This is a genomic window from Paenibacillus spongiae, from assembly GCF_024734895.1.
In the GTDB taxonomy this organism is placed as follows: Bacteria; Bacillota; Bacilli; order Paenibacillales; family Paenibacillaceae; genus Paenibacillus_Z; species Paenibacillus_Z spongiae.
The window spans coordinates 2,750,132-2,865,474 of the sequence record NZ_CP091430.1 but is presented as its reverse complement, the minus strand read 5'-3'; the positions used below and the strand labels follow the sequence as shown (position 1 = coordinate 2,865,474).

At 53.7% G+C, this 115,343-nt stretch carries 99 protein-coding genes and 1 pseudogene (1 of these 100 cut by a window edge); 20 read left to right on the top strand and 80 right to left on the bottom strand.

Going from position 1 to position 115,343, the window contains the following annotated elements; all coding sequences use genetic code 11:
• Positions 1–21: 21 nt before the first annotated feature.
• The 3 genes from L1F29_RS13275 to L1F29_RS13265 all read right to left on the bottom strand — a co-directional run bounded on the left by L1F29_RS13275 (position 22) and on the right by L1F29_RS13265 (position 2,287).
• Positions 22–798: a winged helix-turn-helix transcriptional regulator gene (locus tag L1F29_RS13275; protein WP_258388774.1), complete on the bottom strand. Its 777-nt coding sequence runs from the start codon at positions 796–798 to the stop codon at positions 22–24.
• Positions 768–1,172, bottom strand: a complete 405-nt coding sequence (locus L1F29_RS13270) for a Fur family transcriptional regulator (RefSeq protein ID WP_258388773.1) — start codon at positions 1,170–1,172, stop codon at positions 768–770. The genes L1F29_RS13275 and L1F29_RS13270 overlap by 31 nt, the downstream gene beginning before the upstream one ends.
• 221 nt (positions 1,173–1,393) lie before the next feature.
• Positions 1,394–2,287, bottom strand: a complete 894-nt coding sequence (locus tag L1F29_RS13265; protein WP_258388772.1) for a MarR family transcriptional regulator — start codon at positions 2,285–2,287, stop codon at positions 1,394–1,396.
• 161 nt (positions 2,288–2,448) lie between these two features.
• On the opposite strand from L1F29_RS13265, the gene L1F29_RS13260 reads away from it, so the two are divergent.
• On the top strand, positions 2,449–2,787 hold the full coding sequence (locus L1F29_RS13260; RefSeq protein ID WP_258388771.1) for a L,D-transpeptidase: 339 nt from the start codon (positions 2,449–2,451) through the stop codon (positions 2,785–2,787).
• A 205-nt stretch (positions 2,788–2,992) separates the two neighbouring features.
• Here the strand turns inward: L1F29_RS13260 and L1F29_RS13255 are convergent, their stop codons facing one another.
• The 15 genes from L1F29_RS13255 to L1F29_RS13185 form a co-directional block, all read right to left on the bottom strand.
• Positions 2,993–3,940 (bottom strand): DUF4871 domain-containing protein, encoded by a 948-nt coding sequence (locus L1F29_RS13255; RefSeq protein ID WP_258388770.1) that lies wholly within the window; start codon positions 3,938–3,940, stop codon positions 2,993–2,995.
• Between the two features lie 4 nt (positions 3,941–3,944).
• On the bottom strand, positions 3,945–4,496 hold the full coding sequence (locus tag L1F29_RS13250) for an RNA polymerase sigma factor (protein ID WP_258388769.1): 552 nt from the start codon (positions 4,494–4,496) through the stop codon (positions 3,945–3,947).
• A gap of 298 nt (positions 4,497–4,794) precedes the next feature.
• Positions 4,795–5,100 carry a Dabb family protein gene (locus tag L1F29_RS13245; protein ID WP_258388768.1) on the bottom strand — a complete coding sequence of 102 codons (306 nt, stop codon included), beginning with the start codon at positions 5,098–5,100 and terminating at the stop codon, positions 4,795–4,797.
• 216 nt (positions 5,101–5,316) lie between these two features.
• Positions 5,317–5,967, bottom strand: a complete 651-nt coding sequence (locus L1F29_RS13240) for an amino acid ABC transporter permease (RefSeq protein ID WP_258388767.1) — start codon at positions 5,965–5,967, stop codon at positions 5,317–5,319.
• An 84-nt stretch (positions 5,968–6,051) separates the two neighbouring features.
• Entirely contained in the window at positions 6,052–6,705 is a 654-nt protein-coding gene (locus L1F29_RS13235; RefSeq protein WP_258388766.1) for an amino acid ABC transporter permease, read from the bottom strand.
• A gap of 6 nt (positions 6,706–6,711) precedes the next feature.
• Positions 6,712–7,566 (bottom strand): transporter substrate-binding domain-containing protein, encoded by an 855-nt coding sequence (locus L1F29_RS13230; protein WP_258388765.1) that lies wholly within the window; start codon positions 7,564–7,566, stop codon positions 6,712–6,714.
• Positions 7,567–7,585: 19 nt separating this feature from the next.
• Positions 7,586–8,314, bottom strand: a complete 729-nt coding sequence (locus L1F29_RS13225) for an amino acid ABC transporter ATP-binding protein (protein WP_258388764.1) — start codon at positions 8,312–8,314, stop codon at positions 7,586–7,588.
• Between the two features lie 231 nt (positions 8,315–8,545).
• Positions 8,546–10,687 (bottom strand): Ig-like domain-containing protein, encoded by a 2,142-nt coding sequence (locus L1F29_RS13220; RefSeq protein WP_258388763.1) that lies wholly within the window; start codon positions 10,685–10,687, stop codon positions 8,546–8,548.
• Positions 10,688–10,864: 177 nt separating this feature from the next.
• Positions 10,865–11,200: a bacillithiol system redox-active protein YtxJ gene (gene ytxJ / locus L1F29_RS13215; RefSeq protein WP_258388762.1), complete on the bottom strand. Its 336-nt coding sequence runs from the start codon at positions 11,198–11,200 to the stop codon at positions 10,865–10,867.
• Between the two features lie 152 nt (positions 11,201–11,352).
• On the bottom strand, positions 11,353–11,586 hold the full coding sequence (locus L1F29_RS13210) for a cold-inducible protein YdjO-related protein (RefSeq protein ID WP_258388761.1): 234 nt from the start codon (positions 11,584–11,586) through the stop codon (positions 11,353–11,355).
• A gap of 250 nt (positions 11,587–11,836) precedes the next feature.
• On the bottom strand, positions 11,837–13,081 hold the full coding sequence (gene odhB, locus L1F29_RS13205) for a 2-oxoglutarate dehydrogenase complex dihydrolipoyllysine-residue succinyltransferase (RefSeq protein ID WP_258388760.1): 1,245 nt from the start codon (positions 13,079–13,081) through the stop codon (positions 11,837–11,839).
• Positions 13,082–13,124: 43 nt separating this feature from the next.
• A complete protein-coding gene (locus L1F29_RS13200) occupies positions 13,125–15,986 on the bottom strand; it encodes a 2-oxoglutarate dehydrogenase E1 component (protein ID WP_258388759.1) in 2,862 nt (953 codons plus the stop codon).
• Positions 15,987–16,328: 342 nt separating this feature from the next.
• A complete protein-coding gene (locus tag L1F29_RS13195) occupies positions 16,329–16,931 on the bottom strand; it encodes a nitroreductase family protein (protein WP_258388758.1) in 603 nt (200 codons plus the stop codon).
• A gap of 1,079 nt (positions 16,932–18,010) precedes the next feature.
• Entirely contained in the window at positions 18,011–19,072 is a 1,062-nt protein-coding gene (locus L1F29_RS13190; RefSeq protein WP_258388757.1) for an amidohydrolase family protein, read from the bottom strand.
• A gap of 1 nt (position 19,073) precedes the next feature.
• Positions 19,074–19,457 carry a Rieske (2Fe-2S) protein gene (locus L1F29_RS13185; protein WP_258388756.1) on the bottom strand — a complete coding sequence of 128 codons (384 nt, stop codon included), beginning with the start codon at positions 19,455–19,457 and terminating at the stop codon, positions 19,074–19,076.
• Positions 19,458–19,612: 155 nt separating this feature from the next.
• On the opposite strand from L1F29_RS13185, the gene L1F29_RS13180 reads away from it, so the two are divergent.
• Positions 19,613–20,398, top strand: coding sequence for a helix-turn-helix domain-containing protein (locus tag L1F29_RS13180; RefSeq protein WP_258388755.1), 786 nt, complete (start codon positions 19,613–19,615; stop codon positions 20,396–20,398).
• 130 nt (positions 20,399–20,528) lie between these two features.
• Here L1F29_RS13180 and L1F29_RS13175 read toward each other — a convergent pair whose 3' ends face one another.
• The 10 genes from L1F29_RS13175 to L1F29_RS13130 all read right to left on the bottom strand — a co-directional run bounded on the left by L1F29_RS13175 (position 20,529) and on the right by L1F29_RS13130 (position 28,454).
• Positions 20,529–22,001 (bottom strand): immunoglobulin-like domain-containing protein, encoded by a 1,473-nt coding sequence (locus L1F29_RS13175; protein WP_258388754.1) that lies wholly within the window; start codon positions 21,999–22,001, stop codon positions 20,529–20,531.
• 125 nt (positions 22,002–22,126) lie between these two features.
• Positions 22,127–23,341, bottom strand: coding sequence for a DUF4362 domain-containing protein (locus L1F29_RS13170; protein ID WP_258388753.1), 1,215 nt, complete (start codon positions 23,339–23,341; stop codon positions 22,127–22,129).
• 141 nt (positions 23,342–23,482) lie between these two features.
• Positions 23,483–23,632 carry a hypothetical protein gene (locus tag L1F29_RS13165; protein ID WP_258388752.1) on the bottom strand — a complete coding sequence of 50 codons (150 nt, stop codon included), beginning with the start codon at positions 23,630–23,632 and terminating at the stop codon, positions 23,483–23,485.
• Entirely contained in the window at positions 23,616–24,266 is a 651-nt protein-coding gene (gene sleB, locus L1F29_RS13160) for a spore cortex-lytic enzyme (protein ID WP_373876541.1), read from the bottom strand. Before sleB ends, L1F29_RS13165 begins: the two co-directional genes overlap by 17 nt.
• 174 nt (positions 24,267–24,440) lie before the next feature.
• A complete protein-coding gene (locus tag L1F29_RS13155) occupies positions 24,441–24,668 on the bottom strand; it encodes a hypothetical protein (protein WP_258388751.1) in 228 nt (75 codons plus the stop codon).
• A 26-nt stretch (positions 24,669–24,694) separates the two neighbouring features.
• Complete coding sequence (locus L1F29_RS13150) at positions 24,695–25,126, bottom strand: GNAT family N-acetyltransferase (protein ID WP_258388750.1); 432 nt, start codon at positions 25,124–25,126, stop codon at positions 24,695–24,697.
• Between the two features lie 61 nt (positions 25,127–25,187).
• Entirely contained in the window at positions 25,188–25,709 is a 522-nt protein-coding gene (locus L1F29_RS13145) for a GNAT family N-acetyltransferase (RefSeq protein ID WP_258388749.1), read from the bottom strand.
• Positions 25,706–26,884, bottom strand: coding sequence for an FAD-dependent monooxygenase (locus tag L1F29_RS13140; protein ID WP_258388748.1), 1,179 nt, complete (start codon positions 26,882–26,884; stop codon positions 25,706–25,708). Before L1F29_RS13140 ends, L1F29_RS13145 begins: the two co-directional genes overlap by 4 nt.
• 36 nt (positions 26,885–26,920) lie before the next feature.
• Positions 26,921–27,709: a hypothetical protein gene (locus L1F29_RS13135; protein ID WP_258388747.1), complete on the bottom strand. Its 789-nt coding sequence runs from the start codon at positions 27,707–27,709 to the stop codon at positions 26,921–26,923.
• Positions 27,710–28,055: 346 nt separating this feature from the next.
• Positions 28,056–28,454 carry a hypothetical protein gene (locus L1F29_RS13130; protein WP_258388746.1) on the bottom strand — a complete coding sequence of 133 codons (399 nt, stop codon included), beginning with the start codon at positions 28,452–28,454 and terminating at the stop codon, positions 28,056–28,058.
• Between the two features lie 171 nt (positions 28,455–28,625).
• Between L1F29_RS13130 and L1F29_RS13125 the strand changes: the two genes are divergently transcribed.
• The 3 genes from L1F29_RS13125 (at position 28,626) to xerS (ending at position 30,477) form a co-directional block, all read left to right on the top strand.
• Entirely contained in the window at positions 28,626–28,865 is a 240-nt protein-coding gene (locus L1F29_RS13125; protein ID WP_258388745.1) for a DUF3951 domain-containing protein, read from the top strand.
• 88 nt (positions 28,866–28,953) lie between these two features.
• Entirely contained in the window at positions 28,954–29,088 is a 135-nt protein-coding gene (locus tag L1F29_RS13120) for a DUF4023 domain-containing protein (protein ID WP_258388744.1), read from the top strand.
• Positions 29,089–29,394: 306 nt separating this feature from the next.
• A complete protein-coding gene (xerS, locus tag L1F29_RS13115) occupies positions 29,395–30,477 on the top strand; it encodes a tyrosine recombinase XerS (protein ID WP_258388743.1) in 1,083 nt (360 codons plus the stop codon).
• A gap of 53 nt (positions 30,478–30,530) precedes the next feature.
• On the opposite strand, the gene L1F29_RS13110 is transcribed toward xerS, so the two are convergent.
• Together L1F29_RS13110 and L1F29_RS13105 are read right to left on the bottom strand one after the other, a co-directional pair.
• Positions 30,531–31,280, bottom strand: coding sequence for an SDR family NAD(P)-dependent oxidoreductase (locus tag L1F29_RS13110; RefSeq protein WP_258388742.1), 750 nt, complete (start codon positions 31,278–31,280; stop codon positions 30,531–30,533).
• Between the two features lie 3 nt (positions 31,281–31,283).
• Positions 31,284–33,014, bottom strand: coding sequence for a proline--tRNA ligase (locus L1F29_RS13105; RefSeq protein ID WP_258388741.1), 1,731 nt, complete (start codon positions 33,012–33,014; stop codon positions 31,284–31,286).
• A gap of 497 nt (positions 33,015–33,511) precedes the next feature.
• On the opposite strand from L1F29_RS13105, the gene L1F29_RS13100 reads away from it, so the two are divergent.
• A complete protein-coding gene (locus tag L1F29_RS13100; protein ID WP_258388740.1) occupies positions 33,512–33,802 on the top strand; it encodes a DUF3817 domain-containing protein in 291 nt (96 codons plus the stop codon).
• A 71-nt stretch (positions 33,803–33,873) separates the two neighbouring features.
• Here L1F29_RS13100 and L1F29_RS13095 read toward each other — a convergent pair whose 3' ends face one another.
• The 3 genes from L1F29_RS13095 to L1F29_RS13085 all read right to left on the bottom strand — a co-directional run bounded on the left by L1F29_RS13095 (position 33,874) and on the right by L1F29_RS13085 (position 36,333).
• Positions 33,874–34,749, bottom strand: coding sequence for an NAD-dependent epimerase/dehydratase family protein (locus tag L1F29_RS13095; RefSeq protein WP_258388739.1), 876 nt, complete (start codon positions 34,747–34,749; stop codon positions 33,874–33,876).
• A gap of 54 nt (positions 34,750–34,803) precedes the next feature.
• Complete coding sequence (locus L1F29_RS13090; protein ID WP_258388738.1) at positions 34,804–35,646, bottom strand: RNA methyltransferase; 843 nt, start codon at positions 35,644–35,646, stop codon at positions 34,804–34,806.
• A gap of 300 nt (positions 35,647–35,946) precedes the next feature.
• Entirely contained in the window at positions 35,947–36,333 is a 387-nt protein-coding gene (locus L1F29_RS13085) for an MmcQ/YjbR family DNA-binding protein (protein WP_258388737.1), read from the bottom strand.
• A 155-nt stretch (positions 36,334–36,488) separates the two neighbouring features.
• Here L1F29_RS13085 and L1F29_RS13080 point away from each other — a divergent pair, with 155 nt between their 5' ends.
• The 8 genes from L1F29_RS13080 (at position 36,489) to L1F29_RS13045 (ending at position 45,135) form a co-directional block, all read left to right on the top strand.
• Positions 36,489–37,142, top strand: a complete 654-nt coding sequence (locus L1F29_RS13080; protein WP_258388736.1) for a carboxylesterase family protein — start codon at positions 36,489–36,491, stop codon at positions 37,140–37,142.
• A 453-nt stretch (positions 37,143–37,595) separates the two neighbouring features.
• Positions 37,596–38,594, top strand: coding sequence for a beta-ketoacyl-ACP synthase III (locus tag L1F29_RS13075; RefSeq protein WP_258388735.1), 999 nt, complete (start codon positions 37,596–37,598; stop codon positions 38,592–38,594).
• Entirely contained in the window at positions 38,584–39,840 is a 1,257-nt protein-coding gene (locus tag L1F29_RS13070; RefSeq protein WP_258388734.1) for an ATP-grasp domain-containing protein, read from the top strand. The genes L1F29_RS13075 and L1F29_RS13070 overlap by 11 nt, the downstream gene beginning before the upstream one ends.
• Positions 39,827–40,825, top strand: coding sequence for an NAD-dependent epimerase/dehydratase family protein (locus L1F29_RS13065; RefSeq protein ID WP_258388733.1), 999 nt, complete (start codon positions 39,827–39,829; stop codon positions 40,823–40,825). Before L1F29_RS13070 ends, L1F29_RS13065 begins: the two co-directional genes overlap by 14 nt.
• A complete protein-coding gene (locus tag L1F29_RS13060; RefSeq protein WP_258388732.1) occupies positions 40,822–41,682 on the top strand; it encodes an MBL fold metallo-hydrolase in 861 nt (286 codons plus the stop codon). The genes L1F29_RS13065 and L1F29_RS13060 overlap by 4 nt, the downstream gene beginning before the upstream one ends.
• On the top strand, positions 41,679–43,049 hold the full coding sequence (locus L1F29_RS13055) for a F390 synthetase-related protein (protein WP_258388731.1): 1,371 nt from the start codon (positions 41,679–41,681) through the stop codon (positions 43,047–43,049). The genes L1F29_RS13060 and L1F29_RS13055 overlap by 4 nt, the downstream gene beginning before the upstream one ends.
• A complete protein-coding gene (locus L1F29_RS13050; RefSeq protein ID WP_258388730.1) occupies positions 43,018–44,235 on the top strand; it encodes a GNAT family N-acetyltransferase in 1,218 nt (405 codons plus the stop codon). Before L1F29_RS13055 ends, L1F29_RS13050 begins: the two co-directional genes overlap by 32 nt.
• A gap of 33 nt (positions 44,236–44,268) precedes the next feature.
• Positions 44,269–45,135 carry an SDR family oxidoreductase gene (locus L1F29_RS13045; protein WP_258388729.1) on the top strand — a complete coding sequence of 289 codons (867 nt, stop codon included), beginning with the start codon at positions 44,269–44,271 and terminating at the stop codon, positions 45,133–45,135.
• A gap of 62 nt (positions 45,136–45,197) precedes the next feature.
• Here L1F29_RS13045 and L1F29_RS13040 read toward each other — a convergent pair whose 3' ends face one another.
• Positions 45,198–46,493, bottom strand: coding sequence for a hypothetical protein (locus L1F29_RS13040; protein WP_258388728.1), 1,296 nt, complete (start codon positions 46,491–46,493; stop codon positions 45,198–45,200).
• 196 nt (positions 46,494–46,689) lie between these two features.
• A complete protein-coding gene (locus L1F29_RS13035; protein WP_258388727.1) occupies positions 46,690–49,599 on the bottom strand; it encodes a family 78 glycoside hydrolase catalytic domain in 2,910 nt (969 codons plus the stop codon).
• 255 nt (positions 49,600–49,854) lie between these two features.
• Between L1F29_RS13035 and L1F29_RS13030 the strand changes: the two genes are divergently transcribed.
• Positions 49,855–50,751 (top strand): AraC family transcriptional regulator, encoded by an 897-nt coding sequence (locus L1F29_RS13030; protein WP_258388726.1) that lies wholly within the window; start codon positions 49,855–49,857, stop codon positions 50,749–50,751.
• An 86-nt stretch (positions 50,752–50,837) separates the two neighbouring features.
• On the opposite strand, the gene L1F29_RS13025 is transcribed toward L1F29_RS13030, so the two are convergent.
• The 13 genes from L1F29_RS13025 to L1F29_RS12965 all read right to left on the bottom strand — a co-directional run bounded on the left by L1F29_RS13025 (position 50,838) and on the right by L1F29_RS12965 (position 75,382).
• The gene (locus tag L1F29_RS13025; RefSeq protein ID WP_258388725.1) at positions 50,838–59,189 is read right to left on the bottom strand and encodes a glycoside hydrolase family 94 protein; all 8,352 of its coding nucleotides are present in this window, start codon (positions 59,187–59,189) and stop codon (positions 50,838–50,840) included.
• 291 nt (positions 59,190–59,480) lie between these two features.
• A complete protein-coding gene (wrbA, locus tag L1F29_RS13020) occupies positions 59,481–60,089 on the bottom strand; it encodes an NAD(P)H:quinone oxidoreductase type IV (RefSeq protein WP_258388724.1) in 609 nt (202 codons plus the stop codon).
• 122 nt (positions 60,090–60,211) lie between these two features.
• The gene (locus L1F29_RS13015; RefSeq protein WP_258388723.1) at positions 60,212–60,838 is read right to left on the bottom strand and encodes a GNAT family N-acetyltransferase; all 627 of its coding nucleotides are present in this window, start codon (positions 60,836–60,838) and stop codon (positions 60,212–60,214) included.
• A gap of 8 nt (positions 60,839–60,846) precedes the next feature.
• Positions 60,847–61,677 carry a sugar phosphate isomerase/epimerase family protein gene (locus L1F29_RS13010; RefSeq protein WP_258388722.1) on the bottom strand — a complete coding sequence of 277 codons (831 nt, stop codon included), beginning with the start codon at positions 61,675–61,677 and terminating at the stop codon, positions 60,847–60,849.
• 280 nt (positions 61,678–61,957) lie between these two features.
• Positions 61,958–63,097, bottom strand: a complete 1,140-nt coding sequence (locus L1F29_RS13005; RefSeq protein WP_258388721.1) for a DUF2845 domain-containing protein — start codon at positions 63,095–63,097, stop codon at positions 61,958–61,960.
• Positions 63,084–63,644, bottom strand: coding sequence for an RNA polymerase sigma factor (locus L1F29_RS13000; RefSeq protein ID WP_258388720.1), 561 nt, complete (start codon positions 63,642–63,644; stop codon positions 63,084–63,086). Before L1F29_RS13000 ends, L1F29_RS13005 begins: the two co-directional genes overlap by 14 nt.
• Positions 63,645–63,774: 130 nt before the next feature.
• Positions 63,775–66,504, bottom strand: coding sequence for a glycoside hydrolase family 78 protein (locus L1F29_RS12995; protein WP_258388719.1), 2,730 nt, complete (start codon positions 66,502–66,504; stop codon positions 63,775–63,777).
• Between the two features lie 95 nt (positions 66,505–66,599).
• Positions 66,600–67,424: a carbohydrate ABC transporter permease gene (locus tag L1F29_RS12990; RefSeq protein ID WP_258388718.1), complete on the bottom strand. Its 825-nt coding sequence runs from the start codon at positions 67,422–67,424 to the stop codon at positions 66,600–66,602.
• Between the two features lie 2 nt (positions 67,425–67,426).
• Positions 67,427–68,338, bottom strand: a complete 912-nt coding sequence (locus L1F29_RS12985; protein WP_258388717.1) for a carbohydrate ABC transporter permease — start codon at positions 68,336–68,338, stop codon at positions 67,427–67,429.
• Between the two features lie 96 nt (positions 68,339–68,434).
• On the bottom strand, positions 68,435–69,745 hold the full coding sequence (locus L1F29_RS12980) for an ABC transporter substrate-binding protein (RefSeq protein ID WP_258388716.1): 1,311 nt from the start codon (positions 69,743–69,745) through the stop codon (positions 68,435–68,437).
• Between the two features lie 187 nt (positions 69,746–69,932).
• Positions 69,933–71,525, bottom strand: a complete 1,593-nt coding sequence (locus tag L1F29_RS12975) for a response regulator (RefSeq protein WP_258388715.1) — start codon at positions 71,523–71,525, stop codon at positions 69,933–69,935.
• Positions 71,518–73,245 (bottom strand): sensor histidine kinase, encoded by a 1,728-nt coding sequence (locus L1F29_RS12970; RefSeq protein WP_258388714.1) that lies wholly within the window; start codon positions 73,243–73,245, stop codon positions 71,518–71,520. Before L1F29_RS12970 ends, L1F29_RS12975 begins: the two co-directional genes overlap by 8 nt.
• 436 nt (positions 73,246–73,681) lie before the next feature.
• Complete coding sequence (locus tag L1F29_RS12965) at positions 73,682–75,382, bottom strand: polysaccharide deacetylase family protein (protein ID WP_258388713.1); 1,701 nt, start codon at positions 75,380–75,382, stop codon at positions 73,682–73,684.
• A gap of 210 nt (positions 75,383–75,592) precedes the next feature.
• Between L1F29_RS12965 and L1F29_RS12960 the strand changes: the two genes are divergently transcribed.
• Positions 75,593–76,975 (top strand): extracellular solute-binding protein, encoded by a 1,383-nt coding sequence (locus L1F29_RS12960; RefSeq protein WP_258388712.1) that lies wholly within the window; start codon positions 75,593–75,595, stop codon positions 76,973–76,975.
• Between the two features lie 58 nt (positions 76,976–77,033).
• Here the strand turns inward: L1F29_RS12960 and L1F29_RS12955 are convergent, their stop codons facing one another.
• The 10 genes and pseudogenes from L1F29_RS12955 to L1F29_RS12910 form a co-directional block, all read right to left on the bottom strand.
• Positions 77,034–78,275 carry a DegT/DnrJ/EryC1/StrS family aminotransferase gene (locus tag L1F29_RS12955; protein WP_309252395.1) on the bottom strand — a complete coding sequence of 414 codons (1,242 nt, stop codon included), beginning with the start codon at positions 78,273–78,275 and terminating at the stop codon, positions 77,034–77,036.
• Between the two features lie 248 nt (positions 78,276–78,523).
• Positions 78,524–79,336 (bottom strand): 2-oxo acid dehydrogenase subunit E2, encoded by an 813-nt coding sequence (locus L1F29_RS12950; protein WP_258389683.1) that lies wholly within the window; start codon positions 79,334–79,336, stop codon positions 78,524–78,526.
• 96 nt (positions 79,337–79,432) lie between these two features.
• Positions 79,433–80,428, bottom strand: a pseudogene (locus L1F29_RS12945) (thiamine pyrophosphate-dependent dehydrogenase E1 component subunit alpha); the annotation flags it as partial.
• A 56-nt stretch (positions 80,429–80,484) separates the two neighbouring features.
• Positions 80,485–81,921, bottom strand: coding sequence for a bifunctional 2-methylcitrate dehydratase/aconitate hydratase (locus tag L1F29_RS12940; RefSeq protein ID WP_373876540.1), 1,437 nt, complete (start codon positions 81,919–81,921; stop codon positions 80,485–80,487).
• Positions 81,922–82,028: 107 nt separating this feature from the next.
• The gene (prpC, locus tag L1F29_RS12935) at positions 82,029–83,147 is read right to left on the bottom strand and encodes a bifunctional 2-methylcitrate synthase/citrate synthase (RefSeq protein WP_258388709.1); all 1,119 of its coding nucleotides are present in this window, start codon (positions 83,145–83,147) and stop codon (positions 82,029–82,031) included.
• Positions 83,144–84,034 (bottom strand): methylisocitrate lyase, encoded by an 891-nt coding sequence (gene prpB / locus L1F29_RS12930; RefSeq protein WP_258388708.1) that lies wholly within the window; start codon positions 84,032–84,034, stop codon positions 83,144–83,146. Before prpB ends, prpC begins: the two co-directional genes overlap by 4 nt.
• Before the next feature lie 20 nt (positions 84,035–84,054).
• Positions 84,055–85,221, bottom strand: coding sequence for an acyl-CoA dehydrogenase family protein (locus L1F29_RS12925; RefSeq protein WP_258388707.1), 1,167 nt, complete (start codon positions 85,219–85,221; stop codon positions 84,055–84,057).
• A gap of 36 nt (positions 85,222–85,257) precedes the next feature.
• Positions 85,258–86,109 (bottom strand): 3-hydroxybutyryl-CoA dehydrogenase, encoded by an 852-nt coding sequence (locus L1F29_RS12920; protein ID WP_258389682.1) that lies wholly within the window; start codon positions 86,107–86,109, stop codon positions 85,258–85,260.
• 21 nt (positions 86,110–86,130) lie between these two features.
• Positions 86,131–87,306 carry an acetyl-CoA C-acetyltransferase gene (gene mmgA, locus L1F29_RS12915; protein ID WP_258388706.1) on the bottom strand — a complete coding sequence of 392 codons (1,176 nt, stop codon included), beginning with the start codon at positions 87,304–87,306 and terminating at the stop codon, positions 86,131–86,133.
• A 46-nt stretch (positions 87,307–87,352) separates the two neighbouring features.
• Entirely contained in the window at positions 87,353–88,516 is a 1,164-nt protein-coding gene (locus tag L1F29_RS12910) for an acyl-CoA dehydrogenase family protein (RefSeq protein ID WP_258388705.1), read from the bottom strand.
• A gap of 294 nt (positions 88,517–88,810) precedes the next feature.
• On the opposite strand from L1F29_RS12910, the gene L1F29_RS12905 reads away from it, so the two are divergent.
• Positions 88,811–89,290: an NUDIX domain-containing protein gene (locus L1F29_RS12905; RefSeq protein WP_258388704.1), complete on the top strand. Its 480-nt coding sequence runs from the start codon at positions 88,811–88,813 to the stop codon at positions 89,288–89,290.
• Positions 89,291–89,320: 30 nt separating this feature from the next.
• Here the strand turns inward: L1F29_RS12905 and L1F29_RS12900 are convergent, their stop codons facing one another.
• On the bottom strand, positions 89,321–90,493 hold the full coding sequence (locus L1F29_RS12900) for a trans-sulfuration enzyme family protein (RefSeq protein WP_258388703.1): 1,173 nt from the start codon (positions 90,491–90,493) through the stop codon (positions 89,321–89,323).
• Positions 90,494–90,686: 193 nt separating this feature from the next.
• Between L1F29_RS12900 and L1F29_RS12895 the strand changes: the two genes are divergently transcribed.
• A complete protein-coding gene (locus tag L1F29_RS12895) occupies positions 90,687–92,045 on the top strand; it encodes an MATE family efflux transporter (RefSeq protein ID WP_258388702.1) in 1,359 nt (452 codons plus the stop codon).
• 70 nt (positions 92,046–92,115) lie between these two features.
• On the opposite strand, the gene L1F29_RS12890 is transcribed toward L1F29_RS12895, so the two are convergent.
• From L1F29_RS12890 to L1F29_RS12810, 17 genes are all read right to left on the bottom strand, one after another.
• A complete protein-coding gene (locus L1F29_RS12890) occupies positions 92,116–92,877 on the bottom strand; it encodes a sugar phosphate isomerase/epimerase family protein (RefSeq protein ID WP_258388701.1) in 762 nt (253 codons plus the stop codon).
• Positions 92,878–93,058: 181 nt separating this feature from the next.
• Positions 93,059–93,418: a hypothetical protein gene (locus tag L1F29_RS12885; protein WP_258388700.1), complete on the bottom strand. Its 360-nt coding sequence runs from the start codon at positions 93,416–93,418 to the stop codon at positions 93,059–93,061.
• 23 nt (positions 93,419–93,441) lie between these two features.
• Positions 93,442–93,609: a hypothetical protein gene (locus L1F29_RS12880; protein ID WP_258388699.1), complete on the bottom strand. Its 168-nt coding sequence runs from the start codon at positions 93,607–93,609 to the stop codon at positions 93,442–93,444.
• Positions 93,610–93,796: 187 nt separating this feature from the next.
• Positions 93,797–94,186 (bottom strand): DUF302 domain-containing protein, encoded by a 390-nt coding sequence (locus L1F29_RS12875; RefSeq protein ID WP_373876504.1) that lies wholly within the window; start codon positions 94,184–94,186, stop codon positions 93,797–93,799.
• Between the two features lie 219 nt (positions 94,187–94,405).
• Positions 94,406–94,792, bottom strand: a complete 387-nt coding sequence (locus L1F29_RS12870; protein WP_258388698.1) for a rhodanese-like domain-containing protein — start codon at positions 94,790–94,792, stop codon at positions 94,406–94,408.
• 21 nt (positions 94,793–94,813) lie between these two features.
• Entirely contained in the window at positions 94,814–95,080 is a 267-nt protein-coding gene (locus L1F29_RS12865; protein ID WP_258388697.1) for a metal-sensitive transcriptional regulator, read from the bottom strand.
• A gap of 143 nt (positions 95,081–95,223) precedes the next feature.
• A complete protein-coding gene (locus tag L1F29_RS12860) occupies positions 95,224–95,706 on the bottom strand; it encodes a DsrE/DsrF/DrsH-like family protein (protein WP_258388696.1) in 483 nt (160 codons plus the stop codon).
• Between the two features lie 14 nt (positions 95,707–95,720).
• On the bottom strand, positions 95,721–96,524 hold the full coding sequence (locus tag L1F29_RS12855; RefSeq protein WP_258388695.1) for a sulfite exporter TauE/SafE family protein: 804 nt from the start codon (positions 96,522–96,524) through the stop codon (positions 95,721–95,723).
• Positions 96,525–96,866: 342 nt separating this feature from the next.
• Positions 96,867–97,094, bottom strand: coding sequence for a sulfurtransferase TusA family protein (locus L1F29_RS12850; RefSeq protein ID WP_258388694.1), 228 nt, complete (start codon positions 97,092–97,094; stop codon positions 96,867–96,869).
• A gap of 20 nt (positions 97,095–97,114) precedes the next feature.
• Positions 97,115–98,260 (bottom strand): MBL fold metallo-hydrolase, encoded by a 1,146-nt coding sequence (locus tag L1F29_RS12845; RefSeq protein ID WP_258388693.1) that lies wholly within the window; start codon positions 98,258–98,260, stop codon positions 97,115–97,117.
• Between the two features lie 73 nt (positions 98,261–98,333).
• Positions 98,334–98,903, bottom strand: a complete 570-nt coding sequence (locus L1F29_RS12840; protein ID WP_258388692.1) for a sulfurtransferase TusA family protein — start codon at positions 98,901–98,903, stop codon at positions 98,334–98,336.
• Positions 98,904–99,136: 233 nt separating this feature from the next.
• Positions 99,137–100,789, bottom strand: a complete 1,653-nt coding sequence (locus L1F29_RS12835) for a type 2 periplasmic-binding domain-containing protein (RefSeq protein WP_258388691.1) — start codon at positions 100,787–100,789, stop codon at positions 99,137–99,139.
• A 197-nt stretch (positions 100,790–100,986) separates the two neighbouring features.
• The gene (locus tag L1F29_RS12830; RefSeq protein ID WP_258388690.1) at positions 100,987–101,886 is read right to left on the bottom strand and encodes a carbohydrate ABC transporter permease; all 900 of its coding nucleotides are present in this window, start codon (positions 101,884–101,886) and stop codon (positions 100,987–100,989) included.
• Between the two features lie 19 nt (positions 101,887–101,905).
• A complete protein-coding gene (locus L1F29_RS12825; protein ID WP_258388689.1) occupies positions 101,906–102,874 on the bottom strand; it encodes an ABC transporter permease in 969 nt (322 codons plus the stop codon).
• A gap of 310 nt (positions 102,875–103,184) precedes the next feature.
• On the bottom strand, positions 103,185–104,873 hold the full coding sequence (locus tag L1F29_RS12820) for a type 2 periplasmic-binding domain-containing protein (RefSeq protein ID WP_258388688.1): 1,689 nt from the start codon (positions 104,871–104,873) through the stop codon (positions 103,185–103,187).
• A 61-nt stretch (positions 104,874–104,934) separates the two neighbouring features.
• Positions 104,935–107,130, bottom strand: coding sequence for a helix-turn-helix domain-containing protein (locus tag L1F29_RS12815; protein WP_258388687.1), 2,196 nt, complete (start codon positions 107,128–107,130; stop codon positions 104,935–104,937).
• A 165-nt stretch (positions 107,131–107,295) separates the two neighbouring features.
• Positions 107,296–108,132, bottom strand: a complete 837-nt coding sequence (locus L1F29_RS12810) for an AraC family transcriptional regulator (RefSeq protein WP_258388686.1) — start codon at positions 108,130–108,132, stop codon at positions 107,296–107,298.
• A 126-nt stretch (positions 108,133–108,258) separates the two neighbouring features.
• Between L1F29_RS12810 and L1F29_RS12805 the strand changes: the two genes are divergently transcribed.
• The gene (locus L1F29_RS12805) at positions 108,259–109,584 is read left to right on the top strand and encodes an alpha-L-fucosidase (RefSeq protein ID WP_258388685.1); all 1,326 of its coding nucleotides are present in this window, start codon (positions 108,259–108,261) and stop codon (positions 109,582–109,584) included.
• 82 nt (positions 109,585–109,666) lie between these two features.
• On the opposite strand, the gene L1F29_RS12800 is transcribed toward L1F29_RS12805, so the two are convergent.
• Positions 109,667–111,145, bottom strand: a complete 1,479-nt coding sequence (locus L1F29_RS12800; RefSeq protein WP_258388684.1) for a DUF4153 domain-containing protein — start codon at positions 111,143–111,145, stop codon at positions 109,667–109,669.
• A 173-nt stretch (positions 111,146–111,318) separates the two neighbouring features.
• Between L1F29_RS12800 and L1F29_RS12795 the strand changes: the two genes are divergently transcribed.
• Positions 111,319–113,106, top strand: coding sequence for an ABC transporter substrate-binding protein (locus L1F29_RS12795; RefSeq protein WP_258388683.1), 1,788 nt, complete (start codon positions 111,319–111,321; stop codon positions 113,104–113,106).
• Between the two features lie 96 nt (positions 113,107–113,202).
• Here L1F29_RS12795 and L1F29_RS12790 read toward each other — a convergent pair whose 3' ends face one another.
• The 3 genes from L1F29_RS12790 to helD all read right to left on the bottom strand — a co-directional run.
• The gene (locus tag L1F29_RS12790; RefSeq protein ID WP_204816066.1) at positions 113,203–113,403 is read right to left on the bottom strand and encodes a cold-shock protein; all 201 of its coding nucleotides are present in this window, start codon (positions 113,401–113,403) and stop codon (positions 113,203–113,205) included.
• A 198-nt stretch (positions 113,404–113,601) separates the two neighbouring features.
• Positions 113,602–113,835, bottom strand: coding sequence for an arsenate reductase/protein-tyrosine-phosphatase family protein (locus L1F29_RS34650; protein WP_507765318.1), 234 nt, complete (start codon positions 113,833–113,835; stop codon positions 113,602–113,604).
• Between the two features lie 188 nt (positions 113,836–114,023).
• A protein-coding gene (helD, locus tag L1F29_RS12780) for an RNA polymerase recycling motor HelD (RefSeq protein WP_258388682.1) crosses the window boundary here: on the bottom strand, positions 114,024–115,343 show its 3' portion. The gene runs 1,041 nt beyond the window's last position; only the last 1,320 of its 2,361 coding nucleotides appear in the window; its start codon lies off the right edge, out of view; it ends in the stop codon at positions 114,024–114,026.

The window sequence follows — 115,343 nt, the reverse complement described above, 5'->3', positions numbered from 1 at the left end:
ATGAAGGTTCTCGTGTATGGCTTATGAATCGGCAAACCGGTAGCCGACACCGCGAACGGTTAATATATATTGGGGATTCTTCGGATCGTCGCCAAGCTTCTGGCGCAGCGACTTGATATGCACATCGACGGAATTGCTGCCTCCGAAATAGCCGTCCCCCCAGATTTGCTCCATAATTTCCTGCCGGGACATGACGCTGCCGCCGCTGGCGGATAATATTCGGAGCAGATCGAATTCCGTCTTCGTTAAGCTGACAGGCCGCCCGCCGCGCTGCACAGTCATGCGTTTCAAGTCCATCCGGATATCCTTCATCAACAGCTGGTCCTCAGACGATACCTCAGAAGGCTTAAGGGCGGCGTTAGCTTGGCTCTTGCTCGCCAGCTCCTCAATCTGAACCATCGCTGAAGCAACCGGACTTGGCCACACAAGAACCTCCCCTTCTACCGGTGCTGAAGGACGTTCATTCATAAGGAGAAGGAGAGCGGACTCGCTGCCGATACCACGAACAGGCTTGTTATCCGTTACAACGTTCTTTCGCCGATCAATAATAATGAGATCGGCCTGAATCGTTGCCAGAATCGGATCATTCTCATTATGGAACACAAGCACGTCGTAGCAGCGCGTCGTTAAGGCCGATACCAGCGCCCGAAGAGAAGCCGGCAGAGGACTCACGACGACGATCCGCAGCGTCGAATCGCAGAAGGCCCCCTCGTCGAATGTTTCGAATTCATGGGGCAAGGCAGGTGGAGACAGGTGAAGACCGCCGTTCATTGCACCGCTGTTTTCTTCTCTCTGCATTCGCTGCACACCCCTTTGAATAGAATTTCTTCGTCTTCGATGACATACCCGGTTTCCTTCGCAATCCGTTCCAGCCAATCCTTCGGCGCTTCAACCAGGACTTCATCGACTTTCCCGCAGGTTAAGCATACGATATGCTGGTGATCCTCCACACGCGCATCGTATCGGCTCGCATCCCCTTCGAGCTTCAATTCGCGAATCATCTTCTCTTCTGTCAAATAGCGCAAGGAGTTATATACGGTTGCGTAGGCAAATTGGCAGCCGCGGTTTTTCAACCGGTCCATAATATCCGATGCGGTAGGATGATCCGACGAATCGATCACAATTTCATATATCGTTCGTCTGGGCGTTGTAAGCTGTCCTTTTCGGCTCATATTCAATCCCCCCACCCGATTATTAATTTTAGAATTAGTTTAAGTTTAAACAATATTACCGAGGAAGTCAAAGTCATTCATGTGAATTCCACCCTACTTAATTAAAGTAAAAAACCGTCATGCTTTCCCATGACGGTTGATCGCTGCTTTATGTTAAGGTATTCATGTTTCAGCTATCGAAAATAGACTCCGTGCTGCGTGATAGCCGCCAGCAGAATTTGCTACACCGTCAATCGATGCTCTAGAATGGCGGCGAGATCTTCGCCATTGTCCCAAACGACCGGACGAATCAGCTTGGAAGGCAGCGCCTCTTGTTTCGTTTCTCCCCGCTTCATCGTCCAGATGACCGGAATCTGCAGCCCAAGCGCTAAGCCGGCCGCATAGTACACCTCCGGATTCGGCTCCGTCAAATCCGCTATGAGCAGCTTGCACTCGGATACAAGTCTGATAATATGGTCGCCATATTGTTCTTTGTCCGTCGGCTCGGGCGTCTGCGGCAAATATCCGCACTGCTCCATCTTCGGAAACACCTTCTCGCTCCACTCCTCCCGCAGATCATCGTGATCGGGGAACATAACGAAGCAAGGCTTCAAGCGTTTTCCGCCCGCAGTCGCAACCGCTTCCCGCCAGCCCCGCTCCGTGAGCTTGAAAGTAGAGCCCGCCCGTTCAATCATCTCCATCTCCCGAAGCCTCTCGATAATATAGATAAGCTCCTGCAGGTTCGGCGAGTACGTTAAATTGTAGCGGACCGGAAGCCGGTGAATGACAACAGGCTCATTAGGGCCTTTGGAATGGCGGTGCAGATAATGAAGAAGACGATTGCCTTTATCATCGATCGTAATCGGGATCCGAGGCGATTGCCGAATCGTCTCGAAATCCTCGAACGAAAGAGCTACCGTCTCTTCGCAATCCGTCAATTCACATATATAGGCGGAAATAATCGGGAACATCTGCGCCTTGATTTGATAGGACAGTTCATTATATTTGTCGTAACTATCCTTCTGAATCCCATAAAAAGCCCCCGTCGCACAATAACATCCGTCGAACCACTCGTAATCCCCTTGAATCCGTACAGGTACGAGCTGGTCGCAAAATAAACAACGTTTCATATCCATCAGATCACTCACCTCTTACATATCTATTCGATTATTTTATAGGAATAAAGGGTGGCGATAGGATTAGAATTTTCTCACTACGTTAATGTTTACCTCAGATTCCAATCATTATCAATCCTATGCAGTGAGGCGCATACCTTAAATTTAGAGGAGGGATGCATGTGCCCAGGTATCGCATTATCGTCGATTTGTCCGATCGGAAGCTCTATTTGCTCGACGTGAATACCGTCGTTCGCGCCTTTCCCGTCGGTATTGGCCGCATGGTGACTCAGACGCCGACAGGCGAATATACGATCATTAACAAACAGCCTAATCCAGGCGGTCCGTTCGGCGTATTATGGATGGGATTATCCAAGCCTCATTACGGCATTCACGGGACGGACGATCCGTCATCGATCGGCAAGCTAGTTTCCCATGGCTGTATCCGCATGTATAACGAGGACGTCCTCACCCTGTCCGGCCTCGTGCCGATTCACACACGAGTCACCATACGTCCTTGAGATGGAGCAAGGGAAGCGGTCAGATCGTTGACCGCTTCCCTATACGTTTAGGTTATGCTCTTCTTTGTACCGATTTGGAGCTTCATTCTAAGGGCTGGTTCCACTTATACGCTGCAATTTGTTCGCCAGCGTTTGCTGTCGTCATGCCTGCCGCATCGAGCGCTTCCTGCATACTGCATGTTTTCCGGTATTCGCTTCGATTGCCTTACTTGGCTTCCACGACGATACTGCCCAACAGTCGATCGCCTACGTACGGCAGCAGCATCCATTTGCCCGGTTCTGGCAGTGTCATCGTCGAGACGGCATTATGGTCTGCGCCGTTTATCGGTCCGCCAAGATCATCTCGCGAAAAGATATCGATCATTTGCCTCTCGCCCTGCTTCACCGCTCTAACCGTAAATGCGCCTTCGAGCTTAATCCGCTCTTGCCAGAAGTGCCACATATATTTCTGCGGACTGCCTGCAAGAAAGCCGGCGTCGATAAAACCGACATTCCCTTCTATTCCCCTCAACCAATAGGCTCCGGACTTAAACTCCGGACTGACCTCCCATGACGGCTCGGGTACGTTTAAGATCACATCGCCATAAGGCTCGCCGTCCAGTTCAACCACATAACGCCACATGCCGGATAACGGAAGCGTGATTGTGGCCGTATACCGTTCCAGTCCTGGATAACCGCTGCTTGGCTTCAAAATTTCCTCCGGAGCTACGGCGACCTCTTGTTGGCCTGTATCGAGATGTTCGGCCCGTATGGCAAGCATCCGGCCTTTTATTTCCTCGAATGGCGCCGTCATGTGAAAGATGTATCCCGACAGCCTGCCGGCAGCCAGTTCCGGATCCGGGAAGACGGACAGCTTCAGTTCCCCATCCTCGTAATAAGAGAGCCGTTCCTCCTTCACGGATGATGTGCCGTTTCTCGAGTCGCCGTTCAGCGACAGTCGTTCCAATAATCCCGTCAATCCAATAATCAACGCTGTCGCAATGGCCAGAGAAGCGATCACCAGGGTTCTCGCGCGGCGTGACTTCCCTTTTGTCGTGAGCACATTAGCCTTATCCAGCACCCGGTTCTTCATCTCATTTGTAAAATGCTCTTCTGCGAATGGCGCTGCTCCCATTTGCTCCGCCCATGATTCGATCTGACGATCCTGCTTCATACGATCACCCTCCCTCACGTTCATGGTTTAACATAGCAGCCATTTTCCGTTTCGCGCGGTTTTCCCTCGACTTCACCGTACCTTCGGAAATGCCCAGCAGTTCTGCAATTTGCTTGATGCTCAGCCCATAATGGTAATCCAGAATAATAACCTCGCGAAATTTGATCGGCAGCTGCATCACCCGGGTCCACAGCTGTTTGGCTTCCATGCTCTTGAAGGTTATGTCCTCTGCCGATGGGGAGCTGCCGGATGGAGGACGCACCGTTTCTAATAGCGTTACCTTGCGAATGAATGCATTTCTCAAATAATTGAGCGATTTATTCCGGGTGATGCCGAGCAGCCAGCTCTTAACGGTGCAGTCTCCCCGGAACGCATATAATTGCTTGTAAGCCGCCAGAAACGCATCCTGCGATATATCGTCCGCCGCGTCGGAACGACGTGTCAGGAAGAAGGCGAAATTCCATACATCTTCCCCGTATTCCGTCATGAGATCGTTCAATACTTGATTACGATCGTAACCCGGAGCCAAATCATGTAAGTAATGCCGATCCAACATTGATCACCTCTATAAAATAAGACCCGCCACTTGAAAAAAAGTTCCCGGATTTTCAGATATTAATCTTCAACGTCTGCGGAACCCGCCACCTTATTGACGCTGCGCTCTTCATTGCAACGCTCATCGTCTGCGCAGGCACTAGCGGAACTGGTGTATAGTAAAATTAACGCAAGAAAGCCAAGCACAGGAGTAATCTCCAGAGCTCGGCTCTCTAGCATGAATCATAGCATACAATAACAACATTATCCGTCCGGACCCGTTATTCAACTGCTCTCAGCACGTCTCCCAGGCTCCAATCCTACCTGCTTACGGCATAATCCATGACGACGACTTGATCCAGAATGCCGTCCAGCTTCTTGACGAACTCCTGGTGAGCCGGGTGCGGGCCGTACGCGCGGAGCGCTTCCAGAGTCTCGAATGTAACGCGCAAGCCGAGCGTGAAGCCATGAGCGTTCTCCGGTTCTACCTTGATATTGATGCCCGCGGTGACGTCGATCAGGCCTGGTATGCGGCCTTTGAAGGAATAGAGCGAATCCAGCAGCTCCTGTTCTTTCTCGGGCGTCAATTCTTCTTTAAATCGAAAAGAAACCAAATGCTCGTACATCTCGTCCCGACTCCTCTCTGCTCTTCATAAATAATAGACATGCCTCTCCCATTATACGGAAGCAGCGCGAAGAAGAACAGACTATTTCAGAAGCAACGCCGGGCATAACGCTCCATTTCATTGCGTTAGCCGCTTCACCCGGACGCAGCGTCATATAAGAAGGCAGCCGGTAACCTTCCCGGCCGCCTCCAAGCATACTCTCCGTACCGGCCAATATCAGGTTGGCCTCGACTCCAATCGGCGCGCAATGATCGACAGGACATAATTGACCGTAAAATAGATCGCGGCGACGAGCATCAGGGTCGGCAGCACGATGGCGATATCCTGGCCCATGACGATATTCGCGTTATGCGTTAGTTCAGCCAAGCTGACGATTACCGCCAACGACGTATCCTTTAAGAGTGAAATAAACTGGCTCACAATCGGAGGCACCATCCGCCTTAGCCCGATCGGAAGCACGATATGTCGCAGCGTCTGTATGTAGGTCAGCCCGGAAGCCCTGGCGGCTTCGATCGTTCCCTTCTCCACGGACTTCAGCCCGCTGCGTACGATTTCCGATATCATCGCCGCTTCGAATACGGATAGCGCTACGATCGCCGCCCAGAATGGAGACAGCTTGATCCCAAGCTCCGGCAATCCGAAACGCGCGAAGAAGATCAGCAGCAGAAGCGGCAAGTTGCGGATCGTTTCGACGAGCAAGCCAATCAGCTTTGATGCGACAGGCATCTTCGCATAACGGATCACGCCAAGCAGACACCCGACGATGAAGCTCAGAATAATGGCTACAAACGCAAGACGAAGCGTCATGCCCAGTCCTTCCATGAGAAAACGCAGATTGTCCGGCGAGTAAGCCTGCCCAAAATCCATAGTCGACCTCCTTTCCGGTTCATTTGCACCGCGCGCGGCACCTCTTCACGCAGGTATGACGCTGCATGCCGGCGGCCGGTCATGCTAACCGCTTCTTGCAAGCCTGCGTTCCAACAGCCGGGAAGCATAAGCAAGCGGCAGCGTCATAATCAAATAAAACAAGGCGACAAACACATACGTATCGACCGTATTATACGTCTCCGCGTTGACCAAATCGCCGTAATACATCAGATCAAGCCCGGCCACGACGCCGAGAATCGATGAATTTTTGACGAGATTGAGAAATTGATTCGTGATGGGCGGCACGACGATCTTCACCGCCTGCGGAAGCACGACATAGCGCATGGTCCCCATATAGGTGAGCCCGGAAGAGCGGGCGGCTTCTGTCTGTCCTTGAGGGACCGCCATGATTCCTGCCCGGATGGCCTCCGCGATGAAAGCGGATGTATAGACCATAAGGCCGAGCGTCCCGGACACGAAGCCGTCAAGCGCAATGCCAATCGCAGGGAGTCCGAGAAAAAACATGTACACAACGAGCAGCAGCGGGATGTTTCGGAAGAGCTCCACGTAGGCGGTGCCGAATACTTGCAGTGCCGCAATGGGCGAAATCCGGAAGACGGCTATGATTGTTCCCAGAACGAAGCTGCCTGCCAATGCCATCAGACTGGCAAACAGCGTGTTCCGCAGGCCAATCATATAGGAATCCCAATGATCGGTCAGGACCGTGATATCGATCATACGGACTTATTCATCGGCCGGCTTCTCGCCGATCCACTTCTCGTAGATTTTGTCGTATTCACCGCTCGCCTTGATCTCCTCCAGCGTTTCGTTGACAAGCTTCACCAGGCCGGCTTCTCCCTTCTTGATGGCAATCCCGTACGGTTCATCCGTGAACGTGCTGCCCACCACCTCGTAGTTCGGGTCCTGCTTCATCATGCCGTACAGAATGGAATTGTCCGTCGTCAGCACTTCTCCTTTGCCCGCCCGGAGTGCCGTGAACGCTTCCTGATAATTCTCGTACTGCTGAACCTTCAGCCCGGAGACCTTCTCCTCGATATTCTTAATGGAGGTTGCCCCCTTGACGCCAATAACCTTCGTATCCTTCGTTACATCGTCAATGCTTCGGATCGGACTGCCTTTCTTCACGAGAATGGATTGACCCGCCTTGAAATAAACATCCGAGAAATCGACTTCCTTCTTCCGGTCCTCCGTGATGGTCATCGTCGCGATGATGACGTCGATTTCCCCGTTATTCAACATCGGAACCCGCGTCTTCGACGTCACTTCCTTCAGCTCCAGCTTGCTTTCATCACCCAGCAGCTTCTTCGCAATCGCCTTGGCAATATCGACATCGAAGCCTTCAACCTCGCCGGTTCCGGGATCCTTCAGCCCGAACAGCTTCGTATCGAATTTGACGCCGGCGACCAGCTTGCCGCGCGCCTTAATCTCCGCAGCCGCCCCTTCATCCCCGCTGCCGGTGTTAGCGGTGTTAGCGTTAGCGGTATTAGCGCCATCTCCTCCATTGTTTCCACAACCGGCAAGAAGCAGCATGAATGCCAGCAGCACCAATCCCATTACCCGTGCTCGTATGTTCGTCATTCCATCATACCCCTTTCGTTTAATGATTGATGACACGACTCAAGAACAATCTCGCGCGCTCCTCCTTCGGCTGTGCGAAGAAGTCGGCAGGCTCCGCTTCCTCGATGATCTTGCCTTGATCCATAAAGACGATCCGGTTCGCCACCTCCCGGGCAAAGCCCATCTCATGCGTGACGACAACCATGGTCATCCCTTCATGCGCAAGCGATTTCATGACATCCAATACTTCTCCGATCATCTCAGGATCGAGAGCAGACGTCGGTTCATCGAACAGCATAATATCCGGCTTCATTGCCAGACCGCGAGCGATGGCTACCCGCTGCTGCTGACCTCCCGAGAGCTGGGAAGGAAAGGCGTCGGCCTTCTCGGGAATCCCGACCTTCTCGAGATAATACATCGCCGTTTCCTTAGCTTCCTTCTCCGGCAGTCCCAGTGCTTTAATTGGGGCCAGCGTAATGTTGTCGATCACCTTCATATGGGGATACAAGTTAAAATGCTGAAACACCATCCCGATTTTGCGCCGGAGCTTATTGATGTCCGTCGCTTTATCGTTCACCGTCACCCCGCCGACGTTCAATTCACCGTCCGTAATCGTTTCCAGCCGGTTGATGCAGCGCAGCAAGGTGCTTTTGCCGGAGCCGGATGGTCCAACGACTACGACAACCTCTCCTTCGCCGATGTCCAGCTCGATATCCTTCAGAACATGAAACCGGCCAAAGTGTTTGTTCACCCGCTTAAAATGAATCAATGGCATCCCTCCGTTTGAGCAAAATTTCGTTACAGCTGCAGCGGAAAGTTAGCGGCAAGCAATCGGTTATCATGAATTGCACTAACTTTCGCATGTATATTATGTAGTCGGGTATTTAATAACCCAAATTCCGCCATTGCTAAACAATAGCAAAGACTCCAAGATCCTGCTTGGAGCCTTCCCTTCTTCAATACAATCATGAATCTTCTATCGATTCCGCGGATAAATAGCTTACCTGCGCTCCCTGTACAGCAGATAAAAAACAGCGGCATCCTTCATATCGATAACCCCGTTAAGATCGAAATCGACTCGGACATCGTAGTGCATGGAGGTATGCTTCGTTGTTCCGAAGGCTCTCATAAATTCAATTAAATCATTCGGCCCTACGATCCCGTCTCCGTCCAGATCAGCGGTCGGATCGGATGGCCCCGGTATCTCGGGCTCAGGCACAACAACACTGACAGTGGAGGTAAGGCTGCCGAATGAGACCGTAATAACGGTCTCGCCCGGGGCGATTGCTGCCAGCTCCCCTAACGGCGATACCGAGACGATAGATGCATCGGCTGATTCATATTTGCTGTCCAAGGTGACATCCTGAGTACGCTCGTCCGAATAAAGGCCTTCGACCTTCAGTGCGATGGACTCCCCTGCTTTCAGCTGCATCTTATCCGGTACATTCATGCGCAAAGTCTTCAGCACGGGCTCCGGCTCCACAGGTTTGCCGCCAGCCGTATACCAAGCCGCCCCCAGGAAGACATTCCAGCCGTCGCGATAGAAGCTCTTAGCCGCATCCATGGTGAGCCGCTCCTGCTCCATGCGTCCTTCTTGACCGATCCGGCTAATAAACAGCGTCCCGTTGTCGGTGAACGTCACGCTCCCGTCCGGTGCTAGTGCATCAAGCCGGCTGCTGCCCGTTTTCACGGTGGCTGCGACTGCTTCCGCCCCTTCGGGAGAGCGAACCCAATATTGTCGGGCGCCCGATTCATTGTTCCGGACGAATGCGATCCAGCCGCCGCTAGTCAAATAACCGACTGATCGGTCCGTGCCTTCAAGCACAGCTTCTTGTCCATCCTTCAGGACGATGACGTCCCGTCCGTTCTTCGTATACAGAACCGTATCTCCATCTGCAACCGGCGATGTATACAGCGCATTGTCAGCCTGGCTAATTTGCTCGGATTGGCCGGAAGCGTAGGAATAGCGATAGATCTTGCCGGATTTGACGTAGAGCAGCTCGCCTTGGCCGGTCAAGGTATAGGATGGGTCTGTCGTCTCATCAACCTCTCGCTCTTCGTTTGTCACCAGATCGCGAATCATGAGGCGGTTCGTGTCCATTCCCTTATCGTCGGTCTGCTTGTAAGCTGCGAAAGTTCCGTTGACGAGCAGCCCGGTAAGCGGCAAATCGGTCAATCCTTCAGGACGCCATTCAAAAGCCCGGAATTTCCCCATCGGATCGCGTCCGTTGCCGATATAGCCGTCTTTGATGACCAAATAAGGAGATCCGGCTGCATCCCATGCCGTCCCGATCACACCGGTCGGCGTTAACCGCACGGATAAATTCCACTGCTGCGCAACGAGCAGCGGCAATACGTTCTCCACGCCCGTATTCCGATCCTTCACGACGATGCGGTGGTAATAGGCATCCCAGTAGACGATTCGGCTCTCATCTGCATCGAGCAGAAGGCCCTTTTCTTGCTCGACCGGCTCAAGCTTAGGATTGCTCTCCACATAGACGGGATGACTGTTCACTGTTGCCTGGGCTAGATGATCCACAGCTTCAAGACGAAGGTCGACTCTCTTCCCGTCATAGGCGGTGAGATCAAGCGCCTGATCCAGCCGGTCCACTCCGGTCGCCAGTACGGCACTGCCAATCTTCGCTTTCATCTCCCGGCAGCCGCCTATTACATCATCCTCGCAAGATGCGGACAATGCGGCATTGGGCGTGACGGCTGCAAAGGGCATGGGTGATGTAAGACGGATGTTCGGCGGATTATTCAGCGTGTACGTTACCGCCAGCTCCCCATCGATCCCGTTATCCGCATGAAAACCTACATTCAGCTGGCCTCTTGGCATGTCGGACAAGTCCAACACCTGGCCGTATTGACAGGTTGTCGAACAGACCGTCGAGATTTTGGGCAGGTCGAACCGCTTGTCTCCGATCAGGACATATACACTGGAGACGGGATCAAGCGAGTAGACACTGACGCGGGGAAAGAAGTCATCCGAAATGATGGTGCCGCCTGCCGGAAAATCCACCGTAATTCGTGGAACCGAAAGTGCGCTAGCCCGTTCTGTTGAAAATTGCATTCCTGCTGTAACGACAATAATCAATGACATTACGACTCTCAACCATCTTTTTCGGACAATAAATTCCATTATTTACCTCCTTTAGATTTTTAGTTTTAATAATTTCATGCTTAGTATGATTTTCGTTCCAGTAAATGTAAATAGGGACATGACCCTATGCCGCTGGACCCTTTTTTCAACAAAAAAAAGCCATCGGATCATGAACTGATCCAATGGCCCTGAGTTTTCTTGCCGGGTCACACGAGATTAATCTAAGACAGCAGTAATATGCTTGTTCGTAATCGACCAGTGGGATGTATTCCACACCGACTTCTGGTCCTTGAACAGAATAATTTGCGGCGAAGCATGCTTCACGCTAAGATCTTCCGCGATTTGATTGGATACCGGACGGGATTCGATCACCTTGACCAGATAGTAATCCGTGTCCTTGTTCGGCGTCTTGGACAAATACTCATCATATTCTTCCAGCGCGCTTGCGCTTACCGGACATGCGGTGCTGTGCTTAAAAATAATTTGCTGTTTCTCGCCCGATTGCTGGAGCATCTGCTCCCATTCCTGAAGCGTAGTGATTTCCTTCCACATCTCAAAAGCCCCTTTCTCTCATGGACAACCTATCGATAACTCAATATACCATTAACCGCTGCGGCGACACAAGAACCATGACTTCACGCCCGGTAAACCCGCTCTGCCGCAGCTTTCAGCCTGGCAAGCCCAAGCACTTTTCCTAATATGAATTAGAAGAGAGATTTCTTCGCAGGCTCCCTCTTAATCTTCTTTTGGAGGGCGGGCAAATGGCGCATACTCCGGTGCATGGGGCCTTTGCATATCGGGCAGGCAGGATTCGTCTCCGCGAATTCTTCCCTTACCCAGGCTTTGCATTCAGCATCCTTGCATTTATAAATCTTGGTTGGCAATAACTTCGGTTTGCTTTCTTCTGCTGTCACGTTCACTGACACCTTCCTGTACATAACCTAATCCTTTGTAACCGTGGCGAATCGTAAGAAAGATACTCTTTACGCAGAAGTTGTTTCTACTGTAATGAATTCTAAATCTGACTGCAACAGCTCTGCAAAAAATCGGAAAAATATCGATACCAAACAACAATAAAAGAAGCTGTGCCGCGGGCAAGGCGGCAAGCTTCTTTCCTATTATGAGCACATAACGGTCCCTGCCGGTAAGCACGCAGGAACCGTTATAATTCTCTCTTCGCTTCAGGCGTTACCCTTCAAGAAGCAGGGTTTCCGGGTCTTCCAGCAGCGATTTGACCGTAACCAGGAACCGAACCGCGTCTGATCCATCGACAATACGGTGGTCATACGACAAGGCGATATACATCATCGGCCGGTTCTCCGATCTTTCCGCGTCGATGGCGACCGGACGAAGCTGGATCTTATGCATGCCGAGAATACCAACCTGCGGCGCATTCAGAATCGGCGTGGAAAGAAGCGATCCGAACGTGCCTCCGTTCGTAATCGTGAACGTGCCGCCCTGCAGGTCGGAAAGCGCAAGCTTGTTCGAGCGCGCTTTGCCCGCCAGCTCGACGATTTGCTTCTCGATCTCGGCGAAGCCGAGACGGTCAGCATCGCGTACGACCGGTACCACAAGACCTTCCTTGGCCGAAACCGCAATCCCGATATCATAGAATTTCTTCACGAGAATATCCTCGCCTTGAATCTCGGCATTCAACAGCGGGAACTGCTTCAACGCTCCGACAACAGCCTTCGTGAAGAAGGACATGAAGCCAAGATTAACGTCGTGCTTCTCTTGGAACGACTGCTTGCGGCGTTTGCGGACATCCATAATCGCCGTCATATCGACTTCGTTGAACGTCGTCAGCATGGCTGCCGTACGCTGCGCTTCAACCAGGCGATTGGCGATCGTTGCGCGGCGGCGCGACATTGGCTGCCTGAGTACAGGTTTACCCGGCACTTCAGGAGCCGGAGCTGCCGCTGCCTTAGGTGCAGCCGGCTGGCTGCTTGCCTGAGGACGGTCGGTGTGCTGCTTCACGTCCTCCTGACGAATACGGCCGATCGGATCGTTAGCATTGACTTTGCTCAGATCGATCCCGAGCTCTCTTGCCAGCTTGCGGGCTGCAGGAGATGCTGCTACGTCGGACGAGCCGCTATCCTGCTTCGGTTCTGCGGCGGCTTGTACTGCAGGCTGCTGCGCTTCCTGCTTCTCGGCTGGCTTCGGCTCAGCGCTCACGCTGCCTGCTGCCGGAGCGCCGGTCGATGCGCCGATCGTTGCGATCACTTCGCCGATTTGTACGGTCTCGCCTTCCTGTCTCAGAATTTGGGACAGAACGCCGTCTTCTTCGGCGCTGATTTCAATATTGACTTTATCGGTCTCCAGTTCAGCAAGAACATCCCCCTGCTTGACCTGGTCACCTTGCTTTACAACCCATTTTGCAATTGTGCCTTCTGTTATTGATTCGCCCATTTCGGGTACTTTAATATCGCTCATGCCGTTGCCCTCCTCGTAGTTAGGAATGATCGCGTCCTGGTTCTTAACGGCTCATTGCTTCCGCTATAATACGCTGCTGATCGTGCTGGTGGATTTCAGAAAATCCGCTTGCCGGACTAGACTGCTTCGGCAGACCCACATAACGGACCCTCGTAGCGCCTGGCGCACGAGAGTTGATTCTTGGTTCCATATAGTTCCAAGCGCCCATGTTTTGCGGTTCTTCCTGAAGCCAAACGATTTCTTTCAAGTTCGGGAACCGTCCGATAATGCGTTCGATATCCACTTTCGGGAATGGATACAGCTGTTCGATCCTAGCCACATGCAGCCAGCTCCAATCGCGCTGCTCGCTCTGATCCATCGCTGCAGCCAGCTCGATCCCGATTTTGCCGCTGCACAGAATGAGCCGTTCCACTTGATCCGGCGTATCGCCTTGACCAGGCTGCTCCATTACAGGCTTGAAGACCCCTTCGCTGAACGCTTGCGGATCCGAAGCCACGCGCGGATTGCGAAGCAGACTCTTCGGCGACATAATGATAAGCGGTCTCGCTTCCTCCGTCTGCGTTAATGCAGCTTGACGGCGGAGCAGGTGGAAATATTGCGCAGCCGATGTGAGATTCGCAACGGTCCAGTTCTCATTCGCGGCTTGCTGAAGGAAACGCTCCAATCTTGCGCTCGAATGCTCCGGCCCTTGACCTTCGTAGCCGTGCGGAAGAAGCATAACAAGGCTCGAATTCTGCGACCACTTGTCTCTGCCCGACGCGATGAATTGGTCGATGATCACCTGTGCGGCATTGGCGAAATCGCCAAACTGCGCTTCCCAGATGACTAGTGTTTCCGGCGAGTAAACGTTATACCCGTATTCAAATCCGAGTACCGATGCCTCGGACAACGGACTGTTATAGATCGAGAACGAAGCGCGCGCCTGCGGCAGCGTGTGCAGCGGGCAGAACTTGCCTCCGGTTTCCGGATCGTGCAGAACCAGGTTCCGATGCGCGAACGTGCCGCGTTCGGAATCTTGGCCGGTAATGCGGATCGGCTTGCCGTCAGCGAGAATCGTTGCGAATGCCATCGTCTCCGCAAGGCCCCAATCCACTTTGCCGCCCTCGTCAAATGAGCCTTCGCGCCGCTTCAGAATACGCTCCAGCTTGCCGTATACTTTGAAGCCCTCCGGCCATTTCAACAGATCGCGGTTGATGGCTTGCAGATTAGGCAGCGGTACCGATGTAACGATTTCCGGGCTCCGGCGCTTCGTTTCCGTTTGCGTAATTTTGGCCGGCTCCTGGCGCTCCTCGGCGTTCTTCACCTCATCCAGCGCGCTTTGAAGCCGTCCGAGCACTTCCTTCTTCTGCTGTTCGAACTGCTCCTGGCTGATCAAGCCTTTGCTTATCAAATGATCGGCATACAGATTGCTTACCGTTTTGTGATCACGCAGCTTTCTGTATAGAATCGGCTGAGTCGTCTCCGGGTCGTCCGTCTCATTGTGGCCGTGACGGCGGTATCCGACCAAATCGATCAGGAAATCCTTTTGGAAGCGGTAACGATATTCGCAGGCCATCCGAATGACGGCCAAACATGCTTCTGGATCGTCGGCGTTGACGCGGACGATTGGAATGTTGAAACCTTTTGCCAAGTCGCTTGAATAGTAAGTGGAACGCGAATCCGAGCTTTCCGTTGTGAACCCGATCCGGTTGTTAACGATAATATGAATCGTCCCACCGTTCTGATAGCCGACCAGCTTCTTGAAGTTAAGCGATTCCGGAACGATGCCTTCACCTGCGAAAGCAGCGTCTCCGTGCATAAGTACCGCAGCTGCGGAGCCAAAATCCGATTTCGCATATCCTGGTTCCTTACGGTCATCCTGCGCTGCCCGGGCAAAGCCTTGAACGACAGGGTTCACATACTCCAGATGGCTTGGGTTGTTCGCAAGCGTGATACGGGTCTCGATCGTTTCTCCTTCTTTAACCGAACGATGCGCACCCAGATGATACTTAACGTCTCCCGTCCAACCGAAGTTGATACCGGAAGATCCTTCGGATGGCATTAAATCTTTATTCGGCGCGTGCTGGAATTCCGAGAATATCTTCCCGTAAGGCTTGCCGAGCACATGCGCCAGCACGTTAAGGCGTCCACGGTGCGCCATGCCCATCATAATGTTCTTCGCACCGTCGTGCGCGATCTCACGGACGATCTCATCCAGCATCGGAACAAGCGTGTCCGTGCCTTCGATCGAGAACCGCTTCTGGCCGACGAATGTTTTCTGCAGGAACGTCTCGAACGTTTCAACCTCGATAAGCCGGTATAGAAGCGCCTGGCGTTCCTTCAAGTTGAGCGGCTTAGTTGCGATGCCGGATTCAGCGTGACGGTTAAGCCATAAGCGCTCGTCCTCGGCATGCACGTGACCAAATTCGAAACCGAATGATTCGGTATAAATACGTTTAAGCTCCTGGATCGCTTCCCAGCCGTTCTGAATGGATGCAGGCGCATCCTCCCATATGAGCGCAGCGGGAATCTTCGTCAGATCTTCCTTCGTCAATCGGAAGGTCTCCGGCTCCAGCAAGCGGGTGTCCGCTTTCTCTCTCATGTCGAGCGGATTGGTATCCGCGGCTAAATGTCCATACGTCCGGATATTAAGCACTAGCTTACCGGCATCCACCAGCTTTTTATAAAAAGAGGGGTCTGCCGCGATCGTGCCGCTCCCGCCAGCCGCTTGCAATCCCGCTTGCCGACCCGCTTCGTTATGCTGCAGCGCCGGTGGCGCCCCCCACTCACGAAACATGGTCTGATACGAGGGATCTACGGAATTAGCATCTTCCATGTACCGCTCATACTGCTCCTGAATATAACCCAAGTTAGGACCGTAGTAGAGCTGCCAGGGCGACTGGCGGTTAGAAATATCTGCCGTCATGTACGTTTTACCTCCGCCTTATCATTGTCATAACCTTACAATAGTTCATCTATTGATTAACCAATTCCATCTCCGATCATACATACTACCGCGAAATAATTGCTAAAAATCGCTGTACCGGTCGGGAACCAGTCAATTAACAAGTTTAAGAAAGATCCTACCATATTACAAATAGTTAAATTCGATCTGATTCATCTCAATACTAGATCGGTTATAGGTTATCTTCTCATATAACGTATCATTCATCATGCGGCTAACGATATCGGGTAATTCGGAACCGCAGAAAACCGGGATCCCCTCCTATGAGAGTTCCCGGTTTTCAATAACAGTACACCGTTATGTTTATTTGAATACTTTCATGCGCGCATCGATTGGCTGGAATTGCTTCTCGCCCGGCTGCATCGTCGGCTTGCCGAACGGCATTTGAGCGATGAGCTTCCATTCAGACGGAAGATTCCACTCGCGTTTCACTGCATCGTCGATCAGCGGGTTGTAGTGCTGCAGCGATGCGCCATAGCCTTCCAGTTCGAGAGATGTCCATACTACGAATTGAAGCATGCCGTTCGAATGCTCGGCCCAGACGGGGAAGTTATCTTTATAAGGGGCGAACTGCTCTTGAAGGCCTTGGATTACCTTCTGGTCTTCAAAGAACAGAACCGTGCCGTATCCGTTCTCGAAAGCAGCCATTTTCTCCGCCGTCGATACGAATTTCTCTTCATCATTAACGACCTTGCGGAGCGTCTCTGTCGTCATTCTCCAGAATTTATCGTGCTGCTCGCCCAATAGGACAACTACACGCGCGCTTTGGGAGTTGAAGGAAGATGGCGTATGTTTGACGGCATCGGAGATCACTTCTTGGATCCGTTCGTCGGAGATGACCGTTTCTTTGCTGATTCCATAAATAGAGCGGCGCTGCTTCAATGCAGTGTTGAAATCTTTAGACATAATCTTGTGATACCTCCTGAAGTTAAGTAACATACTTTTTTATTGTAACATTATTTATTCGGAAATCAACCCCTATGCGCACGTCTATTTCAGTTTCGGGAATGAGCCTGCACTTTATCCCGCTTGCGTTCTGTATATTGCACCCATGCCTTCACGGCCAGAAGGGTATATTGATTCACTGCATGAGTTCACTAAATAAGTCGAACTAAATGCGAACAGAGCTGGAAGAATCGTTCTAGAGCAGTGCTAGCGGGCTCCTCTGATTGGATTTGGTTATTCTGCTCGGTATTCGACAATAGCGCATCCGATGTCCGTTAGAAGTCCAGCCCAACTTCATTTCACGCTATACGGACATGGAATCCGTTAATTGTGACAAACACCTGATAGGGACGAACCATCCGGACATCAGATCCGCTATTCGCACCAAATGACCGCATTCCCTCCGATAAACGCATGAATAACGTCTCTGGTGTCCGCAACCTTTCCAATTCGGCTCGGTTTTCAACAATAACGTCTCTGGTGTCCGTTACAAGTCCAGCCCCCTACATTACACGGTACACGGACATGGAATCCGTTATCTGTGACAAACACCTGATAGGAGACGAACTATCCGGACATCAGATCCTCTCACTTCATCATTCGTCGGCTTGTTTGAAGGGCTACAATCACTACCCAAATAGGTAGATTTTTTCTTTTTTATGGTTAATCGACAGGCCTGAACATTCTGCAGGAATCTTACCTCCAATAAAAAAGTTTGCATGCTAGCAATCCGACGACAACAGCAACCGGTCGGTGAATTACGCAGGCTCCTCCGGGCAGTTCGCACCGCGGGGCAGCTCCCATATGCGCTGTTTCGCCGCATGATGGCGGTAGGTCGACTATAAATGCTCCAGCAAATCGATGCGATCGTATGGAGATGGACGACTCCTGCCTTTGCAGTCATGCTGTGTTTGGTTCCACTTATATCGTTATCTTTGCCGTAACGCCGCCGCATGGTCCGACGATCCGTATTGACACCGCGGACGCAAAAAAGGTTGAACAGCGTAATCCCTCTGCTCAACCTCTATTCTCAGCGCTCCTTACAGTTTAAACAGCTGCTTTGCATTCTCGTAGTAAATTTTACGTTTCATATCGGCCGGCATCGTTCGCAGAATCGCATGCGGATCGTCGAAATCCCAATGCGGATAGTCCGATGAGAACAACAGCATATTCTCGGCATCGATCATATTGAACAGCGTTATAAGATCGCCTGGACGATCGGGTTCTTCAATTGGCTGCGTTGTTAGGTAACAGTGCTCGCGGATGTATTGGCTCGGCATTTTTTTCAGCCACGGGACTTGCGAGCGAAGCGCTTTGTAGTTCTTGTCCAGCCGCCACATCAGGTGAGGCAGCCACGCGACGCCGCCTTCGACAAGGACGAACTTCAATTTCGGATATTTCTCGAACACCCCTTCGCACACGAGGCTGACCAAATGAGCCATGAAGGTTTGCGAGAGGCATGTGTGCCATTCCAGATAATAGCTCGGATAACCGGCCGCCGTAGGGCCGTTCGTGCTGCCGGCCCCTTCCGTGCCGGGATGAATCATGACCGGCAGCCCTTGCCGCTCCGCCGCCTCGTAGATCGGATGATAGAATCTTTGGCCAAAGGGCATGCGCGCCGCGCTCGACATAATGACGGCCACCATATCAGGATGCTGACCCAGCCGGTCGATCTCCCTCGCTGCCAATTGAGGATCGATCGTCGAGACGGCGACCGTTCCCTTGAACGAGGGATGCTTGCCGATCCAGTGATCGAGCACATAATCATTGTACGCGGAAACAATTGCCGCTGCATAATCCGCATCATGACCGCTGGATACGTCGTACATGGTGCCGGTTAGAAGCGCGTAATCGATTTGATGCTGATCGATGAGCTGCTCGACCAGAAAATCCGGATCCGATGCCGCCGGACCGCCGCCAGGGGGAGCTGCGTCTTTGCGCGGCACGCCGACCGGCGAATAATACCCGCTGTAGAGCGCGCCGGTTCCCGACTCGAGCAGCCTTCTCTTCATGGCATCCGGCATGTACGGCAGCAGGTCATGCCCGCCCCTCAATGAGATATGAACATCGCAATCGATAATATCGATCCCTTGTTTCGCCATTCTATTGTTCTCCTTTCGCTTCGGAAGACGATGCTCCAAGCACGAGGCCGATTCGGCCCTCCTGTACGATAACCTCGTACCGTTTGGCCCTCACCTTCTCATCGAACAACGAGCAGCCTGTCTTAATATCGAATTCCCAGCCGTGCCATGGACAGCGGATTATTTCTTGATCCTTCCCGTAAATGTATTCATACACCTTCGACTCCATCGTCGTTCCGCTCACGATTCCCTTACACAGCTCGGCACCGTAATGAGGGCAATAATTGAGCAGCGCGTAATACTCCCCCCGGATATTGAAAATCCCAATTGAACGTTTCCCCACTTGCACGATTTTCCGATGGCCTTCCGGGATTTCTTCCACTTCAGCCACGAAATGAACACTCACTTCCACATCCCCCTTAGTAAGGCAGCCTCATCTTTATGTATCTATCGTATGTCCTCCACTTGACAACGACCATAAATAAAACAACAATGAGTTGGATGATTCTACAATGATAATGCTTTCAAGGCTAACGTTATTTCTGCAGAGGTGAACAGAAGATGATGGGACTCAAAGCTGTCTTTTTCGATGACCGAATGGAGCATTGGCAGGTTTCAAGCCGTATGACCGAGGATCCGATATTGGCGTTAGTCACCGGCGGCAGCTTAACCTACGAGTTGGATTCGACGTCCGTCGATTTGACGAAGGGTGATGTGCTGCTGATCTTCCCGGGTACCGTTCGTGCCGGATATCACGACCCCGCCGTGCTGCATCAGAAGTACGCGGCAATATTTCAGCTCCCCGAGTCTTATGAAGCTCCCTTCATCCCGATCATGGAAGGTGCCGGATACCGGCTGTTTCGTCCCAAAGGGTTTGAATATTTGCGGCAGCGGTTCTCGTCGTTATATCGGATGTGGCTGAGTCCATCGGCCTTCCGCGAAATGATATGCGCCGGCATTCTGATGGAATTGCTGGGCATGTTAATGCAGGAGCTGGAGCAGCGTGACGTTCCCGCGCATAAAGCGGCAATGGCAAGGACAATCGAGCATTACATCGTCCGTCATTATAAGGAAGAGATTCGTATTCAGGATCTGGCACAGCTGGTGAACCGAACGCCAAACTATGTCACGACGATATTTAAAGAGACCATGGGGCAAACGCCGATTGAATTCATGCATCATATCCGGATCACAACCGCCCGCGACTTGCTGCTGCAGACGAACATGACGATAACCGAAGTATCGGATGCTCTCGGGTTTTGCGATCCGCCGTACTTCAATCGGGTATTCAAAAAAATTGCGGGCCACGCTCCGTCCGATCTGATCAAACAGCGAAATGGGAGATAGTCTTCGAACTATGAACTGTGAACTGTGAACTGTGAACTGTGAACTCCGGATTGCAAACCGTGAACTGCACCATTACATTGCACAAAAAAAGGAGCCAGGGTAGCCCGGGCTCCAATGCTCATTTCTTTTATTAGGACATTTGTTTGATTTTGATTACGAAAGACTTCAAATCCGTCATCCCGTTATTGCTGATCACAGCCGTCATCGTAACGGTCGCATCCCCTTGACCTTTAGCCGGACGATTCAAAACCGATCCGGTATTGGACATGATGGACGGATTGCTTGAATACCACGCGATCGTACTTCCATAATACCCCTTCGGCGGCAAACCGATCGGCTTCGTAACGCTGACCGCGGAATCCTTATCGGCGAAAACAATGGCAAGCTCCGCCTTATCGGCTGCAATCTTCTCTGCAGTCGTAAATTCCTGTTTCACCGTGACAACGAAAATCTTGTAATCCGTTATGCTCCCTGCATGTATGGCAGCCGTAAGGACGACGCCGATATCGCCGGCGCCATTCACAGGACGGCGCACCGTCTTGCCGTCATGCGAGATGACGGCCGGATCGCTCGAAGTCCAGACAATCGCCGAGCCGTTCACTCCTTTTGCCGGCAGCGAGTCGAATGGACGGGTTACGCTCGAGGCATTATCGCTCCCGCCATAATCGATCGCCAATGCCGCTTTGTCGGCGGCCACCCGGTCTGCATCATTCATGTACGGCTTGACGGTCAGCTGAAACATCTTGACGTCGGCTGCCGTTTGATACTGAATGACTGCCGTCAGCGCCACAAGCGCATCGCCTGTGCCTGCCGCAGGACGGTTAACCGTCTTCCCGTCGGTTGAAATGATGTTCGGCGCCCCTGAATGCCATGTTATCGTCGATCCGTTCTTGCCCTTGACCGGCAGCTCCTTGAGCGGCTGAGTGACACTCGATGCCGAATCCGAGCCGTTGAACGCTATCTGCAGCGCGGCTTTGTCCTGCTCGACTCTTTGGGCATCTGTCAATGTGGAGGCGTTTGCGGCAACCCGCAGCGTGAACGACTTGACCGCTTGTGCTTTCTTATAGCGAATCGTCGCCGTCATGACGACCGTTTCATCCGTTCCGGACGGACGCTTGACGTTCTGACCATTATTGGAGATGACTTCGGGCTTATTCGAGCTCCACTGAATGCTCGATCCATATTTTCCTTTCGTATCGAGTACGATTGGCCCCGTTACGCGGCTGGCGGAATCGCCATTACGATATCGGATCTGAAGGGCCGTCTTGTCATTGGTTACGCGTTGATTATCCGTTAATGCAGGACGATCATCATCGTCATCGTCATGGTCGTCATCGTCGTCATCATCTTCGTAGCCTTTACATTTCAGCTTGTGGGCTTCGATGTTCTGCTTGATCGCAGCCTTCGCCTTCTCGTTCTTCACTTTCTTAAGCGCATGCTCCAACCCCTTTACGACATCATCGCAATCGTCTTTCCACTTGTCTCCGTGTTTATGCTTATTCCCGTGATCCCCTTTCTTCCCCGAATTCCCGTGTGCCATCGCAGCCGTACCGCCGGATAATAGCAGCATGATTACGAGAAAACCGGCTAACCACTTCTTCATTCAACATCGCTCCTCTCGATAAATAATGAATCCGAATTGTCTCGTAAATAAGATTCGTTTCACTTTACCAGTTTATGGGGGTATTGGAAGGCGATTTATTCATAATGTCCTCTCACTTCCGGCAATTACATGTAGGTGTCCGTCGAAGCCACCATGGCGGCGATCTCTTCGGCGATCTTCGTCATCTGATTCCCATGCTTGCTCTCATCGCATTCCGACCACTTGAAATCGGCGGAGCCGCCGTTTATTTTGACCTGCAGCGAATAGCTGACGTGAGGCTTGCGGTTACAAGCCGTCGAGAGCTTTTTCTCGCCGAGAAAGTTCGACAGCTTGAGCTGCTTATAAATGGCCTGCATCTGATCGGGCTTCAGCTTGAAATCCGAAACCTCCGTCACCTCTCCGTTCTGCAAATCTTTCACCAGCCTGCCCTGGATCGTATCGATCACATTCCGCTCCCCCACGCCATATTGAAGCGCGAAGGCAAAATAGTCCTGCTTCGACAGGTCATAATCAATCTGAAGCACTTCGATATCCTTCTGTTTACCCGAACAGTTCTTCATGGTGTAGGTTAATGCCGTATCCGACTCGGCACGTTCAAGCCGGCCGCATGAATAGGTATGCACCTGCGGAGAACCGAATTTATCCTCGGTCGTGTCATACCGAAGCTCGATCCCGTCTTGTGATGCGGTCAAATCATGATAGATAGGATCCCCTTCTTTCGTATAATGCGTGATTCTCAGCCGCTCCAGCCCGCCGGCCAGGAACGAATCCAACAGCTCAACATTCTCGACATTGCCGTGAATATCGATGACGCCGCCGGATACAACTTCATTCCCGGAAGATGAAGAAGACTCGACAATCTCGATTTTCGTACCGAATGATAGATCTCCCTCCTCCCATTCCGCCTTCAGCTTGAACATATACACGCCAGCTTCGGAAGGCAGCGTGACCGTATCCTGTTCTACAGGTACTTGAATGACATCGCCCTCCCCTTCCCACCGGTAAACGTTCAACCGCTGCGGTTTGTAGTCGAAATCGATGTTCAACAATGCTCCCGGATCAGCCTTCGCCGCATCCAGCTTCTTTAGGCCGCTTCGTACAGGCTCGGCATCGGTCTTGGTCGTAGTCTCGGTATTGCCATGTTTGGCGGTCCACTCGAAGCCTCCTGTAACTTTCGGCACCGACTTCGAACCGATTGAAAGCTTCAAGCTCGGCACTTCATTGCGGTCGGGGCTTGGGATAGCCTCCAATCCTCCCACTTCATTCCCTGCCTTCGTCTCGCAGCCTATGAGCAAACCGATGAGACTAATCACGATAAGCGCTTTCCAACCTAGCTGCACATTCATCCCCCTCAGTCGTACACGAGCAAATTTGACTAACTGAACCATTTATTCTCATGACGCCAAATCCGGCGAAAGGGTTGCAGCTCGAGTGAAAAGAAATATACTTCGCCGGCCGCTGCGGCGAAGTATATTTCTTCCTCAGTACAAGTTCAGAACAGCCTCTGCGTAGAACGTATACTTTCTGATCTGCAAAAAGAAAAAATCCGCGGTATCCGCGGATTTCTTCAGGTGGAGTGCCGCATTCGAATCGAATGATCCGAGCGCCCACTGCTTAATAGGTAAATACATGATTGCCGATTTTCTTGCTGACTGTACGGGATCGGCTCCAATCCGAGGTTGCCGTATCTGGATTGTAGTAGAACAAGGCATTCCCTGTCGGATCCCAGCCTTTGACAGCATCCTTGGCCGCTTGGAACGCCGTCGCATCAGGAATGAGCCAATACTGCCCGTCGTTAACGGCCGTGAACGCCGAAGGCTCGAAGATGACGCCGTGCAATGTATTCGGAAATTTGGAAGACTGCACCCGGTTCATGACGACAGCTCCCACGGCGACTTGTCCTTTATACGATTCTCCTCTGGCTTCGCCATAAATGACGCGCGCCAGCTTCGAGAGCTCAGGCTTGCTGACGGAAACCTTCTTCAATACGGACCATGTACGCGGTCCGACAATGCCGTCCGCGGACAGGCCGTACTTTTTTTGAAATTGTTTGACGGCGGTTTGAGTCGATACCCCGAAGATCTTCGTTATGGCCGGTTTATAGTAGCCGAGAATTTGCAGCCTGTACTGCAGATCCGGTACGTCAGGACTTGTGCTTCCATACTTCAAAGTAGCTGGCGCAGCTGCTTCGGCTCTGCCTTGATCTGCAGCAGCCGCAATCGTAACGACAAGAGCACATAATACAAGAATTCTCAAATGTTTGATCACGATGCGATAATCCCTCCGCTATGCTGATATTCGTAGTCCGGAACATTCTAGCACGCAGGAAAGACTTGTATATCCATTACTAGAAACATTTAATGATATTAAAAGTTTCTCATATTAATGAGCATCTAATGCGGTTACTGCTGTCACCCAAAAGGCCAGCATGATTAAACACTATCCTTGCGGTCCTTCCTCCATGAGTTCCCGTATCTCTTCCAGACGTTCGAGCATCGTTCTGAGCTCGATCGCCAGGAAGTCTTCATCCGCTTGTCCCAAGGCTTCCTTAAGCTCACGAAGCCGGTCGATCGTACCGGGAAGAAGGGCATACGCCTTTCCGGCATGCCGGTAGTAATCGTGGACAGGGCGTTCTCCCGATCCCGATATCTTGTGCATATCTGTCATCTCTTGCTTCCGCTCCTTATCCGGGTTTATAACGGTTTTACCATGGCCACATGCGGAATATCCGCTTCCATAAATTCTTCGGATACCTGCTCGTACCCCAGCTTCGTATAGAAATCCCGGGCATGCGTTTGGGCATGAAGCTTCGCATGGGACAGCCCTTTGCTGCGGGCAGCCTCTTCCAGAGCCGTCATCACTTCTCTTCCAAGACCGTATTTACGGTATTCGGGCAGGATGCATACCCGCTCCAGCTTAGCCTTGGAGTCGAGCACGCGAAGTCTTCCCGTCCCAACCGGCTGCCCGTCATAATAGACCAGCACATGGTCGGAGGATTCTTCATGCTCATCATACTCCTCCTCCTCCGATACCCCCTGCTCCTGTACGAAGACGGCTCTGCGAATCGCATAGACCGACTTCAGCTCCTGCTCCCCCGCCGCAACGGTTGTCTTCGTTCTATTCATGTGATACACACACATCCTTTCTTATTACATACATCCACGTTGAAAATGCAAGATCTGATCGCTATATCCCGTCGAAGGAGGCGGGATACCGAAGCTCGCCGGATATCCCTTCCAATCCGTTCAGCTCGCAAACCATAAATACTTCATCAGGCACTTCATACTGCTTCAGCTCGATCCCGTAGGCACGCGCCGGCTTGAACCCGAAACGCGGGTAATAGGCCGGATGCCCGATCAGCATCACTGCGGCATAGCCAAGCTCACGGCTGATTCGAAGCCCTTCTTCCATCAGCCGGCTGCCGATCCCGCTCTTCTGGCAGGCAGGCTTCACCGCAAGGGGCGCAAGCACCAGGACGGGATGCCGAAGATCGCCCTCTACGACCACCGCCTTGCTAATCAAGAGATGTCCGGCGATTTCACCTGAGCTTGTCTCGGCCAGGATAGACAGCTCGGGAATGAATTCCGGCGATCTGCGAATCCGTTCAACGAGAAGCGCTTCGTCCTCCCGATTGTCGAAAGCTTGCACGAGCACCGCTCTGACCTTATCCCGATCATCAGCCGTTTCCATCCGAATACGTAACGTCATCTATTATACACATCCTCTCCCATAATCCAATCCAGCTGCTTGACTTGGAATCCGGCCGGAATCGTCCGCAGAAGGGCGTTGCGAGCTGCAACCGCAAGCGGATTCTCCAGCTGCACCATCCGTCCCATCTTGCGCGATTGCGAGACCATGCGGGCCGTGCGGCCGATCCGCAATCGTTCATACATGGCAAGCGCCTCCGGTATGCCGGATGCGCTCTGAAGCGAGAAAGCCAGCACGACAGCGTCCTCCATCGCTTGCGCTCCTCCCTGACCCAGATTCGGCAGCATCGGATGGGCGGCGTCGCCAAGCAGCGTGACACAACCGGTACTCCATGCCTTCAGCGGCTTCCGGTCATAGATCGGATGGGAGAGGATGGCCGATTCCTCGGTTGCTTCGATGACCGCTTCAATGGGATTATACCACCCTTGAAAATGCTGCAAGGCCGCTTGCTTACGCAGCCCCCGCGCAACATGCGCGTCAGCCGGCGAATTAATCGCCGCGAACCAAAAAACGCGTCCTTGCCCTAGATGAGAGAAGCCGAACCTCTTCCCCGGCCCCCACGCTTCGAAGCCGCCGCCGAGCTCAGCGCTGTAATGCGGATCGTCATAGGCGGCGATTCCCCGCAGAGCGGTAAATCCGCTGTAACGCAGCGGTTCGGAACCAAACAACCGTTCGCGGACGGCAGATCGCACGCCATCGGCGCCGATAAGCAGCGCGCCCTCTGTCTTGCTGCCGTCCTCGAAGCATGCGGTTACTTGCGATCCAGTCATATCCCAAGAGACAAGCTTGTAACCAAGCTTCACCTCTGTTTCCGGCCGCAGCTGCTGAAGAAGCACCTTCTGCAGCTCGCCGCGGTGGATCAGGTAGCCCGGCGTTCCGTAACGCTCCGCTTGGCGGGCAGTAGGCAGATCGACAATAAGCTTCCCGTCCCAGGTGCGGACTTCAGCTTTACCGACAGCCGCCCCTCTTCTGCGGACCTGCTCGGCAGCTCCGAGGCGTTCGAGCGCCTTCATGGCATTGGCGGCCAGCACAATCCCAGCTCCGACGTCCGCAAGCTCCGATACTTTATCGAATATTTTCACCCGCCATCCGATCTGCTGAAGCGCGATTGCCGCACTTAGTCCGCCTATTCCGGCACCGATCACGATCGCTGTCTTGTCTGTATGTTCCATCATCATCGCACACCTTTCCGGACTTGGATGCCGTCATCATTATTCCAGAAGCCTGATCATCTGGAACACCTCTCGGCGGTCTCCCGGCAGTATGGCCTCGGCGCATCTCATCTGTGACGATCCGTCGCCATCCAGGAAGATGCCATCGACCCATTTGTCCTTCCCGCCCATCTCCAGTATGGCGGAGCGGAATTCATCCGCCGTCGCTTTCGTCTCGCTGACAATTAGATACAAGCTTTGCGTTTCGTCGAATACTGCCCCTGTGCGTAAGCGCTTCTCGTCTGCCGCAGGGAGCATCTCCGCTGCGGCTTGACGCTCCCAGGCCGTCTGATTTCCCGGAAGCATACTGACTCCGCCCTGCGCCCAAAAGCGGCTGCGGTCCGCTACGATAATTTGCTCCGTCCGCTGGACGACCTGTACGCTGAGATTTCCCGTCGCCTCGTCCCACACAAGCGTTCCTCTCGCATACTTGGCATTCTGACCGCCTGATCCGTAATCATTCAAGCCGCCTTTGACCGGCACATCGTTCACAACCGCGATACTCAGCAGCGCTCCCTCATAGAAGAAGCCGCCATTGATGCCGAAATGAGCAGTCTCCGTCACATTATCCGCGATAGCCGTAAGCGTGACATTGGATGGCTTTGTCAGGATGACATGCAGCTTCACGCCGTTATCCGCTTCGTAACTTTGATAACCGTAGCCGGTTGGTCCAACGGGCCCCTCACCTGGCAGTCTTACCAGCAGCATAGCGACCATGCCAAGCACAAACAGCGCGATCGCAACGGCAATAATGACATTTCGCTTATGTATGACAACAGGACTTGACACAAGGAAGCTCCTTTTTCATCATGTAATTCTTTTCACATTATAAAAGCTGAACATAAGATTTGAACACAACAGCTTTATGAGGGATATCCTGCATAAAGACGCTGTTGCGCCTCAGCTTTTCGAGTAGGCCGCAATCTATGACAAAGGCGGTTAGCGTATTTTGAATTTAGACTCTTGTACCTTACAACATGTTTCGGGATGATTATACCACAGAGAAGCAGCCTTGCATTCCATTACCGGAAGCCGAGCGCAAATCCACAAAAATCGAAAAAACCGGAAAGCCTTCAGGCTCACCGGTTCGATACGAAAGATTAAACTATGAGAACGCCTCTGGCCTTCTCGTCCATTAAGCGTTGGACGGCCAGTTGGCAGACCAATACAAGTCCATCCCTTTATAGAAAGGTACCGAATACGCTTCGGATTTCAGCAGCTTCTGCGAATCGTGAATCCATGCTTCGATATTCGCGGCCTGCATATAGGTCTCCAGCTTCTCGAGCGTCGTCTCCAGGCGAACCAGCTCATGCATATTGTCTCTCTCGATAACTTCCTCCGTAAACTTGTAGAGGCAATCAAGAAAGAACGAACGTTTCGGACAATTGCTGTCGCCGGCCAGCTCGATCAAGACAGGCAGATTGTTGAAATCATTTAAAGTTAACGCCCAATGCGTATGCGGCAGGCTGCTTCCCTCGTAAGCCCACTCTCGTATTTCTTCATGCGTCGGGTTCCATATATTATGCATCATCATTGATATTGCTCCTTTCTTTAGCGCCACTTGTTCCATTGCAGCTCATGATCGTAACTCTTTCTTAACCGATTCTATGCAACAAGTAACAACTCTATGTTAAATTGGTATTAAACATTTTCAAAGTTTGCGGAAAAGGTGCATGGACACCTGTTCCCATGTCGAGGTGACACGATGGATTTCGGATTATTGCTCATAATGTCCGTTGCAACGCCAATCGTTCTGCTGCTTGCCATCATTGCTGCCAAAATGATCGCGATGAAAGAAATTCCAGACAGCCGGTACACGCCATTCGACTATATAACCGGGCAATCTCCAGTCGAAATTCATCAGCATAAGAATAATAAAGAAGAGAATGACGAAGAAGGCGACGACAAAGACAAAAATAAACGTAAACCGTTTGGGACATCCTAGTAAGGCAACGGCGCCGGCATGGCGTTGGACTATAGGGACATAAGGCGAAAGTGATATCAACCAAGGCTTGGAGGTCGTGAGACAAGAGATGAACGAATCAACGGGTGAATTTGTTGCGAAGACGAAAGACACGCAAGAGAAAGATAAGAAAAACCGGGAGCATCGCGGTAAAGGCACGCCCTCGTCTAAGCTGCCCACGAAGCAGCATAGCAACAATCCTTAATGGCAGCGACCTTGCGAAGGCTGTATACGTGCAGCCTTCTTTCTTTATTTCATGGCAGACAGCGATCGGATCGCAGCTGATTCCTTCGTACATCTAATACAAGCATTGGTCTTACATCAAACATTTGCAATAATGCGAGCTGCTAATGGTTATCTATTTTAACATGTAAGGCAGTGATTGTAAATACTTCATGCCCACAACCGGTTCCACGTTCCATGTCTTCCTCTGCTCTGCTACAATAGAAGCAATAGAAGCATTGCGGATACGAGCGAACTCAATCAACGCTAAGCGGAAGGAGAACCGGTTATGAACATTATTAAAGTGAAAGATCGGCAGGAGCTCGACCGTAAGACGCCGTCGATGCCCTGGTATGTTGAGAAATTCATTAATTACAAGCTGCCCGACCTGTCGCCGTCTTCTCTGCTTGAATACGTGAGAGATTACGAGACGTTCTTCTCCTGGCTCATGGCGGAAGGCTTGTCCGCAGCGGCTTCGCTGAAGGATGTTACGCTAAGCGAGCTGGAGAAGCTGCACATGGACAGCATCGACAGCTATAAGATGTTTCTGGCTACCCATCCGGAACATATGAATGCCAGAACAACGATTTCGCGCAAGCTCGCCTCCATGCGGTCGCTCTTCCACTACTTGAGCCAGATCGCGGAGGACGAGGAGTTCTATCCGCTGCTGAAGCGCAATGTGATGGCTAAGGTATCGATCAAGCGGGCCCATAAGCCCAAAGATACCGCGGCCAAGCTGGAAGGCAAGCTGCTGCAGGAGCAGGAGATCGACGAATTCATCCGTTACATCAACGAGGACTACGGGACCGATGTTGCGACGAACAAGCAGGCGATGTACGCCTACACGCTCAACCGCATCCGCGATACCTGCATCGTCAGCCTCATCCTGAACTCCGGCCTGCGCGTGTCCGAGGTTGTTAATATGAACATGGACGATTTCGATCTCAAGAAGAAGCTGCTGTACGTCTATCGCAAAGGCAAGAACGACGATACGTTCAAGACGCCCGTATACTTCCGGACGGAAGCGATCCGCGAATTCGAGCATTACTTGAATCAGAGAGAGTCGCAGTACAAAGCGCCTAAGCGGGAAAAAGCCCTCTTCCTCGCCATCGCCAACGGCAAGAAAGAAGGCTCGCGAATGACCAAACGCGCCATACAAGAGATGGTCATCAAATATGCCAAACGGTTCGGCAAGCCGTACCTGTCCGTCCATAAGCTGCGCCATTCCTTCGCCACGGACTATTATTTGCGCAATGACCTGTACAAGACGCAGGAGCAGCTTGGCCATGCCTCTCCGGAAACGACGCAAATCTATGCGCATCTAACGGACCGTACGATGGCGGAGGCAATCGATCGCCTCAAGGAATCCTAGCCGCTGCCGAATTATGGCCGAGCCCTAGTCATGGATACCGATCATGACCGGATTTAGGGTTCGTAGATCATCTTGCGCGTCATTCCCCCGTCAACGGTCAGATTCGTGCCCGTCACGAAGTCGTTGTCCAGCGATGTGAAATACATACATGCCCGCACGATATCCCCGGGCTTGCCCACACGGCCTGACGGATGCTGCATGTGATCGATCGGCCGAAGCGCGTCATAATCGCCGGTCTCGATCCAACCCGGACTAATGCAGTTGACGGTAATCCCGTCAGGCCCGAGTGAAACGGCGAGAGCATGCGTCAATGATGCGATGCCTCCCTTGGAAGCGGCATAGGCTTCGCTGGAAGGCTCGGACATGGCCGCTCTTGTCGATGCAACATTGACGATGCGCCCGCCGCCTTGTGCCTTCATCCGTTTCGCCGCCTCCCGGCTGCATAGGAAGGTACCGCGCAAATTCACGTTCATGACGCTGTCCCACTCCTCCACCGACAGCTCGAGCGGCGATTTCCAGATGCCAAATCCGGCATTATTGATCAGAATGTCAAGCGCCCCGTACGTTTGATCCACGTTAGCGAACAGCTGCACGATCTCTTCGGGCCGGCCTAAGTCAGCCGCTGCGAAGTACGCGCTTCCGCCCGCTGCTGCGATGTCCTTCACGATTTCGTCCCCGCCGTATCCTTCCCGATCCGTGACAACGACCTGTGCTCCTTCAGCTCCATAAGCCGCTGCCAAGCGGCGCCCAATCCCGCCTGCGGCACCGGTCACCATCACGGTTTTACCTTGATAGGGTTTCATATGTCAGCCTCCTGTGCCGCTTAATTGGGCGAGACGGTCCCGTATAATACTTCCCGCCTGCTCCGCCTGAACACGTTCGACCGTACCTGTCCGCGCTTTAAGCTCGACAAGTCCCTCCACGATTGACTTGCCGACGACAACCCGCAGCGGGAGCCCGATAAGATCGGCATCCTTCAGCTTCACGCCCGGCCGTTCGTCCCGATCGTCGAGCAGCGCCTCAATGCCTGCGGAACGCAGCTCATCATACAGCTTCTGACCCGTTTCCCGCTGCGCATCGTCCTGCATAGCCATGACGATAATATGCACGTGGTAGGGCGCAATCGACAGCGGCCAAATCATGCCGTGCTCATCCTGATGCTGCTCGATTATAGCAGCCATCAGCCTCGTTACGCCGATTCCGTAGCAGCCCATCACGAAATTCTGCTCCTTGCCCGTGGAATCGACAAAGGACGCTCCCTGCTTGCCGCTGTACCGGTTGCCAAGCTTGAATACATGGCCGATCTCGATGCCGCGCGCGGTTGTCAGCCCTTTCCCGCAATGAGGACATGCATCGCCTTCCTGTACATTCCTCAGGTCGCCGGTTAGATGGGCGGTGAAGTCCCGCCCTGGCACGACATGTTTCAAATGATAATCCAGCTCGTTCGCGCCCGTTATCGCTTCCTTCATATCGTCGACATGATGATCGACCAGAAGCGGTGCCGTCAAGCCGACCGGGCCGGAGAAGCCGGCAGGGGAACCCGTCACCGCGAGCACGGTATCCGCATCGGCAAGCTCGATAACCTCTGCGCCGATCAGGTTCTTAATCTTCGTCTCATTCGCTTCATGGTCGCCCCTAATTAGAACGACGACCGGCTGGCCGTCCGCCATATAGATGAGCGTCTTAATAATATGACCGGCGCTGCAGCCGACCGATTCCACAAGCTGCTCAATCGTCTTCCAGCCGGGCGTATGAAACTTGAGATAGGATTCCGCCTGGCGGCCAATCGAGTTTGTCATATCGCCGCTTGTTGCCTGCGCGGATTCCGCTTTCTCGAGGTTGGCGGCATAGCCGCACGCTTCGCAGGAAACGATAATATCTTCGCCCGATTCGGCGAAAGCCATAAATTCATGGGTACCGCCTTCGCCTCCGATGGCGCCCGCGTCCGCTTCAACGGCTCTGAAATTCAAGCCGCAGCGGGAGAAGATCCGGTGATACGCTTCATACATCGCATCATAATTACGGGCAAGCCCTTCCCAATCCGCATCGAACGAGTATGCATCCTTCATGATGAACTCCCTGCCGCGCAGCAGTCCGAATCGCGGACGTCTCTCGTCTCTGAATTTCGTCTGAATCTGATAGAGCGTCACCGGCAGCTTCCGGTAGGATGTAATCTCCTGCTTGATCAGCGAGGTAATAACCTCCTCATGTGTCGGTCCGAGCGCGAATTCTCTCCCGCTGCGGTCATTCAGACGGAAGAGATCCTGTCCATAGAGGTCATAACGGCCGGATTGCTGAAGCAGCTCCACCGGCTGCAGCGCCGGCATCAGCACCTCCTGCGCTCCGGCACGCTCCATCTCCTCCCGGATAATCGCTTCTATGCTGCGCAGCACCTTGCGTCCAAGCGGCAGGAAGGTATAAACGCCAGAAGCGAGTTGGCGGATGAAGCCTCCCTTGACCATCCAGCGGTGACTAACCGCTTCGGCTTCCGCAGGAACCTCGCGAAGCGTAGGGACGAATAATTGTCGTTGTTTCATCGTAAATCCTCTCCTTAATCCCAATGATTGTTCCGTCGTCTCCGAAGCTGAGCGATCAGAGGCTCACTGCTTCGGACAGCCGGCTGCAGAACGAAAAAAAGCGCACCCGTCCCCGGCAAAGGGACGAGCGCGCTCGTGGTACCACCCAAATTTCAATCGACAGCCGCAATAATATACGGCGTACGATCCTCTCGTTCATCGATAACGGGGGACTCCCGGCCGCAGATACTGGGGACTTCTATCGTTCCCTGCGGCAACTACAAGGCGGGAAACTTTGACCGTTACGAGGAGCCTTTCAGCCAGGGACTCCTTCTCTTTGCGTAAGCATGCGTCTAAAGTTCAATTCCTTGATTATGGTTATTCAGTGCATAGTTTTATCTAAAATACATCAAATTGTCATACAAGTCAACGGGTCGTCCTGTTCCTGAGCCGTCCCTCTTAAGGTATACTACTAGAAGACATAGTTGAAACATACCAGATACGGAGGTCTCACAAAGATGCTAAAAACTGCTGTCGGACGCTTTCGGTTGGTAAGCTTGATCGAAGGGATTTCCTTCCTCGTCCTTCTGTTTATCGCCATGCCGCTCAAATACTGGGCCGATATTCCATCGCCCGTTACAATCGTCGGAGCCATACACGGCGGGCTCTTCGTCTTATATGTACTTGCGCTGATCCATGCGTGGATCGCAGCAAAGTGGTCCTTTCTCCGCGTCGTTATGGCATTCATCGCGTCCTTTCTTCCATTCGGCACTTTCGTATTGGACTCCTATATCCGCAAGAATCCTTAATGCAGCCATCGAACAGGCGCAGACCCAACCGGGACTGCGCCTGTTTTTATGCATATAAGCGAACGTAACGGTTACTCGGATTCCGCCATCTCGCGGATCAATGACGGCAGCCAATCGTTCAGCTGCTTGAACGTAAACCCGGCCGAATCCGCATAGGCGGTGTCCATATACCAGGACTCAGGAACGCCGTAAGGCGAACGGTCCGCATCTTCCGATCCGTCCGTTACAAAGGCCGGTTTGCCTGTCGATTTCGAAATCAGCGACATGATCTCCCCGGGCGAGATTTCGCCCTTCGAGCATGCATTGACAGGTCCTTCCAAGCCGGATCGTCCCAACCAGGCAAGAAAATCCGCCGCCTCGTCTGCGTTGATGAAGGATAGCTTGGCTTCCGGGTTCGGTATGCATACCGGCTCACCGTGCTGCACATGCTCCACATGAAAGTGCAAACGCCTCGTATAATCGTCATGGCCCATCACAATCGGGAACCGGACCGCTGCCACCGGGAAGGATGCTTCCTGGAAGAAGACCGCCTCCACCAGCCGTTTGCCTTCCGCATACTCCGCTTGAGCTGCATAGGGCTTCGGAATGGGATAGCTGAATGGATCGAAGTCGCCCTCCTGCTTGCGCGGCTCCCCGAACGCATACACGCTAAGCGAGGATGTCACAATATATTTGCCTGCTTTGCCCGCAAACAATCGAACGGCCTCGGCCGCCTCCGCAGGCGTGTAGCAAATATTATCATACACGACGTCATAAGAACGGTTTCCTATTGCATGCGCTAGCGCTGCGGAATCGGTCCGGTCCGCCTGCAGCCTTGTCACCGCATCTCCGAAGGAGTCGGTCGTGCTTCCTCTAGTCAGAATCGTAATATCGGCTTGTTCGCCGATCAGCCGTTCGACCAGTTTCTTGCCAAAAAACCTCGTGCCGCCCAATATTAATACGTTCATCTGGATGATCTCGACCTCCTGGATGCATATGAAATATCTACCAAGCTAGCGCTTTCAAATCGCCGATTGATGATAGGAGCCTAGATTCTTCTGCCTTAAAATCTCGTAATAAATAATCGATGTCGCGCAAGCAACATTCAGCGAAGATGCCGATCCGCCGATCGGTATTTTGACCATCGTATCGCTCATTTCTTTATACTTATGACATAATCCGTCTGTCTCGTTGCCGATCAGAAGAACCGTTGGCTTCGTAAAATCGCAATAGTACACCTCCTTGCTCCCCTGCGCGCTTGTACCGACGACTTGCACCCCCTCATATTTCTGTCTCAACTCATTCACCCATTCCTGGACATCATTAGGCGAATGCAGCCGGACGATCGGGATGTTGAAGAACGAACCCATCGAAGCCCGAATCGTCTCGGGATCGTACAAGTCGACGGCATGTCCGGTCAGGATCAGACCTTGACAGCCCAGCGCATCGCAGGAACGGATAATGGTTCCCAGGTTCCCTCGGTTGGACGGACGGTCAAAGACGGCCACCAGCAATTGTTCATTGCCTTTAATGCGTGTAGGATCGTCCTTCGGTATGGATACAATCGCAATAATCTCGGATGTATCTTCTTTATCGCTCAGCTTCTCCAACAAATCCCCAAGCAGCTCATAATGGACAGCAGCCTTGGAGTTCGACAAGATATCCTTCGCCCAGTTGGATAGCGGCTTGTGCTTGGCATACAGCAAGCCGTTAATCACCCAGTCATTCCGGACGGCCTCATTAATATTCCGAACGCCCTCGACGAAGAATTCATTATATTTATGCCGCTTGTTTCTATTTCTCTTCAACACTTCGAATCTTTGAAAATCATTGTTCTCTGAGTAAACCGATACGATTCTCGGCATCGTAATCCTCCTATTCGCGATTGGCAGGGGCATGTTCTCACCCTGCAGCGGCAGCCGTGTAACGCGGAGAACAAAAAGCCGCAGGCGAACAATGTCCACCCGCGGCATTCATGTGCTGGAAGCCTGGTGCAAGGCTTGACTTGCCCGGCGCTCCCGCATCATCACTGAACATCTCCCACACTCGCCTAATTGCTACCAGTATGATCCATTTGCCAGCTGAAGTCAACAACGACTCCTCTTCGGTTAAGCGGTTAACTCGACCTTCGCGTTCCCCTCATCGTACGCTGTTATTAGAGGCGGCTATCGCTTATCGGCCTTCGTTTCCGTTACGAGCTTCAAATATTTCTTAGGCGCTCTGGCCAAGTAGGCATCGCCGATTACGGCTGCAATTTGCTCCCACTCAGCTCCCCGGTCGAGGCGCATGCCGATCCATCCCAGGTGACCGACATATGCCGGCACATAATGAATCTCGGGGTCGGCTTGGACGAGCAACGATTGAAGACCGGGTGCCGCTGCGCACCATAAGGCGATTTTTCCATCCCCATGATGATTGCTGCGGTATTGAACGAAAGACTTCTTGTCATCGATAAAAAAAGACGGAGCTCCGTGGCTGATTCGCTCGTTCGTGCCCGGAAACGACAAGCACAGCTGTCTTACCTGCTCCAAAAACGGTTCCTGATTCGACATCGCACATCCTCCTTGTCTCTTCGCCAGCCGATCTCCTTCCAACATTTTACCTTAACCTGTCCATTCACTGCCAACTTATTCTATAATGAGATAGGATCTGCACTGTAGCTGCGGTCCTGCCGACCGTACGTCCAATAACGAAAGGATGCGAGAAAATGACCCAATTAGCGCAAAAATTCGAAGCAACGATTGCCGTTCAGGTTAAACTCGATTACTTGCTGCATCTTCCTAAGAGCTACGACAGCGCGCAGGATAAGAAATGGCCCGTGATCGTGTTTCTTCACGGAGCAGGAGAGCGCGGCAGCGATCTGGAATTGGTCAAAATTCACGGCATTCCGAAAATCGTCGAGCAGCAGGAAGACTTTCCGTTCATCGCCGTATCCCCCCAATGCCCGCTGACATCTTATTGGCCTGTTGAAAAGCAGGCTCTCAAAGCGTTGATTGATGACATCATCCAAACGCATCAGGCAGACCCGGACCGGATTTATTTAACGGGGTTAAGCATGGGCGGCTACGGCACATGGGAGATGGCGTCGAACTACCCTCAGCTGTTTGCGGCCGTGGCGCCGATTTGCGGCGGCGGAGATCCGGGAAGCGCGCATTTCATGAAAGACGTGCCTGCCTGGGTTTTTCACGGAGACGCAGATAGCGTGATTTCTGTTACCGAATCGGAGAAGATGGTCGAAGCTTTGAAAAGTGCCGGCGGAAATGTTCGTTTCACCGTCTATCCCGGAGTCGACCATAATTCATGGTCGGAAACATACGACAATCCGGAGCTGTACGAATGGTTTTTGAGTCACAGCAAATAGTACGCATGCAATAGCAGTACGGCAGACAGAAAGGTCTAACGGCAGGATTTATTTCTATCCTTCATGCAATATCATATGGACAATCATGCACTCTTCCCTTACGATGTCGATCAAGAAGCGAAGCACTCTTTCCCAATATGATTGGGGGACTGTGCTTTTTTTGCGTTGATTTCCGATGTACATCTCTCCGCCGCTGACCGATTAGAGGATGCCGTTCTTGACGATTCACGCTGACGAATGGCCGCATTGCGTCCGATTGTGTCGACTTCTGCGCTTTCCCGGGAAATCCGCTCGCCGTTGATCATTTATTTCCGCCCTTGCAAGCGGAGCTCAATGCCGTCATGAACTGCTGCAGGTACCATGAAAATTTGGTACTACCTAAAATTCAGCAGTCTAGTACAATGATAAGCGAGCCCTGCAAGCTCCGCTGACAAGACGAACAGGAGGGATCTCATGCAGCAGCGTAATGTAAGCGTGCTAGGCACAGGCAAGTATTTGCCGAAGAAGCGGGTAACCGATTCCGATATGGATGTGTTATTAGGTGTAAAGAAAGGCTGGGTGCTTAAAAAATCCGACGTCTCCGTACGCTACTTCGTCGAAGATGAGACCGCTTCGGAGATGGGGGCGCGAGCCGCCTACGAGGCGCTTGATGCAGCCGGACTTACTTTCGCCGATATCGACTGCCTCGTCTGCACGAGCGGCACGATGGAACAGCCCATCCCTTGCACAGCGGCTCTGATCCAGAAAGCGATGGGACAGGAAGCCTCGGGAGTCCCCGCATTTGATATTAATTCTACCTGCCTTAGCTTCGTAGCCGGGCTGGATGTCATGTCATATATGCTAGATGCGGGCCGGTACCGCCGGATTCTGCTTATTTCCACGGAAATTGCCTCCATCGGACTCAACTGGAGCCAGAAGGAAAGTGCCGCGCTGTTCGGCGACGGCGCGGCAGCAGTTGTGCTCGGCCGAACGGAGCCCGGCGGGAAGTCCAGAATCGTACACGCCGCGATGCAAACCTTCAGCGAAGGCGCCCATTTATCGGAAATACGCGGCGGCGGAACGAAGCGTCATGCGCAAAATTATAGCTCTGTATCAATGGATCATTATCTATTCGATATGAACGGAAGCGAAATTTTTCGGTTAGCATCGCGAAAATTGCCGGATTTCGTCGAGCAGATGCTCCAGGCGTCCGGTACTCATATCGAGGATTTCAAGCTTGTCATTCCCCATCAAGGCAGCGCGATGGCGATGCGGCTGATCCGCAAGAAGCTCGGGATTGCCGAGCATCAATTGATGTACATTACGCCTGACCATGGCAATACCATTGCAGCCTCTATTCCAATGGGACTGCATGAAGCGATACGCCTCGAGAAAATCGAACGCGGCGACCGCATTCTGCTGCTCGGCACATCGGCGGGGGTATCGCTTGGAGGCGTCATTCTTGACTACTAAGGCGAATGCAGTGAACGGCGGGAACGGCTTGAATATTCTGTTAACCGGCGGAAGAGCGCCTGCAGCGCTTGAGCTTGCCCGCCAATTCGCCGATGCGGGGCACCGGGTGTTCGTCGCAGAGAGCGCTCCCTATCATCTCTGCCGCGTATCGCGCGCCATCGTGCACAGCTTCCGGGTTCCGATGCCCAGCCGCGAACCCGAAGCCTTCATCGAGTCCTTGCGCACGCTCATCCAAATCTACCAGATTGACGTTCTTCTTCCGACCTGCGAAGAGATCATGTATGTATCGATGGGCCTAAGCCGGCTCCAGGATGTCTGCCGGGTATTCGCCGAGCCGCTGGAGGTGCTCAGCCGGCTTCACAATAAGTACGCCTTTATCCGTTTGATCGAGGAACTCGGCTTGCAAGCGCCGCCCACAATGCGCTTATCATCGGAGGCGGACTGGCAGCGGTTGATATCGTCTCTGGAAGATGGCAGCTCGGCGTTCTATCAATGCCGATTCGTCCTGAAGCCGGTCTATTCCCGGTTCGCATCCCAGGTCATCATTCTGGATCCGGCGAACGATCCCGATTTGAAGAACAAGAGGCTGACCGAACTCATACCGATTTTATCCGAAGCCTGTCCTTGGGTTGCGCAGCAATTCATCGATGGCAGACAGATCTGTACCTATAGCGTATGCCATAACGGAAGCGTTACGGCACATGCCGCTTACCAGACAACCTACAGGGCCGGTCTCGGCGCGAGCATTTATTTTGAACCGATCGAGCATCGCGGCATCGTCGATTGGGTGAAGACCTTCGCGGGGAAGCTTCAGTTTACCGGACAGCTCGCTTTCGATTTTATCGAGACCGATAAGGGCGTGCTGTACCCGATCGAATGCAATCCCCGCACAACGAGCGGCGTTCATTTATTCGGAGCCGGGCAAGGGCTTGTGCCCGCGCTGCTGGATCCGGCGTCAGCCGCGGGTGAGATTGCCTTGCCCCATCCGTCCACCCGATCGATGCTGGGCATGGCTATGCTTTCTTTCGGTCTATGGAGCAGCCGTTCACTTCATGGATGGAAGCGGTGGCGGCAAGACTTTCGACGGGCGCGGGATGTCGTCTACCGGCGGCAGGACCCGCGCCCCTTCTGGGAGCAGCTTCGCACAATTAGCGAAACCCGGCGCATCAGCAAGCGGCAAGGCATCTCCTTGCTTGCGGCAACAACTTACGATATTGAATGGAATGGTGATTATGACAGAAGCTAGAGCACTCGTAACCGGAGGAACCGGATTTCTTGGCGGGCATCTCGCCCGGCGTTTGCGGGAAGACGGCTGGGACGTGACGGGGACCGGGCGGAATACGCAGGCCGGGAAGGCTCTGGCGGCGGATGGCATCCGCTTTCAGGCCGTCGACCTGAGAGACCGGCACGCCGTAATCGACGCCTGCTCCATGATCGATACCGTGTTTCATTGCGCGGCGCTGTCTTCCCCTTGGGGCCGTTATCGCGATTTCTACGCCAGCAACGTCGAAGCGACGCGGCATCTTATCGAGGCTTGCCGGCAGCAGGGCGTCCGCCGCCTTGTGAACGTCTCGACGCCGAGTCTCTACTTTGACTTTACCGACCGGCTCGGGATCCGCGAAGCGGATCCGCTGCCGTCCCGCCAGCCCAATGCTTATGCGGCTACGAAGCGAATCGCTGAAGAAGAAGCGCTTGCTGCCCATAATCAAGGCTTCGAGAGCGTGAGCCTGCGGCCCAGAGCTCTATTCGGACCGGGCGATACGGCGATTCTGCCGCGGTTGATCCGAGCCAATAACCGGACCGGCGTCCCCTTGTTCCGCGGAGGCGCTGCCGTGCTTGATCTGACCTACGTCGACAATGCCGTAGACGCGCTCGTCCTTGCTGCCAAAGCGCCTGCCTCCGCAATGGGCAGGACATACAACATTACCAACGGCGAGCCGGTCCGATTGTCCGATGTGCTGCAGAAGCTGTTTCACCGGCTCGGCATTCCGATGCGCGGCCGCGCCATTCCTTACCCTGCCGGATACGCGTTTGCCGGCGCGATGGAATTCGCGGCACGGCTGCTGCCAGGGCAGCCCGAGCCCCAGCTGACCCGCTATACGGTCGCTTTGCTGGGCAAGAGCCAGACGCTGGATATCTCTGCTGCCCGGCAGCAGCTCGGTTATGTGCCGCGCATTACCATCGACGAAGGCATTGAAAGATTCGCAGATTGGTGGCGAGGCCAGTCATGACCGTTCGGAAGCAAGTCGAGTTATCGCTTCACGCCACCGGATTCTGTACCCATCCGGAATGGGTGACGATGCGGGGAGGTTCATTGCGGAGCATTCAGATCCCGGCCGGCTTCGCCCGGATCGTGCATGAAGATTACGGAACGATCCTCTTCGATACCGGATATGCCGCCCGATTCTTCGATGCGGCGTCATCTTTCCCTTATTCCATCTATAGACGGGTGACTCCCGTCGTGCACGATCCGGGCGAAGGGGCAGCGGCGCAGCTGAAACGGCTGTACGGGCTTGATGCCGGGGAAGTGCGTCTGATCATCCTCTCCCACTTCCACGCGGATCATGTGGCCGGATTGCGCGATTTCCCTAATGCCCGGTTCATGTACTTGCCGCAGGCCTTTGAAGCCGTTCGCGGACTCCGGGGGCTTGCGGCAGTCCGGTCAGGCTTTCTCCCGGATTTGATGCCGGAAGATTTCGGATTCCGCTCATCGCCCGTTCCCCCTTCCGCCCGCGTGCCGCTGCCCGAGGGCTGGCCGTTCCCGGACGGCGGGTACGATCTGTTAGGCGACGGCAGTCTGATCGGCGTCGATGTATCCGGCCATGCCGCCGGACAGATGGGGCTGTTGCTGTCCACCGCCGATCATGATTATTTTCTATGCGCCGACGCATCTTGGTCGAGCCAAGCGATTCGGGAGAACCGCCCTCCCCACCCAATGGCCGGCTTGATTATGCCAAGCCGCCGGCAGTACCAACAGACGTTCACGCGGCTGCGCCTGCTTGCGGAGCGCTTCCCCGGTCTGCGGATCATCCCCTCCCACTGCGGCGAGGTGTGGAGAACGTATATACAAAGGAATGAGCAGCTATGAGCCGACTAAATCGAATCGCAACATTTCTGCAGCATTATACGGCTGCGAGATATTTCCGCCGCTGGCCGAATCGCGCAGCATTCGAGCGCTGGCAGGAACGGCGGATTGTCCGGCATCTGGACAAAGTCAGGGCGGCATCGCCATTTTACCGGAATCACTGGGGAGATCTCCTTACTGCGCAGTGGCGCGAATTCCCGCTTATCAACAAGAAGTCGATGATGGCTTACTTCGATCGGCTGAATACGGCCGGCGTCAAGAAGGATGAGGCCTTCGCTATCGCTTTGAAAGCCGAGACGACGCGGGATTTCGCTCCTACGCTGGGCGGCGTCACCATCGGATTGTCCTCCGGCACGTCCGGCAACCGCGGCCTCTTTCTCGTCAGTCCGCATGAACAGCATGCTTGGGCGGGCACGATGCTTGCCAAGCTGCTGCCGGGCTCGCTCCTGCAGCGGGAGCGCGTAGCCTTCTTCCTGCGTGCCGACAGCAATCTCTACCAATCCGTACAAGGCCGCAGACTGCAGTTCGCCTTCTATGATCTGCTCGATCCGCAGGAACGGCATCTGGCGCGGCTTCAACAATATGAGCCGACGCTGCTCGTCGCGCCGCCATCCATGCTGCGGATGCTCGCGGATGCCATCGCAGGAGGCCGGCTTCGTCTGCCAAACATGCCGCGCAAGGTGATCTCGGTCGCAGAAGTGCTAGACCCTCTTGACCGCCGGCACATCGAAGCTGCCTTCGGGCAGCCGGTCCATCAGGTGTACCAGTGTACGGAAGGATTCCTCGCCTATACCTGCAAATATGGCACGCTTCATCTGAACGAAGACCTCGTCGCCGTTCAGAAGGAGTATGTTGACGCTAAGGCAGGCAAGTTCGTTCCGATCGTAACCGATTTTACCCGTTTCACCCAGCCGATCGTCCGTTATCGGCTCGACGACATTTTGACAGAAGCTCCACCTTGCCGGTGCGGCTCCGTGTTTACGGCCATTCATTCGATTGAAGGCCGGTGCGACGATTGCTTCTACCTTCCCGGCTTGCGGGATGCGGAGCGGCTCGTGCCCGTATTTCCCGATTTTATCGGACGCGCGATCATAGCCGCTTCCGAAGAGGTGACGGCCTACAAAGCCATCCAGCACTCGCCGGTTTCGATCGAAGTGAAGCTGAGCGTACAAGACGCCGAATGGCCGCAAACGGTCGAGGCGATTGGAGCTTCGCTGACAGCGTTATTCAAGAAGACAAGCTGCAGACCGCCCCAGATCATCTTCTCGCCGTACGAAGCTGAAGAAAGCGCAATTCCCTATCGGAAGCTGCGGCGGGTCGAAAGGAGATTTTCGTACCATGACGCCAGCAACTACAGCAGCAGCTTCTAAGGGGAAGCCCCTGGCAGCGGAGGGATATTCTCAGGAAACCGGCATCCAGCTTTATGACCGCCATATATTTCATGACATTAAATGGCCGGACACGGAAGCGGGCAGCTATGCGAAGCGCTATCTTCTTCCTCTCCTGTCGCTATCGACGGACGATTATATCGCGAATGCCCGTACGGAGCTCTATGTTCTGGTCATGGAGGGGCTTGTGTTTCCGTTGACAGTGAACGACAATGAATATGACAATTCTTATGTCTGTTCCCCGTATACGCATTATGTCAGCTACGCGGAGGAAGAGCTTAATCTGCTTCACAGCCGAATTCTCCGTGGCGCAATTTCCGGCTTGTTATCCTGTACCGGATTGCTGCTCAAGGCGTCGAAGATCAACAAGATCGTCCACTTCAACAATTGGCTGCTCTCGACGAACTTGTATGCGGACTTGTCAGACGATCAGGCGGCAGCTGTGCTGCGCTTCCTTAAAAAGCGGTTTCCAACGCATGCCATCGTATTTCGCTCGCTGAACGCGACGACGACAGCTTCTCTGCTGGAAACCTTACGCAGGGAAAGCTGCCGCATGGTGCCGAGCCGGCAAATCTATTTGCTCCGCCCTCACGATCCTGCCTCCATGAATGCCAAATCGCGATGGCTGGTCAAGAGAGATTATGCCCTCCTGCACAAGCATGGTTACGATATTATGGAACCTGCAGCGATCGAGGAAAGCGACTTGCCGCGCATCGTAGAGCTATATAACGCATTATACCTGCATAAATATTCATTCTATAACCCGCAGTTCCAGGAGTCCTTCATACGGCTGGCCTGGGAGCAAGGCACGCTGTCGTTATACGGGCTTCGCAAGAACGGGCGGCTGGACGCCGTTCTTGGCTTCTTCTGCCGCGATGGCGTCATGACGACGCCTTTATTCGGTTATGACACTACGCTGCCCCAGCAGCTTGGCCTGTATCGGATGCTCTCCGCCGTATTGCTTCGGATTGCCGCCGAGAACGGCCTTCTGCTGCATGAGAGCTCGGGGGCCGCGCAGTTCAAACGAAATCGGGGAGCAGCGGTAGAGATCGAATATAGTGCCGTATACGATAAGCATTTGCCGTTCTACAGGCGATCGGGCTGGATGCTGCTCAGCGGTCTGCTTGAAGGCATTGGGGTGCCGCTTATTCGACGCTTGAAATTGTAGCGGGTCGTTATTGAGAGGAGGAGAATCTGGTCGATGCCTAACAGGAATCAAAGTACGCACAGAGCTGGAGGCAAGGTCGCTTTCGTAACGGGAACATCCAGCGGAATCGGCTTGCTCACAGCGGTGGCGCTGGCTCGAGCAGGATATCAGGTTGCGGCGGCCATGCGGGATCCGGACAAAAGCGGACCTCTTCTGGATGCCGCTGCCCTGCACGGGATCGCAGACCGCGTAATTTGCGTTAAGCTGGATGTGACCGACCATGAGGCGGTAGAACGGACAATCAAAGAGATTGCAGACAGGCTCGGACGCATCGATGTGCTCGTCAATAATGCAGGGTTCGCTGTCGGCGGTTACGTCGAGGAGGTTCCTATGGAGGCGTGGAGAGCCCAGATGGAAACGAATTTCTTCGGACTCGTGGCGGTTAGCCGGGCCATTATTCCAATTATGCGAAGGCAGCGGAGCGGGCGGATCATCAATATCAGCAGCTTAAGCGGCCGCTTTGGCTTTCCGGGCTATGCCCCGTATGCTTCATCTAAGTATGCCGTCGAGGGGTTCAGCGAAGCGCTGCGTCATGAGCTTCTGCCCTTCGGCATTCATGTCGTTCTGGTTGAGCCCGGCGCTTTCAAAACTTCCATCTGGCAAAAGGGCTTCGAGCAAATCTACAAGGCACCGGATTCACCTTACCGGGCCGGGATGGAAGCCGTGCTCCGCTATTCCCGGAAAGCGGCGGAGACGTCGCCCGATCCGCAGCGGGTAGCGGAACTCATCGCGCGCATCGCTGAGCATAGCGCGCCAAACCTGCGTTATCCGGTCGGCAATGGAGCGAGAATGTCCTTGTTCGGCAAAGCGCTGCTGCCATGGAAGTGGTTCGAGAAAGTGACCGGACGAATGCTTCGTTAGTTCGGTTAGTTCGGTTAGTCCGGTTAGTCCGGTTAGTCCGGATCGTTACGCATAGCCGGCAGTTATTCGCCCAGCAGCGGATAACTGACATTGCGCAGTATGCTCCACGCCGATTTGTAGCATTGCGGCGCGTCAAGCTCCCCATTGCCAGCCTGCTCGATCAGCGCTTCCGCCCGCGCCAAGTTGTCTTCCAGCCCCGGATAGTCCGCTCGGCGCGGCGATTGCTTGCAGCGCCGCAGCAAATCAATCAGCCTGGCCATGCCTTCGTTGACCGGAGCTGCCGGAGCGGAAGCGGCCGCAGCTTGCCCGGGTTCGCCAGCCTGAGTCATCATGGTATGAGTGTGAGCCCGACCCGCTTCCCTCAGCGCCTTCACCCGCTCTTCAAGCGCGATCCGCCGCGCCTCTTCCTCCGCCCGATCCTGCTCTTCTTCCAGCAAAATGCGGCGCAGCCGCTGGCAATAATCCTGGATCGTCTTCTGCTCCCTCACCTTGAACAGTTGGAGCATCGCCTGTCCGTTCATGTCCAGCCATTGACCGTCTACAGCAAGCAGATGATCCAATGGCAGCGCCTCGGGCTCAAACAGCAGACGTCCCCACCGGTCGCCGCTCATCTGAAACCGGGCTAACACCGCCTGCTCCTGCGGGACATCCAGATAGACGAGGCTGTATACGGGCTCTTGCATCGTAAGCGGCGGCAGGGCCAATTCCCGTTTCCATCGCTCATCATACGGGTTAACCGGCGTTCGCATATCCAGCTCGGAGTGATTGAACGAAATATAAGCCGATTCGGTTACGGCCAGCCAGGACCGGTCGATGAGAAAGAGCGGCTTGAAATCATGCGACCTGTAGCAGGCAAGCCGGTTCCGGAGCTTCCTGCGGTATGCCGCATCGCCCTTCAACGACACGATATAATCGATCGCCCACCGCTCCCCGTTCCGTGCCGTAAGCAGAAAGTCAGGCACATACCGAAGCTCCTTCTTGTACAAGTAACCGTCCTCGAACGTATCTCCTTCATCCTGCAGCAGCTGCAAGGTCCGGCGCAGCAGCTCCTTCCCTTCCGCATGCTTGTCGGCAAGCTCGCGCGCCTTCTCGCGCCCGGCCGCGTAATGGATATAGTTCCGTTCCCCGGCGCATGCTTCGCTATCATAATGGCGAAATATCGCACGGTCGGCATACAGTACCATAACGACACGGCTGCTGCAGCAGGAGCAGGTGAAAGCTCCCTTCTCGCGCGAATAGATCCGGTATTTATTTTCCAGCCGATCACGGGCCGCTTCCGGCGTTAATCCTTGCCGGAGCATCTCCGATCTTTCCCGCTCGACTTCAATAACCTCGCTGTGCAGCAGAGCTGACTCCATCCTCGTCTCCTCCTTCCGTCATCCTGGCTATGTCCCATTATATCACGGATTTCATAACCAACTATCTGTACGAACCGTTCAATCGGTCTTCTTCATGAAGGGAATTAGCAAACAGGCGCTCCCGTCATTCCGGGGCGCCCGCTTGTATAATTTCCGTTATCTTGCTATACTTCCAATCTCTTACTTTCCCATCCTGTTACCATGCAGCTATGTTTCCTGCTTCCGTCCTGACAACGGAGATTTCGCCGGTCATGCCTTCCGGAAGCTGAATATCAAGCTCGACATCATGCGGAGCGGATACATCCAGCTTCATAGCATTTCCATCTACGCGCCAGCTCACTTCAATCAATCCGCCCTGAGGCAGAGGCACCCGGCCTCTTGCCCAACTTAACCCGCACGGCTGCGGCTTGACGGCGGCATGGCTCCAGCCTTCTCCAGTCCTCGTAACGCCAAGCACGCTCGTCCCAAGGAAGTAACCCGGCGCCGCCGACCATGCATGGCAGTGACTGCGTGAGAGAAGATCGGAATTGGCCCGGTTCTCGGAGAAATTCGCATACATTTCCCAGCAGGTCGTTGCATCGTGCTCGATCATGAATCCGTAATTTTTGCGGATATCGGTCAGCATATGTTCGAAGTGTCCGGAGTGAACCAAGGCTTCATAATAGAAGAAAGACATGAACGGGCTGCCGATTTGAACAAAGCCCGCAGGCGGGTTCAGCAGGTAGGAATCGAGACGTTCCTTGCGCTCCCCTTCGACAACCTCGCACAATGAAGCGACAACCTGGGTTTGCATACTAAAGTTATCCGATCTGCGGCCGTCCGCATGGATACAATCCAGGTAAGCTTGACGCTTGTCATCCCAGAGATGAAGATTGATCGCTTCCTTCAACGACTGGGCGGCTTTCGTGAATTCCGCCGCTTCCTCGGCTACGCCTGCCGTCTTCGCAAGATCGGCCGCTTTGAGCAGCGCTTTGCACAGAAACATATTCTGATGCGTCACGATGCCGTCATCCGGCTGATCGATCGGCGCCCAATCAAGCAAATTCCAGCCCTTCATATTTAGCAGACCCGATCCATCGAGCTTCTGCAGGTAATGAAGCAGCGTGTGCCGGACCGCCGGCCAAATCGATGCGGCAAATTGTTTGTCGCCCGTATGCTCGACATATTCTTCGCAGGCAATAGCCCAGAAGAACGTCCAGTTCGGAATGACGCTGTTCCAGGCGCTCGGCACTTGATCCAAGTATAGAGGCGTCATATCGTTGGAGCCAGGGACCAAGTTCAAACAGCGCTTAACGATGTCCAAGCTGCCGAATACATAGTAGTTGACCAGCGCCTCATTCCGGCTGTCTCCCACCCAGAAGACCTGCTCATAAGCGGGACAATCGACGAAGGTATCCTCCATGCAGAGCCTTGTCGTGTGGCGGCTGATGTCCCAAATTTGATTCAGAAGCGGATCCGAGCTCTGGAATGAGCCGGCCTCCGTCACCGGATAGTTGCTCTGATTCACGTAAACCTCGTACAACTTCACGGGCTTTACCGCACCGCGGACGGTCAGAATCAAGTATCGGAAGCCCCGGCGGACCGGTGAAAGATACTGCTGTCTTCCGCCTTTGCTCACATATCCGATCGTATTGTCCAGTCCGTACGTATGCTGGCGCCAATCGTCGCGAACATATTCCACACCGTACAGATCGATGACCGTTCCCGCGTCCGCTTCGAGCTCGAAGCCAATGAATCCGGACCATTCCTTGCCAAAATCAATAAGCAGCTCGGTGTCATACCCTTGCGCAAGCGGTATGACCGCAGGTTCCGGAGAAGCCGTTATCCCGAGGATCAGATCAAGCGTAACGCTGCCTTTGCTTGCTTCCGGCTGCCATACGCTTGCGCCGAAAACATCATGCTCGCAATAAAATTCAGCTGATAGAGGCTTCGTCCAAGCCGAGAAGGACTGAAGCTCTTCTTCATTGGAAATTCCCGCCGCAGCCAAATAATCCGGCTGCTGCATGTTCAGAGGAGGCTTCTCAATATAGCCGATTTCCACGGTTTCATGGAATGGCCCGATCATCGCAATCGGCGGCTCTCCGGGAAGAACGCCCGCCAGCGGCGATACGAGCTCGAACTTCGCCTTGCTGTTGATTGCAATGTGGTAGCTGCCGCCGTGATCCTTCGCCGTGATGTCGACCAGCATAAAATGCTCGCCGGCTTCCAGCTCCAAATCGCAATAACGCTCCGGCAGCACCCCATACCATTGTTCGCATTTTACGCCGTCTACCCACACGTTGCTCAGCCGGCCGCCACCAGGAAATCCGATGGAAACAGCAGCCGCTTCTTCCAGAATCAGCTTCGTAGCGATATACCCGGAATAGTTGACCATGTTCGCATGATTTGCCGTATCGGGCATAAAAGCAGCGCGAATGTCGATTGCGGCTGTCCACGAAGGAGCCTTCACTTTTCGGATGGATTGAATCCGGGAAGGATAAATCTTCTCTTCCGTTAAGAATGGGATATCCCGCGGTACGAGCGACTTCCACGGACCGGTGCCAACTGCGCCGATCGCATCCGCATGAGCCCAATCGGAATCATCATAATGCGTTTGCACCCAATCGGTGTCCCACTTGGCTGCGTCGATGACTTCCGCGAAGCCTTGCTGGCACGACATTCTCGGAGATCCCGTATATTGCCCTTCCGGTTTCTTCGTTTTCCAAGTCGCATCGGTTGCTGCCAGGAGCTTCCGTCCTGCATCTTTATCGTCAACCGTCAGCTCGGCGATCAAGCCGCCGCGTCCGCGGAGATAGTAGAAATTGGATACGCCGAAGTGCATGACAAGCACGGCGATGGCGTTCTTCTGTCCCGCCTTGAGCAAGTGCCCGATATCATAAGTATCGTAGAACTGCTCGGCAGGCCATGACCTTACAGGCCCGCGGCCGACCTGGGTGCCGTTCACGTAAAGCACGTACCGTGAATCCGCGGTAATGCGAAGCTGCGTATCCTCAAGCTCCTTCAGCTCCTTCGGAATGTCGAACGTCTGGCGGAACCACCGCCACTCGTTGCGCGGGCTTTCGACCTGCCCCGCCCAAATCCAATCGGCCATCCATTGTCTTTCCATACTCTCAACAACCTTTCTGTTCGATCCTGTTATGTGCAATAGAAATAGGTTATAGGATCAATTTTAAGGGATTGGTCACGAGAATAAACGGTTGTTCCTGCCATAAATAAGGGGGTATAATGTCACACATGAGATGTTTTCGTATAACAGTCCACACCACCCTCACCAGGAACAGCGCCAAAACGCAAAAAAACGCTAATTTCGGCTACAACGCAAGTAGTGTTCCATTAACGTAATTAGCAAAGGAGTCCAACAATGATCCAAACGCCTATCGATTTGACGCAATGGTCGGAATTCGACGAGAATTCGCTCCCCTTCTTCTTTAACCGGGTAAGCGAATCTTTTCATCTGCAGATGCATCGCCATGATTTTATGGAGCTGGCTTACGTAGCCGAAGGCTCCGGCTTTCATTATATCGGCGGGAAGGTCATCCCGGTTGCCAAAGGCGATTGGTTTATCGTGCCGCTCGGCACGTCTCACGTCTTCCGTCCTGCAAGCACCCGGCCCGATCACCCTCTCATCGTCTATAACTGCACCTTCCAACCCGACCGGCTTGCTGCCGAGCTGACTGCCATGCCGGGGGCCGGCACCTTGAATCACGCACTGCGGCTCCTTCAGCTCAGCCCGGACGCCGAACATAACTGGCACCAGCTCAAAGACCGGGACGGTCAAGTCGGAGACTGGTTCCATCTGGCGGTACGCGAATATTTGCAGCGCAGGCCAGGCTTTGTTCCCAGGCTATATGGACTGTTCATCGAGCTTGCCGTTATGCTGGAACGACAGCTTGCCGGCGATGCCGGGAGAACGGCCGACCACTCCTCCACGGCGTCGGATTCGCTTGATGAAGCGATTCGATATATCGACCGCATGTTCGCCGAACCCATTACGGTCACGGCTATTGCCGGTGCATTCAAGATAAGCGAAAGACATTTTCACCGCGTCTTCAAACAGCAGATGGGTCTGACCTTCACCGCCTACATCCAAAACAAACGGATCGAAAAAAGCTGTGAATTGCTGATGACGACGAAGCAGCCTATTCAAGATATCGCCCAGCAGGTCGGCTACCAGGACAAGAAATTTTTCCTGGCTGTGTTCAAGAAGAATACCGGACTGGCACCGCGGGACTATCGCCGTCTTAATCGGCGTTCATAAGATGATTCTCAGCAAGTCGGCTGACCTATACATGCATGAAGGGCTGTCCCTCAGCTGCATAAGCTTAAGGGACAGCCCTTCAATAGTTAAAGCGTCATGTGTATTTCGTGAACGCGGCCGTCGTCGAGCAGCGGGACGAACGGCCCCTCCTGCGAAGCAGATGCAGCTGCCAATACGTTCGCATCCGCTTCGTTCCCGTCGATCACAAGTCTCGTAAGCCCCGACGATTTCTTGTTCGGATTCTCGACCGAGATCCTGTATTCCGCGCTGCCATATCGATACTTCATCGTAAATCCCGGCCACTCCCGCGGGATGCTTGGACGAATCATCAGTCGGTCGTCTCTGCGCCGGATGCCGAGAATCCATTCAAGCCCGACCTGGTACATCCAGCCTGAAGCGCCTGTATACCAGGTCCATCCCGCATGCCCCTTATTGGGCGACGAGGTGTAGACATCCGCCGCCATTACATAAGGCTCTGCCGCATAACGCCTGACTTCGCTCGGCGTCGACGTGTGCGTGATCGGATTCAACATGTGAAACAGCTCGAAAGCTTTGTCCCCATCGCCCAGCTCGCACCATGCCGCAATGCTCCAAAGGACGCCATGCGTATATTGGCCGCCGTTCTCGCGAATTCCCGGCGGATAGCCTTGAATGTAGCCCGGACTCGGATCGCTCTGATCGAAAGGCGGCGTCAAGAGCGCAATAATCGAGTAGCTGCGGTCAACAAGCTCACGGTCGAAGGACTGCATTGCCGTAACGGTTTTGTCACGCGGCGCGCCTCCCGATAGGACGGACCATGACTGAGCGATTGCGTCTATGCGGCATTCCGCCGCTTGTGCCGTGCCCAACCAGACGCCTCCGTCATGGTAGGCCCGCCGGTACCATTGTCCGTCCCAGCCATGCTTATCCTGAGCGGCCGCCAGCTTCTCGCATACGGACCTGTATCGGCTCGCGAGTTCGGCATCGCCCCGTTTCTCGCATATTTTGGCGAACCTCTGCAGCACATCGATAAGAAACCATCCCAGCCAGACGCTCTCGCCGCGTCCCTCAACGCCGACGCGGCTCATTCCGTCATTCCAGTCGCCGCCTCCGATTAGCGCAAGCCCATGCTCCCCGAACTGCATACTTCGCTCGAGAACTCTGATGCAGTGCTCGTAGATCGGGCCTTCATTGCCGGATAGAACCGTCGGCTCGTAGCGCTCATGCACATCTAACGGCCCGCTGTACAAGTACGGCGCAAGCTCGTCGAGCAGCTCCTCGTCCCCCGTATGCTCAATATATCGCGACACTGCATAAGGGAGCCACAGCAGGTCGTCCGAGAATCGCGTCCGGATCCCCCGCTCCGTCTCCTCATGCCACCAATGCTGGACATCGCCCTCTTCATATTGATGCGATGCATGGAGAATGATTTGCTGGCGTGTCATCTCGGGGCGGCTGTGAAGCAGCGCGAGCGAATCCTGCAGCTGGTCGCGGAACCCGAACGCGCCGCCCGCTTGATAGAATGCCGTCCGTGCCCACATCCGGCAGGCGAGCGTCTGATACAGCAGCCAATTGTTGATCAGCAGATCCATCTCGGGGCTCGGCGTTGTTACTTGAATCTGATCCAATATGCCGTCCCAATATTGCCTCAGCTTATCATAAGCCTGCTCGCATGCTTCATTCTGCCTGTATTTGCTTACAAGCCCGACAGCATCATCCTGGGAGGCTTCGCAGCCTAACAGAATATATACCGTTCGTTCCGCATCGGGCTCTAACGCCAGTTCCGTGCGGACGGCGCCGCAGCTGTCGTACATGGGACCGGTTTTGTTGGAGAGCCGCGTTCTTCCCATCGCAGCCGGGCTGTCCATCGAACCGTCGCGGCCCAAAAACTCCAGCCGGTCACCCGTATACGAGCACTCTCCTGCAGCCGGAGAGCCGAAAGCCAAGAAAGCCGTTGCATCGCGGAACGTCTCCTGGTAATGGTTGCGCGCCGTCATGATGCCGTTCGCCTCATCCCATTCGGAAACGATATACGGCGCACTGCCTTCACGCCGAACGCCCAGCACCCATTCGGCATAATACGTGAGTGATAAGCGCCGCTCCGACGGTGTCGTATTCCGAAGCCTTAGCCGGATAATCTTGACAGGGTCGTCAACCGGAACATAGACCGTCATCTCCTGCTGCAGACCATGTGTTTCGTGATAAAACCTCGTATAACCGCGTCCGTGCGAAAGCTGATAGGCCGGCACTTCGCTGCCGCGCTCCGTTGCAAACGGCCAATACGCCCCGGTTTGTTCATCCCGCAGGAAGCAAGCCTCCCCCGGCCGGTCCAAAGCCGGGTCGTTCGACCATGGCGTTAGCTTGCATTCGCGGCTGTTGCGCCACCACGTATACCCGGTGTGAAGCTCCGAAACCAAGCAGCCGAAACGCGGATTGGCCATCACATTGATCCAAGGCGCCGGCAAATAATGTCCGTGCTTCACGGATATCCGGTATTCCCGGCCATCGGCTGTAAATCCGCCCCAGCCATTGAAGAATTGAAGCCCATCCATCCCTTCGCGATGCCCGATCGCTTCGCTGCGGGCAGCAGCGTCTTTGCTCTCCGTCACCTGGGCGGCGGAGATCGAGTCCGCCATTTCGATTGCTTCATCAGGTAGAGCAGCCTTCCGTCTTGACCTCAGCTCGACAACTTTACCGGACGGCTGTTCATCGGGCTGTGAAATGCGAAGCTGGGCCTTCAAGCTCGGACCGTCCGCTCTTAACGTCACGCGTGAAACGGCGGCGAACAGAATCCGCTCCTCTTCCGTGAGCTGGCTGGCGGGAACGACCGTAATCTTCCCTGGCCTGCCATCCTGCTGGCCGCTAATGCGTTCACGCGCCCGGCGAAGGTTCTCCTGCAGGTCCTGCTGGTAACCCTCTTCGGATTCGTTTAATACGACCAGGTCTATGGAGAGCCCGATACGACGCAAATACTCATGGCCTTGAAACAATTTGACGACAAAAGGCAGGCCTACCGCATCGTCGATCCGCACCATCACAACGGGGCGCTCGCCGGAGACGCCATGAGCCCACAGCCCCGACTGCCCTTTGCGATTCTCAAGAATGCCAGCCGTACGCTCGCGGGGGAAAGGCGCCGTATACAAAGCTCGTCCGGCTAGCTGCTGGAAGGCAAGCGCATCCGCAGCCGTAATTTGCAGATGGCGCTGCTCGATTTGGGTATGCGTCCAGGCCAGCTGAAAGGCTTGTTCGGCCTGCTGCGGCTGCGACAACAGTCTTGCCGTTTCCAGCAGCTCCTCCTTACTATAGCCCGCACCTGTAACGGCAAACAGCTGAAGGGTCTCGCCAGGTGCGATCGTAACCCGGCGGCGCATGACGAATGCAGGATCTGCAACGGCGCCGACCATACCGATGAGCCGGGCATCGATACCTGCCGGCCGGGACAGCTTATTCCCCCGCCCGATAAACCGGCTTCGACTCGTTTCAAATTCAGCGGGACCGACAGAGCCTCCTCCAACAAGCAGCTTATGAAACGCCCACACGGGTCGCTCGCCGTCATCGCGGGGACGTCTGCGCGCAAGCAGAAGCTCATGCTCAGCGGCGTAGTCGGTTTCGACGAACAGCTTGCTGAACGCTTGATGCGATTCGTCGGCAATCTGGCTGGTCAGAACGATTTCCTGATAGGTCGTTACTTCCATCAACCGTTCGACATTGCCTGTATTGGTTAGCGATATCCGGCGAATTTCGGCATTCGATTCTGTCGATACCCCGATATCCATCTTCGTTCGTATCACGCCGTCCACTCGTGAGAAGGTTGCTTTATCGAGCGCAAACTGGACGCGCTGCTCCGGCGAAGAAACATGGCACGGCTGATAGGACGGGGACCACAGCCGATCCTCCACGACATCGCGGATATATAGGAAGCTGCCCCAATTATCCGCTATCGGATCTTCGCGCCAGCGGGTAACCGCCAGGCCCTCGTACAGACTGAAGCCGCCTCCGCTGTTCGTAACCATCGTCATATAGCTGCCGTTCGAATATACGCCTACCTCCGGCGTCAGCGTATCCGCACCCGTAAATTCCCGGACCGGTTCCGGCTGCCAGGCTGACGTTCGGAGCGGCATCGTACGGATCGGAATCCGGCGTTTTACATAGGCATGCCGCGCCGGAATCCGTTCCTTGAGCAGCAGCTCAGCCGCCTGGACGCGTTTATCGCTGTGAAACCGGTCGTACATCTTCTCGGGCAGCAGCAGATTGGCAAGCGTCAGCAGGCTCATCCCTTGATGATGCGCCATATAACTGCGAACCATCATGAAGTGCTGGCCTTCCGGCAGCCGTTCCGGCGTGAAGTCAATCGCTTCATAGAAGCCGTATTCGCCAAGCGCTCCAATGTCCTCCATATCTTTCAAGGCATCCATGCCCTGTTCCATGGCAAAGGGGAGCGACATGACCGCCGCATACGGAGCTACGACCAAATCTTCTTCCAATCCGCGTTTGTATCCAAGACCAGGTACGCCGAAAGCCTGGTATTGATAATTCATCTGGTGATCGAAAGCATAATAGCCGGATTCCGAGATGCCATACGGCACCCCGCGTTCGCGGGCATAATCGATCTGGCGCATCACGACGCCCTGATACGTGGTATCCCATATCGTATCCTTGTACGTGCGCATAAGAAGCCACGGCATCAAATATTCAAACATCGTGCCTGACCATGAGAGAAGCGTGGCGTGCGTCCCCTGCTTTATTACGGAGCGTCCCAGCCGGAACCAGTGGGAAACGGAAATTTGACCCAGCGCGATAGCGACGAAGCTGGTCTGTCTCGCTTCCGAGGCGAGCAGATCGTACAGTATATCGTCGCGTCTGTTTGAATCCCCGTTATATCCCAGTACGAACAGCTTTGCTTTGTCGTCATAGAGAGGGCGGAAATCCGTACCGACAATCAGCGACTCGATACGCGCGACCAGATTATCCGCGCGCTTCTTCAAATAGGCTTGCGGAAACTCAGCGGCTTGTGCCCGTCCGTGAGTCAGCTCCACGGCAAATTCCGCATTCGCAAGACCCCGAATCGGTGCAGCCTCTCCGGCAAACGCAGTTCCCATCCAGTCCAGCAAGCCCTGCTTCACCGCGATCAGGCTTGCCACAAAATTGCCGGAATCCACCGTCGATACGTAGCGCGGCGGAAGGGGCTCCAACGTGACCGTATCATACCAGTTGTACAGGTTGCCGTTCCACTTCTCCATTCTTTCAATCGTGCCGACCGTCTTCTCCAGACGGTCAATAAGCTCTGGCGTGTCAATGAAGCCAAAGTCGCGCGCACTTAAGATCGCCGTCATTAAGAAGCCGATATTGGTCGGAGACGTACGGTGAGCAACGCCGTTAGGCGGATCGAGCTGTACGTTGTCAGGCGGCAAATAATGATCGGCTGGCCCGGCATAATCGGCATAGAACTGCCAGATCCGCCGCGCTAATCGATGCAGCTTCTCCTTATTCCCGGGAGCAATCGCCCGTTCCTCTTGAACGATCGGCTGATCCAGCCATCTCGCGCATAGAGGGGCCAGTGCCCATACGAGGCATAGCGCCCACCCGGTCAAGCGCCATCCGGCGTTATCCTGAAGGGTGACCAGAAGAGCAAAAGCCGCAATCAATGTATATCCGCCGGGCATTCCCAGCATCGCCGGATATCCCGACCTCCGATTATGCCGCTCGATATCCGCTGAACTGACCCATTCCAATAGCTTGCGTTTGCTAATAAACAGCCGATAGAGCGTCCTTCCGATCGCATCGGCGAGCATGACGGACTGGAACGGAAGCGTCCAGAACGAAACCAGCACATGAGACAGGCTTGCTGTCAGGTGACGCGTTTGCCAAGCGCCCCTCGGCGCTTCGGCCAATTGACGGATGACCGGCAGCAGGAATGACAGGAGGATGAGCGTCAGCCATCGACCCGGCGATCCAGGGAGGACAGTCAGCCCGAGAGCAAGCAGGACAAAATAGGCAACGGGAAGAAGGCTGCGGCGCAAATTATCGATCATTTGCCAACGGGAAACGACGGACAAATCGACCGGCTGCGGCGTGCCTTGGCGGTCGCATACCTTCGGCAGCAGCCAGCATAACAGCTGCCAGTCGCCACGGACCCAGCGATGCTGTCTTTTCTGATACGTGCTGAATTTGGCCGGATGATCGTCGATCAGCTCAATATCGGACAATAAGCCGGTCCGCAGAAAACCGCCTTCTAACAAGTCGTGGCTAAGGACGCGGTTCTCTGGTATGCGGTCACAGAGCAGCTTGGCGAACGTATCGACATCGAAGATGCCTTTGCCCGTAAATATCCCGTGACCGAGCGCATCCTGATAAGGATCGGATACGGCGAACGCGTACGGATCGATACCCGGTATGCCCGACCATAATTTGGTCAGACGGGACTGCATGGCTCCCTCGTAGCTCATGGCGATCCGGGGCTGTAGCATGCCGTATCCTTCCGTAATCCGGGTTCGCGATTGATTCAGTCTCGGCCGGTTGTAGGGAAGATGCATCGTCCCGATCATTCGCTGAGCGCTTCCGATCGGAAGCTGCGTATCCGCATCTAACGTAATGACATACCGGATATCGGCAAGCTCCGTATCGTTTGCTGACCGGTAATGGTAGCTCGTCGCCGTGCTTCCTTTAAGCAGCTCGACGAATTCAACCAGCTTCCCGCGTTTCCGTTCCCAGCCCATATATACGCCTTCGGAGCTGTTATGCTGCCGCCTCCGCATGAACAGATGAAAGATCGGCTTCCCTTCGCTCGGATAGGCGGCGTTGAGCGCCCCGATTCTTTTCTTGGCACCTTCGAACAGCAGCTCGTCGCCGGGCATGACGGCTTCATGTGCGTCCTTGTAATCGCCCAGTATGGCGAACTGAAGATGAGCATCCCGGTTGGCCAAATAATGCAGCTCAAGCCGGTCAACCGTTTCCTGCACATCCTCGATGCTTGACCATATGATCGGTATAACCACCATGGTCACGGCATCAGACGGTATTCCAGCCGAAAAGTCATATCGGAGCAGCGGCCTTGGACGTGTCACGCAGCCGATGGCATAGTGCAGCCAAGTAACCGCCCATTCGCTTGCAGGCAGGAGCAGTGCGACCAGGACAACCAAGCCTCCTGCCAGCGTATAACCCATTCCGCTGCCTATCCAGGCGGCGAAGATGACTACGGCTAGAACAGTGAGGACCGTAAGTAGGGAGAGATAGGTGCCGGCTGCCTGCGAAGAGAAGGCGGCTCCCCGCAATTGCCGCGGACTGCTGCATGTATGAAGTGCTTGCTGCAGCTTCTTCAGCCCGGCCGGTTCACTAACGTAATAGGCCAGGAACGCTTCTCGCGGAAGAGGCTCGGGAGCGCCAGCTCCCCGTTCGAGAACGTCTTCCGATACCTTAGCTGCCTTATTCTGTGCCTGAACAGCCTGCATAGCCTGTACGTCCTGCGCAAGCTTATCGGCCTGCTTCGCCACGAGCGATTCCGGTACATGCATCCGCCGCGCAGCCCGCTCGACCCGCTTTCTTATCTGATCCCGGCTTGACCCGTCCAGCATCGGGTAGATTCCCGTCCCATCCTGGAGGAGCGTCTGCTCGACCAGGCTGATCCGTCCCAGCAGCTCGCTCCAATCCAGCCGTTCGACGAGCCGCAGACCCGTTATCAAATGGCCTGCCTTCGTTTGATAACCGGCCTGGAGCTGCCTCTCGTAGGTTATAATCCGGTTCAGGTCGTCGGTGCCGTTCTCAAGCCGGCACGTTAACCACTCATGTACAGCAGAGGAATCCTCCGCACGTTCGCGCAGATGACCGATCAGATGAACGATCCAAGGACCGGATATCGGCGCTTGCTGCCCCGCTTCCTCCAACGCGCCTCGGACCGTATCCGGATTCATGGCGGCCGAATCGAGCCGTTTCAATAAACGGTCGACCTCCATGCATGCTTCCCTGCGTTCCCGAACCATCGCCATAATCTCGGCCAATTGCCGGATCATAGAAATACGCAGCATAAGCGGGAGCGACCAGGTTTCAGCCAATGACAGAACCGATACCTCCTGGTAAGCGTTCATATAGCTGACAAAGGTCTGCTCATTAAAAATATCGTCAGCCGCTTCCAGGTATGACCCGCTTACCGATTCCACGCGCAGCATCGTCCCGTTCTTGCTGCGGAGCACAGGATAGCGGCTCAGATCAAGATCGATTAGCTCGTCCTTGATGCCGTATGCCTGCTCCTCCAGAAACTCGGCATTGTCAAGCAGCCACTCTTCGGCATTCTGAGAACATCCCGGCGGGCTTTCCTGCAGCAAGCGCACGAACGATTGCAGACGGTTCATGTCCTCGTCAAACACGCCGAGCAGCGTTCTCGCGACTTTCTTATGCTGAGCGGGGATATATTCCAGCGCTTGTTCTCTCGCCTTTTGACAGAGTTGTTCGTTATAAGAAACCATAGGAGCCTCCGATGAATATTGTTTTAGGAAAAATTAAGCAGTCTGCTTGATTGTTTCCCGTATGAGGCGCTTTTATTCGATCGAAGGCGGATTTACCCATTCTCTCACCGGTTTTAATAGCGACTATTAGCGACTATATTGGCTTTTCCCGTCCTCAGTGAATTCGTTAAGTTTCTTCCCCTGAATATGATCAGATTAGAGTAGAACGTATACGTTCCCATCATGGCAAAAAGGCCGTCAGCTCTTGGCTGACGGCCTTTATCGGGTATAACCGTGCTTAATATCACGGTATTACTGACCTTTCTTCACCATCTCTGCAACGGAAAGCAACCGTTTGGTTTGGTGAATGACGGCTCCCTTCACATCTTCCTTCAAGTTACCGTCTTGATCGACGGAAACGCTGGTCCCGTACGGGTTGCCGCCTGCTGAATAGATCGAATTATCGGTATAGCCCGGCGCTACGACGATCGCCCCCCAATGATACATCGACGTGTATAACGAGAGTATCGTCGCCTCTTGCCCGCCGTGCGCATTCTGCGCGGAAGTCATCGCGGTCACCACTTTATTAACTGTCTTGCCTTGGAACCAGATGCCGCCGGTTGTATCGAGAAACTGCTTCATCTGAGAAGCCATATTGCCGAACCGCGTCGGCGTGCTGAAAATGATCGCATCCGCCCAAACGATGTCGTCCGTCGTAACAGCAGGCACGTTCGCGGTCGCATCGACGTGAGCCTTCCAAGCCGGATTTGAGGCAATAACAGCTTCCGGCGCCAGCTCCGGGACCTTGAAAATTTTCGCTTCGGCACCGAACTGCGCAGCGCCTTCGGCTGCCATCTGCGCCAGCTTGTAGTTCGTCCCCGTCATGCTATAATACACAATTGCCAATTTTACATTGCTCATCATGTCCGCTTCCCTTCGAAATCAAATTCATTCAACCGGCATATTGTTTCTCAATCGACAAAAATTTATGTTGACCGGCTGGCTGATAAAAATGGTCAAAGAGATCTTACAGAAAAACAACGCTATTCAACCGACTCCGATGGATCAAGCACGACTTCGTTTCCCGAAGGATCCACTGCTATTAAGCGACGGTTAAGGAGTGTGGCAAGCTTGCTCCAGCGTTCCAGATGATCGGGAGCATCCAGCTGCGGAAGGAACCCCAGGTTCAGATAGGTCTTGACCGCCGCAACGCGAAAATCATCCGTATTCAGAACGGCACGCGTTCTGCCCTCACGAAGCATCTGGTGCAGGGCGGCAAGGCTCGCATAATATCCCAGCTTCTTCCCGCCTTGCTCCGGAACAATGCCGACCATATGCAGATAACCGGTATCCTCATTCCATTGCGGCCTATACCATGCCGATGCCGTAGCAGCGGACACACCCGCCTCGTCGCAGATGAATAAGACGCGCTCCGGCTTGTAAGGCTCATCGGCTTCCATATGCTTCTTAAAGGAAATATCCTTCAAGCCGAACGATTCGCGTATGATATGCTCCCAGCCCTGTTCATCGGTCGTACCCGCCCGAAGGCTGCGCGCATGATAACCGTCAGGGAGCTCCAGGTGCGGAATGGACGCTAAATCCTCTCTGATCATGACAAGCTGGGTAGCGGGAGGCTGATCCGGCAAATCTTGCCCAGCGTTATGGCTCATGGATTCATTCACCTATTCTTTCTGAAGATATCGGCCATCTTCCGATATCCGTGTATGGCGACCTCCAAGGCGCTCTGTCCTTGATAGTCCTCGATGAAGAGCTCCAGAGACAAATAACCGCTGTAATTAGCCTGTTCCAATAGGTCTCTAAGGCGTTCCAGAGGAGCGATGCCATCGCCGGGGAATAGCCGGTCACGGTCGGCGATATCCGCCCTGGATGGAATCTCCGGATAGTCATTGATATGGACGATGCCGATCCGGTTCCCCGTTAATTGCTCCAATGAGGTCCATTCGGTGCCTCCCGTATACATGTGGAAGGGATCTAACAGAATTTGCGAATCGCGGATGCCGCTTGCTTCGGCGACTGCCAGCGCGGTCTCCAGCGTGGACAGCTGCTCCGCTCTGCCCCAGAATTCGAGATAGGGCTCGATTCCGATCGAACGGCCAAGCTGAACCAGTCTATGGTAAGCGTCGCCCATCGATTCGATAGAGACGTCCTTCACTTGACCGAAAGGAGGTGCGGCGACAGCCAGGCAGCCAAGATCCTTGAGCATGCGCATCTCTTCCTCCGCCTGTCGGAATCCCTCTTCTCTCACATCCGCGTCGGCATCCGCCCATTTGAAGAATGCGATGGCATTGGCAAATACAACCCGGGCTTTCCGCAATTCGGTTCTCAACTGCTCGGGCGTGCCGCCGCTCTTCAAGAATTGCTGGATATCGCCTACCCACAGCTCGATGCCGTCGTAGCCGGCCTCGCCGGCGATCCGTATTTGATCCAGTACGGACAGCTTGAATGGAAACAGCGTAGAAGCATTTAATGAAAATTTGAATGAACTCATGATCGATTCTCCTTTTTAATTTGATCCATTATTATCGTGAAGCAGGTTCATCTCTACTTTCGACAGCGTCCCTGCTAAGGGACTTTCGGATTCGGACCCTCTCGTATTCGAAAGCGGGCAATCCATAACGATTCACACTTAAATCCATTTCGCCCCGGCTATTCGTTTTTCCTGCTCCGGTCACAATTCCTTCAATGTACTACTAAAAAGAATACACAAAAACGCAAAAAAAGACAGGCCTTCACTTTAGCCTGTCTTTCCAATTGCATCTCAATTCCGATTATAACGGCAACAGCAGCGAGATATAAACAACCTTGCCCTGATCGAAGTAGAGATGGAATTTCAAATAATCGCCGATCCGGTAGCTCCACTTGCTCGTCGTCTTGCTGTTGGGTTCGCCCAGCTTATCAAGCACTTCGGCCTGCGTTAAGCCAACCTTAACCCCGCCCTTCGTTGCATATCGGTCACTGTAGAAGAACACCGCGCCACCGAACGCAATGATATCCTCGTTCATTTCCCGGACATCGGCGATCTTCCGCAAGCTGTCGTCATAATACTTCAAGCCGCTCTGGCGTCCGGTCTGCTGCTTCATTAGTTCAGATTCCCAGCCGTTGATATCCTTGCCGTTCACCTCTAAGCGGTCGCTCTTATAAACGGTTTCGTGATTGACCGCCCCATGCTGCTCCATCTCCATACGCGCTTGCTCTTCGATCCGATCGATCCGGCCAAGCTGGGAATCCGGCTCAAGCAGCCCGCTCATCATTCGAAGCACCTGACTGTCCGCATAGAAGTGAGAGCCCCGCCATTCGAATGTATTCGTATTCGGCCAGTATGGGATTTCATAGGTTTCGTCGTTCTCCTGAATACGAATCGTAACGCTCCGATCCGAACGGAGGCCGTCCGCGGCGGAATCCAGTTCAGCGGCTTTGGATTTCTCCAGCTCCAGCCAATTAAAGTTCTGCAGGATCACATACTGCCTTTCGGAAGGGATCTCAATGTCCTTATTGTTCAAACTATCGTGCACCGATAATGTTAAGGCAGTGCTTTCCGTGTTGAACGGCAGCTGATCCTTGAGATATCCCGTCAGCGGAGCATCATCCTCCGGCTGCGGGTCGTCCACGGGCGGCTCAGGCGTCGGTGCCGGTTCCGGCTTCGTCGGTACCATAGGCTCGGAAGTGCGATCGATCAGGCTCCGAATCCAACCCGTGTATGACCCCTGCGGCAGTAGGCCCATAACAACGATACTAACAGCGATGCATGCGCACGCAGCGGGGATCCAGCGCAGCTTCTTCCTGCCTTGCTTGCCGGTTATCCTTGACGCCTCCTTCTCGATTGCCTGCATCTTGGCGGCGGTGAATGTTCGCTGCTTATGCGGACCGGACTTCAGCTTCGCGTACCATTCCGGTTCAAAGTCGTTCATATGCGGTTTCCTCCTTCCAGTAAGCCGATACCTTATGGCGTGCGCGCGACAATCGGGACTTTACCGTGCCTTCCGAGATTCCGAGCGTTTCCGCTATTTCCTTGACCGATAAATCATACTTGCCGTGCAGAATAAGCACCTCTCTAAATTTCAGCGGCAGCTTCAGGACCGTTCGCCAGATGTCGTCCGACAGCTCCAGTTCCATCGCTTCATGCTCCGCCGAGGGGCTCGTCGCTTTGCTTGTGATCCAGGCCGTAAGCGTCACCCGCCGCATAAAAGCCGTGCGCGTATAATTGATCGCCGTATTGCGCGTCATGGAGAGCAGCCATGTCTTAATGGCGGATTCGCCGCGAAATGATTGAATATTCCGGTATGCGTTCAAGAACACATCCTGCGCGACGTCATCAGCCAAATCATGACGCTTCGTCAATATATAAGCCAAGCTCCACACATCCTGCCCGTATTGCTCCATCAGGCTTCGCAAGAGCCCCGCGTCCAGGTTCGTTAAGTGCTTCCAATGGGATTCCTCCGGCTTCAGCTCCAACATCATCACCTCCATTGATTAGACAATGCCTTCGGCCAATTAGTTCCCCTCTCCATCAAATAAAAAATAAAAACCTGATTCCGCGCGAAGCGAAATCAGGTTCTACCTGTCTGGGCGACATCTTCATCTCAACTCAATAAACGGAAATGAAACAGTATCTCCCCGATCCGATGCGGTAAACGCAGCAGCCGTCCTCGCGGCCCAGCAGCTCGACATCCTTTGCAGCGGCAGCCGGGGAAGCGACCTCCAGCACATCCGAGCCTTCTACCGATGGGACGTATACCGTTGCCGACACATTCGCCGGTACGGTTATGCCGAGATGAAGTTCTCCGTTTACGAGCTTCCAATCCGTCTTGACAAGGCCGTACAGGGAATCATAGCTGCAGCGTGCCGAGGTTAACCCTCCTCGGATCCGCGGACGAATGAGAAGCTTGCGGTAGCCCGGCTCGGAAGGATCGCGGCCGATGCCTCCGGCATTCCGGTACAGCCATTCCCCAACCGAACCGAAGGCGAAGTGCGAGAACGAGTTCATCCCGGGGTCCTGGAAGCCGCCTTCCTTCGTCCAGCCATCCCACCGTTCCCAGATCGTTGTCGCTCCTTGGTTGACCGAATACAGCCAGGACGGATACGATTCCCGCAGGAGCAGCCGGTAGGCAAGCGCCTCATGACCGTTCTTCGTCAGGACGCTCATGAGAAACTTGGTACCGTGAAAGCCGGTTGTCGCCATGTCCCCAGCCTGCTCGATCTTGGAGACCAGACGCTCGAGGACGATAGGACGCAATTGTTCCGGCAGCAAATCCATCTCGAGGGCCATTGCATAGGCCGTTTGCGTATCCCCCTTGATATGGCCCTGCTCATCGACGAAATGCTCAATGAACGACTTCCGGATTGCGGCAAATCGGCCCGCGTATAATTCGCTGTCTTCCTTCTTGCCAAGCACCCCGGCTATATCCGACAGCAGCTTCGCATTAAAGGCCATGTAGGCGGTGGAGAAAATATCATAGGGCGTCGTCGAATGGTGGCTCACCATCCGGCCGAATTCGGCGATAACCTCGTCGAAGGGCCTCTCGTTCACCGATAGCCAATCCCCGTATTGTGGAACGTCTCGGCGGATACCGTCCGGGAACTGCCTCCAGTTGAACGCCACCCACTTCTTCATCGCTTCGTAATGCTTGCTCAAAATCTTCTTGTCGCCATAAGTTTCATACATCGACCAAGCCACGATAATCGGAGCGTCGGCCCAGCCGGACGATGCCGTATGCGTATACGTAAAATCATTATCGAATTCGGTCTTCGGCCCGAAGATGAACGGGGCAAAATCCGTAAACGCGCCCGTCGGCTGCTGCGCGTCTTCCAGATCGACGAGCCACTTCGCGAAGAAGGCCGCGACATCCATATTATAAGCCGCGGTGGAAGCGAAAATCTGCGCGTCGCCTGTCCATCCATGCCGTTCGTCCCGCTGCGGGCAGTCGGTCGGCACGCTCATGAAGTTCGCGCGCTGGGTCCAGCGGATGTTGGAGATCAGCTGATTAACGAGCGGGTTCGACGTTTCCAGCTCGCCGGTCATAGGCAAATCGGAATGAACGACGATACCCGTAACCGATTTAATCGCAAATCCGGTTCCGCTCGCTTCCACATAACGAAATCCATGATAGGTGAACGACGGTTCGAAGGTTTCTTCCTCTCCTCCCTTGCAAACATACGTATCGGTCTGCCGGGCCAGGCGCAGATTATCCGTATACAGCTGCCCGCTGTCGTCCAGCACTTCGCCGAATCTGAACGTACATCGCGCACCGGCCTCGCCGGTCAGCGTTACGGCAATCCAGCCCGCCATATTCTGTCCCATGTCGATGATGACCCTTCCATCCGGGAGCGGCCGGATTTCGGCAGGCTGCCGCCGTTCCGTCACCCGGATCGTGCGGGACATCTGCGAAACGAGCCATCCGCGGTAATCGTACATGATATCGACCGGAGTCCAGGACGAGTCGTCGAAGGACTGTATATTCCAGCCCGGCATCTCCTTGCGGGCATCGATGGTCTCGCCCATCTGCAGATCCGACGATACGATCGGCCCGTGCGAAGCTTTCCAATCGCCGTCGGTCATGAGACGGTCGGTCGTTCCGTCCTCATATTCGATGTTCAGCTGCAGCAGGAACGACGGATCCATGCCGTACTTCTGGTATCCGTACATCCCGATATAACCGGCATACCAGCCTTGCCCCAATATGGCTCCCGCAGCATTATCGCCTTCTTCCAGAAGGCCGGTCACATCATAGGTCTGATACTGAGTCCGGACATGATAATCGGTCCACTCCGGCGAGAACACATCGCTGCCGACACGGCGCCCGTTCAAGTACAGCCGGTATAACCCAAGAGCGGTCGCATATGCGGTTGCCCGCTTCACGCCCTTTCCTACTTGGAAGCCGCGCCTCAAATAGATCGAAGGCTTCGGCTGCTCCTTCGTCGGCTTATGGTCGTTCTTCCATCCGATCCATTGGCCCTGCCATTGATCGCGCTCGAGAAGCCCCATCGACCACCATGCTGTGCCGCTCCAATTTCCGGCGTTGCCGACTTCATCCCACAGCCGTACTTTCCAATATGCAAGTTGACCGGATACAAGCTCCAAGCCTTCATAGGCAATATGCTGCGATTCTTCAGAAGCTACCCTCCCGCTGTCCCACAGGTTTCCTTCGTCACGATCAAGCAGCTCTATGCTGGTCGCAACCAAGAGCCGGTAAGCGGTCTGCTTCGCACCGCGCCGGTCCGCAAGCGCGATCCAGCCTAATCGTGGGGCGGCCGAATCGATCCCCAGCGGATCGTCCAAATATTCGGTACGCAGCCGCCCTGCCGTTAATAATTCCAAATCTGCTCCTCCATTCGTACATAAACATTCCTTCGGTGGTGAACCGAGCTACATGCTTCATTGCATCGTGAACCACGTTAGATGCGAAGACTTTCTTATCCTTTTACGCCGCCGGATGCGACCCCTTCGAGCACCTTGCCGGAGAAGATGAAGAACAGGATGAGAATCGGCACCGTCGCCATCACCGAACCAGCCATAGCCAGATCTAGGTTAAACATCAGATTGTTCGTGAATTTCATAATCATGAGCGGAATCGTCCTGTTGCTGTCGCTCTGCAGCATAATAAGCGGAACGAAGAATTGATTCCATATTTGAACCGACATAATGATGCAGATGCTGTATATAACCGGGCTAGCCAGCGGGAACATCACCCGTAAGAAGGTGGTCCATTCGCTTGCTCCGTCGATTTTGGCTGATTCATATAAGTCCTTCGGCAGCTTCTCGAAGAAGGTGGTCAGCAGAAACACCGGAAGCGACAAGCCCGATCCCAGCACGAGCACAACCCCCCACTGGGAGTTCAGCAGCCCCATGTCGCGGATAAGCAGGAAGATCGGCACGATTCCGAGCTGAACCGGGAACATAAGTCCGATCAAGAAGTAGAGCAATACGACGCTTTTCAGACGGAATTGATAGCGTCCGATACCGTATGCAACCGTCGAAGCGAGCAGGATCACGATGATGAGCGTCGCGACCAGAATCCAGGTGCTGTTTAGAAAATACTGCAGAAAGTCCGCCTCGACGAACAGCTTCTTATAATTGGCGAAATTAAACGTATCCGGCAAGCCGAACGTATTCGACAGCAGCTCCTTCTTGGAACGGAACGCCTGATAGGTCATATAGGCAAGCAGGAATAAAGTAAATGATGAATAAACCCATAAGATAGTCGAGCTTACATAAGTTCTCTTCGGTCTCAAATTCATGTTCAGTCCTCCGTCCGGCGGTAGGTGAGAACCACCTGGATAAGCGCCACGATAAAGATTACGGCGAACATCACGCAGGCTATCGTCGTACCCATTCCCATTGCATTCACATTCATGGTTCCCCCGACGGCGCTGTTATCTCCGAAAGCGATCCGGTAGAAGAACAAGGCCATCACGTCGACGCTGCGGTTGATGCCGCCGGAAACGCCGCCCAATATAAAGCTGAAATCGAACATCGTCATGGCGAAAATATAGGTCAGAATGAGCATATTCAAGACCGTTGTTTTAATTTGCGGCAGTACGATGCTGAAGAATCTGCGCCAGTAAGACGCGCCCTCCAAATAGGCGGCTTCCATGACTTCGTGCGAGATCATCTTCATGGCGCCCAGGAAGAAGATCATGCCGACTCCGATCCCCGACCAGGCGACCATCACCCATACGACGAAGATCCCCAGCTCCGGCAAACCGAGCCATGGCCGGGTCCATGCCTCCAGCCCTACTGTCTCCAGCAGCTTGTTAAAGACGCCGATATTGCCGTCGAAGATCAGCGTGCCCATGAACACGATCACCGGCGTAGCAATAAATTGCGGGGAGAAGATCATCGCTTGGAAGAAGCGGTGCCCCCGTATTCCGCTGTAGAGCAGGTAGGCCATATACAGCTGGGCCGGAAGGACGGCCAGCGCATTGAGCAGAAACAGCGTAACACTGTTGCGGAACGCGCCGGTTAGCTGGCCGAACAGCTCTTTATTCGTAAACAGCTCGATATAGTTGTCGAACCCCACGAACGTTTTCTCGCCGATCCCATCCCACCGGTTAAAGCTGATTTGCAGCGCCGAAAAGATCGGATAGACGGAAAAAAGGGTATACAAGACAAATCCAGGCAATATAAACCACAGAAACGGTCGTTTTCTCATCCAAGTCAACCTCATGCACCTCTTTGCTAGTCGAAACGGCCAAGCGACGTCAGCATCGCGTCTCTTGACCGTTCCTTCATAATCTGCTTCAGCTGTTTATTTCGCCGGGTAGTTAGCCGCCTTGTCGAGGACGGCTGCTGCTTCCTCGCCCGTCGTGGCCGAAGTCATCAGCTTCGGAATAACATCCTTCATCAGGATGTCGGCGGTATTGGATTCCGGTGTGGAGAGCGCCGTCAGCACCGAGTAGATGTTCACGCCGGCTTCGTCGAATACGGCCAGCTCTTTAATGCCTTCGTCCTTTGGCGTGATGTCTTTAATCGTCGGTACCAGTCCTACGGAATCTTCCAAGATTTGCTGGGCTTCCAGCGAATTCAGGAATTCCAAATATTTGACCGCTTCATCCGGATGCTTGGAATCATTCGAGATCGCATATGTCATGAAGTTGCTGTAGCTGGATTGTACGATCTTCTTGCCTTCCTTGTTCGGAATCGGGAAGCGGCCGAGGTTCAGGCCGGAATCGACATACGTCGCATTCGCCCATGTCCCGTCGATGATGGCGGCAGCTTTGCCGTTCGTGAAGGCCAGCTGCGCAGCCGCGTAATCCTGTGCCAGGAAGTCTTTGCCGAAGTAGCCTTTATCCGTGAAATCGCGGAACGTTTGCAGCATCTCCGCAATCGCCGGATCGGTCAGCTTGCCTTCGCCTTTCTGCGCTTTGACAAGCGCTTCATTGGACAAGGCAGGTGCCAGGGCGAAGATCGGCCATGCGCGGTCCCATTCGCTCTTGCCGGCCAGCGCGATCGGCGTAACGCCTGCAGCCTTCAGCTTATCGAGCCCTTGGACGAATTCGTCCCAGTTAGCCGGGGCTTGAATGCCGTTCTTATCGAACAGATCCTTGTTGTAATACACAACGTTCGTATCGAAGAACGATGGAAGCGAGCAATACAGCTTGCCGTCGATCGTGCAGTATGCCTTCTCGGCGTCGGAGAACCGGGACAGATCCATGTTGTACGAGGTCAAATCTTTGATGAATCCGTTCTTGACCATTTCGCTCATCTTCGATGTTTTGTCGCCCTGCACCCAGAACAGATCCGGCAGCTCGTTTGCCTGCAGAGCGACGTTCAAGCTTTGATCGTTCTGCGCAAAGTCATATTCGAGCTTAATGTTCGGATGCTTGTCTTGGAAAGCCGCATTTATCTTTTTGAACGACTCTTCAAGCGTTCCCTGGTTGCCCAGATCGCCCCAAACCTTGAGCGTGACTTGCTTATCGCCCGTGCCGCCCTTGTTGTCCGCGTTCCCGGCCGGCTCCTTCGTGCCGGTATTTCCGTTATTGCCGCCGCCGCAGCCCTGCAGCAGCGCTCCGAACATGGCGACAAGCGCCAGTATGAGTACGAATCTTCGCAGCTTCACACATAACCCCTCCAATATTCACAGTCGTTAACATCCACTTGCGATCGCGATCAATACCATTGTAAGCGATATCCTCCGAGAGACCCATGCAGGATGGTATGGAAAAGATGCCAAAAGAAATGGAAGACATCGCTGTCTTCCGGGCCCATGTTCCATATCTTACGATCCTCATTCCAATCCTTACGACCTAGAAGCGCTGCTTGAATTGTTTGACCGTCTGTCCGGTCACCTTCTTGAATACTTTAATAAAGTAATTCGGATTGGTATAACCGACCCTTACCGCGATTTCATCGGTCGAAAAGTCTGTCTCGCGATACATGCGTATGGCTTCGCGGATCCGGATCCGCACTACATAGTCCGAGAATGCCTCCCCGGTCTCCTGGCGAAACCGCTGGCTGAAGTGATTGGGGCTGAAATTTACCTTCTCCGCCATATCCTCCAATCGGATCGGCTCTCCATATGAGCTCTCCACGTGTTTCTTGACCTGGAGCACCCATCCCCGGCTTACTTGCATCGCGGAGACCGTATCCTGAGTCTTGGCTGTCAACTCATGCAATACCGCCATAAATTCGGTACGGCTGCGGGCACGCTTGACCGCAGCCGGAAGCGGCCACAAGGAGCCGAACCGGCTGCGGATCCGGTCGACATCCAGATCGTAACGTTCAATTAGCAGGTCCGTTAGCTGTACGGCGACGGTTTCACCCAGACGGAGCCATTCCGAAGGATAGAACCGGGTTCCCGTTCGATCGATACGGTCATCGAGCTCATCGATCAGCTCCTTGAAGCGCAGGTGTTGAATCCGGCTCTTGACATGCTTATACCATTCCAGCCAATCTTGATCGGCAATCATGGCAAGCTCGTATTCGTCTCTGACATAGATGCCGGCGCCTTGATAGAAAGAAAGCGATGCCGCTTCCTCCGCCTCTAGTCTCAGCTGTCCGATATGGGCAAGATGCGAGCTTGAGCTGATGCCCGCGATTAGTCCGATATTCAGATTTTTGGCCCAGGCCGCCGTCAGCTCCTCCGCCATCTGCCGCATTTCCCGCAAGCCTTCTGCTGGAGCCGCTTCCTCCGCAATAACACCTATGCCGTGAATGCAGCCTGCGTCCTCTCCGATAAACTCCATATGCTTTAATCGGCGGAATATCTCTTCAGCTTGCAGCGTCATGGCCTTCTGCTCGGCTTGCGAATACCCGCTCTCTCTTGGAACAGGGCGGAGGCAAATCCATCTGACCGTTTCACCCTGCTGCCCAAACCGGCTGCGGATCGCCGGGAAGTTCGTCTCTGAAGCGCCGAACCTTTCCCCGGCGGTCTGTTTCAGCAGCTGCCGCTTCTCTTCCAGCAGCCTCTCCACTGCCCCTTGCACAGGCAAGTTTTCCTTGACGGATTCGCCTGCGGACGAAGACGGTTCGGTAAATTGAAGCGAATCGAGCACCCGCAGCAGTTCCTCCGGTTCCATTTCATACTTCGAAATATAGTCCTTCACGCCCAATTGAATAGCCTGACGCATATAATCGAAATCGTTATAACTGCTCAGAATGATAAATTTGAGCTGCGGGTCGAGCAGCTTCAGCTCCCTGATTAGGGCCAGCCCGTCCATGCCGGGCATCCGGATATCCGTCAGCACGACATCGAAGCTCTGCAGCCTTGCGGCAGCAAGCGCTTCCTCTCCGTTCTTAAATACGCCGGCAATCAGATAGCCGCGCGGCTCCCATTCGATAATCGACTGCAGCCCGATCCGGACGAGCGACTCGTCATCGACGATCATAACTTTACGCATGGTATGTTTTCCCCCCGCTTTCTTCTGCCCGAGTCAGCGGAACCATCACCGTAATCCTTGTGCCGATGTCCGCTTCACTCTCTATCGTCAGCCCATAATGCCGTCCGTAATGAAGCTGAATCCGTTCATGAACGCTGTGCAGTCCAAAGTGCTGCTCCGGATTTACTAATCCGCCCGTCACTTCCTTCAATCGGTCCGGCGTCATGCCGATCCCGTTATCGTTTACTGCGATCATCAGTTTTCCGTCTTCCTCCCAAGCCTCGATTCGAATTTCGCCGGGATGATCGGATGGCGACAAACCGTGGATCAGCGCATTCTCGATCAGCGGCTGAAGCATGAACTTAAGCACAAGCACATTCTCCAGCGAGGACGGAATCGTCGTCGCGAAGCCAAAATGCTGATAGCGCACCTTTTGGATCGCCGCATAATTATGCAGGATGGCGATTTCATCCGCTAACGTAACGGGATCTCCCGACCTTCGAAGCGCATAGGTCAGCAGCTGATTTAGCGAATCTACCATCTCCTTGATGTTGTCCTGCTTCTGAATCATCGCCATCCAACGGATCGAATTCAACGTATTGTATAAGAAATGCGGTGACAGCTGATTCTGCAGCACCCGAATTTCGGCATCCTTCTTCTTCTTCTCCTGCTTGGCGACTTCTTCGATCAGATGCTCGATTTCATACATGACCGAGATGAACGTATCGTTCATCTCCACGACCTCCACGGCACCTTTGAAGTGCTTCAATTGGCCGGGTCGGACGCCCTTGATTCCCAGCTTCATGTTCATCATCAATCGCCGGATCGGTATGACCAAATCCAATGCCAGCAGATGGGTCACAATCAGGCCCAATGCGATGCATACAAAGACGAAATAGACGGCCAGCCGGACGTTATTGTAGATCGGCTCATACAGATTCTGGAGGGGGAGCTGCGCGGACAGCTTCCATCCGTTCTGAAGCTTGTCCTCCGAGAAGGACAGCAGCTGCTTCTCCCCCGGACCGATCTCGACACCGTTATCGACAAGTACGGTGCCGTACTCCGAGAGCAGCTTGAGCGCGGCGTCTTCTTGAAAGTGGGTCTGGCTGAAAATATCCGCAAACGCTTCCACTTGAATCACAATCGTTAGCGTGCCGAGCTCATTCAGCTTGGCATCCCGGATCGTTCGGCCAAGACGGAAAGCATGTACGGCATTGTAACCGTCATCATAGATTTCCGGTTCAAACCAGCGGGCGGCCCCTTTCATTTCCCGGACCTGACTTCGGTACCCGCTATCGTCAACACCGTAGTGTCCGTAATCCGATTTTCCGTACGTAAACAGGCTTGAAGGCGTTTCCACTATAATCGATCGGATGTACTCGTTCTGATCGGCGCCCAGCCATAAGACATTAAGCTTCTCGTTAATGATCCCTTCCAGCCGGAACCGTTCATAGCTCGAGACCGGATCGGATTGAATGGCCCTGATGAGGTCGCCGTCGGTCATAATTTGTTTGCTGAGCAGCTGGTAGCTGCGCATGCGATCGTCGATTTTTTGCCCCATGAGGCTGAGTAAATCCGTCGCATACTTGGCCGTGCTCGTTTTGGAAGCGACGGTATAGCTGTCGGTGACATAGTAGATCCCTGCGAGCGCAGGAAGAAGGATAAGAGGCGTATAGACGAGTCCAAGCTTATAAGGCAGTCGCAGCTTTCGCCATAGGGAAGTGAATCGCAGCTTCATCATCGTTGAGCATTCCTTTGTCGGCCGAATGAGGTTTTACTCATTCTAACACAAAATCGCCGCCCCAACGGATGAAATTATCCGCCGGCGGCAGCGATTTGGAACATTTCCCCGCCTACGCGGCGGCTACTCGCACTACTTTCGCTTCATCATAGCGTCCTCTGCGGCAATCAAGGAAACGGCAGACTTCCATACTTTGATTATCCCTTCCACGATCTCATGCGTGTCCCGGCCCGTTAATACAGACTGACCGGCAGGGGCATGTCGAGATTCGAGCCGTGATTCGAGCCGATATCGCCAGCCGGCCGGAGTCGCTGTCGCTGCCAAGGTCCGGTCGCATCATCTGCTCAGCAGAATAGAAGGTCTTCCGGTCGCAGTTCTTTCTGCGCAGACCGCCAGCGCTCCTCCGGAGCCCATCTCCCTGCTTCGCAGGGAACTCTCAAGCTTGCTTGACCCGTCCTGACGCCGACTCCTTACGGCAAGACACGCCGTATTGATCAGCCAGCTCCTCGTCTTCAGACGGTTCATATCCATCAGGAACCGGTATCCATATGACTGCGCCTTCCGGCGCTTCCCCTGATACGATGACCGTACCGTCCGCTGCCATGTCAAGCGATATGTTGCGCCGGCTGCGCTCCCAACGGTTGATTTGCTCCCCGGTCCAGAAGGTGAAGCCGCGGCTCCGCGCTTCCTCTACCACCCGCCGCAGAGCAGCGCGCACGGACGCCGAGTTGTGAATATGAACCTGGTGAAACAGAAAGTGAGCGACACCGTTCATCCGGGCGACCTCATCCAGGAAAGGGTTGATTACGCTGCTGTCCGACCATTGTGTCGTCAAATCCAGATCCTGCGTCAGAAATCCGATTTCGAGCACATCGTACATCCGGTTGTTCTCTCCCGCCCAGGCGATCGGAAAGTAAGGACGGCACGTTCCGAATATAAATCCGACATTCCCTTTCTTGCTCGGACCTCTTGTCTGATCGCTCTGCACGCCGCCCTTCTCGCACCATTCGAACAGCTCCCCCCAGCCTTCGAAACGGGTGTAGTGATTCTTGTTCGAGGTAACGGCTGGCAGGTTAGCCGCTTGCTTCAGCCAGTCGAGCTGTCTCTCGAACTCGTCCTCTGCCCACCTCCCGTTCTGCTCATCCAGCGCATTGTAATGGAAGGCAAGCTCATGGCCGGCCGCCTTCACAAGGTCATAAATGCCCGGAGAATAACCCGGCTCAATCATGCACCAGGTGGAGCGGATGCCGCATTCGCCCAGCTGCTCCAGCGCCGACTCGGCATGGATATCCTGATTAAGGTCGCTGTCATGGGATATCATGGCGACCCGTTCTATGCCATCTGGCCAGCAGCCTACGACAGGCAGCGTCAGCTCCAGAGACAGGACCGACTGCAGCAGATGTCCGATGAACAGATCACGCCAATAATCGGCGTAGGGATAAGCGAAGTATGGCGAACCTGTTTCCGTCAGAAGCCTGTCGTGCTCCCAATCCATCGCAATCCGGTCATCGGCCTTCAATATCCCTTCGTTAACCGCCGCCGTTCCATCCGGTGCCGGTTCACCGTCGTCCAATACCGGACCCGTCCCCTGCTGCAGTTCAACGATCGTGCCGCATATATCGATGGCCCATCGTTCCAGCAGCCCCTTGCCGATCCGGAACGTCTGCCGTGCCGGTCCCTGAGCGGCTCCCGCAGGATGATCCTTCATCAGCATGCCGGTTTCTTGAATCAAATTGGGATTGCCGGGTTCCGTCTTCCATGGTGCCGCTTGCGAATAACGAACCGGGATGGCTCGCCAATCCACGAACGACGCATAACCCGGGCCGGACGACCGGTGCGGAACGGCACCGAGCCTTGCGGCCATCGCATTCAGTCCGGCACAGGCGATAACAGTTCCCCCCTGTTCGGCGTATGACCACAGCAGGGAAGCCGCAGCCGCATCGTTGGGAGCGAGTGCCGCAATGACGATATCGTAGGAACGCTCGGGGAGGAGTTCGATATGTTCCAGACGTTCGAACGGAACTCCTGCATGCCGCAGCACTTCTTCCATATAGTATTCAAACGAGTTCAGTCCGTATTGCCAACGGCGCTCTGCGGCCTTTCGGTCGAGCAGAACGCCAACATGAGCCATTCTCATTTCATGCTTCATCCTTTCGCGTACCGGGATTGTTCCGCGGTCGGTCCGTAATAGGTATCATACTTGTACTTTTATCGTCCAGCGAGCTGCTATATAATAGGAACGATGTATGCGGTGCGGCTAACCGTTCGTCCGAACAGTATGCATGCACGGCGGGTTTTGTTCAATTCATGGATTCAACGACTACTAGCGTGATTGGATGAATGAAGAATGAGAAGAGAGAACGAATTCCGGTATTCCAAATTAGCGAATATTTTACGCGAACAAATCTTATCGGGCTACATCAAGCCCGGCCAATATCTGTTATCCGAGAATGAGCTGTGCAAGCATTACGGAATGAGCCGTACCTCGGTCCGCAAGTCATTGGACCGATTGCTGCAGGAAGGCCTGATCGTGAAGAAAATGGGACAAGGCACGATCGTCTCCCCCGATGTTCTGGTTCCGCACAACCCTCGCCGGACGCTTCGCATCGTGGGCACTGCCCCTTCATACTTTGCGGATCACTGCATGCAGATGATGATTCAAGCCTATGAGCTGGAGAATCCCCAGATCGAAGTGAAATATTTAAGCCTGCCTGTCCTCGATTTCTGGGATTCGGTTCAGGCAAGCACGGAGCTGGGTCTTCAGCCTGACCTTATCTTCATATCCGACCGGCAGTGCTTCGAGGTTGAACATCCCGAGTCATTCCTCGATCTGCGAGAACCGCTCGCAAGCAGCTTCGCCAAGCAATATCCCCGGATTATGAACGCCTTTCGCCGCGAGGATTCGATCATCGCTGCCCCGGTTACCTTCTCGCCCGTGTATTTGGCTTATAATCCGGGGCTATTCGAGAAGTATGGATTATCCGCTCCGAAGCCGGACTGGACCCGGGAAGATTTCATCCGGGCAGCACAGAAGCTGACCGTCGATACGGATGGAGACGGCATCACGGATCAATACGGACTATCCCTGTCCTCTGCCTTCAGCCGGTGGACGGTGTTCGCCCTGCAGAACGGCGTCAGCTTTGAAGGAGCGGCCGACCGCCAGGCTGTCTTAAGAACGCTGACCTTTCTTCATGATCTGCTGTACCGCTACCGGATCGCCAAGCTGTCTCCCATCCACCGCCCTTCGTCGGAAGGATTCATTCACGGGAAGGCAGGGATGGTGCTCACCACCTCCATTGAGCTGGCCGGCTGGCTGAACGAAGGGATGGATTTCGAGCCCCAGGTTGCCGCGCTTCCATTCGGGGATAACAAATCGACGCTGATCATCGCGAATGCTTTCATGGTTCCCGCAGACTGCGGCGACCGGGAACTTGCGCTGCAGTTTCTCCAATTTACGCTCGGCGATTCGCTTCAGGAGGCAATAAGCAGGGATCGGCGCTTTCTCTCGGTCCAGCAAGCGGTCAATGCTCGCATGTGGGACAAACCGACGCTCGATTCGCTCCATATCGCCAACGAAAGATTCGAGAACAGCTATTTCTTGTCGGAGGTATTCGCGGACTTCGATCTCATGGAAGAAATGGATATCGAGATGGGTTTGTTCTGGCTCGGACTGGAGTCCGCCGAAGCGACGACGAATCGAATTCTGGACCTGCTTCATGCGCAGCCTTGACTCGGCAGCCTGATGAAGGTACGGGCTGCGGAGGATTTTCTTCGCAGCCCCTCTCTATCTACTTCCGGCTATAGAAGTAATTTGCTACCTTGCGGATCCCCGCTCCCATCTCGTCGATATCCTGATCCGTATAAAACTCGCTGATCGATAGTCTCACCGCCGTACGTAAAATTCCCTCCGCAGTCGGGCAGATCCCTCTTTCGTATGTGATTCCCGTCAGATCGAACGGAAAGTGAGAGCCTGCATAGGCTTCGCGCTTCTGGAACAACGGCTGCATGTAGACGACCTCCGGAATATAACCGGGAACGTTAGGAATGCCTTCTTGCGCCAGCGCCTCGCTAAATTCCTCCCTTGAAGCGCCCAGAACTCCTTCATCCACTCGCAGCATATAGAACCAATAGGTGCTTTCGTTACCCGCATTGACCTGGGGGGCGGTTATCCCGTTCAGCCCCGCGATCGCCCATGTCAGCCGCTGCCCGTGATGGCTCCGCGAGCTGCAAATTCCCGGAAGCTTGCTCAATTGCGCGATGCCGACTGCGCCTTGAAGCTCCGTCATCCGGTAATTCGGCGCTATTCCGTGCAAATCGCGGATGACGTCTTGGCCGAGCCGGCGATAGTTTTTGTCCGCGAAGGCATGTGCGGTATGATAGTCTGCTTCGCGGCCGGAATTAACCGTTACGATGCCGCCGTCACCGGTCGAGATGTGCTTAAAGTCATTCGTGCTGAAGCAGCCGTAATCCCCGATCGTACCGGCCAGCCTGCCTCGATATCGCGTCAAGTAGCTTTGCGCGCAATCTTCGATCACTTTCAAGCCGTATTTGCGTGCGATATCCATAATCGGATCCATTTCGCACGGATTCCCGGCCAGGTGAACCGCAACGATCGCTTTCGTCCGGGAGGTGATCCGCGATTCGATCGATACCGGGTCCATGTTATACGTGTGCGGGTCCAAATCGGCGAATACCGGGATCGCATTCTGGTACAGGATGCCTACGACCGTGCCTTGATCCGTTATCGGACTCGTAATCACCTCATCGCCGACACTGACTCCGGCTGCGCCGAGCGCGATATGAATCGCAGCCGTTCCCGATGATGCAGCGACGCTGTAAGGAACGCCATACAGCTCATTAAATCGGGTCAGGAAGGTCTTGACCTTCTGGCCGTAATGATAGAACAGCGTATTCTGTTCGAGCGCTTCCTTCAGCTCCAGCAGTTCCTCGTCTCCGAACCTACGTCCCGTACCGAACGGAACGGTTTTGCTTCGCGGCCCGCCATGCATGGCAAGCAGATGATCATCCATGAGCATACCACCTCCTGCAGATGAAATGTATGATTTAGATACCTGTATCTAACTTGTATTATAATATATCGACAGAGGGTTGAACATATCCTTTTACAGCATAATAGATGGATACGATGCAGAAAAATCGATTACAACCGGCATGATCCAAATATAGAAGAACAGCTCCCTAAGCTGCAGCGCCTCGTGAGCTGTTCATTCTGTCTTATGCTATTCTTGAGAGTTGACGGTTCATATCCATCTGCCGATTAATAGAGCAGCGTACTCGAATCATACCGTTCCAGCGTTTGCTTCACGCTGTTCAGAAACGCAGTGCAGACAGAATGACCGGCTGCTTGCTGATTCAGCGTTAAACAAAGATGAACGATAGATCGTCCGCCAATCGTATCCTGCTTGATTACCGGCCTTTGGACAACCGGACCGATATATAGAACAGCCGTATGCGAATCTGGGATGGACGGATGGGCGGTCACCGCTCCATCTGAACCTGCGGCATGGAGGGCGAAGGTTCCGCTCCTATCCGCCGCTTGGCGAGGATTTACGCAACTCTTCCCGTTCGTCTCTCTCCCTAGCTCGATCGCGAATCCTGCAACGCTCCTTCCATCCGCATGTTCCATGACCGTCGACACCCCGGTATCCGATACGAGCGTGATATGAATCTCTTTCTTCATCGCGATTGAACCGGCTTCCCAGACTGCGTTCATAGCCGGACATTCCTTCAAACCATTCACGACCGCCTTCAAGTAGAAGGGGACATAAGTCAGCTTCACGCCTTCCTTACGCGAGAAGCCTTCTTCATGTTTTCGCAGCAGCTGAACCAGATTGGTGACATCCGCCTCGACCAGCATGGTCGCTGAATCCTTGCCGGCTGCGGTCCGAACCGGCCGGGGAGATACTATATCTGTCCCTAGTATCGTCTTTGCCTGTTCGTTGGCATTCGATGCGGTCTTAGCTTCACGAACGCGGATCTCGCCACGTACATCCTTCCTCGTTACGCGGCCGTTCAGACCGCTCCCCTTAAAGGTTCGCAGATCGAGTCCGTTTGCGGCGGCAAGGCGCATTACAGCCGGCGAGTAATACGGGATCACTTCGTCTCCAGCCTCTTGAACCTTCCGATCGATCATTGCGCCGCTCGGCTTCGGCAGAGGCTCCTTGCTGTCGTAGACATGAAGAAGCGCATCCTCGGGCTTCGGATAGGCCGCCTTCTCCGCATATCGGGTAGACTCGTTTAACTCGTTCATAATGGCTTCGGCATACGAGCGTTCAAGCTCCTCATTCAGAATGCCTAATTCCATCAGATAGCTGCGAAGCTTCAGGATGCCATCGTTCTTCTTGTTCAGCTCCACCTCTTCCTTCGATCGGTAGACCATATCGTCGTCCGACGTGGAATGCGGCGATATCCGGTACATTTTCGCTTCGATCAAGGTTGGCCCCTCGCCCCGCAGCGCCCGCTCCTTGGCCTCCTTCGTTACACGGTAGACCTCAAGCGCATCGCTTCCGTCGACGAGAATGCCCGGAAAACCGTATCCTGCGGCGCGTCCGGATACACTGCCGGCAACCTGCTTGCGTGCAGGAATCGAAATCGAGTATTGATTGTTCTCGCACATGAATATAACCGGCAGCCGGTTGATGCCCGCGAAATTAAACGTCTCGTGCACATCCCCCTGGCTGCTGGCGCCTTCGCCGAAGGTAACGAAGGTTAACCGTTCCTGCCGCTTCATCTTCATCGTCAGGGCGATACCCGCCGCGTGAGGCAGCTGCGTGCCCACAGGACTGGAGCTCGTTACGATACGGAGCCGCTTGCTGCCGAAATGTCCGGTCATTTGCCTGCCGCCGCTGTTCGGATCCTCCGCCTTGGAGAAGGCGAAGAGCATAAGCTCCTTGGTCGTCATCCCGACAGCCAAGACGAACGCGTAATCGCGGTAATAAGGCAAGTAATAGTTCATCTCTTCCCCAAGCGCGAAGGCCGCTGCAGCTTGCGCCGTTTCCTGTCCGATGCCGGATACGTGAAAGTTGATCTTGCCCGCCCGCTGCAGCAGGTGAAGCCGTTCGTCCAATTTACGGGCTAGCAGCATGCAGCGGTACATAGCCAGCGCCTGATCGTCCGTTAACCCGAGCAGCCGGTGCTTCGGGGGATTCGTCTGGTTGGACATGCGAAGCCCACCTTCACTTTAGATCTGGTTGTATCATCAAACGAACAGCCCCTCACTTAGATCGCAAACAGATCGGTAAATGCATGAACCGGCATCCTTGCCAGTCGGTCGCCGCTAGCGATGAGCTCCAGAACTTGGCCCGCTTGTTTGGCCGGCAGACGGCTTCTCAGATTCGTTTCGAATTTCTCCTCCAGCAGCGGAATGGCCTCCATACGTCTGCGCCGGTGCCCGAGCGGATACTCCACTTCGATCTTATCCGTCGCCGTGCCGTCCTGGAACATCACTTGGATCGCATTCGCAATCGAGCGCTTCGTCTCATCCAGGTAATCGACGGAATAGCGCTTTTCTTCGGCTGTGACCATCCGCTTCCTAAGCTCATCGATCCGAGGATCGCCTGCGGCGGAATCCTCATAATGATCCGCCGTCAACGTACCGTAGAGCAGCGCGACGGCTACCATATACTGCAGGCAGTGATCGCGATCCGCCGGATTGTGAAGCGGTCCTGTCTTATCGATAATCCGCAATGCGGATTCATGGGTCATAAGCAGAATGCGGTCGATATCCGCCAGCCGGTCCTTCACAAGCGGATGCAGCTGCAGGGCGCATTCGACAGCCGTCTGAGCATGAAATTCCGCAGGAAAAGAAACCTTGAACAGCACGTTCTCCATCACATAGGTTCCGAATGGCCGGCTCACAGCCAACGGTTTGCCCTGGAACAGCGCATCCTGGAAGCCCCAGGCCGGTGCCGTCAATGCGGAAGGATAGCCGGCTTCCCCCTTTATCGCCATAATAGCCAGCCTGACCCCCCGGCTTGTCGCATCGCCCGCAGCCCAGGACTTGCGCGGGCCCGTGTTCGGCGCATGCCGGTAGGTGCGCAGCGGATGACCGTCGATCCAGGCATGCGAGACGGCATTCGCGATTTCTTCTTTCGTACCGCCGAGCAGCCCGGTTACGACAGCCGTCGTGGCGACCTTCACCAGAATGACATGGTCGAGCCCGACACGGTTAAAGCTGTTGTCGAGCGCGAGGACGCCTTGAATTTCGTGAGCCTTGATCATCGCCGTCAGAACATCCTGCATCGTAAGCGGGGACCTGCCTTCATTCACGTTCTTCCTGCTCACGTAATCGGCAGCGGCAAGAATACCGCCCAAATTATCGGACGGATGCCCCCACTCGGCAGCCAGCCATGTATCGTTGTAATCAAGCCAACGGATCATGCAGCCGATGCTGAATGCCGCGGTGACCGGATCCGTCTGAATCATCGTACCGGGCACGCGTGGCCCGTCAGGTACGATGGTTCCCGGCACAATCGGACCCAGATGCTTGGCGCATTCGGGAAAGCGGAGCGCAAGCAGCCCGCAGCCGAGCGTATCCATCAGGCATAAACGCGCTGTCTCATATGCTTCCGGGCTCACAATCTCACGTTCCGCAACGTATGCGGCAATCGCCGCAAGCAGCTGATCGGGCTCCGGCCTGTCGTTGCTGATCGGCATCGTCATGAGGGAACTCCTTCCTAACGTTATGCGCAGCTAGAATTTGCTGAGTTCTTGTTTGCGGCCTATCTTGGCTTTGCCGCAATTATCGCCGGCATCAAGAGCGATCAGGTACGCTGATCAATCGGAAGCCAGCTTCTCGGCTCAGGACCGGAATAAGAGGCACTTGGCCGGATAAGCCGGTTGGCTGCTCGCTGCTCCATAATATGGGCAGACCATCCGCTGAGACGAGCGAGGACGAAGACCGGCGTAAAGAATTTGGTCGGTATGCCCATGAACCGGTAAGCTGAAGCGCTGTAAAAGTCCAAATTCGCAAAAAGCTGCTTCTCCTGCCGCATGACCTGCTCGATCCGTTCGGATACGACATACAATCTCATATCCCCGGCATCCGAGGAGAGCCGACTGGACCATTCCTTAATAATATCGGATCTCGGATCCGAAACCGTGTAGACCCGGTGACCGAAGCCCATGATCCGCTGCTTTGACGCCAGCATCCGAAGGATTGCATGCTCGGCGTCGTCGGGATTATGGAAGGCGTCGATAAGCTCCATCGCCGCTTCGTTCGCACCTCCATGCAGCGGTCCCCGGAGCGTCCCGATGCCGGTCGCAATGGCCGAGTAAAAGTCGGATAACGTCGATGCCGTTACGCGAGCCGCGAAAGTCGATGCATTGAATTCATGCTCCGCGTAGAGGGTCAACGAAACGTCCATCGCCTTCTCATGAAGCTCGCTTGCCCGGGAACCGTGAAGCAGATGCAGGAAATGGCCGGCGATGCTGTCGCCGCCCGCTTCCGTATCGATTCGTGTTCCGTTCGTATGATAATGATGCCAATACAGCAGTATCGCCCCGCAGCAAGCCATTAGCCGATCGGCGATATCGGCTTGCGTTCGCCCCTCTTCCGGCTCGAAGGCTCCAAGGGCGGATATGCCGGTTCGCAGCACATCCATCGGATGGGTTGTGTCCGGGAGCCGTTCCAATATGACGCGCAAACTGTCCGGCAATGCCCTCAAACCGGCGAGCTTGGACCGGTACAGCCGCAGCTCCGTTTCATTGGGCAGCTTGCCGTAGATAAGCAAGTACGCGGTCTCTTCAAATGCTGCGTTAGCCGCCAAATCATGGATGGAATAACCGCGGTAAGTAAGGCCTCTGCCAAGTTTGCCGACTGTTGAAATCCCGGTTTGCCCGGCAATCACGTCAGCGAGCCCGCCGGTTCTGTTATTCGTCACGGCAGATCCCTCCGATCCGCCCCGAACAGCTGATCCAGCTTCTGCTCGTAATCGTAATAATGCAGGAAGTCGTACAGCTCATCCCGCGTCTGCATAAGCCCGACGGCATTCTTCTGCGTTCCTTCCCATCGGACGAGACGGTATACCTGCAGAGCAGCCGCGCACATGGCACGGTAAGCCGACAATGGATACAGCGCTATCCGGACGCCTACGCCCCCCAGTTCCTCCACCGTAAATAACGGCGTCTTCCCGAATTCCGTTATATTCGCCAGCACCGGTACGCCCACGGCCTCGGTAAAGCGCCTATACTGCTCCAGATTGAGAACCGCCTCCGGAAAAATCATATCGGCCCCCGCTTCGACGCAGGCGCAAGCCCTGTCGATGGCCGCTTCCATCCCTTCCACGGCCAGCGCATCGGTACGGGCCATGATGACGAACTGCGGTTCGTCCCTCGCATCCGCCGCCGCTTTAATCCGGTCGACCATCTCCCCTTTGCCGACGATCGCCTTATTCGGCCGGTGTCCGCAGCGCTTGGCCATCACCTGATCCTCAATATGGACGCCCGCCGCTCCCGCCCTGCTCATCTGCCGGATCGTGCGCGCAATCTGCAGGGCTCCGCCGAATCCGGTATCCGCATCCACAAGCACCGGCAGCTCCGTAACGCTCGTAATGCGGCGGACATCCTCCAGCACATCCTGCAGGGTAGTTATCCCGAGATCCGGAAGACCATATGAAGCGTTCGCGACACCTGCGCCGGAAATATACAGGGCGCGAAACCCGACGCGCTCCGCCATAATGGCCGTATAAGCATTGATCGTGCCCGCCACCTGAAGCGGCTTTTCTTCCTCTAATGCCTCGCGAAACCGCTTGCCCGGAGATTGATTCATATCATCACCGCCTTTATCGATCACTCGCTAAGCAGCTTGTTCCCAATGACAATCCGGTGTATTTCGTTCGTGCCCTCATAAATCTGCGTCACTTTGGCATCCCGGTAGAATCGTTCGGCCGGAAGCTCCTTGGAGCATCCCCGCTGACCCAGCAGCCGTACCGCTTCCCCCGAAACCGCAACCGCCGTATCCGAAGCGAACATCTTAGCCATCGATGCCTCCTTCGTACAGGGCATCCCTGCTTGACGCATCCACGCCGCGCGGTAGACGAGCAGCCGCGCAGCCTCAACCTGGGCGGCCATTTCCGCCAGCCGCTCTCGATCAGATGTCTGTCTCATTTGCCGCTTGCCTAGCGGCTGCTTCGCCGGCGATGACAATGCTGTCTTCGGCAGCATCCAGTTCTTCGCTTCCATTAGGGCCGCTTCCGCGATCCCGAGCGCTTGAGCGGCGATGCCGATTCTGCCGCCGTCGAGCGTTCCCTTCGCAATCGCGAATCCCTCGCCCTCGCCCCCCAGCCTGCGGCTTGCGGGAACGGCCATTTGATCAAAGATCAGCTCGCATGTATTCGATCCGTGGAGCCCCATCTTCTTCTCCCTTCTGCCGATCCGGAGCCCCTCCGTATCCTTATCGATAATAAAAGCTGTAATGCCGCGGGAGCCCTTCCTAGGATCCGTCACGGCAAAAGCGATATAAGTATCTGCTGCGCCCGCATTCGAAATGAACATTTTCGTTCCGTTCAACAGATACTCCTGTCCGCTGCGGACCGCCGTCGTGCGTATCGAGGCGGCATCCGAGCCCGCATGCGGCTCGGTCAAGGCGAATGCGCCCAGCCCTTTGCCGGAAGCCAGCATGCGACCATAAACCGACCGCTGTTCATCCGTGCCGTACTGCAGAATCGGCAGCGTGCCGACCGAAGTATGGACGGACAGAATCACGCCGACCGCTGCGCTTACGATCGAGATTTCATGAATCGCGGCGATATACGAGATGAAATCCGCGCCTGCGCCGCCCAACTCCCGGGAGATGGGAATACCCATCAAGCCGCTCTGCGCCATCGCCCGAATGAGCTCGCCGGGGAATTCGCCCTCGGATTCCATCCGGGACACGGCAGGGGCGATCTCCTTCTTCGCGAATTGCCGAACCGCCCGCCGCAGCGCCTCCTGATCCTTCGTCAACCGGAGCTCCAACGTCCGACACTCCTTTTCGTCTGTCCGCTTCCCCCATTACTCGTATACATAGAAGCCCCGTCCTGTCTTGCGTCCCAGCCAGCCGCCCCTGACATATTGGCGCAGCAGCGGGCACGGTCTGTACTTCGAGTCGCCGAAGCCTTCATGCAGCGTCTCCATGATCGCAAGACACGTGTCCAATCCAATGAAGTCGGCGAGCGCAAGCGGCCCCATCGGATGATTCATGCCCAGCCTCATTACTTGGTCTACCGCTTCGGGTGACGCTACCCCTTCGTAGACGGTATAGACCGCTTCATTAATCATCGGCATCAGAATGCGGTTGGATACGAAGCCGGGGAAGTCGCGCACCTCCACCGCGGTTTTCCCCATCGCTTGCGCCAATGCGCGGACGCTTGCCAGCACATCGGATGAAGTCGCCAGTCCCCGGATAATTTCGACAAGCGGCATGACCGGAACGGGGTTCATGAAATGCATGCCGATTACCCGTTCCGGCCGATGTGTCGCCGCCGCAAGATCGGTAATCGGCAGCGACGATGTGTTCGTCGCCAAGATGGTTTGCGGCAAGCAGATGCGGTCCAGCTCCCGGAATATGGACCGTTTGATCGCCCTGTCCTCAGGCGCCGCCTCAATGACCATGTCTGAAGGACGGGCATCCTCCAGCTTCGCAGATAACCGGACGAGAGCCAGCGTTCGCTCCATCTCATCCTTGGTCATGCGCCCTTTGTCAACGGAACGGGATAATTGATGGCCGATGGAAGCCAGCCCCCGCTTCCCGGCTTCCGGATCGGAGTCGTATAACATAACCGATATGCCGCTCTGCGCAGCCGTCTGGGCAATACCGCTGCCCATTTGTCCGGCACCAACGATCGTCAATGCTCGAATGTTCACCATCCTCACCTCGGCCTTAAGCTAGGGATCCACCCTGATCAATATGGCATCGCCTTGCGCACCCCCGCTGCATATGGCTGCAATGCCGAGTCCCCCTCCGCGGCGCCTGAGCGCGTGGATCAAGCCAAGCACGATTCGCGCGCCGCTGGCTCCGATGGGATGCCCTAATGCGATGGCCCCGCCATGGATGTTTACCTTCTCTTCGTCCCATCCCAGCAGTCGTCCGGTTATGAGAACAACCGCTGCGAAGGCTTCGTTCACCTCGAACAGATCGATGTCTTCCAAGGCGAAGCCGGTTTGCTGCAGCAGCTTGCGGATCGCTAGCGCCGGCGTATCGGCCAGCTCAGACGCTTCGGTGCCGATAGCCGCATGGCCGATAATGGACGCCATCGGCTCGCGGCCGCCCTGCATCGCCGCATCCTTCGACATGACGATGAGAGCAGCCGCGCCATCGTTCACGCCGGGCGCATTGCCTGCGGTTATCGTCCCGTTCGGCTCGAAGATCGGCTTCAGTGAAGCAAGCTTGCCGGCATCCGTATCGGAACGGGGACATTCGTCGGTATCGATTACCGCTGCGCGTGCAGCGATAGTGAAGGGAGTGATCTCATCCTTGAACATGCCCTGCCGCATGGCAGCCGCTGCGCGCACATGGCTTCTCAGCGCCCATTCGTCCTGTTCCTCCCGGCTGATTCCGTGCTTTGCGGCGCTGCGGCTGCCATGAACGGCCATATGCACATTCTCGAACGCGCACCATAAGCCGTCATGGATCATTAGATCCATCAGGCCGGCATCCCCCATCCGGCTGCCCCATCGGGCCGAAGGGACGGCGTATGGCGTACTGCTCATGCTTTCCATCCCGCCGGCGGCAATGAGATCCGCATCGCCAGCCCGGATGATTTGATCTGCCAGCGTGATCGCCCTGAGGCCAGAAGCGCAAACTTTATTAATCGTTTCCGTCTTGACGTTCCAGTCCAAGCCGGCTAGCCGTGCAGACTGCCTGGACGGAATCTGACCGGCGCTCGCCTGCAGAACCATCCCCATCAGAACGCCGTCGACTTTGGCGGAATCGGCACCGGCCCGCAGGAGCGCGCCTTCGATGGCCGCCGCCCCAAGCTGTACGGCACTCACGCCCTTGAACACCCCGCCGAATTTGCCGAATGCCGTTCTTGCTCCGCTTACAATAACCGTCTCGCGCATGGCATCGCCTCCTGGTATCGGATGCTGCTAGAGAGCCGAATCCAGCTTATGAATCGGATTCGGAATCGGCAAGCATCCACCGAGCCGCATCCGCAAGCCCCGCCAGTCCTCCTCCCGTTCCGTAACCGGCTTCCAGACACTTCGCATCCCTCATGTGCCTCTCGACCTGATATTCCTGCATGTAGCCATAACCGCCAAGCACTTGAACCGCTTCAATCGTGACGCCGACCGCCGTCCGAGAAGCAAACTGCCAGGAGAGCGCGGCTTCCTTACGCAGCGATAAGCCTGCTGGATGCCGCCAAGCCGCCTGGCGGGCAAGCAGCCGCGCAGCATCGATTTGGACAGCCATGTCCGCCAGTTTAAACATAATCCCCTGATGACGGCCGATCAGCTGGCCGAATTGCTTCCGTTCCTTGGCATAAGCTGCGGCGGCATCCAGCGCCCCCTGCGCGATGCCGACTGCTTGGGCCGAGGCGCTCAGATGAGCGAGATCCAGAACGGATGCCGCAATCTTGCCTCCCTGCCCGGCTTTGCCAAGCAGGTTTCGCTTCGGTATTCGGCATTGAGTGAATCGGATTTCGCCCGCTCCGCATGATCGAAGGCCCAGAGCCTGGATGTTCCTCCCCTGCGCAAGTCCGGGCGTTCCCCGTTCCACGACGAAAGCGCTGCGTCTTCTGCCCCGCCTGCCTGATTGTTCTTGCGCGAATACAACGAAAATATCCGCGTTCTCCGCATTCACGACATCGGAACTGCTCCCATTCAGGATAAATACGTCATCTTCCGAGCCAACTGTAATTCCGCTGCCGGAACCATTAGCGCCAGAGCCGGAAACGGGAAAACAGCACGCCCCCAGCACCGTACCGCTTGCCATCGCGCCTAGGTACGCCTGCTTCAGCTCTTCGGAGCCGAACATGTAGACCGGCCATGCCGAGAGGGCGACATGCGCAGACAAGACAGCCCCGGTCGATGCGCATGCCTTCGATATTTCTTCCAATGCCACCGAATAGGTAAGCATATCGCTGCCCGCTCCGCCGTACCGCTCCGGCCAAGGGATGCCTGCCAGGCCCAGCAGGCCGATCTCTTCGAACAGTCTCCGGTCGAACCGTCCGTCTTCGTCGCGCCGCCCCGCTCCCGGCGCGATTCTGTTCGCTGCAAACTCCGATACCATGGTCCGGGTTAACGTTAGTTCCTCGGAACAATGAAAATGCATCTCCATCCCTCCTCAACCATTGAATTGAGCGGCTCGGAGCGGGTGGACAAAGTTCGACGATATCCGCGCGTATCCTAGTATATGAACGGCTTCCGGACTCCATGATACGTACAGCCGGGAAATTCAATAGGACGATCCTCTGTCGAATAAGCGGCGCAAGTCCTGTTACCGGGCATAATTTACTGGCTTACGGGTACTATTTTCCAAATCATAGATTTCATCCTATACTAGGTAGAATGAGCAAAAGAAATGATAGATGGACGCATTCATACAAGGAAGAGGAGTTGAGTCAAGATGGAGAAAATCCGGCTGCGGGCTGCTGCGCTCATCATTGAGAATGAAGCTATACTGCTTGTGGAATATAACAACGATGAGGAAGAAGGAGTGCATTACAATTTGCCGGCCGGCGGGGTCGAGCCCGGTGAAACTTTGGTGGAGGCTGCGATAAGAGAGGCTAAGGAAGAAGCTTCCGTAGAAATCGAGGTCGGACCCGTTGCTTTTGTTTATGAATATCAACCCGCTAAAAATCATTACATCTATGGGGATGTTCACTCGGTCGGAATTACATTTGCGTGTAAACGGAAGGAAGGCTCGGTGCCAAGACAGCCCGATCGTCCGGATTCCCATCAGACCGGCGTGAAATGGATTCCCCTTGCCCAGTTAAACAGCATCCGGCTGTATCCCGAAATTACGCAAGATATTCTCGATTATTATGCCGGCGGTACATATCGAAACTATATAGAAGAGCATGAAATTCAGAGAGAGAAGCGCTAGAACGCCCCTCTCCCTGCCTCTTCATTCCACTTAACCCTTATCGTCGTACGCGCCGATCGCTTCGAATGCCGCCGTCATATCTGCCGTTATATCATCCGGTTCTTCCAATCCGATATATAGCCTTACGTATGAAGAACCTTCCTTCGGCGCCATCGCTTGAACAAGCACCAAGCTCTCGTACCCTCCCCAGCTTACGCCAATCCGGAACAGGGCCAGGTGGCTCGCCCACTCCTTCATTTGTTCCGGCGCCAAATCCGCTTCGAATGACAACAGACTGCTGTAACCGCTCATTTGCTTCCGCGCAAGCTCATGCTGGGGATGCGAAGGAAGGCCCGGATGATTCACCCGTCGGATAAACGGCAGCCGTTCCAGGAACCGGGCAATCGCAAGTCCGCTCTCCTGCTGCTGTTTCAAGCGCACCGGCAGCGTCCTTAAGCCCCTCATGACAAGCGCGGCTGTTTGTGCCGTCATGATCCCTCCGATTAAGCTGAATTCATTGTGAAAAATCCGGTCCATCAGCTCCGCTCTGCCGGCAATGAAGCCGCCGAGCGCATCGCTATGACCCGAGATGTATTTGGAAATCGAATGAATGACCAGATCGGCTCCAAGCTGAAGCGGGTTCTGGCAGATCGGCGTCGACCACGTGTTATCGATCAGCACGAGAACGCCCGCTTCATGCGCGATTCTTGCGCATTCGGTTATATCCTGAAGCTGGAAGAACATGCTGGACGGGCTTTCCAGGTAGAGCAGCGACGTATTCGGACGAATAGCCGTGCGTATTGATTCCAGCGACGTGCCGTCCACGAACGTTGTTTCAATGCCAAACTTGCGCAAATAGGTGCTCATGAATGATCTTGCCGGTCCGTACGCCTGATCGATGCATAGGATGTGATCGCCGCTTTGGACCGCGGATAATATCGCAGCGCTTATCGCAGCCATACCGGAGGCGAAGCATCTGGCTTTCTCGGCGCCCTCGAGCTGCGCCAGCTTCTTCTCCAGCTCGTTCACGGTCGGATTGTTCCCTCTTGTGTAGAGATGCCGGTTCACATGATCGGCTGTCGCCTGTTCATATTCCGCAACGCTGGAAAAGGTAAACAAACTGTTCTGATAAATCGGGAAGGTTACCGCACCATGATGGCGTTCATCATGCCCATCATGGACGACTAGCGTTTGTTTCGATTTCGACTGTTCGTCTCTCTTCACTCCGTAATACCTCCATTAACATGCTGATCAATACGATATTATAACAAGACTGACGAGAAGTGGAACGGTTGTGATACAATAAGAAAACTTACCTGTACGTATGAAGGATAGACGAAAGATAATTGAGCAAGCACAGTCAACCTGTTAGCTGCAGTTCCGCTGTCACCGGCTCCACTGGAGGAAATTTTTAATTATGTATCATGCACAAACGATGAAACAGAAGCTGTTCTTGTTCTTATCGATTCTCGGCCCCATCGTCGTCACCCAAATCAGCTATATCGCGATGAACGTCCTGGACACGATGATGTCAGGCCGGGCTGGAACGGATGATTTAGCGGGGGTCGCGGTCGGGTCCAGTCTCTGGATGCCGCTTATGACGGGGATCAACGCCATCCTGCTTGCCGTCACGCCGATTATCGGACATCTGATCGGCCGAGGAAACCGCGACAAGATTGCGAATCCCGCCACTCAGGCCATCTATTTATCCATCGTAATGGCCGTCCTGACCATTGTCGTCGGTGTGTTCACCCTTGATCCCATCTTAACGGCAATGGAGCTGGATCCGAACGTCAGCTACATCGCCAGGCACTACCTGATCGCATTATCGTTTGGGTTCATCCCGCTGTTTGCCAGCTACGTCATCCGATATTTCTTCGAGGCGCAAGGCTTCCCCCGCACCACGATGAAAATTATGCTGGTTGCGGTCCCGATTAACGGATTGTTAAACTATGGGCTAATTTTCGGCCATTTCGGATTTCCGCGCTTAGGCGGAATCGGATCCGGTTATGCCACCTCGATAACATACTGGTTCATATTAATAGCTAGCGTATGGATGACTTTCAGGAAGAAAGAAATTCGGCAGCATAAGTTGTTCGTCCGCTGGTACAAGCCTTCCTTAGCCAAATGGAAAGAACAGCTGTCGATCGGCATTCCGATGGGTCTATCCACTTTTTTTGAAGCAAGCATCTTTGCGGTCGTCACGTTATTCATGGGCGTTATGTTCAATACCGCGACGATCGCGGCGCATCAAGCGACATTGAACTTCACTTCCCTGCTCTTCATGATCCCGCTCAGTATGTCCATGGCGCTGACGATACTGGTTTCCTATGAAGTCGGCGCCGGGCGCAGGGAGCATGCCAAGCAATACGGCGTCCTTGGCGTGAGCATGGCCGTAGGTCTCATGGGGATGCTGGCCATACTGCTGTTCTTCTTGCGCGGACCTGTAGCCTGGCTGTATTCCGAGAATGCGGATGTAATCGAGATGATCAAGATCTTCTTATTGTTCGCCATCTTCTTCCAGCTGTCGGATTCATCGCAAGCTACCCTTCAGGGCGTGCTCAGAGGGTATAAAGATGTGACGATACCGTTTATCGTCGCCTTCGTCTCCTATTGGATTATCGGGATTCCCTCCGGTTACGCACTGTCCGCCTACACAAGCTTAGGCCCGTACGGCTTCTGGGTCGGCATTACAGCCGGGCTGACCTTCGCCACGATCGGCTTCTTCATTCGCCTGCGGATGATTCAGAAGAGGCCCTTACCGGAATCGCGATAGACTGGCGCACAACAAGCCGGAGCCCTTCTGTACGGGGCTTCGGCTTGTTTGGTGCGTTCATTAAGAATCGTTATAATAATTGCTTCAAATTCTGCAGGCTGATCGCAAGACTTTCGAACGGATCGCGGCGGCAGAGATCCTGCTCGACGACATACCATTCGACGCCTGTATCGCGGCAAGCCTGAATAATGTTCTTGAAGTTCATGCTGCCTTCGCCGATTTCCGCAAACACCTGCGCATCATTGACAATGGCCATATCCTTCAAGTGAATGACGCCCATGCGCCCTTTCACGTGATGGATCCATTCCACCGGATCCGCTCCCCCGGCTTGAACCCAATAGGTATCCAGTTCAAACCCGAACGCCTCGGGATCGCTCTCGTCCCGCAAAATTTCCATGCCGCTCTTGCCGTTGTACTTTTCAAATTCGAATTTGTGGTTATGATAGATGAACTGCAGGCCGTATTCCTTCAAGCGTCTTCCAACCTCGGAGGCTTCCTTGGCGAAAGCCGCATAACCCTCGCCGCTTGTCCGATATTCGCCCGGAATACCTCCAAGGCCGACATACGAGCTGTTCCACAACTTGTGCTGCTCAACCACGCTTTCGATATTATTCTTCATATCGTCATAGCTGATATGCGTCGCACATATCGTTAATCCGGCTTCATCGGCAATCTCCTTGACCGTCTTCGGGTCGATCGGGCCAATGCCTGACAGCTGAATCGCTTCGTATCCGATCTCCCTTACTTTGTGCAGCGACTGCTTCAAGTCCTCCGCCGTCTTGCAATAATCTCTTAACGTGTACAGCTGGGCAGCGATGTTGGATAATTTCATCGTATACACCTCCATAGGAATCTATAACTATTCGATTACTCTGCCCTACCATTATTAACCTTATCTTCTTATTAGTAAAGCGCTTTGTGCGATCAACGCAAAAAAGCCCGATCAAGCCGGACGATTAGCGAGAAGGGCCGGTTGACGGGCTATTTCATATGTCCGGTAAAGCGTCGCAAACTTAAGAAACCGGATACTGCTGACGGTATTCCGCCTCGAACCGTTCTTTGACGGAATCGTTGCTTCCTTGAACGGAATGACGGATCTCGTCGATCTCGCGCATCAGATTGCGGATACCGTCCAGATCGCCATCATCAGCGAAACGGCTAACCCCGTCCAGCAGGGACAGCAGCAGCGCTTGGTAGGCGAAATTAAAGCTGGCATCTGTGTCCGACGTCTGGCGATAGCTCCAATAGTAGCGCTTGAACCGTTCAATGAGCGTCTCACCCGAGGCCGGATACTCTGTATCGGATCGCGTCTTCGCAGAAGGGTTCAAGCCGGCATCCATGTTTTCCATATCGAGACCTTCTTTCGTCGTCAAATGGACGTTCTCGCCTTCCGGCGTTACCCCTTTTCCGCTTCCTCGGGTTCGTCGTACTTATTGATGTGAGCCGTTATCGCTTCTACAGCCTCGCCGCCCTGAGTGCTCTGTGCCACTTCCTTAACCTCGTCTTCCGTTTCGTCCAGAAAATTTTGATGGTCCGCGCGGATCGCTTCAATCTTATTGCTCATACCTGCCAGCCTCCTTGGTTAATTGAATAAATCGACTCTGAACAATTATCTGCCCCTCCAAGGTTAATTATGCGTGAGCCGATCGGTGGATGATGGCGCGATCGCCCATAAAAAAAAGGCCAACCGGATCATTATGGCTGACCTTAATACGAAAAGCTCCCTTTTTTGGAGTGCCCTTTAACCGTTATTATTTGGATTGGTCCAGCACTTGAATCAATACAGCTTCAATCTCCTGTGCCGTTGCCGTCAATTCCGGATCATCCAGCATGCGCATGAATGCAGACGGCTTAATCAAGCCGATTTTCGTTACCTCACCTGACTTGTATACCGTAATTTTGCAAGGGAGAAAATAACCTGCCAGCTCATTATGGTTCAGTACGCGCGCTGCCTCCCTTGGATTGCATACCTCCAGGATCCGGTATGGATTCGTGTATGAATTCACGCCTTTCTCTTGAAGCTTCGACGGAATGTCCATCTGCCAAAGAATTCCGAACCCGGCCTCCTTTAAGTTCCGGTCAAGCACCTTGATGGCTTCATCCACCGATTGAGCCGTTTCTACCGTATAATGCTCCAGCATCTGCCTTCCCTCCTTATGCTGATGACATCGAAACATTAACCAACTCCGTCCGCACGAACTGCATGATCCTATCGAGTGCCGGTAATGGCTGACGCAGCAGCTCACCATGCTAACTATTCTGCCCTCAGATGAAGCGGCGATTGTGTGGCATATCCTTCTTCCGGCAATCCCCGTATGTGATCTGGCTTCTTTATCAAGATCTGATAACGAGCCAGGCGGCTATTTCGACAGCTTGCCCTTCCAGGATAGAATGCCGCCCTGAAGATTCGTTATTTTCGTAAATCCGTTCTTCTTCAGCACGGCGGCAGCCTGCCTGCTCCTCATCCCGCTCCGGCAGTACAAGAAAATCTGCCGGTCCTTCGGGATTTCCGCCGCTTGGCTCTGGATTTGCGATAAAGGAATGTTGATCGCTCCCGGGATAAAGCCCGTCTTGTATTCGTTCTTCTCGCGGACGTCCACCAGCAGCTTGTCGGCGCAGTCCGACAGTTCCTGCTGGAAAGCAGCTGCATTCACATTATTTAACCCTTTAACGGGTGCCATCCTCGAATAGATGAACCATACCAGAGCCGCGACAACGATCACGGTAATCCATTGATTAGCGTCCATGAATTCCCTCCTGCTTCCATGTTAGCGGCTCTTCACCAGCAGCTCGATGGCTTCCTTCACCAGCTTGCTCGAATCTCTTCCGGCGGCCTGCTCCTCCAGAATGCACTGCTGCAAATTTTCGGCCACGATCTGTGCGATTGCCTTATCTGCGGCATTGCGGACGGCCGACAGCTGACTGACGACATCCTTGCAGGATTTCTCCTCTTCCATCAGACGGAGCACGCCGCGAACCTGCCCTTCGATCCGTCGAAGCCGTTTTTTGATATCCTCCGTGTAGTTGTAGCTCATAACCGAACCCTTCTTCCTCAAAGTTGTCTAAAGCCTATTATGACCGGATGCCTCTTAGCATAACGATATCGGAAGTGTGGCTGCTTACAATTCCTATACCTGTATAGGTATAATGTACACCAAAAAATAATGGCCGGACAAGTTTAGATGAACAAGTTGACTTTGGCATCCACAGCATCGCCGAGATAACCGGCAACCCCTGCATATTCCATCCCCGGGATGAGTTCTTCCTGTTGGAGGCCCAGCAGATCCATCGTCATGGTGCACGCGACGAGCTTGACGCCCTGCTCCTGAGCAAGCTCGATCAGTTGAGGTAGCGTGAGCGCATTATGCTTCTTCATGACATGCTTAATCATCTTGGGACCCATTCCCATAAAGTTCATGTTGGAGAGGCCCAGCTTCTTCGCTCCGCGCGGCATCATCCATCCGAACGCCTTCTCCAGGAAGCCCTTCTTCACTTTTACGACTTCATCCCGGCGCATCGTATTCAACCCCCAGAACGTGAAGAAGATCGTGACATCGTGGTCGTACGCGGCAGCGCCGTTAGCAATGATGAAGGCCGCAATCGCTTTGTCCATATCGCCGCTGAAGAGCACAATCGTCGTTTTTTCTTTTTTCTCCGTCATTCGTTACCCTCTCCTTATCCTAATATTGAGATCCATATCTTAATCGCCGTTCCGGCGATGAGTACAATCAAAGCGTAGCGCAGCATGCGAACGTTCAGCTTAGCGCTCATTCGGGATCCAAGCGGCGCGCCCAGCAGACTGCCGATGACCGTAAATAACGTTGGCATAATCGGTATATGCCCTGCTGTTATTTTGCCGATGATGCCTCCTATGGCGGATATAAAAACAATCGCTAAGGATGACGCTATCGTGGTGCGCGTCGGTATTTTGAGTACGGTGAGCATGATCGGAATGAGAATGAATGCCCCGCCCGCACCGACGATGCCGGAAACGATGCCGACGATGAACGCCGATAGAATGGCAATGAATTTGCTAAACGCAATGTCGGCATTCAACCGCTGCTCCTGTCCTTTATTCGGTATGAGCATTAAGATAACGGCTAATATCGCAAGTACGCCATACACCACATTGATGGTATCGCCGGACATAAACTTGGATACAATACCGCCCAGCAGGCTCCCGGCCAAGATGCTGCTGCCCATATAGACGACGAGTCCCCGGTGAATGAATGTCCCTGATTTCGGATCCGTCTTCTTGCGCCGCTGGAACGCCAGCATTCCCGCCAATGAAGCGAAGAACACTTGAAACATACTGATCGAAGACACCTGCTGACCCGTAAAATCTGCCAGCGATAGCCCGGAAGGGATCAGCAGAAGCATCGGATAATTGATGATAGCCCCGCCTATGCCGAGTAAACCGGAGAAGAATGAGCCGACAAAGCCCAGCAGAACCATCACCAGATATAGCATCCAGTCCATAACAACCTCCTTATCCCGCTAAAGTTATGGAGCTACGATTGCATCCCGGCGGTCCTATAAACCAGTTGCAAATGACCAAAAAATGAATATAATATTAATACCAAGTATTTTAATAGGATATAGGGGTGATATTATTGCTTGCTCTCATGAAACGGCTTCTCCTCACGAATGAGTGCCCGTCCTGCAGCCATTCTCTTTCGCATAGCGATCATCATCTTGGCTATGTGAAGACATGCTCTCATGGACATTATCGGGAAGAAACCTACAGCCACCTGGGCGTCCGGATCGTATATCGCGATTTGAAATAATGCGGGCACGACAGGCGCCCGCGTTATTTCCAGCCTATTTCTTTCTTACATAAAATTTGTACACGCCCTGGTCCTCTTCATGCTTCACCAGCTCATGATTCGTTTGCTTCACCCACGCCTGAAAATCATTCAGCGATCCTTTGTCCGTCGACAATACCTCCATCACCTGACCGGATTCCAGCGCGTCGAGCGCTTTCTTTGCTTTGACGATCGGCATTGGGCAAGCCATTCCCTTCGTATCCACTACTTTCGTAATCTCCATTGGTCATATCCTCCTCAAAATTATCTGTCGTGAACCGCACAGCGGTTAGGTCCGATTTCCATTTCGCGCTGCTCATCGGAATCGGGCATAATCTTCCCCATGTTCGTCTGGCGAATCTTCTGATACGCATTCGGCTGCGGCGGCAGCTTCTCCGTAACCGTGCTTCTAAATTCGGCTGCGCTTGCCATATTCAACCCCGGATTATCGCGGTACAGGTCTGCGAGCCGTGCCGATACGCTTCCATCCTTGCTTAGTTCGGACATGCTGCCGAAGTGTGCGGGAAGCACAATCAAATCTTCAGGCAGCTGCTTATAACGCTCGTACAATGTTTCGCGAAGATCGCTAACCCAATCCTCCGCTTTCCCGGCCAAGTCCGGGCGCCCGATCGATGCCACGAATAGAATGTCGCCCGAGAGCAAGTACGTCCCGTCTACGATTAGCGACGTGCTGCCGATCGTATGCCCCGGGGAGTATAGCGGCTGAATGGCGATTCGCGTTTGGCCGACGGTGATGTCTGCCCCTTCCATAAGCGGGTTATAGTCGAACACGACTTCATCCGCATCTTTAGGCGGCAGCCAGTATTTCGCGCCGGCATCTTCAGCCAGCTTGCGCCCGCCGGAGATATGATCCGCGTGGAGATGCGTATCCAGCGTATGCTTGATCACCGCATGATGCGCGGCTGCAAAGCGTTCGAATTGCTCCGTCATCCGCAGCGTGTCGATAACAGCCGCTTCGCCACCGGAGAACACCATATAGGACAGGCAGCCTTTGCCAAGGCGGACAAATTGATAGATCGAGCCTCCGTCCTTCAGATCGCCGATTTTGACCGGCTCGAGATGCTCGCTCCAAGCTTTCATGCCGCCCAGCAGGTAGGCAACCTGGCGTTTTCCTTGTTCAATGAGCTGCTCGGCAACAAATTGGGACGAACCCTCTTTCGCACAGACAACCAATACTTCACGGTCGTCCGGAATTTGGCCGATGATTTCCTCAACGCCGTCGAGCAACTCGAAATACGGCTTATTCAGGATTTGCACTTGCTTGCCTTCTATCTTCCAATCCTGGAAGTCGGACTCATTCCTGACGTCCAATATAAATATCGGCTCCTCGCTCAGTACCTTCGCGGCCAATTCTCCGGCGGCCATGCCTTTAAGCCCGGTCTGATTCATCGATTTCACTCTCCCTGATGTAATTAGTCTGTCAGCGAAACGTCAGCGTAATCGGCACTATCCATGAATAGAATTAATTGTTTTCTGTCGGGCCATTCCATTCCGACATGCCGGGAATTACGTTCTTCACGCTGCGGAAGCCCTTCTGCGCCAGCAGCTGAGCAGCCATATCGCTGCGGCTTCCCGTCCGGCATATCAGATAAAGCTCCTGCTCAGGATCCAGCCTGCCGATCTGCTGCTCCAGCTCGCCAAACGGGATGGATACCGCGCCGGGTATCCGGTTGAACGCATATTCCGCAGGCTCGCGCACATCGATGATGACGGGAGCGGAACCGCCTAACAGCATTTGCTTCACTTCATCGTTCGATATCGTGTAGGGATGCGATTGCGCTTCCTTGACTTCACTCGGACTTGATTTGCGCAAGTAATGATGCAGAACATTCTCTTCTTGTGTAGAGCCCAAATATTGATGTCCGGTTGTTTTCGCCCAGCTTTGTATATCCGCCAGAGATCCTTTATCCGTAGCCTGCAGCACCAGAACTTGTCCGGCCTCCAATTCTTCAATGGCTTTCTTCGTTCGGACAATCGGCATCGGGCAGGCAAGCCCCTTCGCATCCACTGTTTTATCAACACGGATCGACATCTGCATAACCTCCTGTTATTTCTTGTTCAATTAATCAGTCGATTTCGTTAATACACATACCCGTATGGGTATATAGATACTATAAATTGATTTCTATCGTTCGTCAAGTGCCCCCTTCCATTCGGTTGCGATTACCAGAGACATTCAAACCGACAAAAGCCTGAGCCGCCCTCCTTCAGCTGCAGGAGGGTGGCTCAGGCTTAACCGGAATTCAGAACCTTTATTTCACTTTCTTACTTTTTCTGATTAGCATAAGCCGCTTGATAAATTTCCAGATAACGGCTCAGGTTCAGCCCGTCGAAGCCCTTCACGTATTTGTCCCATTCGCTGTCATTGAGCTTCTTGGAACCAGTAATAAATTGAGCCATGTTCGACCTGACATATTCGTTGATTTGGGTGCGCAGCTGGTTGGCTTCCTTCGCGTCATTCGCGTCCATGAAGATCGTCAGAGGGAATGTTTCTTCCGGCTGCTTGTTCTCATAATTGTTCGCCGTCTCCATATACAGACGGTATTCATAGCCGACTTGCGAGAACGGATCCTCCGGTACGGCCCAGGACTCGCGGATTTCCCGCGTTCTGCGGGTAATGCCCATCTGATCCCATGTATCGTTGAACGTCGTGCCGATATCCCAATAAGCGGATTTCAGGCTGTATTTGGCTTGATTGCCATGCACGTCCTTCTCGCCTTCCTTGGCTTTCTCCCAATACTTCCCTTCAAGGCCGTACTCGTTCGTGATCGCATGCTCCTCGGAATACAAGTAGTCCGCGAGCTTGATCGCCGCAATCGCTTCTTTCTCAGAAGCTTTGTTCGTAATGGCGAATTGCCCGCTGCCATAAGCTTTATAATAGCCGGAATATGCGACTCCGTTCGGTCCTTTGAGAGGCGGAACGGTAATGTATTCTTTATGCCGGTTCTGCCCCTCCACCATGCTGAAGTACATGCCGATATGTCCGGCTGTAACGCTTCCCGTTATATTGTCGCCCTCTTTATTCCCGACCTGCATCATCTGATCGTTATTTTGCGTGAACGCTTCTTTATCGATCAGCCCTTCGCTATACAGCTTATTCACATACTCCAGGCCTTGACGCCATTCGGGCTGATTCGCAGCCAGTTGGACTTTGCCGTCCTTCATATAGAAGAAATCCTCGTCGTTATCGTAAATGAAGGCGTTCATTAAGAAGTTGGACGGAAGACCGTGCCAAGTATTGAATGCTCCCGATAACGGTACCTCATCCGCTTGCCCGTTGCCATTGGGATCCATCGTCTTGAATTTCTTCAGTACTTCGTAGTACTCATCCGTCGTGGTCGGCATTTCAAGATTTAATTTTTTCAGCCATTCCTTGTTAATCCACAGCTTCTGCGAGTACCAGCAGTGGAAGCAATCATTGATGTGAGGAAGCGCGTAGATATTGCCGTCCGGTGCCGTAATGGCCGCCCTCAGATCGGGATCCTCGTCGAATGCCTTCTTGATTTCATTCCCGTATTTGTCAATAAGGTCGTTCAACGGAATTAGAATACCCTGCTTGCCGTAATCGATTTGTTCCGCCTGCGTGAATCCCCCCGATAGAAATACATTGGGATAATCTCCGCTTGCCATAATCAGCTTCTTCTTATCGGCCGCATTGGCTTGCGGGGTTGCATCAAACTTAAATTTGATGTTCATTCGTTCTTCAATGAATTTCGTTACCGTATTCGTGCTGATATCCTCGATCCGTGGCGGGACGACAATGTAAGCGTTAATCGTAACGGCATCATTGTTCTCGCCGCCGTCGTTCCCTTCATTCCCGCTGCTTCCGCCCGAATCGCTACCGCTGCTGCATGCCGATAACAGCATGGATAATGTGAGAACCATCGCGATCAGGATCTTTCTCTTCTTTTTCTTCAATGCCGACTCCTCCTTTAATTTTGCGTACAGGATTGCGGTGAAGTAATCTGCTTCATCTTCCGGACAACCAAAATCCCCCGATCACCTCCTGGCTTGGTATCAATCAGCACAACTCTCTTCAGGGGAACCCCGGCATCCTGCCGATCTAAGAAGCACTTACTCTCTTCCCGGCCGCTTTGGCTCATATTCCAAAGCGGTCAGCCCTTAAGCGATCCGATCATAATGCCTTGGACAAAATATTTCTGCACGAACGGATAAAGCGCTAGTACAGGCAGCGTCGCAACGACGATCAACGAGAATTTCAACAGGTCCCGAAGCCCTTGCATCGCCGCCATTTGATTGGCGTCGACCATCATGCTCGCATCGATTGAATTCAAGATGAGAATGTTGCGCAAAATAATTTGAAGAGGGAACAATTCCTGCGACTTCAGAAAGATGAGCGCATCGAAGTAGGCATTCCAGTGCCCCACCGCATACATCAGAACGAGTACGGCCAGAATCGGCTTCGACAAGGGAAGCACGATCCGCCATAAAAATCCGAAATCGCTGCAGCCATCCAATTCGGATGCTTCTCCGAGCTCCTTCGGAATGGTCGACTGAAAGAATGTGCGGGCGATAATGACCTGCCATACCGCCAAAGCGCCGGGCAGCAGCATCGCCCATCTGGTGTCCAATATTCCGAGCGACTTGACCGTCAAATAATAGGGAATCAACCCTCCGCTAAACATCATCGTAATGACAAGCAGCAGCATAATGAATCCGCGACCGTAGAACGTGCTTTTGGACAGCGGATAGGCGAGCATAACGGTCATGGATACATTAATCAAGACGCCGAAGAAGGTATAGAACAAGGAATTGGCGTATCCAGTCAAGATTTGCGGATTGGAGAAAATCGCCTTATACCCCGCCAAGCTTGGTTCCACCGGGAACAGCCATACCTTGCCGCTGATGACGGCTCGCGGAGAGCTGAAGGACGAGCTCACAATGTAGATGAGCGGGTAGAGTACAATGATGAGAACGACCGCCAGAAAGGCATACACAAGGAAAAGAAATAGTCTGTCGCCAAGCGACTCTCTGATCGCTATCGATTTATTCATAACGTCCCCCTACCTTCCGCTACCATAGGCTGCTGTCCGAGACGCGTCTGGCGAAATAATTGACGGACAGAAGCAGAATGAGATTGATGACCGAATTAAATAAATCGACGGCTGCGGAGAAACTGAAGTTTGCGCCCAAAAGTCCGATTTTGTACACATAGGTCGAGATGACTTCCGACGTACTGGTGTTAAGCGGATTTTGCATCAAATAGATTTTCTCGAAACCGACATTCATAATTTGTCCGACGTTGAGAATAAGAAGTATAATAGCCGCCGGCATAATACCCGGAATATCGATGTTAATGACCTTCTGAAATCGCGATGCCCCGTCAACCTTGGCTGCTTCATAGAGCTCCGAATTGACGCCGGCAAGCGCAGCGAGATAGATAACGGCGCCGTAGCCAATTCCCTGCCATACATTGGAAAGCACGAATATGCTGCTGAAGTAGCTCGGTATCCCCATGAAATTGATCGATTCCATCCCGAGCATCCTGACAATCAGATCCACGAAGCCAAGGCGCGGAGACAGGAACAGAATGATCATCGAGACCATGACGACGGTCGAGATGAAATAGGGAGCGAACGTGACCATCTGAACCACTTTCTTGAATCTCATGCTGCGAATTTCATTCAAGGCGAGCGCCAGAATGATCGGTGCCGGGAATCCGACAGCGAGCGAGTATAAGCTAATAATCAACGTGTTCTTAATAAGGATCCAGAAATTCGGAGAGTTGAAGAAATCGGAGAAGTTCTTCAGCCCGACCCACTCGCTCCCGGTAAACCCCCTTACCGGACTAAAATCGCGAAAAGCGATTTGCGCCCCGTACATAGGAATGTACTTAAAAATAATGATGTACGCGAGCGGAAGCAGGATGAGCAAATACAGCTGCCAATGCCGCTTCATCTTTTTGGCCGGACCTTTCATGAGAAGCGGCTTGCTGCTGTCCGCCCGCTTCTTCTTGGCTTCAAGCACCCCTGTTGACTGCATGCGCGAAAACTCACTTCCTTTCCAATATTCGGTGATCACTGACGGATTGCTGATAACGATAAAGGAATACGGGGAGGAGGGTCAACGATCAGTATTCAACCAGGAGACAATATTCCGTAACCGCTTACTTTTCCAGAAAAACCGCCTGGCGCGCAATTTTCCGTGAGCGCACAATATTCCGTCAACCCGCTTCGACCGCAAACCAAACCTCCTGCGAACGTAAGCAAAGCAGCCAAATTAAAAAAAGGGTTGTCCATCAGTCAACTTCATGACGACGGACAACCCCTTATTCATATCAACCGATATTGGCTTACGGCGAAGCTTGGTTCGTTTGGGTGTAATTATCATAGGCATTCTGGTAAATTTGCAAGTAACGGTCCAGCTTCAATCGTTGAAACCCTTCGATATAGGAACCCCATTCCCGATCGATCTGCTTCGCTCCGGTAATAAACTGGATCATATTGGATTCGATATAATCGTTCATTTGTACGCGAAGTCGCGCCGCTTCATGTACATCCTTCGGATCGACATAGACATTCTCCGGAAAAATTTCAGCCGGTTCTTTGCCCATATAGTTCTCAACGGTCTCTAAATAGAGACGATGCTCATATCCATCCTTGGAATAAGCATCCTTCGGCACAGCCCATGATTCGCGCAAGTCCCGGTTGCGATAGAGAATTCCCATCTGGCTCCAGCCATCGTTTTGCGTCAGATGATCCCAGTATTCAGGGTTGAGCTTGTATTTGGCCTGTCTGCCATGCTCGTCGACATCCCCCTGCTTCCCCTTCTGCCACCAAATATTCTCAGGTCCGAACTCGTTGCGTATGGCCGCTTCCTCCGAATACAGAAAATCCGCAAGCCGGATGGCGGCGGCCGCTTCGGTCTCCGTCGCTTTGTCCGTTATGGCAAACTGCCCGTTTCCCACCCGGTTGAAATAACCGGCGGCCTGATACCCGTCCGGACCGATCAACGGTGCAATCGTGTCATATTGTTTATGCCGCTCGTTATCGAGCCCGCTGAACGCCATGCGTATATGACCCGCCGATACGCTGCCCAGTATATTCGCATCTTCATTACTGGCTAACTGGATCATGCCGTCCAAGGTCTGGGTGAATGAAGAGGGATCGATCAGGCCTTCTCGATAAAGCCGATGAATGTACGCCAGTCCTTCCTTCCATTCCGGCTGTGCGGCTGCCATCCCCACTTCGCCATTCTCGACATAGAAATAATTCTCGTCCGTATTGTAGATAAAGGCGCTCATGAGAAATCCGGTGATCTTGGTATGCCAGGAGTCTGTCGCGCCCGAGAGCGGAACCTCATCCTGAAGACCGTTCCCGTTCGGATCCTGCGTCTTGAACGCTTTAAGCATCTGATAAAAGTCCTCTGTCGTTCGGGGCATAGGGAGCTGAAGCCGCTCCAGCCATTCGGTATTGACCCACAGCTTCTGCGAATACCAGCAATGGAAGCATTCATTAATGTCCGGCAGCGAATAGATGTGATTGTCCGGGGCGGTAATCGCCTGCCGCAGTTTTGGATTTTCGCTTAAAATCCGCTTGATGTTCAATCCGTACCGGTCGATTAAATCGTCGAGAGGCCGCAGAGTACCGGACATCCCGTATTTAATCTGCTCGTCGGGCGTAAAATCCCCGCTCATGATAACCGCAGGATATTCTCCGCTTGCAAACAGCATTTGCTTGCGTTCTTTCTTGGCTGCGGGCGTTGCGGTCATAAATTCGAACTGAATATTAAGCCGGTCTTCGATGTATTTCGTAAACCTATTCGTATGAATATCCTCGACCTCCACCGGAGGCACGGCATAAACGGGAAGCTTGATCCGTTTGTCCGCAATCGGGAATTCGCCAGCCGGACGTACGACGTTCGCTTCGATCGTCCCTTTCTCCCGATCCTTCAACACGGGATTTGCGAAGAGCTGGGAACAAGCGGTAACGACAAGCGCCGCAGCAAGCAGAATCATTCCTCTCATCCATCTTGCCTTCAATAGTCATTCCCCCTTTCTTGTTCAAGAAGAACCGCCTCACGCGGTCCCTGGCAGCGAACGCCTAGCCCGTTTGCTCCCTTGTATGAAGCTTGCGGTAATCCATCGGCGAGACGCCCTCAACCCGGCGAAACACTCTTCTGAAGGTTGCGGCATTGACATACCCGACACGTTCGCCGATATCCTGTATGGAGCTTGATTGCTCCAGCAGCCATCGCTTCGCATGCCGAATGCGCACCTCTGCAAGGAAATCCAGAAAATTTTCGCCGAATTCATCCTTGAACAGCTGGCTTAAATATTTGGCGTTAATGGAGAATTGATCGCTCAAATAATCGAGCGACAGCTCCGGGTTCGCATAGTGGCGTTCAATATATTCGCGTACCTTCTTCATGGAGCTGTGATATTGCCTCTCTTCGCGAAGCACGGCCATACGTTCGGAATAGTTCTCCAATATGCCCAGGAGCGCTTGCTGCAGTTCATCCAACGTATCGAACTCCCCGATAGACTGCCTTGCCTGCGGAAGTGCGGAGGCCGTCCAAATTTCATAATAATCTTTGGAGATCTGAGACATATGAAGATCCATATGTGCCATGAAATAACGTCCTTGCTCGACGATCTCGCTCTTGGACAAGCAGCACTTGCGTATACCGTCAAACCATTGAAGATAATCCGCACGCCAATCCAGATCATTGCTGCATCGGAAGGATTGCACGAGATTGTGGATTGCTTTCAGATGCTTGCTGGACTCCTTATCCGAGACGCTGCGGGCTTCCTGCAGCCGAATGATCCGGTTATTGCCCATAACGGCTTTGAATTTCAGGGATTCGAGCGCTTCCTTGTAGGATTCGGATATACCGTGCCGCGAATCGGTGGACTCCCCGATTCCGATCGTTGCCGTGAACGCCAGGTTCTTATTCAACCAGGAGACAATCCCTTCACATACCTCGTCCAAGCGGGCTGCGGGATCTTCCAGGAATACGATGCCTGTCAGCTGCAGCGAAGCGGTCCATTCCAGCCAGATGTGAACCTCGGGACGGGACATCATCTCATGGGTTACGCTGCTGAGCACAAACTTGAATAAAGCTTGATCCCGCGTTTGATAACGATTGAAGGATTGCTCCGCTTGGTCGATTTCGATAATCAATACTTGGATGAGGCTGTGAGGAGGAAATGTTAATTCAGATGAGCTGCTCTCGCCATTGATTAATTGCGTGAAGAACGTTCTTCTCCGTTCAAGCGCAGCCAGCTCCGATTCTCTCTTGAATGCTTTCGATTGTTCGGCAAAATTGTTTATGGCAGATTCAATAAACGCAAACTCGTTAACAGCCACCCTTCCTAACGTATGCTTATCCTGAAACAGATTGTCGTTAATGCGAACGACAAGCTCCTCCAGCGGTTTATAATTTTTGCGCGTTACATAAATGATCGATACGACGCCCGCAGCAAACACAAGCAGGCCGAACAGCAGCCAGACGCCGGAAAAGTTCGAGACGACGTTCACGAGCTTCCCGTTATAGACGCCGCTCTCCGCCGTCCAGTTCGTATATTCCGATGACACGTGAGCCAGGACTTCGCTTTCCTCCGGCAGGCCGTCCTGCTTAAACAGCGTATTACCGTTCCGGTCATACAGATTGACGAAGGCGGTTTGCGGATCGTACATATCCATTATATTGTCCTGCAAGGATGCTACGCTGATATTGACGACGAAGAGTCCTTCCGAACCTTGACTGAGGGGAACTTTGTGTACGAGGCTGACGACTTCTTTTTGCTTCTGAAAGGAAAACTCCCGATACATCCTCAGGTCCGTCCATGGCGACTTCGAATCGCTGCTCTGCATGTCCCGTATGAACGGGGCATCCTCGAAATCGTCCAGGTTTCGAATGACATTGCCGCTGAACACGAGCCGGTCGCTGTTGCGGACGAGATAGTAGGAAGAGATGAACGGGACCTCCTGCTTCAGCGCTTCGAGCTTCTTGACCACCTGATAGTTTAGATATACGTTGCTGCTGTCCTTCTCGCCAAAAAAATCGCTGAACAGCTTATTATTCATAATCTCGCGGATAATCATATAGTCGACCGACTTCAAGGAGACGTCGATCGATTGAAGCAGCTGACGTGTAAACACTTTGCTCGATTCCTTCGTATTCTCATTGTTTTGCTCCACGAGGGTTTGGAAGAACATAAAGAAAACAAAGGAGAAGATGATGCAAAATATCGGAATATAAGACCAGATCATTCTGCGCAGCCATGTTCTATTCATCGGAATCATCCCTTAACAAGCAAATTCAAAAAAGGTTAATGTAAGCGCATTCAAAAATGATTCTTGTTTATTCCTACACCTGATCATAGAACATTCATGCCTGTTCCTAACATGCACGATCCTATTTAGTTTTTGTACAATATTAAGATGGCTTCGGGAGAAGCGCTACAAATTGGTCCTGTATTCGGTCGGACTGTAGCCGATCTCCCGGCGGAACGTCTTGGAGAAATGATTTGCGTCATCGAAGCCGGTCCGGACGCCGATCTCCTTGATGCTGAGCGAGGTCGTCTTGAGGAGAATCTTCGCCTTCTCCATCTTCTTGCGGATTACATATTTGAGGGGGGATACGCCAAAATGCTTCTTGAAATATTTGATGAAGTAGTTGGGATGCAGGTGCAGATGCGCCGCCATGGCCTCCAGCGTCACCTCATCGTGAAGATGGGCGTCGATATACTGCTGAATGACCGTCAGGCGCTCGATCTCCGGCTTCCGGCTCTGATGGATCTGAAGCGGCGATGCCGTAAGCAGCTGCGATAATATATCGAGCAGAATCGCTTTCTCCTTCAGTCGTGCGGGTACGGATGCCTCTTGGTGAAGCAGATACAGCTCATGAAACAAGTCCGTCATCATGTCCGGATCCAGCGAGTCGTAGCGGTACGGAACATCCAGCCACTGGAAGAAATCCAGATCGCCCGCAGTCGCGGTGAAGTGGCACCAATACTTAAGAAAGGGCCGGTCGCTGATCGCGGAATAGGATTGCTCGACATGGGCCGGCATCAGGAAGAGCTGCCCCGGCGTCGGCCAGAACGATTGTCCGTTTATTTTTAGCCAACCCTCCCCTTCCTTAATATAATAGAGCTTGCTGTAAGCCGGCGTATAATCCAGCTCTCTCCACTCCGGCCAGCACTGGGTATATTGGGCGTTCAGCACGTGAACCTGCATATTGCGAATGATATCATGTATGGCTGTCTGTTTCGTACGGTCGGCATAATTAGCGCTCAATGTTCATCACCTGCTAAAGTTAATTTTATACCCGTCAAGGTTAAGAGTGGATCTGTTTATTATAGCATATCATTGATAAACTTTATTGCAGTTAGACAAGCATTCCACTCATATGGAGGTTATTTAATGGAAAACGTTCAACGAGATCTCATACAAGAACGAACCGAACGCACACGCTGGTTCCAGCACGACCGCTTCGGGATGTTTATCCACTGGGGGCTCTATGCCATACCTGCCAGAGGCGAGTGGGTACGCAGCTTTGAGAAAATAACCGTAGAAGATTATCAGCCTTACTTCGATCAGTTCGATCCGGACCGTTACGATCCCAAGGCTTGGGCGAAAGCGGCCAAGGATGCCGGCATGCAATATGCCGTATTGACGGCCAAGCATCACGACGGCTTCTGTCTGTTCGACAGCAAGCTGACCGATTATAAAGCGACCAATACGAAAGCAGGCCGCGATCTCGTTGCCGAATTTCTGGAAGCATTCCGTGCAGAGGGCATTAAAGTGGGCCTCTACTATTCCATTATCGATTGGCATCATGAGGATTACCCCGCATACGGGGACCGGCATCATCCGATGAGGAATAATGAAGCCTATAAGCGGGATCCCGAGACGTTCCACCGTTACCTCGACTATATGCACGGCCAGGTTCGCGAGCTGTTGACCAATTACGGGAAGCTGGACATCATGTGGTTCGATTTCTCATATGACAATATGGCCAGCGAGACATGGAAAGCAACCGAGCTGATGACCATGATTCGCTCCCTTCAACCGCATATTCTGATCGATAACCGTCTGGAAGGAAGCGGCGAGCAGGGCGGCAGCCTGTATACGAGCAATCCTTCCGTCTATGCCGGTGACTTCGCTTCGCCGGAGCAAATCATTCCTCCTGAAGGCGTAACCGACGAGAACGGCAACCCTGTTCCATGGGAAGCTTGCATTACGCTGAACAATAACTGGGGCTATGCGGCCGCCGACCGTTCCTATAAGACGCCGACGACGGTCATTCGCAAATTGGTTGAATGCGTCAGCAAGAACGGAAACATGCTGCTCAACGTCGGTCCGACAGCCAAAGGAGAAATTCCGCAAGAATCGCTCGACATCCTGGCAGAAGTCGGCCAATGGATAAAGCAGAACGGGGCAAGCATCTACGGCTGCGGCAAAGCCGATTTTCCCAAACCGGAATGGGGACGCTACACGCAAAGGGGTAATCTTCTCTATGCGCACGTCTTTGAGGAAAGCATCGGACCGGTCAACCTGGTCGGGCTTGCCGGGAAGGTCAAGAAGGCGCGCCTGCTCGCCGACGGATCGGAGCTGTTCCTGAACCGGCCTTGGAGCGCGGCACTATTCGAGGAGGATGCCTTTGTCAGCTTCGCCCGTCCCGAGCACCTGACCTATCCGCTGCCGGACAAGAAGAATACGGTCATTGAGCTGGAATTGCTTTCATAAGGTAGAATAATGAATGGCGGTGCAGGAGATTATTCCTGCACCGCCTGTTTTCATGCTGACAATTGCTATGAAGCCGACTGCTTCATTTTAACCGCTGCTTGGATAGATTCCAGGCGGGCCACTTATCGTTCAATCGGGACCGCTCCTTAATCTGATCGATCGCCACGCTTATGGATTCCATTTCGGGATGCTCAGCCTGCAGCTTGAGCAGAGCGGGCGCAGCATCAGCTGATAGCGTACCTAAGTAGGCCATGTCGATCATACCTGTTCGCTCATACCGCGCAATATTATTGGCAGCTATCCGTGCATCCAAGTTGACATAATTCATGATCAGATAGGCGATGATCGCACAGCAGATATAGGCTTTCGATAACGATAGCCTCTCCTGCCAGATTCGAATGAATGCCGTTACCGTCAAGATGCCGACAACCAGCATAAATCCATGAACGAGCAGCCTGGTTTGCGTATAGCCATAAGCATCCTCGTACAAGGAAAGGCGGCTATACGCAGAGACCAGCATAACGACCGTACACCCAACGAGCAAGCTGAGCGAGACTTTACGGATCCGCTCCATCCATACGCCTTCACGACGTACGAAGTGCAGCCCGCTCAACAGCAGCAACAGGTTGATCAGAGCGACCAGCGCCAGCTCCGTAAATCCTCTTCTCGCATATTCCGCATAAGCTGCTCCGTCAGGCAGCAATCCGTTCGCTGCGCCGAATAAGTACGAGAATTGAATAAGCGCAAAGAGGAAATAGACAACATTAACGCTGATTAACAATGTGCACGCCGTAATAGGATCCATCTGCGTCTGCGGCTTCCGCTCCGCTTCACCGCCATCGAAGAGGCTCGCGCCGTTCGCAGCTGCTGCGCCATTGGCCGTATTCGTCCGCCTAGGAAACAGCAATCCCCATATGTAGCAGAACGAATAAAGTGCAATTCCGCCCCCGGTAATGATGCGAATGAACCCTTCGCCGACAGAAAGTCCTTGGAACAAGCCCGGTATTTCGGTCAGCCAGGATAGAAATATCTGGTCCGCAGAGGCCAGCAGCGAAATCACCACGACGAGAATCGGCGCCGCGAGCACGAAGCCGAGCGCGACTTTGCGCAGGTTCCCGCTTGCCGGACCGGCGGAACCGCTGGGAAGCACCAGATTGCTTACAATCCCGAACGGTACGGATAGATGGCTGAATGGCTTTACTATGCATCGGTGGATCAGATCCGGGAAAAATTCGGCCTTGTACCAGGGGTGCGCGCTGCTGCGTGTGAGCATGATCGTCTGCGCAGCGATCATAATCGTAATCGCCATGCCATTCAACAGATGGAAGAACCGGTTGGCGTACAAAGCATACGTCATCGCAAGCAGGCCGATCGGAATCAAGAGAAGCCAGCCTGAGACTGACTGTCCCTCCCACTTGTCAAACCCGCCCATTCTTCCTTGTACCGCATAGAAGAACAGTCCATAGAACCCGAGCACGAATATAACGACCGATATTCCAGCGGCATTTCCAACGAATAAGTATTGGCCTGCCAGCCCTAATAGGAGAGCGAGTATCCACATCCTTTCATACCTCTTTTGCCAAGGCGCCGGATCTCTCAAGTCGCTTCACTCCCAAAATAATATCAACGTCTTATTTGTTAACGGCTCCTTTTTATTGTAACCTAGAAAACAAGAAGAAAAAGTGCAAATTCGATCCATGAAATTTCATGTTTTTATACAGGAGGATATTGGCTATGAAACTCCGGCGCCATTATTTGACGCTGCGGCATTCCTTCCCTCACGTTCAGGAAGAAACGCCGCTTGAGGTAACCGTAGAGGAGCTCGCGATGCCGGTGGACTGCACCCCCCGCAACATGGTGCTGCTGTTGAAACGAATGCAGCAGGAAGGGTGGATCAGCTGGACGCCAAGAAAGGGACGCGGCAACCGTTCCACCCTGCTCTTCTTGGCCCGCCGGGATCACATTGCGCTCTTGGAAGCGCAGGAGCTGGTCGCCAAGCAGGACTTGCAAGCCGCTCTGGCGCTCATCCAATCGATGGAGCAAGCTGCTTCGCTGAAGGAGCAATTTCAGGAATGGCTTTCGGGAAGGTTCGGTTTTCATTCGGAGCTCCAGGGCAAACGGCGGACCGACACACTGCGATTTCCGCTGCAGCAGACGATTCACACGTTAGATCCGGCTGCCATTCATTATGCCGGAGAATCCCATCTCGTGAATCAGCTGTTCGACGGATTGGTTCGTATGGATCCGAAGGGCGCTTCCATACAGCCTCATCTCGCCCACGCCTGGGACATCGATCCTACCCGGACCAAGTGGACGTTCTATTTGCGCAAAGGGGTCATGTTCCATCATGGCCGCGAGATGCGGTCATCCGATGTGAAGTATTCCTTGGAACGGCTGAAGAGGCTTGCTTCGCGGGGATTGTACAGCTGGGTCTATGCGGGAATAACATCGATCGAATCGCCTGACGATACGACGATTCATATTCATTTGGCTGAGCCGGACGAAACCTTCCTTGCATTCTTGACGACCAACCGGGCTGCCATCGTTCCGCAGGATGCGTGCGAAACCGATGGTGCGCAATTCGGCATAACGCCTGTCGGTACCGGTCCTTTCCGCTTGGCGGATCAGCAGCAAGGGGTGTGGATTCTGGAAGCCTTCGACCGTTATTTTCAAGGCAGAGGATTTCTTGACCGGGTTGAAGTATGGTCGCTGCCCGAAGCAAGCGCAAGCGAAGCCGCAAGTCCTCTACCGCCCTTTCAGGTGATGCATAATGTGCGCTTGACCGATCAAAGCGCCGGAGGGTGGCAGCAGATCCGGCAATCGGGCATGACATGCAAATTTATGACCGTTAACGAGTCGAAGGACGGCCCTCTTCGCGATATTGCCGTGCGTGAAGCGATTGATTACGCGATTGACCGTCACCACCTCGTGGATTTGCTATCCGGCGACGTTATTGAGGAGGGCAGCAGCTTCTGGCCGCAATATGACGACCTCGCAGAGCGGTATCGATCGCCGGGAAGCCCGAATGAGGCCGCAAGCAAATTGGAGGCGGCCGGGTATCGGGGGGAAACGCTTATTCTGGCGACAATTCCTCAGTATGAAGCCGATGCCAGGCTGATTCAACAGGTTTGTGCTGCATCCGGCATCGCGCTATCGGTCAATCTTATTCCCGCCGAGCAGTTCAAGGGACAGGACCGCATGACGGCGGATTTGCTGCTCTTTGCCATCATGCTCGATGAGCATCGCGAGCTGCGGCTGATCGATCTCTTCAAGAGCATGCAGCAGCATGGGCGTTCGGATATGCGTGAATCGCTAGAACACAGCATTCGTCTGCTTTTATCGGAGCCGGATGTCCGCCGCAGAACGGAAATCCTGTATAAGATCGAAAGGCTGCTGATGGACAGGCACAGCTTATTGTTTCTATACCGGAAGCATTTGAAGACGGCCTTCCATCCTTCGATCCGCGGCATATCGTTTGAATCGCTGGGCTGGGTGCGGTTTAAGGATCTCTGGTTTACATAGCAGGGCTGATCGCTTGATCACAACCTCTTCCCACTGCTGAAATAATAAAAAAACTGCCCTTAACAAAATGTTAAGGGCAGTTTCTGCTGCTGATACTTACAGTTTTACAACGTTCTCAGCTTGTGGTCCGCGGTTGCCTTGTACCACGTTGAATTCTACGCGTTGACCTTCGTCAAGCGTCTTGAAGCCGTCGCCTTGAATAGCGGAGAAGTGTACGAATACGTCGTTTCCGCCTTCAACTTCGATGAAACCAAATCCTTTTTCTGCGTTAAACCATTTAACTGTTCCTGTTTCCATTTGAGAAAACCTCCACAAATTTATTAACATGTTACTTTTTGAGTTAAAACAAAAAATCACATATTGAGAAAGGTACCATTACACAAATGATCACCTTTTTCAATATGTGAATTCAAGGTCAAGATTTGCTATAACCGAATCATAACACAACGTAATTCATAAAGCAAACATTTACCGCTGTTTTATTAAAAAAAACATTCAGGAGCCGGAGATACAGCCGCTGCTTGACCCAAGCTTTTCTGATCGATTACCTTTATCGTTCCAGAGCCCCTCTGTATTTAGCTTGCTATTCCGGTACTTCGATTGTCTCTGATACCTCGCCTGCGCTTCCGTCCCGGCAGACCGAACGTCATACCCGTTAAGGCCATGAAACAGATGCTCGGCCGTTAAGCTCCGCCACTTATTCCGGCTGCAAATAAACAATAGCTTCATAAGTAAGCTAGCACCTCTTTACTCATTTAATCGATGCGTTCTTCAGCTCGCATCAGACCCGTTCGTTAATACGCCGCAAATATGAAGAATGCACCTCGCGAGCGGCTGCTGCTGCTGCCGCTGTGTCTAAAGTGGTTGTTATTCATCCACCTCGACCTCTTGCGCTCCGGTGCATTTCTACATTTAGATTACTCTTCTTCCAGCGTGCAGCACTGCTTGGCTTCGTCCGTCATAAACGGGCTCCACTCCCCAACCCCATACAGATGAAGCTCATGCATAGCGCGCGTGCAAACGGTATAGAACAGCTTTCGCTCGCTTTCTCTACCGTAACAGCGAGCAGAAGCGTCATATACGATCACGGCGTCGAACTCCACGCCTTTGGCCAAGTAAGAAGGAATGACGACAACGCCCTGTTCGAAATCGGTCGTCTCTCTCTCCATCAGCCGAATATCGATGTTCTCCTGAAGTGCTTCATATGCCGTTCGGCTTTCGGCCGCTGTCTTGCAGATCACGGCAATCGTTCGATAGCCTTCCGCTTGGAGCGCTTCAATCCGTGCTGCAATGCGGCTGTTCAGCTCCGTGATATTATGAACGGCTGTGAGCGTCGGCTTATCGCCGCTCCGGTTAAACGGCTCGATCGCCTCTCCGCCAGGAATCAGAAGAGATGTAAATTCGACGATCGGACGCGTTGAACGATAGCTGCGCATCAGCGTCACTTTCTCCGTCTCCTCCGGATCGAACAGTGCTTCAATGGCTGAGAATCCGCTCCCGCCGAGAGAAGCGTGCGCATTGATGGATTGATTCATATCGCCAAGCGCAGTCACTTTGGCCCGCGGGAACAGTCGTTTCAGATATGCAAATTGAAAAGCCGTATAATCCTGCGCTTCATCAATAAGGATATGACGCACCGACACATTCGTCTGGAATCCGCGGATGCGCTCGACGGCATACAGAAACGGAGTGGCGTCCTCATAGGCCATTGCGCCATCGTCTAACCTTTCCAACGTACGGGCACAGATGGCATCCCAGCTTGCGGGCAGCGTATCCTCATCCTCCAGATAGGCCGCGGCAAACGCCGGATCGGCAAACAGCTGACGGTACACAGCCTTCAGATTAATAAAGTTCAGCCGCTTGACGCGCTCGCGAAGCGGCTTGAACCGATCACGTACGACATACTCAGCCAACATGGCCTTCTCCGCATCGAAATCATCGAAGGATTCTTTATGGAAGCGTTTCTTTCGTCTTAACTGCTGATAAATGTTCAGATAGGTTTCCTTATCCAGCAGCTCGATTTCATCTTCAACCCAGCTCTCGTCAAGCGCGGCTATCTGACGCTCCTTTACCTTCTCCATTAACCGCTCGGCGACGAGCCGAAGACGGTTCGGAATCGGAATCGAACGATCAAGCGAGTAGAAATAATCGTGTATATCCCTCGCGTGAATGAAGGGCTCCCCGCGGAAGGACAAGTTTCGGAAGATAAGCCCGCCTTCCTTCAAAGAGGCTAGATA

Coding starts and splice junctions, on each gene's coding strand:
- L1F29_RS13275 (WP_258388774.1), bottom strand. CDS start 798: ATGCAGAGAGAAGAAAACAGCGGTGCAATGAACGGCGGTCTTCACCTG.
- L1F29_RS13270 (WP_258388773.1), bottom strand. CDS start 1,172: ATGAGCCGAAAAGGACAGCTTACAACGCCCAGACGAACGATATATGAA.
- L1F29_RS13265 (WP_258388772.1), bottom strand. CDS start 2,287: ATGGATATGAAACGTTGTTTATTTTGCGACCAGCTCGTACCTGTACGG.
- L1F29_RS13255 (WP_258388770.1), bottom strand. CDS start 3,940: ATGAAGCAGGATCGTCAGATCGAATCATGGGCGGAGCAAATGGGAGCA.
- L1F29_RS13250 (WP_258388769.1), bottom strand. CDS start 4,496: ATGTTGGATCGGCATTACTTACATGATTTGGCTCCGGGTTACGATCGT.
- L1F29_RS13245 (WP_258388768.1), bottom strand. CDS start 5,100: ATGTACGAGCATTTGGTTTCTTTTCGATTTAAAGAAGAATTGACGCCC.
- L1F29_RS13240 (WP_258388767.1), bottom strand. CDS start 5,967: ATGGATTTTGGGCAGGCTTACTCGCCGGACAATCTGCGTTTTCTCATG.
- L1F29_RS13235 (WP_258388766.1), bottom strand. CDS start 6,705: ATGATCGATATCACGGTCCTGACCGATCATTGGGATTCCTATATGATT.
- L1F29_RS13230 (WP_258388765.1), bottom strand. CDS start 7,566: ATGACGAACATACGAGCACGGGTAATGGGATTGGTGCTGCTGGCATTC.
- L1F29_RS13220 (WP_258388763.1), bottom strand. CDS start 10,687: ATGGAATTTATTGTCCGAAAAAGATGGTTGAGAGTCGTAATGTCATTG.
- ytxJ (WP_258388762.1), bottom strand. CDS start 11,200: ATGTGGAAGGAAATCACTACGCTTCAGGAATGGGAGCAGATGCTCCAG.
- L1F29_RS13210 (WP_258388761.1), bottom strand. CDS start 11,586: ATGTACAGGAAGGTGTCAGTGAACGTGACAGCAGAAGAAAGCAAACCG.
- odhB (WP_258388760.1), bottom strand. CDS start 13,081: ATGAGCGATATTAAAGTACCCGAAATGGGCGAATCAATAACAGAAGGC.
- L1F29_RS13200 (WP_258388759.1), bottom strand. CDS start 15,986: ATGACGGCAGATATTTCTAACCGCCAGTCGCCCTGGCAGCTCTACTAC.
- L1F29_RS13195 (WP_258388758.1), bottom strand. CDS start 16,931: ATGTCTAAAGATTTCAACACTGCATTGAAGCAGCGCCGCTCTATTTAT.
- L1F29_RS13190 (WP_258388757.1), bottom strand. CDS start 19,072: ATGGCGAAACAAGGGATCGATATTATCGATTGCGATGTTCATATCTCA.
- L1F29_RS13180 (WP_258388755.1), top strand. CDS start 19,613: ATGATGGGACTCAAAGCTGTCTTTTTCGATGACCGAATGGAGCATTGG.
- L1F29_RS13175 (WP_258388754.1), bottom strand. CDS start 22,001: ATGAAGAAGTGGTTAGCCGGTTTTCTCGTAATCATGCTGCTATTATCC.
- L1F29_RS13165 (WP_258388752.1), bottom strand. CDS start 23,632: ATGTATTTACCTATTAAGCAGTGGGCGCTCGGATCATTCGATTCGAAT.
- L1F29_RS13155 (WP_258388751.1), bottom strand. CDS start 24,668: ATGACAGATATGCACAAGATATCGGGATCGGGAGAACGCCCTGTCCAC.
- L1F29_RS13150 (WP_258388750.1), bottom strand. CDS start 25,126: ATGAATAGAACGAAGACAACCGTTGCGGCGGGGGAGCAGGAGCTGAAG.
- L1F29_RS13145 (WP_258388749.1), bottom strand. CDS start 25,709: ATGACGTTACGTATTCGGATGGAAACGGCTGATGATCGGGATAAGGTC.
- L1F29_RS13140 (WP_258388748.1), bottom strand. CDS start 26,884: ATGATGGAACATACAGACAAGACAGCGATCGTGATCGGTGCCGGAATA.
- L1F29_RS13130 (WP_258388746.1), bottom strand. CDS start 28,454: ATGATGATGCATAATATATGGAACCCGACGCATGAAGAAATACGAGAG.
- L1F29_RS13125 (WP_258388745.1), top strand. CDS start 28,626: ATGGATTTCGGATTATTGCTCATAATGTCCGTTGCAACGCCAATCGTT.
- L1F29_RS13120 (WP_258388744.1), top strand. CDS start 28,954: ATGAACGAATCAACGGGTGAATTTGTTGCGAAGACGAAAGACACGCAA.
- xerS (WP_258388743.1), top strand. CDS start 29,395: ATGAACATTATTAAAGTGAAAGATCGGCAGGAGCTCGACCGTAAGACG.
- L1F29_RS13110 (WP_258388742.1), bottom strand. CDS start 31,280: ATGAAACCCTATCAAGGTAAAACCGTGATGGTGACCGGTGCCGCAGGC.
- L1F29_RS13105 (WP_258388741.1), bottom strand. CDS start 33,014: ATGAAACAACGACAATTATTCGTCCCTACGCTTCGCGAGGTTCCTGCG.
- L1F29_RS13100 (WP_258388740.1), top strand. CDS start 33,512: ATGCTAAAAACTGCTGTCGGACGCTTTCGGTTGGTAAGCTTGATCGAA.
- L1F29_RS13095 (WP_258388739.1), bottom strand. CDS start 34,749: ATGAACGTATTAATATTGGGCGGCACGAGGTTTTTTGGCAAGAAACTG.
- L1F29_RS13090 (WP_258388738.1), bottom strand. CDS start 35,646: ATGCCGAGAATCGTATCGGTTTACTCAGAGAACAATGATTTTCAAAGA.
- L1F29_RS13085 (WP_258388737.1), bottom strand. CDS start 36,333: ATGTCGAATCAGGAACCGTTTTTGGAGCAGGTAAGACAGCTGTGCTTG.
- L1F29_RS13080 (WP_258388736.1), top strand. CDS start 36,489: ATGACCCAATTAGCGCAAAAATTCGAAGCAACGATTGCCGTTCAGGTT.
- L1F29_RS13075 (WP_258388735.1), top strand. CDS start 37,596: ATGCAGCAGCGTAATGTAAGCGTGCTAGGCACAGGCAAGTATTTGCCG.
- L1F29_RS13065 (WP_258388733.1), top strand. CDS start 39,827: ATGACAGAAGCTAGAGCACTCGTAACCGGAGGAACCGGATTTCTTGGC.
- L1F29_RS13060 (WP_258388732.1), top strand. CDS start 40,822: ATGACCGTTCGGAAGCAAGTCGAGTTATCGCTTCACGCCACCGGATTC.
- L1F29_RS13055 (WP_258388731.1), top strand. CDS start 41,679: ATGAGCCGACTAAATCGAATCGCAACATTTCTGCAGCATTATACGGCT.
- L1F29_RS13050 (WP_258388730.1), top strand. CDS start 43,018: ATGACGCCAGCAACTACAGCAGCAGCTTCTAAGGGGAAGCCCCTGGCA.
- L1F29_RS13045 (WP_258388729.1), top strand. CDS start 44,269: ATGCCTAACAGGAATCAAAGTACGCACAGAGCTGGAGGCAAGGTCGCT.
- L1F29_RS13040 (WP_258388728.1), bottom strand. CDS start 46,493: ATGGAGTCAGCTCTGCTGCACAGCGAGGTTATTGAAGTCGAGCGGGAA.
- L1F29_RS13035 (WP_258388727.1), bottom strand. CDS start 49,599: ATGGAAAGACAATGGATGGCCGATTGGATTTGGGCGGGGCAGGTCGAA.
- L1F29_RS13030 (WP_258388726.1), top strand. CDS start 49,855: ATGATCCAAACGCCTATCGATTTGACGCAATGGTCGGAATTCGACGAG.
- L1F29_RS13025 (WP_258388725.1), bottom strand. CDS start 59,189: ATGGTTTCTTATAACGAACAACTCTGTCAAAAGGCGAGAGAACAAGCG.
- wrbA (WP_258388724.1), bottom strand. CDS start 60,089: ATGAGCAATGTAAAATTGGCAATTGTGTATTATAGCATGACGGGGACG.
- L1F29_RS13015 (WP_258388723.1), bottom strand. CDS start 60,838: ATGAGCCATAACGCTGGGCAAGATTTGCCGGATCAGCCTCCCGCTACC.
- L1F29_RS13010 (WP_258388722.1), bottom strand. CDS start 61,677: ATGAGTTCATTCAAATTTTCATTAAATGCTTCTACGCTGTTTCCATTC.
- L1F29_RS13005 (WP_258388721.1), bottom strand. CDS start 63,097: ATGAACGACTTTGAACCGGAATGGTACGCGAAGCTGAAGTCCGGTCCG.
- L1F29_RS13000 (WP_258388720.1), bottom strand. CDS start 63,644: ATGTTGGAGCTGAAGCCGGAGGAATCCCATTGGAAGCACTTAACGAAC.
- L1F29_RS12990 (WP_258388718.1), bottom strand. CDS start 67,424: ATGAATTTGAGACCGAAGAGAACTTATGTAAGCTCGACTATCTTATGG.
- L1F29_RS12985 (WP_258388717.1), bottom strand. CDS start 68,338: ATGAGAAAACGACCGTTTCTGTGGTTTATATTGCCTGGATTTGTCTTG.
- L1F29_RS12975 (WP_258388715.1), bottom strand. CDS start 71,525: ATGCGTAAAGTTATGATCGTCGATGACGAGTCGCTCGTCCGGATCGGG.
- L1F29_RS12970 (WP_258388714.1), bottom strand. CDS start 73,245: ATGATGAAGCTGCGATTCACTTCCCTATGGCGAAAGCTGCGACTGCCT.
- L1F29_RS12965 (WP_258388713.1), bottom strand. CDS start 75,382: ATGAGAATGGCTCATGTTGGCGTTCTGCTCGACCGAAAGGCCGCAGAG.
- L1F29_RS12960 (WP_258388712.1), top strand. CDS start 75,593: ATGAGAAGAGAGAACGAATTCCGGTATTCCAAATTAGCGAATATTTTA.
- L1F29_RS12955 (WP_309252395.1), bottom strand. CDS start 78,275: ATGGATGATCATCTGCTTGCCATGCATGGCGGGCCGCGAAGCAAAACC.
- L1F29_RS12950 (WP_258389683.1), bottom strand. CDS start 79,336: ATGCGCCTTGCCGCCGCAAACGGACTCGATCTGCGAACCTTTAAGGGG.
- L1F29_RS12940 (WP_373876540.1), bottom strand. CDS start 81,921: ATGCCGATCAGCAACGACAGGCCGGAGCCCGATCAGCTGCTTGCGGCG.
- prpB (WP_258388708.1), bottom strand. CDS start 84,034: ATGAATCAATCTCCGGGCAAGCGGTTTCGCGAGGCATTAGAGGAAGAA.
- mmgA (WP_258388706.1), bottom strand. CDS start 87,306: ATGCGCGAGACGGTTATTGTAAGCGGAGCAAGAACGGCATTCGGCAAA.
- L1F29_RS12910 (WP_258388705.1), bottom strand. CDS start 88,516: ATGCATTTTCATTGTTCCGAGGAACTAACGTTAACCCGGACCATGGTA.
- L1F29_RS12905 (WP_258388704.1), top strand. CDS start 88,811: ATGGAGAAAATCCGGCTGCGGGCTGCTGCGCTCATCATTGAGAATGAA.
- L1F29_RS12895 (WP_258388702.1), top strand. CDS start 90,687: ATGTATCATGCACAAACGATGAAACAGAAGCTGTTCTTGTTCTTATCG.
- L1F29_RS12890 (WP_258388701.1), bottom strand. CDS start 92,877: ATGAAATTATCCAACATCGCTGCCCAGCTGTACACGTTAAGAGATTAT.
- L1F29_RS12880 (WP_258388699.1), bottom strand. CDS start 93,609: ATGAGCAATAAGATTGAAGCGATCCGCGCGGACCATCAAAATTTTCTG.
- L1F29_RS12875 (WP_373876504.1), bottom strand. CDS start 94,186: ATGCTGGAGCATTATACGGTAGAAACGGCTCAATCGGTGGATGAAGCC.
- L1F29_RS12870 (WP_258388698.1), bottom strand. CDS start 94,792: ATGGACGCTAATCAATGGATTACCGTGATCGTTGTCGCGGCTCTGGTA.
- L1F29_RS12865 (WP_258388697.1), bottom strand. CDS start 95,080: ATGAGCTACAACTACACGGAGGATATCAAAAAACGGCTTCGACGGATC.
- L1F29_RS12860 (WP_258388696.1), bottom strand. CDS start 95,706: ATGACGGAGAAAAAAGAAAAAACGACGATTGTGCTCTTCAGCGGCGAT.
- L1F29_RS12855 (WP_258388695.1), bottom strand. CDS start 96,524: ATGGACTGGATGCTATATCTGGTGATGGTTCTGCTGGGCTTTGTCGGC.
- L1F29_RS12850 (WP_258388694.1), bottom strand. CDS start 97,094: ATGGAGATTACGAAAGTAGTGGATACGAAGGGAATGGCTTGCCCAATG.
- L1F29_RS12845 (WP_258388693.1), bottom strand. CDS start 98,260: ATGAATCAGACCGGGCTTAAAGGCATGGCCGCCGGAGAATTGGCCGCG.
- L1F29_RS12840 (WP_258388692.1), bottom strand. CDS start 98,903: ATGTCGATCCGTGTTGATAAAACAGTGGATGCGAAGGGGCTTGCCTGC.
- L1F29_RS12830 (WP_258388690.1), bottom strand. CDS start 101,886: ATGAATAAATCGATAGCGATCAGAGAGTCGCTTGGCGACAGACTATTT.
- L1F29_RS12825 (WP_258388689.1), bottom strand. CDS start 102,874: ATGCAGTCAACAGGGGTGCTTGAAGCCAAGAAGAAGCGGGCGGACAGC.
- L1F29_RS12815 (WP_258388687.1), bottom strand. CDS start 107,130: ATGAATAGAACATGGCTGCGCAGAATGATCTGGTCTTATATTCCGATA.
- L1F29_RS12805 (WP_258388685.1), top strand. CDS start 108,259: ATGGAAAACGTTCAACGAGATCTCATACAAGAACGAACCGAACGCACA.
- L1F29_RS12800 (WP_258388684.1), bottom strand. CDS start 111,145: ATGTGGATACTCGCTCTCCTATTAGGGCTGGCAGGCCAATACTTATTC.
- L1F29_RS12795 (WP_258388683.1), top strand. CDS start 111,319: ATGAAACTCCGGCGCCATTATTTGACGCTGCGGCATTCCTTCCCTCAC.
- L1F29_RS12790 (WP_204816066.1), bottom strand. CDS start 113,403: ATGGAAACAGGAACAGTTAAATGGTTTAACGCAGAAAAAGGATTTGGT.
- L1F29_RS34650 (WP_507765318.1), bottom strand. CDS start 113,835: ATGAAGCTATTGTTTATTTGCAGCCGGAATAAGTGGCGGAGCTTAACG.